102 protein-coding genes, 2 tRNA genes and 1 pseudogene (2 of these 105 running past the window's edge) are annotated in these 112,698 nt (G+C 67.6%); 54 read left to right on the forward strand and 51 right to left on the reverse strand.

Features of this window, described 5'->3' with window-relative positions:
* Together ACZ42P_RS11440 and ACZ42P_RS11445 are read left to right on the forward strand one after the other, a co-directional pair.
* On the forward strand, window positions 1-1,217 hold the 3' portion of the coding sequence (locus ACZ42P_RS11440; RefSeq protein WP_464897667.1) for an ATP-binding protein. It extends 106 nt beyond the left edge of the window; 1,217 of the gene's 1,323 nt are visible here — the last part of the coding sequence; its start codon lies off the left edge, out of view; the stop codon is at window positions 1,215-1,217.
* On the forward strand, window positions 1,210-1,749 hold the full coding sequence (locus tag ACZ42P_RS11445) for a response regulator transcription factor (protein WP_464897668.1): 540 nt from the start codon (window positions 1,210-1,212) through the stop codon (window positions 1,747-1,749). Before ACZ42P_RS11440 ends, ACZ42P_RS11445 begins: the two co-directional genes overlap by 8 nt.
* A gap of 19 nt (window positions 1,750-1,768) precedes the next feature.
* On the opposite strand, the gene ACZ42P_RS11450 is transcribed toward ACZ42P_RS11445, so the two are convergent.
* From ACZ42P_RS11450 to ACZ42P_RS11500, 11 genes are all read right to left on the reverse strand, one after another.
* Window positions 1,769-2,515, reverse strand: a complete 747-nt coding sequence (locus ACZ42P_RS11450; RefSeq protein ID WP_464897669.1) for a ferredoxin--NADP reductase — start codon at window positions 2,513-2,515, stop codon at window positions 1,769-1,771.
* Between the two features lie 103 nt (window positions 2,516-2,618).
* Window positions 2,619-3,383, reverse strand: coding sequence for a DUF2189 domain-containing protein (locus ACZ42P_RS11455; RefSeq protein ID WP_464897670.1), 765 nt, complete (start codon window positions 3,381-3,383; stop codon window positions 2,619-2,621).
* A 79-nt stretch (window positions 3,384-3,462) separates the two neighbouring features.
* Window positions 3,463-3,558, reverse strand: a tRNA-Sec gene (locus ACZ42P_RS11460).
* A gap of 11 nt (window positions 3,559-3,569) precedes the next feature.
* Window positions 3,570-5,465, reverse strand: coding sequence for a selenocysteine-specific translation elongation factor (gene selB, locus ACZ42P_RS11465; protein WP_464897671.1), 1,896 nt, complete (start codon window positions 5,463-5,465; stop codon window positions 3,570-3,572).
* Window positions 5,462-6,877, reverse strand: a complete 1,416-nt coding sequence (gene selA, locus ACZ42P_RS11470; protein WP_464897672.1) for an L-seryl-tRNA(Sec) selenium transferase — start codon at window positions 6,875-6,877, stop codon at window positions 5,462-5,464. Before selA ends, selB begins: the two co-directional genes overlap by 4 nt.
* Window positions 6,878-6,919: 42 nt before the next feature.
* Window positions 6,920-7,825, reverse strand: coding sequence for a formate dehydrogenase accessory protein FdhE (fdhE, locus tag ACZ42P_RS11475; protein ID WP_464897673.1), 906 nt, complete (start codon window positions 7,823-7,825; stop codon window positions 6,920-6,922).
* Window positions 7,822-8,445 carry a formate dehydrogenase subunit gamma gene (locus ACZ42P_RS11480; RefSeq protein ID WP_464897674.1) on the reverse strand — a complete coding sequence of 208 codons (624 nt, stop codon included), beginning with the start codon at window positions 8,443-8,445 and terminating at the stop codon, window positions 7,822-7,824. Before ACZ42P_RS11480 ends, fdhE begins: the two co-directional genes overlap by 4 nt.
* On the reverse strand, window positions 8,442-9,317 hold the full coding sequence (gene fdxH / locus ACZ42P_RS11485; RefSeq protein WP_464897675.1) for a formate dehydrogenase subunit beta: 876 nt from the start codon (window positions 9,315-9,317) through the stop codon (window positions 8,442-8,444). Before fdxH ends, ACZ42P_RS11480 begins: the two co-directional genes overlap by 4 nt.
* Window positions 9,318-9,327: 10 nt before the next feature.
* A complete protein-coding gene (fdnG, locus tag ACZ42P_RS11490) occupies window positions 9,328-12,393 on the reverse strand; it encodes a formate dehydrogenase-N subunit alpha (protein ID WP_464897676.1) in 3,066 nt (1,021 codons plus the stop codon).
* A gap of 90 nt (window positions 12,394-12,483) precedes the next feature.
* The gene (gene ampD / locus ACZ42P_RS11495; RefSeq protein ID WP_464897677.1) at window positions 12,484-13,041 is read right to left on the reverse strand and encodes a 1,6-anhydro-N-acetylmuramyl-L-alanine amidase AmpD; all 558 of its coding nucleotides are present in this window, start codon (window positions 13,039-13,041) and stop codon (window positions 12,484-12,486) included.
* Complete coding sequence (locus tag ACZ42P_RS11500; RefSeq protein WP_464897678.1) at window positions 13,038-13,370, reverse strand: thioredoxin family protein; 333 nt, start codon at window positions 13,368-13,370, stop codon at window positions 13,038-13,040. The genes ampD and ACZ42P_RS11500 overlap by 4 nt, the downstream gene beginning before the upstream one ends.
* Before the next feature lie 48 nt (window positions 13,371-13,418).
* Between ACZ42P_RS11500 and ACZ42P_RS11505 the strand changes: the two genes are divergently transcribed.
* Window positions 13,419-14,420 (forward strand): sodium:calcium antiporter, encoded by a 1,002-nt coding sequence (locus tag ACZ42P_RS11505; RefSeq protein ID WP_464897679.1) that lies wholly within the window; start codon window positions 13,419-13,421, stop codon window positions 14,418-14,420.
* Between the two features lie 55 nt (window positions 14,421-14,475).
* Window positions 14,476-16,968: a glycogen/starch/alpha-glucan phosphorylase gene (locus tag ACZ42P_RS11510; protein WP_464897680.1), complete on the forward strand. Its 2,493-nt coding sequence runs from the start codon at window positions 14,476-14,478 to the stop codon at window positions 16,966-16,968.
* 1 nt (window position 16,969) lies between these two features.
* Here the strand turns inward: ACZ42P_RS11510 and ACZ42P_RS11515 are convergent, their stop codons facing one another.
* From ACZ42P_RS11515 to ispB, 5 genes are all read right to left on the reverse strand, one after another.
* On the reverse strand, window positions 16,970-18,331 hold the full coding sequence (locus ACZ42P_RS11515; protein WP_464897681.1) for a sigma-54-dependent transcriptional regulator: 1,362 nt from the start codon (window positions 18,329-18,331) through the stop codon (window positions 16,970-16,972).
* Complete coding sequence (locus ACZ42P_RS11520; protein ID WP_464897682.1) at window positions 18,328-19,920, reverse strand: sensor histidine kinase; 1,593 nt, start codon at window positions 19,918-19,920, stop codon at window positions 18,328-18,330. The genes ACZ42P_RS11515 and ACZ42P_RS11520 overlap by 4 nt, the downstream gene beginning before the upstream one ends.
* 10 nt (window positions 19,921-19,930) lie before the next feature.
* Window positions 19,931-20,152 carry a PP0621 family protein gene (locus ACZ42P_RS11525; RefSeq protein ID WP_464897683.1) on the reverse strand — a complete coding sequence of 74 codons (222 nt, stop codon included), beginning with the start codon at window positions 20,150-20,152 and terminating at the stop codon, window positions 19,931-19,933.
* 132 nt (window positions 20,153-20,284) lie between these two features.
* A tRNA-Pro gene (locus ACZ42P_RS11530) sits at window positions 20,285-20,361 on the reverse strand.
* A gap of 53 nt (window positions 20,362-20,414) precedes the next feature.
* Complete coding sequence (gene ispB / locus ACZ42P_RS11535) at window positions 20,415-21,383, reverse strand: octaprenyl diphosphate synthase (RefSeq protein ID WP_464897684.1); 969 nt, start codon at window positions 21,381-21,383, stop codon at window positions 20,415-20,417.
* Window positions 21,384-21,541: 158 nt separating this feature from the next.
* Here ispB and rplU point away from each other — a divergent pair, with 158 nt between their 5' ends.
* From rplU to ACZ42P_RS11560, 5 genes are all read left to right on the forward strand, one after another.
* The gene (gene rplU, locus ACZ42P_RS11540; protein WP_464897685.1) at window positions 21,542-21,853 is read left to right on the forward strand and encodes a 50S ribosomal protein L21; all 312 of its coding nucleotides are present in this window, start codon (window positions 21,542-21,544) and stop codon (window positions 21,851-21,853) included.
* Between the two features lie 11 nt (window positions 21,854-21,864).
* Entirely contained in the window at window positions 21,865-22,125 is a 261-nt protein-coding gene (rpmA, locus tag ACZ42P_RS11545) for a 50S ribosomal protein L27 (protein WP_464897686.1), read from the forward strand.
* A 97-nt stretch (window positions 22,126-22,222) separates the two neighbouring features.
* On the forward strand, window positions 22,223-23,281 hold the full coding sequence (cgtA, locus tag ACZ42P_RS11550; protein WP_464897687.1) for an Obg family GTPase CgtA: 1,059 nt from the start codon (window positions 22,223-22,225) through the stop codon (window positions 23,279-23,281).
* 124 nt (window positions 23,282-23,405) lie between these two features.
* On the forward strand, window positions 23,406-24,527 hold the full coding sequence (proB, locus tag ACZ42P_RS11555) for a glutamate 5-kinase (RefSeq protein WP_464897688.1): 1,122 nt from the start codon (window positions 23,406-23,408) through the stop codon (window positions 24,525-24,527).
* Window positions 24,527-25,039 carry an O-acetyl-ADP-ribose deacetylase gene (locus tag ACZ42P_RS11560; RefSeq protein ID WP_464897689.1) on the forward strand — a complete coding sequence of 171 codons (513 nt, stop codon included), beginning with the start codon at window positions 24,527-24,529 and terminating at the stop codon, window positions 25,037-25,039. The genes proB and ACZ42P_RS11560 overlap by 1 nt, the downstream gene beginning before the upstream one ends.
* Here the strand turns inward: ACZ42P_RS11560 and ACZ42P_RS11565 are convergent.
* The 13 genes from ACZ42P_RS11565 to ACZ42P_RS11625 form a co-directional block, all read right to left on the reverse strand.
* On the reverse strand, window positions 25,012-25,941 hold the full coding sequence (locus ACZ42P_RS11565; RefSeq protein WP_464897690.1) for a histone deacetylase family protein: 930 nt from the start codon (window positions 25,939-25,941) through the stop codon (window positions 25,012-25,014). The genes ACZ42P_RS11560 and ACZ42P_RS11565 overlap by 28 nt on opposite strands.
* Window positions 25,942-25,945: 4 nt before the next feature.
* A complete protein-coding gene (ybgF, locus tag ACZ42P_RS11570; RefSeq protein ID WP_464897691.1) occupies window positions 25,946-26,749 on the reverse strand; it encodes a tol-pal system protein YbgF in 804 nt (267 codons plus the stop codon).
* A gap of 2 nt (window positions 26,750-26,751) precedes the next feature.
* Window positions 26,752-27,285 (reverse strand): peptidoglycan-associated lipoprotein Pal, encoded by a 534-nt coding sequence (gene pal / locus ACZ42P_RS11575; RefSeq protein WP_464897692.1) that lies wholly within the window; start codon window positions 27,283-27,285, stop codon window positions 26,752-26,754.
* A gap of 31 nt (window positions 27,286-27,316) precedes the next feature.
* Window positions 27,317-28,651: a Tol-Pal system beta propeller repeat protein TolB gene (gene tolB, locus ACZ42P_RS11580; RefSeq protein WP_464897693.1), complete on the reverse strand. Its 1,335-nt coding sequence runs from the start codon at window positions 28,649-28,651 to the stop codon at window positions 27,317-27,319.
* A complete protein-coding gene (locus ACZ42P_RS11585; RefSeq protein WP_464897694.1) occupies window positions 28,635-29,393 on the reverse strand; it encodes a cell envelope integrity TolA family protein in 759 nt (252 codons plus the stop codon). The genes tolB and ACZ42P_RS11585 overlap by 17 nt, the downstream gene beginning before the upstream one ends.
* Before the next feature lie 22 nt (window positions 29,394-29,415).
* Window positions 29,416-29,808 carry an ExbD/TolR family protein gene (locus tag ACZ42P_RS11590; RefSeq protein WP_464897695.1) on the reverse strand — a complete coding sequence of 131 codons (393 nt, stop codon included), beginning with the start codon at window positions 29,806-29,808 and terminating at the stop codon, window positions 29,416-29,418.
* A gap of 70 nt (window positions 29,809-29,878) precedes the next feature.
* Window positions 29,879-30,556 (reverse strand): protein TolQ, encoded by a 678-nt coding sequence (tolQ, locus tag ACZ42P_RS11595; RefSeq protein WP_464899401.1) that lies wholly within the window; start codon window positions 30,554-30,556, stop codon window positions 29,879-29,881.
* Window positions 30,557-30,558: 2 nt separating this feature from the next.
* Window positions 30,559-30,981 (reverse strand): tol-pal system-associated acyl-CoA thioesterase, encoded by a 423-nt coding sequence (gene ybgC / locus ACZ42P_RS11600; RefSeq protein ID WP_464897696.1) that lies wholly within the window; start codon window positions 30,979-30,981, stop codon window positions 30,559-30,561.
* On the reverse strand, window positions 30,978-32,012 hold the full coding sequence (gene ruvB, locus ACZ42P_RS11605; RefSeq protein ID WP_464897697.1) for a Holliday junction branch migration DNA helicase RuvB: 1,035 nt from the start codon (window positions 32,010-32,012) through the stop codon (window positions 30,978-30,980). Before ruvB ends, ybgC begins: the two co-directional genes overlap by 4 nt.
* 87 nt (window positions 32,013-32,099) lie before the next feature.
* Window positions 32,100-32,681, reverse strand: coding sequence for a Holliday junction branch migration protein RuvA (gene ruvA / locus ACZ42P_RS11610; protein WP_464897698.1), 582 nt, complete (start codon window positions 32,679-32,681; stop codon window positions 32,100-32,102).
* On the reverse strand, window positions 32,678-33,625 hold the full coding sequence (locus ACZ42P_RS11615) for a UbiA family prenyltransferase (RefSeq protein ID WP_464897699.1): 948 nt from the start codon (window positions 33,623-33,625) through the stop codon (window positions 32,678-32,680). The genes ruvA and ACZ42P_RS11615 overlap by 4 nt, the downstream gene beginning before the upstream one ends.
* Window positions 33,625-34,152 (reverse strand): crossover junction endodeoxyribonuclease RuvC, encoded by a 528-nt coding sequence (gene ruvC, locus ACZ42P_RS11620; RefSeq protein WP_464897700.1) that lies wholly within the window; start codon window positions 34,150-34,152, stop codon window positions 33,625-33,627. The genes ACZ42P_RS11615 and ruvC overlap by 1 nt, the downstream gene beginning before the upstream one ends.
* 10 nt (window positions 34,153-34,162) lie before the next feature.
* Window positions 34,163-34,885: a YebC/PmpR family DNA-binding transcriptional regulator gene (locus ACZ42P_RS11625; RefSeq protein ID WP_464897701.1), complete on the reverse strand. Its 723-nt coding sequence runs from the start codon at window positions 34,883-34,885 to the stop codon at window positions 34,163-34,165.
* A gap of 77 nt (window positions 34,886-34,962) precedes the next feature.
* On the opposite strand from ACZ42P_RS11625, the gene ACZ42P_RS11630 reads away from it, so the two are divergent.
* The 3 genes from ACZ42P_RS11630 to ACZ42P_RS11640 all read left to right on the forward strand — a co-directional run bounded on the left by ACZ42P_RS11630 (window position 34,963) and on the right by ACZ42P_RS11640 (window position 37,889).
* Window positions 34,963-36,438, forward strand: coding sequence for a helicase HerA-like domain-containing protein (locus ACZ42P_RS11630; protein WP_464897702.1), 1,476 nt, complete (start codon window positions 34,963-34,965; stop codon window positions 36,436-36,438).
* Window positions 36,435-37,598, forward strand: a complete 1,164-nt coding sequence (locus ACZ42P_RS11635; RefSeq protein ID WP_464897703.1) for a hypothetical protein — start codon at window positions 36,435-36,437, stop codon at window positions 37,596-37,598. Before ACZ42P_RS11630 ends, ACZ42P_RS11635 begins: the two co-directional genes overlap by 4 nt.
* 96 nt (window positions 37,599-37,694) lie before the next feature.
* Window positions 37,695-37,889, forward strand: a complete 195-nt coding sequence (locus ACZ42P_RS11640; RefSeq protein ID WP_464897704.1) for a hypothetical protein — start codon at window positions 37,695-37,697, stop codon at window positions 37,887-37,889.
* Here ACZ42P_RS11640 and clsB read toward each other — a convergent pair.
* The 11 genes from clsB to ACZ42P_RS11695 all read right to left on the reverse strand — a co-directional run bounded on the left by clsB (window position 37,852) and on the right by ACZ42P_RS11695 (window position 50,592).
* Window positions 37,852-39,051, reverse strand: coding sequence for a cardiolipin synthase ClsB (clsB, locus tag ACZ42P_RS11645; protein WP_464897705.1), 1,200 nt, complete (start codon window positions 39,049-39,051; stop codon window positions 37,852-37,854). The two genes, ACZ42P_RS11640 and clsB, sit on opposite strands and share 38 nt — an antisense overlap.
* A 22-nt stretch (window positions 39,052-39,073) precedes the next feature.
* Window positions 39,074-39,823 carry an endonuclease/exonuclease/phosphatase family protein gene (locus ACZ42P_RS11650; protein ID WP_464897706.1) on the reverse strand — a complete coding sequence of 250 codons (750 nt, stop codon included), beginning with the start codon at window positions 39,821-39,823 and terminating at the stop codon, window positions 39,074-39,076.
* A 4-nt stretch (window positions 39,824-39,827) separates the two neighbouring features.
* Window positions 39,828-40,268, reverse strand: a complete 441-nt coding sequence (gene nudB / locus ACZ42P_RS11655; protein ID WP_464897707.1) for a dihydroneopterin triphosphate diphosphatase — start codon at window positions 40,266-40,268, stop codon at window positions 39,828-39,830.
* Between the two features lie 6 nt (window positions 40,269-40,274).
* Window positions 40,275-40,589 carry a DMT family transporter gene (locus ACZ42P_RS11660; RefSeq protein ID WP_464897708.1) on the reverse strand — a complete coding sequence of 105 codons (315 nt, stop codon included), beginning with the start codon at window positions 40,587-40,589 and terminating at the stop codon, window positions 40,275-40,277.
* Between the two features lie 104 nt (window positions 40,590-40,693).
* Window positions 40,694-42,487: an aspartate--tRNA ligase gene (aspS, locus tag ACZ42P_RS11665; protein ID WP_464897709.1), complete on the reverse strand. Its 1,794-nt coding sequence runs from the start codon at window positions 42,485-42,487 to the stop codon at window positions 40,694-40,696.
* A 75-nt stretch (window positions 42,488-42,562) separates the two neighbouring features.
* Window positions 42,563-43,912, reverse strand: a complete 1,350-nt coding sequence (locus tag ACZ42P_RS11670) for an OmpP1/FadL family transporter (RefSeq protein WP_464897710.1) — start codon at window positions 43,910-43,912, stop codon at window positions 42,563-42,565.
* An 87-nt stretch (window positions 43,913-43,999) separates the two neighbouring features.
* Window positions 44,000-44,632, reverse strand: coding sequence for a DUF502 domain-containing protein (locus tag ACZ42P_RS11675; RefSeq protein ID WP_464897711.1), 633 nt, complete (start codon window positions 44,630-44,632; stop codon window positions 44,000-44,002).
* Window positions 44,633-44,683: 51 nt separating this feature from the next.
* The gene (locus ACZ42P_RS11680; RefSeq protein WP_464897712.1) at window positions 44,684-44,941 is read right to left on the reverse strand and encodes an FmdB family zinc ribbon protein; all 258 of its coding nucleotides are present in this window, start codon (window positions 44,939-44,941) and stop codon (window positions 44,684-44,686) included.
* A gap of 106 nt (window positions 44,942-45,047) precedes the next feature.
* Entirely contained in the window at window positions 45,048-46,739 is a 1,692-nt protein-coding gene (locus ACZ42P_RS11685) for an EAL domain-containing protein (protein WP_464897713.1), read from the reverse strand.
* Window positions 46,739-47,191: a response regulator gene (locus ACZ42P_RS11690; RefSeq protein WP_464897714.1), complete on the reverse strand. Its 453-nt coding sequence runs from the start codon at window positions 47,189-47,191 to the stop codon at window positions 46,739-46,741. The genes ACZ42P_RS11685 and ACZ42P_RS11690 overlap by 1 nt, the downstream gene beginning before the upstream one ends.
* Window positions 47,188-50,592, reverse strand: coding sequence for a GAF domain-containing sensor histidine kinase (locus ACZ42P_RS11695; RefSeq protein WP_464897715.1), 3,405 nt, complete (start codon window positions 50,590-50,592; stop codon window positions 47,188-47,190). Before ACZ42P_RS11695 ends, ACZ42P_RS11690 begins: the two co-directional genes overlap by 4 nt.
* Before the next feature lie 194 nt (window positions 50,593-50,786).
* Here ACZ42P_RS11695 and ACZ42P_RS11700 point away from each other — a divergent pair, with 194 nt between their 5' ends.
* The 12 genes from ACZ42P_RS11700 (at window position 50,787) to ACZ42P_RS11755 (ending at window position 66,699) form a co-directional block, all read left to right on the forward strand.
* Complete coding sequence (locus tag ACZ42P_RS11700) at window positions 50,787-51,365, forward strand: ankyrin repeat domain-containing protein (protein WP_464897716.1); 579 nt, start codon at window positions 50,787-50,789, stop codon at window positions 51,363-51,365.
* A 52-nt stretch (window positions 51,366-51,417) separates the two neighbouring features.
* On the forward strand, window positions 51,418-51,732 hold the full coding sequence (locus tag ACZ42P_RS11705; protein WP_464897717.1) for a hypothetical protein: 315 nt from the start codon (window positions 51,418-51,420) through the stop codon (window positions 51,730-51,732).
* Entirely contained in the window at window positions 51,650-52,123 is a 474-nt protein-coding gene (sfsA, locus tag ACZ42P_RS11710) for a DNA/RNA nuclease SfsA (protein ID WP_464897718.1), read from the forward strand. Before ACZ42P_RS11705 ends, sfsA begins: the two co-directional genes overlap by 83 nt.
* A gap of 232 nt (window positions 52,124-52,355) precedes the next feature.
* Window positions 52,356-54,011: a ShlB/FhaC/HecB family hemolysin secretion/activation protein gene (locus ACZ42P_RS11715; RefSeq protein WP_464897719.1), complete on the forward strand. Its 1,656-nt coding sequence runs from the start codon at window positions 52,356-52,358 to the stop codon at window positions 54,009-54,011.
* A 19-nt stretch (window positions 54,012-54,030) separates the two neighbouring features.
* Window positions 54,031-54,876 (forward strand): peptidylprolyl isomerase, encoded by an 846-nt coding sequence (locus ACZ42P_RS11720; RefSeq protein WP_464897720.1) that lies wholly within the window; start codon window positions 54,031-54,033, stop codon window positions 54,874-54,876.
* A 49-nt stretch (window positions 54,877-54,925) separates the two neighbouring features.
* The gene (locus ACZ42P_RS11725) at window positions 54,926-60,139 is read left to right on the forward strand and encodes a two-partner secretion domain-containing protein (RefSeq protein ID WP_464897721.1); all 5,214 of its coding nucleotides are present in this window, start codon (window positions 54,926-54,928) and stop codon (window positions 60,137-60,139) included.
* Between the two features lies 1 nt (window position 60,140).
* The gene (locus tag ACZ42P_RS11730) at window positions 60,141-60,440 is read left to right on the forward strand and encodes a hypothetical protein (protein ID WP_464897722.1); all 300 of its coding nucleotides are present in this window, start codon (window positions 60,141-60,143) and stop codon (window positions 60,438-60,440) included.
* A gap of 179 nt (window positions 60,441-60,619) precedes the next feature.
* A complete protein-coding gene (locus ACZ42P_RS11735) occupies window positions 60,620-63,187 on the forward strand; it encodes a DUF637 domain-containing protein (RefSeq protein WP_464897723.1) in 2,568 nt (855 codons plus the stop codon).
* Window positions 63,184-63,429 carry a hypothetical protein gene (locus tag ACZ42P_RS11740; RefSeq protein ID WP_464897724.1) on the forward strand — a complete coding sequence of 82 codons (246 nt, stop codon included), beginning with the start codon at window positions 63,184-63,186 and terminating at the stop codon, window positions 63,427-63,429. Before ACZ42P_RS11735 ends, ACZ42P_RS11740 begins: the two co-directional genes overlap by 4 nt.
* A 193-nt stretch (window positions 63,430-63,622) precedes the next feature.
* Entirely contained in the window at window positions 63,623-63,856 is a 234-nt protein-coding gene (locus ACZ42P_RS11745; protein ID WP_464897725.1) for a hypothetical protein, read from the forward strand.
* Window positions 63,857-64,262: 406 nt separating this feature from the next.
* Window positions 64,263-65,171, forward strand: a complete 909-nt coding sequence (locus ACZ42P_RS11750; RefSeq protein ID WP_464899402.1) for a PoNe immunity protein domain-containing protein — start codon at window positions 64,263-64,265, stop codon at window positions 65,169-65,171.
* A gap of 289 nt (window positions 65,172-65,460) precedes the next feature.
* Complete coding sequence (locus ACZ42P_RS11755) at window positions 65,461-66,699, forward strand: hypothetical protein (RefSeq protein ID WP_464897726.1); 1,239 nt, start codon at window positions 65,461-65,463, stop codon at window positions 66,697-66,699.
* Between the two features lie 16 nt (window positions 66,700-66,715).
* Here the strand turns inward: ACZ42P_RS11755 and hrpA are convergent, their stop codons facing one another.
* The gene (gene hrpA, locus ACZ42P_RS11760; protein ID WP_464897727.1) at window positions 66,716-70,600 is read right to left on the reverse strand and encodes an ATP-dependent RNA helicase HrpA; all 3,885 of its coding nucleotides are present in this window, start codon (window positions 70,598-70,600) and stop codon (window positions 66,716-66,718) included.
* Window positions 70,560-71,381: pseudogene (locus tag ACZ42P_RS11765) on the reverse strand (hydrogen peroxide-inducible genes activator); the annotation flags it as partial. The pseudogene ACZ42P_RS11765 and the gene hrpA, both read right to left, overlap by 41 nt.
* Window positions 71,382-71,675: 294 nt before the next feature.
* Between ACZ42P_RS11765 and ACZ42P_RS11770 the strand changes: the two are divergent.
* From ACZ42P_RS11770 to ACZ42P_RS11785, 4 genes are all read left to right on the forward strand, one after another.
* Entirely contained in the window at window positions 71,676-72,170 is a 495-nt protein-coding gene (locus tag ACZ42P_RS11770; protein WP_464897728.1) for a GNAT family N-acetyltransferase, read from the forward strand.
* A 123-nt stretch (window positions 72,171-72,293) separates the two neighbouring features.
* Window positions 72,294-73,223 (forward strand): ZIP family metal transporter, encoded by a 930-nt coding sequence (locus ACZ42P_RS11775; RefSeq protein ID WP_464897729.1) that lies wholly within the window; start codon window positions 72,294-72,296, stop codon window positions 73,221-73,223.
* A gap of 30 nt (window positions 73,224-73,253) precedes the next feature.
* A complete protein-coding gene (locus ACZ42P_RS11780) occupies window positions 73,254-73,820 on the forward strand; it encodes a ferritin-like domain-containing protein (protein WP_464897730.1) in 567 nt (188 codons plus the stop codon).
* An 83-nt stretch (window positions 73,821-73,903) separates the two neighbouring features.
* The gene (locus ACZ42P_RS11785; protein ID WP_464897731.1) at window positions 73,904-76,486 is read left to right on the forward strand and encodes a hypothetical protein; all 2,583 of its coding nucleotides are present in this window, start codon (window positions 73,904-73,906) and stop codon (window positions 76,484-76,486) included.
* Window positions 76,487-76,551: 65 nt separating this feature from the next.
* Here ACZ42P_RS11785 and ACZ42P_RS11790 read toward each other — a convergent pair whose 3' ends face one another.
* The gene (locus ACZ42P_RS11790) at window positions 76,552-76,881 is read right to left on the reverse strand and encodes a TusE/DsrC/DsvC family sulfur relay protein (RefSeq protein ID WP_464897732.1); all 330 of its coding nucleotides are present in this window, start codon (window positions 76,879-76,881) and stop codon (window positions 76,552-76,554) included.
* A 98-nt stretch (window positions 76,882-76,979) separates the two neighbouring features.
* Between ACZ42P_RS11790 and ACZ42P_RS11795 the strand changes: the two genes are divergently transcribed.
* A complete protein-coding gene (locus ACZ42P_RS11795; RefSeq protein ID WP_464897733.1) occupies window positions 76,980-77,861 on the forward strand; it encodes a LysR family transcriptional regulator in 882 nt (293 codons plus the stop codon).
* A 17-nt stretch (window positions 77,862-77,878) separates the two neighbouring features.
* Here the strand turns inward: ACZ42P_RS11795 and ACZ42P_RS11800 are convergent, their stop codons facing one another.
* Window positions 77,879-79,036: a class I SAM-dependent methyltransferase gene (locus ACZ42P_RS11800; protein WP_464897734.1), complete on the reverse strand. Its 1,158-nt coding sequence runs from the start codon at window positions 79,034-79,036 to the stop codon at window positions 77,879-77,881.
* Window positions 79,037-79,110: 74 nt separating this feature from the next.
* On the opposite strand from ACZ42P_RS11800, the gene ACZ42P_RS11805 reads away from it, so the two are divergent.
* Genes ACZ42P_RS11805 through ACZ42P_RS11815 form a run of 3 tightly spaced genes read left to right on the forward strand, consistent with a single transcriptional unit; the run spans window position 79,111 to window position 81,845 of the window.
* Window positions 79,111-79,863, forward strand: coding sequence for a pteridine reductase (locus ACZ42P_RS11805; RefSeq protein WP_464897735.1), 753 nt, complete (start codon window positions 79,111-79,113; stop codon window positions 79,861-79,863).
* Entirely contained in the window at window positions 79,860-80,669 is an 810-nt protein-coding gene (locus tag ACZ42P_RS11810; RefSeq protein WP_464897736.1) for a PP-loop family protein, read from the forward strand. Before ACZ42P_RS11805 ends, ACZ42P_RS11810 begins: the two co-directional genes overlap by 4 nt.
* A 45-nt stretch (window positions 80,670-80,714) precedes the next feature.
* Complete coding sequence (locus tag ACZ42P_RS11815) at window positions 80,715-81,845, forward strand: pyridoxal-phosphate-dependent aminotransferase family protein (protein WP_464897737.1); 1,131 nt, start codon at window positions 80,715-80,717, stop codon at window positions 81,843-81,845.
* A 7-nt stretch (window positions 81,846-81,852) separates the two neighbouring features.
* On the opposite strand, the gene metE is transcribed toward ACZ42P_RS11815, so the two are convergent.
* Window positions 81,853-84,132, reverse strand: coding sequence for a 5-methyltetrahydropteroyltriglutamate--homocysteine S-methyltransferase (gene metE / locus ACZ42P_RS11820; protein WP_464897738.1), 2,280 nt, complete (start codon window positions 84,130-84,132; stop codon window positions 81,853-81,855).
* 90 nt (window positions 84,133-84,222) lie between these two features.
* Here metE and ACZ42P_RS11825 point away from each other — a divergent pair, with 90 nt between their 5' ends.
* Window positions 84,223-85,128: a LysR family transcriptional regulator gene (locus ACZ42P_RS11825; protein WP_464897739.1), complete on the forward strand. Its 906-nt coding sequence runs from the start codon at window positions 84,223-84,225 to the stop codon at window positions 85,126-85,128.
* A gap of 6 nt (window positions 85,129-85,134) precedes the next feature.
* On the opposite strand, the gene ACZ42P_RS11830 is transcribed toward ACZ42P_RS11825, so the two are convergent.
* Entirely contained in the window at window positions 85,135-85,536 is a 402-nt protein-coding gene (locus ACZ42P_RS11830; RefSeq protein WP_464897740.1) for a hypothetical protein, read from the reverse strand.
* Window positions 85,537-85,544: 8 nt separating this feature from the next.
* Window positions 85,545-86,072, reverse strand: a complete 528-nt coding sequence (locus ACZ42P_RS11835) for a GlcG/HbpS family heme-binding protein (RefSeq protein ID WP_464897741.1) — start codon at window positions 86,070-86,072, stop codon at window positions 85,545-85,547.
* Between the two features lie 99 nt (window positions 86,073-86,171).
* On the opposite strand from ACZ42P_RS11835, the gene ACZ42P_RS11840 reads away from it, so the two are divergent.
* Window positions 86,172-86,588, forward strand: a complete 417-nt coding sequence (locus ACZ42P_RS11840) for an Hsp20/alpha crystallin family protein (RefSeq protein WP_464897742.1) — start codon at window positions 86,172-86,174, stop codon at window positions 86,586-86,588.
* Window positions 86,589-86,596: 8 nt separating this feature from the next.
* Here the strand turns inward: ACZ42P_RS11840 and ACZ42P_RS11845 are convergent, their stop codons facing one another.
* The gene (locus tag ACZ42P_RS11845) at window positions 86,597-87,379 is read right to left on the reverse strand and encodes an IclR family transcriptional regulator (protein ID WP_464897743.1); all 783 of its coding nucleotides are present in this window, start codon (window positions 87,377-87,379) and stop codon (window positions 86,597-86,599) included.
* 94 nt (window positions 87,380-87,473) lie between these two features.
* Between ACZ42P_RS11845 and ACZ42P_RS11850 the strand changes: the two genes are divergently transcribed.
* The 16 genes from ACZ42P_RS11850 (at window position 87,474) to rssA (ending at window position 104,703) form a co-directional block, all read left to right on the forward strand.
* Complete coding sequence (locus ACZ42P_RS11850; RefSeq protein WP_464897744.1) at window positions 87,474-88,217, forward strand: (Fe-S)-binding protein; 744 nt, start codon at window positions 87,474-87,476, stop codon at window positions 88,215-88,217.
* Window positions 88,208-89,614: a LutB/LldF family L-lactate oxidation iron-sulfur protein gene (locus ACZ42P_RS11855; RefSeq protein WP_464897745.1), complete on the forward strand. Its 1,407-nt coding sequence runs from the start codon at window positions 88,208-88,210 to the stop codon at window positions 89,612-89,614. The genes ACZ42P_RS11850 and ACZ42P_RS11855 overlap by 10 nt, the downstream gene beginning before the upstream one ends.
* Window positions 89,611-90,237 carry a LutC/YkgG family protein gene (locus ACZ42P_RS11860; protein ID WP_464897746.1) on the forward strand — a complete coding sequence of 209 codons (627 nt, stop codon included), beginning with the start codon at window positions 89,611-89,613 and terminating at the stop codon, window positions 90,235-90,237. The genes ACZ42P_RS11855 and ACZ42P_RS11860 overlap by 4 nt, the downstream gene beginning before the upstream one ends.
* 226 nt (window positions 90,238-90,463) lie before the next feature.
* Complete coding sequence (locus ACZ42P_RS11865) at window positions 90,464-91,954, forward strand: CoA-acylating methylmalonate-semialdehyde dehydrogenase (protein ID WP_464897747.1); 1,491 nt, start codon at window positions 90,464-90,466, stop codon at window positions 91,952-91,954.
* 199 nt (window positions 91,955-92,153) lie between these two features.
* Window positions 92,154-93,260, forward strand: coding sequence for a TRAP transporter substrate-binding protein (locus ACZ42P_RS11870; protein WP_464899403.1), 1,107 nt, complete (start codon window positions 92,154-92,156; stop codon window positions 93,258-93,260).
* 55 nt (window positions 93,261-93,315) lie between these two features.
* On the forward strand, window positions 93,316-93,897 hold the full coding sequence (locus ACZ42P_RS11875) for a TRAP transporter small permease subunit (protein WP_464897748.1): 582 nt from the start codon (window positions 93,316-93,318) through the stop codon (window positions 93,895-93,897).
* 5 nt (window positions 93,898-93,902) lie between these two features.
* A complete protein-coding gene (locus ACZ42P_RS11880) occupies window positions 93,903-96,062 on the forward strand; it encodes a TRAP transporter large permease (RefSeq protein ID WP_464899404.1) in 2,160 nt (719 codons plus the stop codon).
* Window positions 96,063-96,075: 13 nt separating this feature from the next.
* Window positions 96,076-97,455 carry an amidase gene (locus tag ACZ42P_RS11885; protein ID WP_464897749.1) on the forward strand — a complete coding sequence of 460 codons (1,380 nt, stop codon included), beginning with the start codon at window positions 96,076-96,078 and terminating at the stop codon, window positions 97,453-97,455.
* Entirely contained in the window at window positions 97,452-98,330 is an 879-nt protein-coding gene (locus ACZ42P_RS11890; RefSeq protein ID WP_464897750.1) for a 2-hydroxy-3-oxopropionate reductase, read from the forward strand. The genes ACZ42P_RS11885 and ACZ42P_RS11890 overlap by 4 nt, the downstream gene beginning before the upstream one ends.
* A gap of 81 nt (window positions 98,331-98,411) precedes the next feature.
* Window positions 98,412-99,362: a D-2-hydroxyacid dehydrogenase gene (locus ACZ42P_RS11895; protein ID WP_464897751.1), complete on the forward strand. Its 951-nt coding sequence runs from the start codon at window positions 98,412-98,414 to the stop codon at window positions 99,360-99,362.
* 2 nt (window positions 99,363-99,364) lie between these two features.
* Window positions 99,365-100,492, forward strand: a complete 1,128-nt coding sequence (locus tag ACZ42P_RS11900; protein WP_464899405.1) for a glycerate kinase — start codon at window positions 99,365-99,367, stop codon at window positions 100,490-100,492.
* 15 nt (window positions 100,493-100,507) lie between these two features.
* Window positions 100,508-100,741, forward strand: a complete 234-nt coding sequence (locus ACZ42P_RS11905; RefSeq protein WP_464897752.1) for a hypothetical protein — start codon at window positions 100,508-100,510, stop codon at window positions 100,739-100,741.
* 41 nt (window positions 100,742-100,782) lie between these two features.
* Window positions 100,783-101,142: a CidA/LrgA family protein gene (locus tag ACZ42P_RS11910; RefSeq protein ID WP_464897753.1), complete on the forward strand. Its 360-nt coding sequence runs from the start codon at window positions 100,783-100,785 to the stop codon at window positions 101,140-101,142.
* The gene (locus ACZ42P_RS11915) at window positions 101,139-101,861 is read left to right on the forward strand and encodes an LrgB family protein (protein ID WP_464897754.1); all 723 of its coding nucleotides are present in this window, start codon (window positions 101,139-101,141) and stop codon (window positions 101,859-101,861) included. Before ACZ42P_RS11910 ends, ACZ42P_RS11915 begins: the two co-directional genes overlap by 4 nt.
* A gap of 134 nt (window positions 101,862-101,995) precedes the next feature.
* On the forward strand, window positions 101,996-103,801 hold the full coding sequence (locus tag ACZ42P_RS11920) for a 3'-5' exonuclease (RefSeq protein WP_464897755.1): 1,806 nt from the start codon (window positions 101,996-101,998) through the stop codon (window positions 103,799-103,801).
* Window positions 103,802-103,806: 5 nt separating this feature from the next.
* Window positions 103,807-104,703, forward strand: coding sequence for a patatin-like phospholipase RssA (gene rssA, locus ACZ42P_RS11925; RefSeq protein ID WP_464897756.1), 897 nt, complete (start codon window positions 103,807-103,809; stop codon window positions 104,701-104,703).
* Between the two features lie 5 nt (window positions 104,704-104,708).
* On the opposite strand, the gene ACZ42P_RS11930 is transcribed toward rssA, so the two are convergent.
* Entirely contained in the window at window positions 104,709-105,488 is a 780-nt protein-coding gene (locus ACZ42P_RS11930) for a ParA family protein (protein WP_464897757.1), read from the reverse strand.
* Between the two features lie 385 nt (window positions 105,489-105,873).
* Here ACZ42P_RS11930 and ACZ42P_RS11935 point away from each other — a divergent pair, with 385 nt between their 5' ends.
* Complete coding sequence (locus ACZ42P_RS11935) at window positions 105,874-106,350, forward strand: DUF6231 family protein (protein ID WP_464897758.1); 477 nt, start codon at window positions 105,874-105,876, stop codon at window positions 106,348-106,350.
* Window positions 106,351-106,452: 102 nt separating this feature from the next.
* Here ACZ42P_RS11935 and ACZ42P_RS11940 read toward each other — a convergent pair whose 3' ends face one another.
* A complete protein-coding gene (locus ACZ42P_RS11940; protein WP_464897759.1) occupies window positions 106,453-107,421 on the reverse strand; it encodes an FHA domain-containing protein in 969 nt (322 codons plus the stop codon).
* The gene (locus ACZ42P_RS11945; RefSeq protein WP_464897760.1) at window positions 107,409-108,698 is read right to left on the reverse strand and encodes a S1C family serine protease; all 1,290 of its coding nucleotides are present in this window, start codon (window positions 108,696-108,698) and stop codon (window positions 107,409-107,411) included. Before ACZ42P_RS11945 ends, ACZ42P_RS11940 begins: the two co-directional genes overlap by 13 nt.
* 1,114 nt (window positions 108,699-109,812) lie before the next feature.
* Here ACZ42P_RS11945 and ACZ42P_RS11950 point away from each other — a divergent pair.
* The 3 genes in view from ACZ42P_RS11950 to ACZ42P_RS11960 are tightly spaced (at most 19 nt apart) and all read left to right on the forward strand, a layout consistent with a single transcriptional unit that may run on beyond the window.
* Complete coding sequence (locus ACZ42P_RS11950) at window positions 109,813-110,979, forward strand: CmpA/NrtA family ABC transporter substrate-binding protein (RefSeq protein ID WP_464899406.1); 1,167 nt, start codon at window positions 109,813-109,815, stop codon at window positions 110,977-110,979.
* 19 nt (window positions 110,980-110,998) lie between these two features.
* Window positions 110,999-111,922 (forward strand): nitrate ABC transporter permease, encoded by a 924-nt coding sequence (ntrB, locus tag ACZ42P_RS11955; RefSeq protein ID WP_464897761.1) that lies wholly within the window; start codon window positions 110,999-111,001, stop codon window positions 111,920-111,922.
* Window positions 111,923-111,925: 3 nt separating this feature from the next.
* Window positions 111,926-112,698: the 5' portion of an ABC transporter ATP-binding protein gene (locus ACZ42P_RS11960; RefSeq protein WP_464897762.1), read on the forward strand. Its footprint extends 22 nt past the window's final position; only the first 773 of its 795 coding nucleotides appear in the window; its start codon is at window positions 111,926-111,928; the stop codon falls past the right edge of the window.

Below are 112,698 nucleotides of genomic sequence, written 5' to 3' on the forward strand. Positions count from 1 at the left end.
GGCTCGAGCTGCCCCTGACAGCCATGCTCACCGTGGTGGCGGCCCTGGTGGTGCTGACCGTGTTCACCTGGGCACGGTTGCGCTGGGGCGGGCCCGTGGTGGAGCCGGAGCTGTTCGCGCAACTGCTGGTGGACGTGGTGGCCCTGTCGCTGCTCCTCTATTTCACCGGGGGCGCCACCAATCCCTTCGTGTCTCTCTATCTGCTGCCCCTGTCGGTGGCGGCGGCGCTGCTTGCCGCGCCCTATGCCTGGGCCCTGGCGGCGCTCACCCTCGCCTGTTACACGCTGCTTTTGGAGTATTACGTGCCCCTGCCCGGCATGGAGCCCCAGGCACCCCTGACCACCCTCATGGGGGGCGGCGAGCATGCGCTGCCCATGCACGGCGAGCATGGCCAGTTCGGCATGCACGTGCTGGGCATGTGGCTCAATTTCGTGATCAGCGCCGCGCTCATCACGTTCTTCGTGCAGCGCATCGCCGACAGCCTGCGCGCCCGGGAGCGCGAGCTGGCCGCGGCGCGCGAGGAGGCCCTGCGCAACGAGCGCATCGTGGCGCTGGGCACGCTCGCTGCCGGGACGGCCCATGAGCTCGCCACCCCACTCGCCACGGTGGCGGTGGTGGCCGGGGAGCTGCAGGAAGAATTCTCGGAGGATCCTGAGCTTGCGCCCCAGCTCGGTCTGATCCGGGAGCAGGTGGCCCAGTGCAAGGCGGTGCTCCAGCGCCTGGTGGACTCCGTGGGGCAGTTGGAGCGCGGCGTTCGCCGCGAAGTGGCCCTCACCGACTACGTGGAGACCCTCGCGGAACGCTGGCGCCTGCTCTGGCCCCAGACGCCCCTGGTCGTGCGCCAGATGAGCAGTGGAGCGCGGCTGTCCATCGATGACACGCTGGAGCAGGCCCTCCTCAATCTGCTCAACAATGCGGCCAAGGTTTCGCCGGCCGGTGTGGAACTGGAAGTGGACACGGAGGGGGACTGGGCCGTGCTTCGTATCCTCGATCACGGGCCGGGGCTACCCGCCGAGGTTATCGCCGCCGCCGGCAAGCGGTTCCTGCCCCAACACAATCAGGCCGAGCCGGCGCAGCAGGGACTGGGCATTGGCCTGTTCCTGGCCAATGCCACCATCGAGCGGCTGGGCGGGCAGGTGCATCTGCGCAACCGGCCGGAAGGCGGCGGCGTGACCGAGGTGCGCCTGCCCCTGGTGCGGGGAGGGGAAAATGCCTGAGTCCCCACGGGATTTGCTGCTGGTGGACGACGATGCCACCCTGCGCGGGGTGCTGGCCCGGGCGCTTGCCCGGCGCGGCTTTCGCGTGCGCTGCGCGGCCAGCGGCGAGGAAGCCCTGGCGCTGGCCCGCGAGGAGGCCCCGGCGTTTGCCGTGGTGGATCTCAAGATGAGCGGCATGTCCGGCCTGGCGCTGGTGCCGCAATTGCGCGCGCTGCGCGACGACATGCGCATTGTGGTGCTCACCGGCTATGCCAGCATCGCGACCGCGGTGGAAGCCATCAAGCTTGGGGCGACCCATTATCTGGCCAAGCCCGCCGACCCCAACGAAATCGTCGCGGCGCTGGGGCGCGCCAGCGGCGATCCGGCGCTGCCGGTGCAGGCCGAACCCCTGAGCGTGGACCGGCTGGAATGGGAGCACATCCAGAAGGTGCTGGCGGAACACAATGGCAACGTTTCCGCCACGGCGCGCGCCCTGAAGATGCACCGGCGCACGCTCCAGCGCAAACTGGCCAAGAAGCCCGTGCCGCGCTGAGGGGCCCTGCGGGCCGTCCTCAGGATTCCCGCAGCACGAAGGCGAGTTCGGTGGTGAAGTTGCCCACGCCCTTGTGGTTGGTGGGCGTCCAGCCGTGGGCCTTGAGGTAGTCGGTCATTTCCCGGGTCATGGCGGGATTGCCGCAGACCATGACGCGGTCCACCTCGGGGTCGGGTGCGGGCAGATTCAGGTGTCGGGACAGCTCACCGGAGCGGAACAAATCCGCGCCCCGCGCCTGCAGGGGAAAAGTCTCGCGGGTGACCGTGGGCACGTAATGGAAGTGTCCGTCCTCCCGTGCCGTCAGCTCCTCGCGGTAGGCGAGTTCCGCCACACTGCGCACGGAATGCACGAGCACCACCTGTTGGAAGCGGCGGTGGGTTTCGCTGTCGCGCACCAGGCTCATGAAGGGGGCCAGGCCGGTGCCGGTGGCCAGCATGTAGAGCACGCGTCCCGGACGGATGTGGTCCAGGGTGAGGGTGCCCGTGGGCTTGTCGTTCACCCAGACCGTCTCTCCGGGCTTGACCTGCGCCAGGAGGCTGGTGAGCGGACCGTCCGGCACGTGAATGCTCAGGAACTCCAGATGCTGGGCGTCGTTGGTGGAGACGATGGAATACGCCCGCGCCACCAGCTTGCCTTCCCGACGCAATCCCAGGGTCACGAATTCGCCGTTGCGGAAGCGCAGGGGCGCGGGCCGGGTGACGGCGAAGCTGAAGGTGCGTGCCGACCAGGGGCGCACCCATTGCACGGTCTGTTCGCTGTAGGCCATGGTGTCTCCGCAGGGGAACCACCCATGGGACCCGTATTCTCGGCCGCGGTTCCCGCCAAAAAAATGCGCCCCGCAGGGCGCATTTCCTGGTTGGGCAAGAGGCTTATTCGCCCACCAGATCCCGGTAGGCATGCCAGGTGGCGTGGCCCAGCAGCGGGAAGACCACGATCATGGGCACGAGCCACAGGAGGAAGGACAGGGCCGTGAGGGCCACAATGATCGCGCCCCACACCAGCATCGTCAGCGGGTTTTCCCGCACCACCCACAGGCTGGTGACGATGGCGTGGGCCATGTCTGCCTTGCGGTGCAGCATCATGGGCAGGGAGACCACCGACAGGGCAAACACCAGGACCGCCAGCGCGCCGCCCGCCGCGGCGTACACCGCCAGGAACGGCAGATTGCCCCCCGCGAACAGACCCGCCAGGGTGAAGCTTTCTCCCGCGATGTCACCCGGGTGCAGCAGGGCGACCAGGATGGCCGACAGCCGCTCCCAGCTGGACAGGATGAAGGCGAGCCCGGCCGCGAACAGGCCGATGGAGCCCCAGTTGCCGCGCAGGGTGGCGAACCATGGCCCGCCGCCGGCCTCGCGCCGGCGCGACTGTTCGTAGAAGGACAGGGCGAGGAAGGGCGAGATCAGCAGGAAGCCCGACAGCAACGTGAGCACCAGGTGGGGTCGGGGCCAAGCATAGGTAATGAGCCCATAGCCGATGAGGCTGAACAGGGCCCCCACGCCCAGGGATAGGGGCCAGCAGTGGGCCAAATCCGCCGCCCCCCGCCGGAGCCATAGCAGGGGCCGACTGGCCTCAACCCGGTTGATGGTGGGCAGGTCGATGCTGTGGGTATCGGGTTTGATGGAAACGGTGCTCATGACTCCCTCCTTTCACGGGCTGGTATGGCTTGCTTCCACTATCAATTTAGACGACCGGGCGTCGCCCGCGTTCCGTTTTTGGCGGAAGGGAGCGGGAGTCGAACCCACCCGGGCACGTCTGACGTGCCCAACCGGATTTGAAGTCCGGCCGCCCCACCGGGGACGTATCCCTTCCATAAACCCCTTTCATGCGGCCTCCACCCTGAGGGGCGTGCGCAGGCGATGGCGGTCGCCCACCCGCCGCGTGAGGCCGCTGCGGTCGAAGTATTCGAGTATCTGGATGGCGAGCTTGCGTCCGGTGCCGATGCGGTCGCGGAAGGCCGCGGCCGTCACGCCCTCGTCCCGGGCCATTTCCGTCACGATGGCGGCGAGGGTCGTCACCGCTTCCGCCAAGAAGAAGTGATCGTGGGCCACCTGGCACACCTGCCCGGTGCGTGCCACGCGCTTGAAGAGCAGGCGCACCCTGTTTTCGTCGAGGAGCTGGGCGCGGGCGATGTCGCGCACCCGCGGCGGCATGAAGGGCGCTTCGGCGAGCAAAGGACGCAGGCGTTCCCACAGCGCCTCCTCCGCCGGTGCGAGCTGCACGCGGTGTTCCGGCAGGTGCAGGGCGGCGCCCGTGAGCATGACCCGACCGCTTGCCAGCAGATCGTCGAGCACGGCGCGGAACAGCCCGTGGGGCAGGGTGGGCAGGCTCATGCGCCGGAGGCGCTCCCGGTCCGGACCCAGGGCATCCGGCTCCTGGGCGTGATGGGCGGCCAGGCGTGTGAGTATGCGCTCGATCAACGCCTGCCATTGGGTGGGGCCCGCGAGCCAGTCCACGTCCGGCCCCTGCACCCGGCGCAGGCCGGTGGCTGCGACCAGGGCGTCCAATTCCTCCGGCCGCAGGTTGCGGTTGCGGGCGAACCGGGTGAGATCGAGCCCCAAAGGCGAGACGGCCAGCAGGGCGGACAGGGCATCGGGCGAGCCTTCCGCGGCCAGCCAGGCCAGACGCTCGGCCGTGCGGCGGCGCCGCGCGGGCGGGTCGTTGTCGAGGATGAAGCCGCCTGCCAGGGTCGCGCTGGCGGCCGCATCCCGCAGCACGAAGCGGTCGCCATGGACGCCCACCACCGGCTGCTCGGGCACGATCTGCACCAGTCCCTGGGCGCCGGGCTCGAGCGTCTCGCGGTCCAGGGGCAGCACCCGGGCGAGCACGTCCTGACTGCCCAGGTGCAGGTGGGTGAGCGTCCAGGGCGCCAGCGGGCGCGGCGCGCTCGCCAGCACGCGCAGCACGGCGTCGAAGCGGCGCACCGGATGATGGGCGGCCGGGGCCACGACCCAGTCGCCGCGCCGGATCTGGTCCTTGTTCACGCCGGCCAGATTGAGGGCGACCCGCTGGCCGCCCCAGGCCGTCTCGGCAGGCTGGTTCTGGGCATGGAGACTGCGTACCCGCACCGGCAGACCCTGGGGCGAGACCACCAGCCGGTCGCCCACGGCCACCTGTCCGGAGTGGGCGGTGCCCGTGACCACGGTGCCGGTGCCCGCCAGGGTGAACACCCGGTCCACCGCCAGCCGGAACCCGCCCTGGGTGCGCCGGGCCGTCGCGCTGAGGGCGCGTTGCACCAGATGGTCGCGCAGCGCCGGGATGCCTTCCCCGGTGAGACTGGATACCGCGAACAGGGGCGCACCGGCCAGGCGGGAATCCGCGAGCCAGGCGCGGATCTCGCTTCTGGCCTCCTCAAGCCGGGCGGCAGACACGCGGTCCACCTTGGTGAGCACCACGGCGCCCCGGTCAAGGCCCAGCAACTCCAGAATGGCCAGATGCTCCCGACTCTGGGGCATCACGCCGTCGTCGGCCGCCACCACCAGGAGCACGAAGTCGATGCCGGTGGCGCCGGCGAGCATGGTGTGCACCAGGCGTTCGTGGCCCGGTACGTCCACGAAGCCCAGCACCGGTCCTTCCGGCAGGGGCACATAGGCATAGCCCAGATCCAGGGTGATGCCCCGTGCCTTTTCCTCCTTCAGGCGGTCGGTGTCCACGCCGGTGAGGGCGCGCACCAGGGCGGTCTTGCCGTGATCGATGTGACCTGCGGTACCGATGATCATGGCAGGGCGAGCCGGCCAAGCTGATCGACGAAGGCAGGCACGTCTGCCTGCTCCAGGCAGCGCAGATCGAACAGCAGCGCATCGTCGGCGATGCGGCCGATCACCGGCGTCGGCAGGCGGCGGAAGGCCGCTTCCAGGGCTGCCAGCCGGCGTCCGCGCCCGCGCGCGCCGCCCAGGGGCTCGATGCGCAGACCACGGCTTTGCAGCCGTTCCACGGGCAGGGAGCCACTGCCGATCTGACTGGCGAGGTGCGTGGGGGCGACGCTGGCGTGGCCCGCCAGCACGCTGGACAGGCGGGGGGCGACGGCTTGGACGGTGTGTTCGATGTCACCGGGCGTGCGCGTGAGCAGACGCAGGGTGGGCAGACGGGCCGGCAGCCGGTCCGGATCGCGATAGAGGCGCAGCACCGCCTCCAGCGCCGCATAGGTGAGTTTGTCCACACGCAGGGCACGCTTGAGGGGGTTTTTCCGGATGCGGGCAATGACCTCCCGGCGTCCCACCAGGATGCCCGCCTGGGGGCCCCCCAGCAGCTTGTCCCCGCTGAAACTCACCAGGTCGGCACCGGCGGCGAGCGCCTGCTGGGGCGTGGGCTCCCGGGGCAACCCGTAGCGGGTGAGGTCCACCAGGGTGCCGCTGCCCAGGTCCACCATGAAGGGCAGGCCCCGCTCGTGGGCGAGGGTGGCCAGGGTGGCCTCGTCCACGCTGGCGGTGAAACCCTGGATGGCATAGTTGCTGGTGTGCACCTTGAGCAGCAGGGCGGTTTTCGGGCCCAGGGCCTCGGCGTAGTCATGGCGATGGGTGCGGTTGGTGGTGCCCACTTCCACCAGCCTGCAGCCGGCGCGGCGCATGATGTCCGGAATGCGGAAACTGCCGCCGATCTCGATCAGCTCGCCGCGGGAAACGATCACCTCCCGTCCGCGCGCCAGGGTGTTGAGGGCGAGCAGCACCGCCGCCGCATTGTTGTTGACCACCGTGGCGGCTTCCGCCCCGGTGAGTGCCTGCAGCAGCGGCTCCACCAGACCGTCGCGCTCGCCGCGCCGGCCGTCCTCCAGGTCGAATTCCAGATTGCAGGGGCGGGCCATCACCTCGGCTACCTGCGCGATGGCCTCCTGCGGCAGCAGGGCGCGTCCCAGATTGGTGTGCAACACCGTGCCGGTGAGATTGAACACGGGGCGCAGTGCGGGCCGGCCCGCGGCTTCCAGCTCGGCGGCGACCGCGCCCGTGAGGGCCGCTTCCTCCAGCGCGCCGGCCGGCAGGCTGCCGGCCAGGGCGCGGCTGCGCAGGCGGCTGAGCACCGTGCGCACCGCCGCCAGGGTGGGCTGGCGGCCGTGGCTGGCTGCAAGGGCCTGCACGCCGGCGAAGGCGAGCACCCTATCCACGGCGGGCAGGGCGGCGGGCGTGGGGTTCTGCATGGTTCACCAAACGACACGCGTCATGGTGGCGGGGCATCATGTTCAGGTGGCGAGCAGGTACGGGTTGGGGCCGCTGCGGGAGAGGCCCTTTTCGTCCATGAGCAGATCCAGGGCCAGGCTGGCCACGTCGTCGGCCAGGGCATCGGCCTGGGGATCCTTCTCCCGGCGGATCAGTTTGAGGTAGGAGTTGCAGCTTTCGCAGGCTTCGGCCTGGACCCAGGGGATGTGCCCTTCGATGCTGTAGTAGGCGAGCGTTTTGGCATCGCCGCAGTTGCTGCACTGGGCGCGCACGAAATGCCACTCGCTGTTGCAGCGGCTGCAGTGCAGGTAACGCAGGCCCTGCTCGGCACCGCCGATCTGCAGCACCGAGGCCACCGGCGGTGCGCCGCACACGGGGCACAGGGTGGCGGGTTCGGCGCCGGCATCGAGGCGATCGGCGAGGCTCGCCGCCAGATGCACCCAATACACTTCCAGACTGGCTGCGACGAAGGGCGCCCAGGCGGCCGGCAGGTCCTGCAGCCGGTGCGCGAGCAGCGCCTGGGCGGCCTGATCCAGGGCGGCATCCTCCGCTGCGGCCACGGCCCGCGCGGCGCTGCGTCCCGCAGGGGGCAGGTCGTCCGCCGTGGCGTCGGCGAACCGCCGCACCAGGACGCGCCAGTGGGCATCGAGGGTGATGCCGGGAGGCGCCAGGGGGGGCATGCGGTGGGCGCGCACCTGCTCCAGGGTGGCGGCCGGCGGCAGCGGCAGCGCCGGCATGTCTGCGCGGGCCGCGTGTTGCGCGGCAGCCAGGGCGCCCAGGAATTGCAGGAAGGGTTCCAGGCTGTGACCGGCGGCGAGCTGCCGGAAACGTGCTGCACGATCGGCGAACAGGCTGGCGGAAGCGAGCCGCAGGCGCGGCAGGTCGCCCGCCGGCGGCTCGATGTGTCCCGGTTGCAGGATCCCCGTCATCGGCTGCGGCTCACCTCTTCATACCAGGCGGGGTGATGGTGTTTCGCCCAGGCGGCGGTCACCGTGCCCCGGGTCATGGCCCGGATGGAACCCTTGGTCCAGATGGCCGAGTAGATGTGGATGATGATGGCCAGGATGGCCAGGAACGCCGCCGCCGCATGCACAAGCACCGCCAGCCGCAGCAGCCCGACCGAGAAATAGGGTGCGAACCAGGGCTGCCAGATGACGATACCGGTGATGAACAGCACGGGGATCAGCACCACCAGCGACCAGAACAGGTACTTCTGCCCAATGTTGTATTTGCCGATCTTGGGCAGGGTCACCGGCTCGTTGCGCAGGATCTTGGGCAGATGCTTTTTCCATTCCCGGTCGGCGGCGGTGATGCGGTTGTCCGGCGCCAGGCGCAGGGCGAAGGCGGCGAAGGACAGCATCAACACCACCCCGATGAAGGGATGGAGGATGCGGGTCCAGGTACCGCCGCCCAGCAGGTTGCTCAGGAAAAAAAACGCCGGGTGGAACAGTGCCAGCCCGGAGAGCGCCAGCAGGATGAAACTGATGGCGATCACCCAGTGGTTGGCACGGTCACGGGGGCAATAACGGGGAACGAGGGGTGCGCTCATGATGTGTGCTCCTTGTCCTCTTCGACCTCATTGGGACCCGCGGTCACGTAGTGGAAGAAGCCCGCCAGCACGGCCAGCCCGAGCCCTAGGCTGGCCAGGGGCTTGGTGATGCCCTTCCAGAGGGAAACCAGCGGACTGATGCCCGGGTCCTTGGGCAGGCCGTGGTAGAGCTCCGGCTGGTCGGCATGCTGCAGCACGTACATGACGTGGGTGCCGCCCACGCCCGGCGGGTCGTACAGGCCGGCATTCTGGAAACCACGCGACTTGAGGTCGGCGATGCGTTCCTCGGCGTGGTGGATCATGTCCTCCTTGGCGCCGAACACGATGGCACCGGTGGGACAGGTCTTCACGCAGGCGGGCTCCAGGCCCACCGCCACCCGGTCCGAGCACAGGGTGCACTTGTAGGCCTTGCCATCCTTCTTCGACAGGCGCGGGATGTTGAACGGACAGCCCGTGATGCAGTAGCCGCAGCCGATGCAGTTTTCCTCGTGGAAATCCACGATGCCGTTGGCGTACTGCACGATGGCACCGGGCGAGGGGCAGGCCTTGAGGCAGCCCGGGTCGGCACAGTGCATGCAGCCGTCCTTGCGGATCAGCCATTCCAGCCGCCCCGGCGTGACTTCCACCTCGGAGAAGCGCATCACCGTCCAGGACTGGGCGGTGAGATCCACGGGGTTGTCATAGACGCCCACGTTGTGGCCGATCTCGTCGCGCAGATCGTTCCACTCCATGCAGGCCACCTGACAGGCCTTGCAGCCTATGCACTTGGAGATGTCGATGAGCTTGGCCACCTCGGTGGTGGCGCCGCGCACCGAAGGCGACGGCGTGGTGGTGGCGGAACGCGCTTTGATGTCCAGGGATTGCAGTGCCATGGCCGCCTCCTCATGCCTTCTCGATGTTCACCAGGAACGCCTTGAACTCGGGCGTCTGGGCGTTGGCATCACCCACGAAGGGTGTGAGCCGGTTGGCGAGGAAGCCTTTCTGCGCCACGCCCACGAAACCCCAGTGGATGGGCACGCCGATGGTATGCACCTTGCGGCCGTCCACCATGAGCGGCTTCAGGCGTTTGGTCACCACCGCCACTGCGCGCACATAGCCGCGGTTGGAAACCACCTTGACCGTGTCGCCGTGGCGGATGCCCTTCTCCTTGGCCAGCTCCTCGTCCAGCTCCACGAACTGGGACGGCTGCACAATGCTGTTCAGGCGCACGCTCTTGGTCCAGTAGTGCTGGTGCTCCGTGAGGCGGTAAGTGGTGCAGACATAGGGGAACTTGTCCGCCTTGCCCAGCCGCTCCCTGTCGTACTTGAAGATGCGCGCCGCCGGGTTGCTCAGGGCCGCCGGATTGTTGGGATGGAAGGGGTTTGCCGCCAGAGGCGTCTCGAACGGCTCGTAATGTTCGGGGAAAGGCCCTTCCGCCAGGCCCTTGAGGGCGAACAGCCGGCCCACCCCCTCCGGGTTCATGATGAAGGGGCCGACGTTCTCCTCGGGCGCGGCGTCCGGCCGCATGTCCGGCACGTCGAAGCCGCTCCACTTGGTGCCATCCCAGGCGATGGTCTTGCGTTTGGCATCCCAAGGCTTGCCCGTGGGGTCGGCATTGGCGCGGTTGTAAAGCACGCGCCGGTTGGCCGGCCAGGCGAAGCCCCAGTTGAGGTAGAACCCCAGGCCCGAGGGGTCGCTGTTGTCCCGGCGCGCCATGAGGTTGCCCGCCTGGGACCAGGCGCCGCAATAGAGCCAGTTGCCGCAGGCGGTGGAACCGTCGTCGCGCAGCTGGGCAAAGCCGGCGAGCTGCTCCCCGGCCTTGGCCAGGACCTTGGTGGGATCCTTGGGATCCGTCACGTCGGCCAGCGCCCTGCCGGAGAACTCCCGGGCGAGTTCCTCGGGTGCAGGGTCGTCCGGCTTGGCGTAGGCCCAGGTGAGATTGAGCACGGGCTCGGCGAAGGTGCCGCCTTCCTTGCGGTAGAGCTCCCGCAGCTTGGTGAAGATGCCGGCGATGATGGCGGTGTCGCTCTTGGCCTCGCCCGGGGGATCCGCCGCCTTCCAGTGCCACTGCAGCCAGCGCCCGGAGTTGGTGAAGGAACCCGTCTCCTCGGCGAAGCAGGTGGAGGGCAGACGGAACACCTCGGTCTGGATCTTGGCAGGATCGGCCTCGTGATATTCGCCATAGTCCCGCCAGAACTCGGAGGTCTCCGTGGCGAGGGGATCGATCACCACCAGATACTTGAGCTTGGCAAGGCTCTCCTGCACCTTCTGCACGCAGGACACGGCCGCCAGCGGGTTGAAGCCCTGGACGATCATGCCGTTCATCTGCCCGTTGTGCATGCGCTCGAACATGTGCAGCACGTCATAGGGCTTGTCCAGTTTCGGGAACCAGTGGTAGCAGAAGTCGTTGTCCTTGGTCGCCGCATTGCCGTAGAAGGCCTTGGCCAGGGACACCCAGAATTTGGGGAAATTCTGCCAGTAGCTCATCTGGTTCGGCCGCAGGGGCTTCAGTGACCGCGCGCTGAGGAAATCCTGGAAAGCCTGTTCCTTGTCGGCCGGCAGCCGCAGATAGCCCGGCATCACATTGGTGACCAGGTTCATGTCGGTGATGCCCTGCACGTTGGCGTGGCCCCGCAGGGCATTGACACCGCCGCCCACGCGCCCGATGTTGCCCAGCAGGAGCTGGATCATGGCCATCGCGCGGATGGTCTGGGAGCCCGTGGTGTGCTGGGTCCAACCCAGCGCGTAGAGGATGGTCATCACCCGGTCCGGCGTGCTGGTGCTGGCGATCAGCTCGCACACCTTGAGGAAGTCTTCCTTGGGCGTCCCGCACACCCGGCTCACCATCTCCGGCGTGTAGCGCTCATAGTGCTTCTTCATGAGCTGAAACACGCAGCGGGGATGCTGCAGCGTTTCGTCCACCTGCACGTAACCGTCCTTGCCCAGTTCGTAGTCCCAGGTGTCGCGGTTGTAGCTGCGTTTCTCCGGGTCATAACCCGAAAACAGGCCGTCCTTGAAGTCGAAATCCTCGCGCACGAGGTACGGCGCATTGGTGTAATGCCTCACGTACTCGTGGTGGATCTTGTCGTGGCTGAGCAGATAGTTGATCACGCCGCCCAGGAAGGCGATGTCCGAGCCGGGCCGGATGGGGGCGTAGAAATCCGCCACCGCCGCCGAGCGGGTGAAGCGGGGATCCACCACCACCAGCTTGGCGCCGCGCTTGGCCTTGGCTTCCGTCACCCACTTGAAGCCGCAGGGGTGCGCCTCGGCGGCATTGCCACCCATGATCAGGATCAGGTCGGCATTCTTGATGTCGACCCAGTGATTGGTCATCGCACCGCGCCCAAACGTCGGGGCAAGACTTGCCACCGTTGGCGCGTGTCAGATGCGTGCCTGGGTATCGAGGGCGACGATGCCGAGGCTGCGGGCGACTTTCACCGACAGCCAGCCGGTTTCGTTGCTGGCGGCACTGGAGGCCAGGAAACCGGTGGTGAGCCAGCGGTTGACGATCTGCCCGTCGGCGTTCTTCTCGATGAAGTTCTTGTCCCGATCGTCCTTCATCAGGCGGGCGATGCGGGTGAAGGCCTCATCCCAGGAGATGCGCTTCCATTCCCGGCTGCCGGCGGCGCGGTACTCGGGATAGAGCAGGCGCTGTTCGCTGCGCACGAAGTCGAGCAGGCCCGCGCCCTTGGGGCAGAGCGTGCCCCGGTTCACCGGATGATCCGGATCGCCCTCGATGTGGATGATCTTGCCGTGGGCATTCTTGGCCTTGTCGCCCAGGGTATAGATGAGCAGGCCGCAGCTCACGGAGCAGTAGGGGCAGGTGTTGCGGGTTTCGGTTGCGCGCGCGAGCTTGAATTCGCGGACCTCGGCCAGGGCCGCGCCCGGCGTGAAGCCGAGCGCGGCGATGCTGCCGCTGCCCACCCCCGCGGCGCAGATTTTGAAGAACTGGCGCCTGGTGATGTTCATGTTGCCTCCTGTGGTTCAATCCGCCTGGTCTTTCTGTCGGACCAGCTTTTTCAACCAATAGCACGCCCGTTCCCGATTGCAAGTCCTAAATCACGATTTCGCAATGCGAAAAAGGGGTGGCAACCGGCTCCAGTCGAAACAGGGGCCGGGATCGGTCTTGCGACCGGGGGCGATGTCGGCATGGCCGGCAATGTCGGTGACGGGATGGGCGGCGGCCAGGGCCGGCAGCAGCCGGGCGAGGGTGGCGTACTGGGCCTCGGTGAAGGGTTCGAAGTCGGTGCCCTCCAGCTCGATGCCGATGGAGAAGTCGTTGCACCGCTCCCGGCCCCGGAAACAGGACACTCCGGCATGCCAGGCCCGGTCACGGGTGGAGACGAACTGAATGAGTTCCCCGTCCCGGCGGATGAGGAAATGGGCGGATACCCGCAGACCGCGCAGGGTTTCGTAATAGGGATGGGCGTTGGGGTCGAGGCGGTTGGTGAACAGGTCCAGGATGCCGGGGCCGCCATATTCCCCCGGCGGCAGGCTGATGTTGTGGATGACCACCAGACTCACCGCCTCGCCCGCGGGGCGGGCGTCGAAATTGGGCGAGGGCACGCGCCGCACGCCTTCGATCCAGCCCTCGGCGTCAAGGCGCAGGGCGCTCACGGTTCCTCCTGGGGCGGTGCGGCCAGGGCCGCGTCGAGGGCGGCACCCAGGGCGCCCGGCGTGAGTTCGGTGTCCAACACCGCGTGGAAGCGGCCGTCCCGGTACAGGAACAGGGCCGGCAGGTGGAACAGGTCGAAGGCGCGGGCCAGCGCCGTGGCCTGCTGCACGTCCACCTTGTAGCAGGTGACGCGTCCAGCCAGGGCTTCGGCCAGGAGACGCTCCGCCACCCGGCAGGCGCCGCAGTCCGGACTGGCGAACAGCACCAGCGCCGGGCCGGGCGTGGCCGCCAGACGCTGGTGGTAGTCGAATTCGGTGAGGGCAGGCAGCATGGCCCACAGTATAATGCGCCCCTTTCCTTCCCTTCTGCAGGAAAGCCCATGGTCTTCGTGCAATTGCTCATCGCCCTGCTCGTGATCCTGGTGGCGGCCGAAGTGTTCACCAATGCGCTGGAACATCTCGGCGAGCGGCTGCGTATCTCCGAGGGGGTCACGGGGTCGGTCTTCGCCGCCGTGGGCACCGCCCTGCCGGAGACCCTGGTGCCCCTGCTGGCCATCTTCGGCGGCACCGCGGACCAGCGTGTCAACGAGGAAATCGGTGTGGGCGCCATTCTCGGCGCGCCCCTGATGCTCTCCACCCTGTCCCTGTTCCTGATGGGCGCAGCCGTGCTCACGCGGCGCGGGCTAACCGGCCGGCTGACGCCGGAGCGCACCGGGCTTGCCCGCGACCTGGAGTTCTTCCTCATGGCCTTCGGGCTGGCGGCGGTGGCCCTGTTCGTGCCCCATGAGCTGCCCGTGGTGCGCGTGGGGCTGGCGTCGGTGATGGTGATGATTTATTTCGTGTACCTCATGCTCACCTTCCGCGCTTCCGCCAGGCTGGTGGAGGACGGGCATGGCACCGAGGCCCACGAGAAGATGTTTCTGGCCCGGTTCGGATTGCCGGAAAGCTTCCCGGTGATCCTGGTGCAGCTGGCCCTGGGGCTTGGCCTGCTCATCGGCGGCGCCAAGGGCTTCATCCACGGTGTGGAGGAGGTCTCCCGCCTCATGGGCTGGTCGGCCCTGCTCCTTTCCCTGATGATCATCCCCATCGCCACCGAGCTGCCGGAGAAGGTGAACAGCATCCTCTGGATCCGGCGCCACAAGGACACCCTGGCCTTCGGCAACATCACCGGCGCCATGGTGTTCCAGGGCACCCTGCTGCCTGCGATCGGCATCACCCTCACGCCCTGGGCGCCGGAACGGGCAGTGCTGGCCGGCGTGATCATCACCTTCGGCGCCGCCCTCTGGCTGCGCCTCATGCTCGCCCGCGGCCAGCTGCGCCTGTGGCACCTGGGGGTGAACGGCGCGCTCTACGTGACCTACCTGGCCATTGCCCTGGCCTAAAGTACGGGCCGTGCCGGCCGCTACTGCATCCTGTCGCTGACGGCAGGAGGCAGTCATGGCAGGCAATCCGCTGACCGATCTGGAGCTGGACCGCCCGGGGCTCGACGCCGCGGGCTGGCGCCGTTCCCTGTCCAACCATCTCGTCTACAGCATCGGCAAGGATCCGATCACCGCCACCCACCGCGACTGGTTCTACTCGGCCGCGGCGGCGGTGCGCGAGCGCCTCATCGAGCGCTGGATGGAAACCATGCGCAGCTATTACCGCGCCGATACCAAGCGGGTGTATTACCTGTCCATGGAGTTCCTCATGGGCCGCACGCTCATGAACAGCGTGCTCAACATGGGCTGTGAGCCGGCCTTCCGGGCTGCGCTGGAAAGTCTGGGTCTGGATCTCGAAGCCATCCGGGAGGTCGAGCACGATGCCGCCCTGGGCAACGGCGGTCTGGGACGGCTGGCCGCCTGTTTTCTGGATTCCATGGCCACCCTGGGCATTCCGGGCTATGGCTACGGCATCCGCTACGAGTACGGCATGTTCACCCAGAAAATCGAGAACGGCTGTCAGGTGGAGCATCCGGACAACTGGCTGCGCTACGGCAACCCGTGGGAATTCCCCCGTCCGGAAGTCCTCTACCAGGTGAAGTTCCACGGTCGGGTGGTGGAATACGCCGACGGCCAGGGCCGCCTGCGCCATCACTGGGTGGACACCGACGATGTGATGGCCATGGCCTATGACACGCCCATTCCGGGCTATGGCACGGAGACGGTGAACAACATGCGCCTGTGGGCGGCCAAGGCCACGCGGGATTTCGACCTCAGGTATTTCAACGAGGGCAACTACATCAAGGCGGTGGAGGACAAGAACGAATCGGAAAACCTGTCCAAGGTGTTGTATCCGGACGACACCACCGAAATGGGCCGCGAGCTGCGGCTCAAGCAGCAGTATTTCTTCGTCTCCGCCTCGCTGCAGGACATCCTGTTCCGTTATGCCAAGCATCACGAGGGATTCGATGCGCTGCCGGACAAGGTGGCCATCCAGCTCAATGACACCCATCCGGCGATCGCGATTCCCGAACTCATGCGCATCCTGGTGGACGACAAGGGGCTTGCCTGGGATCACGCCTGGGACATCACCCGCCGGGTGTTCGCCTATACCAACCACACCCTGATGCCGGAGGCCCTGGAGACCTGGCCGGTGCCCCTGTTCGAGCGGGTGCTGCCGCGCCATCTGCAGATCATCTACGAGATCAACCACCGCTTCCTCCGGGACGTGGCCCACCGTCATCCCGGCGATCACGAGCTTCTGCGGCGCGTGTCGCTGATCGAGGAGTCGCAGCCGAAGCGGGTGCGCATGGCCCATCTGGCCATCGTGGGTTCCCACAAGGTGAATGGCGTGGCGGCCATCCACACCGAGCTCATGCGCCAGACCATCTTCGCCGACTTTCACCGCCTGTGGCCCGACAAGATCGTCAACATGACCAACGGCATCACGCCGCGCCGCTGGTTGAACCAGGCCAACCCGGAACTCGCGCGCCTGTTGAACGCGCACATCGGCAGCGGCTGGCTGCGCGATCTGGAGCAGCTTCGGCGGCTGGAGCCGCTGGCCGGCGATGCAGCGTTCCGCCAGGCCTTCGGCGCCGTGAAGCAGGCCAACAAGATCCGGCTGGCGCGGCTGATCGCCCAGCGCCTGGGCATCGAGGTGAATCCGGACTCCCTGTTCGACGTGCAGGTCAAGCGCATCCACGAATACAAGCGCCAGCTGCTCAACCTGCTGCACGTGATCACCTTGTACAACCGCATCCGCGCCCACCCGGAGGGCGACTTTCTTCCCCGCACGGTGATCTTCGGTGGCAAGGCTGCGCCGGGCTACCGCATGGCCAAGCAGATCATCCGCCTCATCAACGACGTGGCGGACGTGGTCAACCACGATCCGCTGGTGGCGGGGCGGCTCAAGGTGGTGTTCATTCCCAACTACGACGTGTCCACTGCCCAGGACATCATTCCCGCCGCGGATCTGTCGGAGCAGATCTCCACTGCGGGTACCGAGGCCTCCGGCACCGGCAACATGAAGCTCGCCCTCAACGGCGCGCTCACCATCGGCACCCTGGACGGCGCCAACATCGAGATCCGCGACGAGGTGGGGGCGGAGAACGTCTTCATCTTCGGGCTCACCACGGAAGGTGTGGCGGCCCTGCGTGCCGCGGGTCACGATCCCTGGCGCCACTACCGGGAAAATCCGGAGCTCGCCCAGGTGCTGGACATGATTCGCGATGGCTTCTTCTCGCCGGAGGAGCCCACGCGCCACCGGTGCATCTTCGATGCCCTCACCGCGGGCGGCGATCCTTTCCTGCTTTTGGCCGACTATGCCGACTACGTGGCCTGTCAGCAGGAGGTGGAGCGGGTGTACCGCGACCGGGAGGAATGGCTGCGCCGGGCCGTGCTGAACGTGGCGCGCATGGGGCGCTTCTCCGCGGACCGCACCGTCCGCGAGTATGCCGAGGTGATCTGGAACGTGAAGCCGGTGCGTGCGCGCCGCCGGGTGCGGCGCTGAGTCAGTCGATGCCCAGGCGCTCCAGCCGGTAGCGCAGGGCGCGGAAGGTGATGCCCAGCAGTTTCGCTGCGGCAGTCTTGTTGTAGCGGGTCTTCTCCAGCGCTTCCAGGATGGCTTCCTTCTCCACCCGGTCGAGATATTCCTGCAACGGCCACTTGGCGCCGGGCTCCCGTGCCGTGTCGTCCAGTGCGGCTTCCGGCACCGAGAGGTAGAGATCCTCGCGCCCGATGGTGCTGCTGTTGCACAGGGCGAGCGCCCGTTCCAGGATGTTCTCCAGCTCGCGCACGTTGCCCGGGAAGCTGTAGTCCTGCAGCGCCGCCACCGCCTCGGGCGACAGACGGGGGACGGGCACACCGCTTTGCGCGGCCAGCCGCGCCAGGATGGCCTCGGCCATGGCCGGGATGTCCTCACGCATTTCCCTGAGCGCCGGCATCCTCAGTTCGATGACGTTGAGCCGGTAGTAGAGGTCCTGGCGGAACCGGCCACTTTCCACCAGCTGCGCCAGGTTCTGGTGGGTGGCGCTGATGATGCGCACGTCCACCGGCTCCTCCTGGGTGGCCCCCACCTTGCGCACGCGTTTTTCCTGGATGGCGCGCAGGAGCTTCACCTGCATGGGAAGGGGCAGGTCTGCCACCTCGTCCAGGAACAGGGTGCCGCCGTCGGCGGCCTGGAAGAAACCCTCGCGATCGGCTTCCGCGCCGGTGAAGGCCCCCTTGCGGTAGCCGAAGAATTCACTCTCCATGAGATTTTCCGGGATCGCCCCGCAGTTCACCGCGACGAAGGGCTTGTCGCGCCGGTTGCTGCGCTCATGGATGAGACGGGCGGCGAGTTCCTTGCCGCTGCCGGATTCGCCGGTGATGTGCACCGGCGCCTGGCTGCGGGCAAGCTTGTCCACCATCGCCCGCACCTGCTGGATGGCCGGCGAACTGCCCAACAGGGTGCGCGGTGTCGCCGTTTCCGGGGATTTCTCCGGTACCTTGAGCGCCGACTTGATCAGGGCGCGCAGCTGCTCCAGGGAAACCGGCTTGGAAATGTAGTCGAAGGCACCGGCCTTGAGCGCCGCAACGGCGTTCTCCGCACTGCCGAAGGCGGTGATCACCGCCACCGGCAACTGGGGGTGGTGCTGGCCGATGTACTGCACCAGTTCCAGGCCGGTGCCGTCCGGCAGGCGCATGTCGGTGAGGCACAGGTCGAACCACTGCTCCTCGAGCAGTTTCCGCGCCTCCGCCACGCTCATGGCCCGCTGGGGTTCCAGACCCATGCGCAGCAGGGTCAGTTCCAGCAGCTCGAGCAGGTCGGCCTCGTCGTCCACGATCAGGACGCGGGGGCTGGTGGTCTCGCTGGGGCGCTGGGCACGTTTCACCGGGGTTCTTCCTTACCGCAGATGCGGAACTGGCCACCCGGGGCCAGCTCGATGTAATCCAAGCTGGCCTGGTTGGCTTCGGCGAGCTGGCGCGCGATGTACAGGCCCAGGCCGGTGCCGGTGCTCTCCGTGGTGAAGAAGGGCTCGAACAGATGGGCCTGGTCTTCCGGGGCCACGCCCGGCCCGTCGTCTATGACATCCAATTGTACAACACCGGGTTGCAGGCCCCGGCTGCCCACCACGCGGATGCTGCCCGGGCGCTTCGAGCCATGGCGCCAGGCATTGCGGCACAGGTTCCACAGGATCTGGTGCAGGTGATAGCGGTCGAACATCAGGCGCAGGTCCGGGTCGCATTCCACCGACAGGGTTTCCCGGGGAATCTTCTCCACCTGGGCGAATTCGTCGGCAAAGTTGGCCAGATACGGGGCGAGCGCAATGGGCTCGGGATTGCCCCGGTCCTTGCGGTTCAGCTGCAGGATGTCCTGCACCATGCGATCCAGACGGAAGGTATTGTCCCGGATGATCTCCAGCAGCCTGCGCTCGGTAGGATCGCGCCCGCTGTCTTCCTGCAGCAGCTGGGTGGCATGGCCGATGGCGGACAGGGGATTGCGGATCTCGTGGGCGATGTTGGCGGTGAGCCGGCCCAGCGCCGCCAGCTTGAGCTGCTGCGCCTGGGCCTGGGCGCGGCTCATGTCCTCCAGGAAGATCACCGCCCCCAGCCGCTTGTCCCCCTGCACCGGCACGAAGCGCACGCGGAAGGTGCGTGCTTCCGCGGCGCGCAGGGGCAAAAGGTCGATGTCGCTGCTTTCGCGCCAGGTGCCGAAATGGCGCGCCACCTCCGGGGCGTAGCGCGCCAGGGTCACCGTCCCCCGTGGACCGGGCAGCGGGCCCAGGATACGCTCCGCCTGGGGGTTGACCTGCCGCACGTGACCAGCGCCGTCCACCACGATCACGCCATCCTGCATGTCCTGGATCACCAGCTGGTTCACCAGATCGAGGTTGGCCAGATCCAGGCCGCGCTGGCGGGCGAGCTCTTCCGTGAGATACAGCCGCCGGCCCAAATAGTGGGCCAGGCCGGCCACCGCGAAAAAGCTCACGGACAAAAGCGCCGTCTGGAAATATTCCGCGCTGCCGTCGCTCCTCAAGGCCCAGAGGGTCTGCTCCGCGAGCACGGCCAGGGTGGCCACCGCGGCATGGAACATGGCCAACCGCCCCTGGGCCACCAGGCTGGAAGCGGCCAGCGTGATGAGCAGCAACAGCCCCAGACCGCTGGCCATGCCGCCGCTGGCGAACATGAGCACCGCGATCAGCAGCACGTCCGCCAGCACCTGCACCGACAGCTGCAGCTCGAACCGCGGCCAGCGGTTGTGCGTGGTCACCATGAGCACGCCGCCGAACAGGATATAGAGGAGGCTGGCCACCACGAACAGGGTGGGGTGGTAGCGTCCGATCAGGATCTGCTCGCCCAGCAGCAGATGGGCGAGCAGGATCACGCCGGCGACGATCAGCCGGTACAGGTTGAAGTAGTGCAGGGACTGCCAGTAGGTTTCGCTGACGCGCGGTGGTCGGGCGGAAGCGTCGGGCCACATGGGCGCGCAATTATTGGCGGCGGGCCTTCCGGTGCTCTTCGCAGCAGAAGAATTCGCCGCCGCTCATGATGGCTTCGCTGCGGGGCGTGTTCACGCCGCAGATCACGCAGCGCACCATGTCCTCGGGCGGGGCCGGCGGCCGGGCCTGGGGCGGCGCCTGCAGGCTGCGGTAGTAGTTCTTGATGACGAGGTAAAGAAGAAAGAGGCCGACCAGGAGAATGAGCAGGCGCATGAAACCGATCCGGTGACCGCCCGGGGGCGGAACAAACCGGAGCATCATAGCATCTTTGCCGGACTGCCGGCGGAGGGGAGGAAAGCCCCGGGGCGGGGCTTTGCCACACTTGCCGTCACGACGGCAGGGAATTGGTCGGGGTGAGAGGATTCGAACCTCCGACTCCTGCGTCCCGAACGCAGTACTCTACCAGGCTGAGCTACACCCCGTTCTTTTGACGACACTGGCCTGGGCGGCGTGCCGATGGCGTCTCCGCGCTTCCCTAGTGATTCCGGGAAACCGCGAAAGCTGCCAATTCTAGCAGGGTCTGCTTGTAATTTGAATCGGGCAGGTGGGCGATGGCGGCACAGGCGGTGTCGGCCTCGCGCCGGGCGGCCGCCGCGGCGTACTCCAGGGCGCCGGTTTCGCGGATGGCGGCGGAGACTGCCGGGAAGTCTTCCAGCCCGCCCTGCTCGATGGCGCGGCGCACCAGGGCGGCCTGGTCGGCCGTACCCCGGCGCATGACATAGATCAGGGGCAGGGTGGGCTTGCCCTCGGCCAGGTCGTCGCCCAGGTTCTTGCCGATCTGGTCCTGCTGCCCCGAGTAGTCCAGCACGTCATCGATGAGCTGGAAGGCCGTGCCCAGATGCATGCCGTAGGTGGCCATGGCCTCCTCGTCGGCGCCGTTCGCCCCAGCCAGCACCGCTCCCAGGCGGCAGGCCGCCTCGAACAGCTTGGCGGTCTTGTAGCGGATCACCTGCAGGTAGCGTTCCTCGTCGATGTCCGGGTCGTGGCAGTTCATGAGCTGCAGCACCTCGCCCTCGGCGATGACGTTGGTGGCGTCCGACAGGATTTCCATGACCCGGTGGCTGCCCACGCCCACCATCATCTGGAAGGCGCGGGAATAGAGAAAATCGCCCACCAGCACGCTGGCGGCGTTGCCGAACAGGGCATTGGCGGTCTGCCGACCGCGGCGCAGGCTGGATTCGTCCACCACGTCGTCGTGCAGCAGGGTGGCGGTGTGGATGAATTCCACCACTGCCGCAAGGTCATAATGCTTGTCACCCTGGTAGCCGAAGGCGCCCGCGGAGAGCAGCACCAGGGCCGGGCGCAGGCGCTTGCCGCCGCTGGCAATGATGTATTCCGAGACCTGCCGGATCAGCACCACATCGGAATGCAGGCGGCGGCGGATCACCGCATCCACGCGCTGCATGTCCGCTTCGATGAAGCGGCGGATTTGCTCGAGTTGCACGAAACGGGCCGAAAGAGGGGAAACGCGTATGGTAGGAAGGCGCACCGGGGCGGTCAAGGCGCGTTCGGCCCCGTTGCCCCGGTGGGGCGGGCCTTTGACCCGGCAGGGTTTTTTCGGTAGAATGCGCGGTTTTCCGAAATGGACTGACGGAGATTCCCATGTATGCGGTCGTAAAAACCGGAGGCAAGCAGTACCGCGTCGCCCCCGGCGAGAAACTCAAAGTAGAACAGATACCGGCAGACATTGGCAGCGAAGTGGTTCTGGATCAGGTGCTCATGCTCGCCGACGGCGACAAGGTGACCGTGGGCAACCCCCTCGTTCCCGGTGCCAGCGTGCGCGCCACGGTGCTGGCCCATGGCCGGCATCCCAAGGTGAAGATCTTCAAGCTGCGCCGGCGCAAGCACTACCAGAAGCACCAGGGACATCGTCAGAACTACACCGAGCTTAAGATCGAGAGCATCGCGAGCTAACGAGGCAAACCATGGCACACAAGAAAGCAGGCGGCAGCTCCCGTAACGGCCGCGATTCCGAATCGAAACGCCTGGGCGTGAAACGCTACGGCGGCCAGCTGGTCAACGCGGGCGAAATCATCGTGCGCCAGCGGGGGACCCGCTTCCATCCGGGCGAGAACGTGGGCATGGGCAAGGACCACACCCTGTTCGCCAAGGTGGCGGGCAAGGTCCATTTCGCGACCAAGGGCGCCCTGAAACGCCACGTGGTGAGCATCGAGCCCCTGGCCTGAGCGTCAGCCGAGGCTTGTATCCGATGGAAGAGGCCCTATCCTGCGATAGGGCCTCTTGCTTTTTGTCCGGCCTCCCTTTTTCTTCGCGCGCCATACCATGAAATTCATCGACGAAGCCATCATCCGCGTCCAGGCGGGCAAGGGCGGTGACGGCTGCGCCTCGTTCCGGCGCGAGAAATTCATTCCCAAGGGCGGGCCCGACGGCGGCGACGGCGGGCGGGGCGGCAGCGTCTATGCCGTGGCCGACCGCAACATCAACACCCTCATCGACTACCGCTACCAGCGCCTGCACAAGGCCCAGAACGGCGAGCCGGGCCGCGGCTCCGACCAGTACGGCGCGTCCGGTGCCGACATCGTGCTGCGCGTGCCGGTGGGCACGGTGATCACCGACCTCGATACCGGGGAACTGGTAGCCGACCTCACCGAGGACGGCCAGCGCGCTTTGCTGGCCAGGGGGGGACGTGGGGGCCTGGGTAACCTGCACTTCAAGTCCAGCACCAACCGCGCGCCGCGCCAGTTCACCCGGGGCGAACCCGGGCAGGAGCGGCAGCTCAAGCTGGAACTCAAGGTGCTGGCGGATGTGGGCCTCCTGGGCTTGCCCAACGCGGGCAAGTCCACCTTCATCCGGGCCGTCTCGGCGGCGCGTCCCAAGGTGGCGGACTATCCCTTCACGACCCTGCATCCCAACCTGGGGGTGGTGCGGGTGGACATGGAACGCAGCTTCGTCATCGCCGACATCCCGGGTCTCATCGAAGGCGCGGCGGAAGGGCACGGGCTGGGTCATCAGTTCCTGCGTCATCTGCAGCGCACCCGCCTGCTGCTGCACATCGTCGATCTCGCGCGCTTCGATCCCGGCGCCGATCCCGTGCACGATGCGCGCGCCATCGTCGAGGAGCTGCGCAAATACGATGCGGCGCTCTACGAAAAACCGCGCTGGCTGGTGCTCAACAAGATCGACCTGATCCCGGAAGGGGAGCGGCAGGCACGCATCGATGCCTTCCTTAAGGCCTTCGGCTGGGAGGGGCCGTGGTTCGCCGTGTCCGCCATGAGCGGCGAAGGTTGTGCCCGGGTCATCCACGCCGTGGCCGATTATCTGGAGCGCGAACGCAAAGCGGAACAGGCGCGGCAGGCCGCCGGCACGCCGGAGGGGGCGTAAACACGCCGCCGGCGCGCCCCGGCCCGGACCAGCCGGTTTTCGCAGGCGCGGCGCTCCCCGACATGCGCCGGTCGTGCGGCTTGGCGACGAGCGGCCCGCCCGGGTTTCTAGGATAATAAGCGCCATGCAATCCATCCTCGCCAAATCCCGCTGCCTGGTGGTGAAAGTCGGCAGCAGCCTGGTCACCAACGAAGGGCAGGGGCTCGACACCCAGGCCATCGCCCACTGGGCGGACCAGATCGCGCGGCTCAAGGAAATGGGCAAGCAGGTGCTGCTGGTGTCCAGCGGCGCGATCGCCGAAGGCATGCAACGGCTGGGCTGGAAGAAACGGCCCCATGCGCTGCATGAGCTGCAGGCGGCGGCGGCCGTGGGGCAGATGGGGCTGGTGCAGGTCTATGAAACCTGCTTCCGCAAGCATGGCCTGCACACCGCGCAGGTGCTGCTCACCCACGAGGATCTCGCAGACCGCACCCGCTATCTCAACGCCCGCTCCACCCTGCGCACCCTGCTGGCGCTCAACGTCATTCCCGTCATCAACGAGAACGACACGGTGGTCACCGAGGAAATCAAGTTCGGCGACAACGACACCCTGGGCGCCCTGGTCACCAATCTGGTGGAGGCCGATGCCCTGGTCATCATGACCGACCAGAAAGGCCTGTATTCGGCCGATCCGCGCAAGGACCCCCATGCGCGCCTGATCCAGGAGGCGCGCGCCGGCGACCCGGAGCTGGAAAAGATGGCGGGCGGTGCCGGCAGCGCCATCGGCCGCGGCGGCATGCTCACCAAGGTGCTCGCGGCGAAGCGGGCGGCGCGCAGCGGCGCGCACACGGTGATCGCCTGGGGCCGGGAACCGGATGTGCTGGTGCGCCTGGCCCGGGGCGAGCTGATCGGCACCCAGCTGCTGGCCGACGAGGGCAACAAGGTGGCGGCCCGCAAGAAGTGGCTGGCAGACCATCTCCAGGTGCGCGGGCGTCTGGTGCTGGATGCGGGGGCGGTGCGCGCCCTGGTGGAAGAGGGCAAGAGCCTGCTGCCCATCGGCGTGGTGGAAGCCCACGGCGAGTTCGGACGCGGCGAGGTGGTGGCGTGCGTGGACGGCGAGGGGCGCGAGATCGCGCGCGGGCTGGTCAACTACGACGCCAGCGAGACGCGCCGCATCCTGCGGCAGCCTTCCAGCCGCATCGAGGCCATCCTGGGCTACGTGGACGAGCCCGAGCTCATCCACCGGGACAACCTGGTGCTGCTCTGATGACGCAGCGCATCGAAATCGTCGAGGGCGACATCACCCGGCTGGCGGTGGACGCCATCGTCAACGCCGCCAACGAGAGCCTGCTGGGGGGTGGCGGTGTGGACGGTGCCATTCACCGGGCCGCCGGCCCCGAGCTGCTGGAAGCCTGCCGAAAGCTCAACGGCTGCCCCACCGGCGAGGCGCGCATCACACCCGGCTTCCGCCTGCCCGCCCGCTTCGTCATCCATACCGTGGGACCGGTCTGGCACGGGGGCGACCGAAACGAGGATGCACTGTTGGCGAGTTGTTACTGGGAGAGCCTGCGGCTTGCCCATGAGCACGGCTGCAGGACCATCGCCTTTCCTGCCATCTCCACCGGCGCCTACGGTTTTCCCCTGAAGCGTGCCACTGCCATTGCCGTGCGCGAGGTGCGTGCGGCGCTCAAACGCTATCCCGACATCGACACGGTGTATTTCGTCTGCTTCAGCGAGCGGGCACGCCGGGCCTACGAGACGGCGCTGGCCAGTTCCTGAACGTGGGCCACGGCGCTTTTGCCCAGCGCCGCGAGATCATAGCCTCCCTCCAGCGTGGACACCACGCGGCCGCCGCAGCAGGTTTGGGCGATGGTCAAGACCTCGCGCGTGAGCCAGGCGAAATCCTCTTCCGTGAGCAGAAGCATCGCCAAAGGATCATCGCGGTGGGCGTCGAAGCCCGCCGAAATCAGGATCAGCTGGGGCGAAAAGCGGGCCAGTGCGGGCAGCCCCACTTTTTCCCAGGCCTGACGGAAGCCCCGTCCGTCGGTGCCGGCAGGCAGGGGCATGGGCACGATGTGCGCGTTGCCGGAATCCGCCCCGCTGAAGGGGTAGAAAGGATGCTGGAAGCTGGAGGCGAAAAGCACGCGCGGCTCGTCGTGGAAGATGTCTTCGGTGCCGTTGCCGTGGTGCACGTCGAAGTCCACGATGGCCACCCGCTCGAGGCCATGGACCGCGAGCGCATGGGCGGCGGCCACGGCCACGTTGTTGAACAGGCAAAACCCCATGGCCCGGTCCCGGCAGGCGTGATGTCCCGGCGGGCGCACGGCGCAGAAGGCGTTGGCGAACTCACCCGCCAGGACGCCGTCCACCGCGGCGACCACCGCTCCCGCGGCATGGCGCGCCGCGCTGAGGGAATGGGGATTCATGGCGGTGTCCGGGTCGAGGGCCACGAGACCCGCGGCCGGCGCCATCGCCGCGATGGCCGCGAGGTATGCGCCATCGTGGACGCGCCCGAGCTGCCCGTCGTCGGCGGCTGGGGCTTCCCGGGGCAGCAGCCGGTGGGCGAGCCCCGTGGCGGCGAAAGCGTCCGCGATGGCGATGAGGCGCGCCGGCCGTTCCGGGTGGCCCGGCCCCATCTCGTGGCGCAGGCACGCCGGATGGGTGAACCAGGCCGTGGCCATGGGTCTATCTCAGATTGGCCAGCCGCTTGCGCGCGATGTCCGCGGCGGGACTGGTGGGGTAGCGTGCCACCAGATCCTCCAGGGTCCTGCGTGCCGCAGCGCGGTCGCCCAGCTCGGTCTGGGCGCTGGCCATGTTGAGCAGGGCATCCGGCACCTTCGCGCTTTGCGGATAGAGGCTCAGGAGCTTCTGCTGGGCGGCGATGGCCGCCTTGTAGTCGCGCAGGGCGGAAAAGGAATTGCCGATCCAGTACTGGGCGTTGGCCGCCAGGGGACTGGCGGGATAGGTCTTGAGGAAGTTCTCGAAGGCGGCGATGGCGCCCTGATAGTTGCCGATCTTGAACAGGTTGAAGGCGGCCTCGTAGGCCCGGCTCTCCGACCCCGTGTCGGCGGCGGCAGGGGCCGCGGCACCCGATGCCGTGCCGGACGCGGCAGGCGGCGCGGCGGCGGGCCCGGCGGTCTCCAGCTTGCGCAGCCGGTCGTCCAGATCCACGTAGAGATCACGCTGGCGTTTCTCCACCGTCTCCACGGCATGGGTGTTGACCTCAAGCTGGCCGCGCAACCTGGCCAGCTCCGCCTTGAGGCCCTCCATCTGCTGCACGAGGTCGATCAGTCCCTGGGCGCGCAGCTGGGCATCCAGCCGACCCACGCGTTCCTCCAGGGCCTTGAGATCCTCCCGCAGCTTCTGGTTTTCCTGGGCCAGGGTCTGGATACGCGCGCGGGCCTCGTCGTCCGAGAACAGGCCCGCCGCGGCGGGCAGGCTGGCGATGAGCAGCAGCCCCAGCAGCAGGTTGCGCGCCCGGCGTGCCATGTTCACTCGCCCTGATAGACGATGTCCACGCGGCGGTTCTGGGACCAGCAGGACTCGTCATGACAGGTGGCGCGTGGTTTCTCCTCGCCAAAGCTCACGGACTCCATCTGGCTTTCCGGCACGCCCAGCACGCTCATCATCTTGCGCACGGCATCGGCCCGGCGCTGACCCAGGGCCAGGTTGTACTCGCGGCTGCCCCGCTCATCGGCATTGCCCTGGAGGAAGACCTTGGCGGACTTGTGCTCCACCAGATAGCGGGCATGGGCCTCGATGATCGACCTGTATTCGGGCTTGATGGCATCGCTGTCGTAATCGAAATAGATGCTGCGCTTGGACAGGATGTTATTGGGATCGGTGAGGGGGTTCACCGCGGTGCTGGGCGGTGTGAGGGGCCGCGCGGCACCTTCGCCGGCACCGGCGGCCGGGGCGGCCGTGCGGTCTTCCACCGCCGCGCGCGGCTGTTCCTTCGCGGATTCCGTACTGGCGCAGCCGGCCAGCAGCCCGGCGAGAAGCAGACTGAGCGTGAATCGTTTCATGATGTTCTCCTTTTGCATGAGTGGGTGAAGATCAGGGTTGGGTCTTGAGTCGCGGCCCCCACGCCGGCTCGCGCACGTCGCCCGCTTCGGTGGTGAGCTTCTGTTTCACCCGCCCGTCGCTGGAGACGGCGGCCAGGCTGCCCCGGCCGCCCTGGGCCGTGGCATAGAGGATCAGCTTGCCATTGGGCGCGAAGCTGGGCGATTCGTCCATGCCGCCGTCCGTGAGCACCTGCACCTGACCGGAGGCGATATCCTGCACCGCCACCCGGAAGCGTCCCCCCTCGCGCTGGATGAAGACGAAGCTCTTGCCGTCGGGGCTGTAACGCGGGCTCACATTGTAGCTGCCCTGGAAGGTGAGGCGCACCGGTTCACCGCCGTAGGCGGGCATGCGGTAGATCTGGGGGCTGCCGCCGCGGTCGGAAGTGAACAGGATATAGCGCCCGTCCGGCGACCAGCTGGGTTCGGTGTCGATGGCGCTGCTGTTGCTGAGGCGTTTGAGGCCGCTGCCGTCGGCGTTAATGGCATAGATCTGGGAAGTGCCGTCCTTGGTGAGCACGATGGCGAGCTGCCGGCCATCCGGCGACCAGGCGGGGGCGCTGTTGCTGCCCTTGAAATTGGCCAGCACGAAACGCCGCGCGGTGGCCAGTTCCTGCACGTAGATCACCGGCTTCCTGCTTTCGAAGGCCACGTAGGCGAGCCGCGTGCCATCCGGCGACCAGGCCGGGGACATGATGGGCTCACGCGAGCTGAACACGGTCTGGGCGTTGGCGCCGTCGGAATCCGCCACCTGCAGTTCGTGCAGACTGCCCCGTTTGGTGATGTAGGCGATGCGGGTGGCGAACACGCCCGGATCACCCGTTAGTTTCTCGTAGATGATGTCGGCGATCTGGTGGGCGGTCAGGCGCAGTTGGGCAGGGCTTGTGGGCAGGCTGTAGCCGGCGAGCTGCTGCACGCCGCCCGGCGACTGGGGATCTTCCCTGACCGTGTCCAGCAGCCGGAACTGCACCTCCAGCCGGCCATTGGGCTGGCTCACCACGCTGCCGATCACCAGGGCCGCGGCGCCGCGTGCCTTCCAGTCGGCGAGCCTCACCTCCGAGGGCCGTTGCGGCAGGGGCGTTACACCGGCGGTGCTCACGATCTTGAACTGGCCGCTGCGGGTGAGATCGGCGGCGATGATGCCGGAGAGGCGGTCGCGCCAGGCGTCTTCGCCCGAAAAGGGTGCGATGGCCACGGGAATCTGCAGCGCGGCGCCGCCGGTGATCTCGATGGTGAGGGCGGCCTGGGCGGGCGCCAGCCAGCAGGCGAACCCCAGCCAGATGACGGTGCGCAGGAGCGACGACAGGCGGATGTCAGTCATTGGGATCATTGGGACGGATGATCAGATGCAGGTTGCGGAAAGCCTGAAAAATTTCGGGCTGCGGCGGCACCGGCAGCGGGTCGGCCTGCAGGATGGCGTATTCCACCGCCCGGTCACAGGCCGGCAGGCCGCTGCCGCGGGTAAGCACCGGCTGGCTGCGCAGCTGCCCGGTGGGCAGCAGGGCGATGTCGAATTCCAGTTGCACGTTGGCTTCCCCGCAGGGCTGCCGGTTGAGGTAGCTGCGGATCTTGCGCTTGATGCGGCCCTTGTAGTCGCCGATCACGGACTCGCTGGCAGACGTGGCGCGGGCGGCCTCCATCATGGCCTGCTGGCGCTGGATCAGCTCCAGCTGCCGCTGCAGGGGATCGGCTTCGCTCACCGTGGGCTGGGGCGTGGGCCGGGGCGCGGGCTTGGGCTCGGCGACGGGTCTGGGCGCCGGTTCCACTTTCGCGGGCTCGGGTTTTTTCGGCTCGGGCCGGGCCCTGAGGGCGATGTCCGGCTTCGGCGTCTCCGCCTTCGGCTCCACTTTCGGCTCCGGCCTGGGCGCCGGCCGGGTTTCCCGGACCGGCGCGGGAGCCGGCGCCGGCGCGGCGCGCGGCGTGGCCGGCAGCGCCGACCACAGATCGGCGATCACCGGCTCCGGCTCCTCTTGGTTCCAGCGCACCCCGAGGGCGAGCAGGCCGAGGAACACGAGATGCACCAGCAGGGCGAGCAGGCCGGCGCGCAGGGTGTCGGCGGATGGGGCAGACAAACGCATCTCCACGCTCACAGCCTCAACTGCCCGCGGGCTTTGCCAGCAGCCCGACCTTGCGTACCTGGTTCTGCTGCAGGAGATCCATCACTTCCAGCACCTTTTCGTAGCGCACGCTCCGGTCTGCGGCGATCACCACCGCCTGGTCCGGATTCGCGGCCTGCCTGGCCCGGATCGCCTGCACCAGATCCGGGCGGCTCACGGCCACCTCTGCGCCCGCTTTCGAGCGGTCGCGCAGCCTGAGGCTATTGTCGGCGCGGATGATGACTTCCAGTGGGGCCACCGGGGCCTTCAGTTGCTGGCCCACCCGGGGCAGCTCGATCTGCCCGGGGTTGATGAGGGGCGCGGCCACCATGAACACGATGAGCAGCACCAGCATGACGTCGATGAAGGGCACGACGTTGATCTGGTTCATCTGACGGCGTGGGCGGCGGTTCATCGTGGCGTCAGTGGGGTGCGTCACAGGGGAGCATCACCGGGGGGCGTCACCGGGCCTGGCGCTGGAGGATGTTGGACAGCTCCTCCATGAAGCTTTCGTAGCGGGTGGCCAGGCGGTCGATGTCGTGGGTGTAGCGGTTGTAGGCAATCACCGCGGGAATGGCGGCGAACAGACCCATGGCCGTGGCGATCAGCGCTTCGGCGATGCCCGGGGCCACGTGGGCCAGGGTCGCCTGCCCCACGTTGGCCAGCCCCCGGAAGGAATTCATGATGCCCCACACGGTGCCGAACAGCCCTACGTAGGGACTCACCGACCCCACGGTGGCGAGGAAGGACAGCTTGCGTTCCAGCTGATCCAGTTCCCGCTGATAGGCGGCGCGCATGGCGCGGCGCGTGCCGTCCATCACCGCACTGATGTCCATGCCGCCCTGGCGCTTGAGTTTGCTGAACTCGCGAAACCCCGCCTCGAAGATCTTGGCCATGCCACGCGGGACGATGGGCCCCGAGGTGAGGGACTGGAACAGGGCGTTGAGATCCACGCCGCTCCAAAATTCCCGCTCGAACCCGTCCGCCTGGCGGGCGGCTTCCCGGAGGGCAAACAGCTTCTGGAAGATGAACAGCCAGGAGAGGAAGGAGGCGGCCAGAAGCAGCAGCATCACCAGCTGCACCACCAGGCTTGCGTTCGCCACCAGGGCGAGGAAGGACAGGTCTGTAGAGGCTTGCACGTTCACGAAAGGCTTTCCAGTCGGTTGCGCAGCACGGCGGGAATGGCGGTGGGCCGGAAGGTGCTCGCCTGCACGCAGGCGATTTTGACGCGCGCCGTGACCAGGGGCGCGTCACGCTCGATGGTCTGGGCGAGTTCCAGCATGCTGCGGCGCAGGTGGATGAGGCTGACGGTCACCGTGAGCAGATCGTTGAAGCGGGCGGGGCGCAGGTATTCTATCGTCAGGGCGCGCACCACGAAGATGACATCGAAGTCACGCAAAAGTTGCGGCTGCTCGAAACCCGCGGCGCGCAGCCATTCTGTGCGCGCCCGCTCCAGAAACTTGAGGTGGTTGGCGTAATAGACGACACCGCCGGCGTCCGTGTCTTCGTAATAGACCCGCAAGGGCCAGGTGAAGGCGGCAGCCGGCGCGACCACCCCGCTCACTGCTCGTTCCACAGGTCGAGCGTGCCGCCCGGTGCCGCGAGTCCGAAATGCTGGTAGGACAGGCGGGTCGCCACCCGCCCGCGTGGCGTGCGCATGAGATAGCCCTGCTGGATCAGGAAGGGCTCCAGCACGTCTTCGATGGTGTCGGGCGCCTCGCCGATGGCGGCGGCCAGATTATCCAGACCCACCGGCCCGCCGCCGAATTTTTCCAGCACGGCGGACAAAAGCTTGCGGTCCATGGTGTCCAGTCCCACCTTGTCCACGTCCAGCATGGACAGGGCCGCGTCCGCCACCTCCGGCGTGACGCGGCCCCCGGCGCGCACCTCGGCATAATCGCGCACCCGGCGCAGCAGGCGGTTGGCGATGCGGGGCGTGCCCCGGGAGCGGCGCGCGATTTCCAGTGCCCCTTCGGGCGAGAGTTCGACGTTGAGCAGGCGTCCGGAACGCATCACGATCTGCTGCAGTTCCTCCGGCGTGTAGAACTCCAGCCGCGCGACGATGCCGAACCGGTCACGCAGGGGGTTGGTGAGCATGCCGGCGCGGGTGGTGGCACCCACCAGCGTGAATGGGGGCAGGTCCAGCTTCACCGAGCGGGCCGCCGGCCCCTCGCCGATCATGATGTCGATCTGGAAGTCTTCCAGGGCGGGGTAGAGGATCTCCTCCACCACCGGGGACAGACGATGGATCTCGTCGATGAACAGGACGTCGTTGGGCTCGAGGTTGGTGAGCAGCGCCGCGAGATCCCCCGCCCGTTCCAGTACCGGGCCCGAGGTCTGGCGCAGGTTGACGCCCATTTCCCGCGCGATGATGTGGGCCAGCGTGGTCTTGCCCAACCCCGGCGGCCCGAACAGCAGCACGTGATCCAGGGCCTCACCGCGTTTGCGTGCCGCCTCGATGAAGATCTCCAGCTGCTCCCGCGCCTTCTTCTGGCCCACGTATTCCTGCAGCGCGCGGGGGCGCAGGGCGCGCTCCAGCGCCTCTTCCTGGGGAGAGAGGGGCGCGGGGGAGATGAGGCGGTCGGTTTCAATCATGGCCTGGCATTGGGCGGGCGCACAGGCGTCGCCCGCTTTTTCTGCGGGATTGCCGTGCCCTGTGCGCGGCGGGCCTCATCGGTGGGCTCATGCCTTGGACAGCAGTTTGAGAGCCTGCCGGATGCCGTCGGACACGGACACATCCTTGGGCAACTGTTTCACGGCCCAGCTCGCTTCCTTGGGATTATACCCAAGGGCCAGCAGCGCATTGACCACGTCGCTCTCGCTGCCGGCACCGGCTTGAGTCTCTGCGGGGGCAACCGCCACGGGGGCGAGCTTGTCCTTGAGTTCCAGCAGCAGCCGCTCCGCAGTCTTCTTGCCGATGCCCGGCACCCGGACGAGGCGTGCGCTTTCCTGACAGGCCACGGCCTGGGCCAGCTCCGCCACGCTCAGGCCGGAAAGCACGGCCAGCGCAGTCTTGGCGCCGATGCCGCTCACCCGGATGAGCTGACGAAAGGTCTGGCGTTCCTCCTCGCTGCCGAAACCGTAGAGCAGATGGGCGTCCTCGCGCACCACCAGATGGGTGTGCAGGCTCACCCGCTCACCGGTGGCGGGCAGGTTGTAGAAGGTGCTCATGGGCACGTCCAGCTCGTAACCCACGCCATTGACGTCCACCACGATCTGGGGCGGCCGTTTCTCCAGCAGGATGCCCGTGATGCGGCCGATCATAAGGGGCCTGCCGTGGAAAACAGCGCGGCCGCCAGCAGAAGCCCCGCGAGATGGGCGGCGGCCAGGGTGTCGCGGATGGCCGGGGCGAGGGCTGCCGGCGTGTCGGCATGACGCTTCAGGACGGCAAAGGCGCGCAGGCTCAGGGGCGCGGCGGCCAGGGCCGCGGCCGTGGCTGCCGGCAGGGCACGCAGGGCGATGGCGAGCACCAGGCCACCGTACGCCAACAGCAGGATCAGGCCGTAGCCCCGTGCCGCCAGCCGGGGCGGCAGACGCACCACCCAGTGGCGCTTGCCGGCGGCGGCGTCAGCTGCGCGGTCCGGAAACTGGTTCACGTAGAGGATGGCCGTCACCAGCAGGGCATAGGGCCAGCCCGCCGCCCAGGGCAGGGGGGCAAAGCCGGCGCGCTGCACGAAGTCGCTGCCCACCACGACCAGCAGGAAACCCAGGGCGACGCAGATCTCGCCCAGGCCACGCCCGTTCAGGCGCAAAGGCTCGGCCGAGTAGGCCCAGCCGAGGAACAGGCCCACGGCACCGATGGCGATCAGGGCCGGCCCGGCATGCAGGGTCAGCCACAGGCCGGCGGGAATCACAGCCGCCAGCAGGGCGAAGCCGAAGGTGGCGGTGGCGCGCGGCGTGAGCACTCCGTTCTGGATGAAGCGGCTGCCACCGGTGTAGGGATAGATGCGATCCACGTTGCGGGCATCGCTGCCGTTCAGGGCATCGTAATAGTCGTTGAGCACGTTCACGCCGGCGTGGGTGAGCAGGGCCGCGAGCAGCGTGACGGCGGCGCGGGCCGGTTCCAGGGCGATGCCGTCGTGGGCGGCCCCCGCCAGACCCAGCACGACACCCACCAGGGTGATGGTGAGGAAGGCCGGGCGCGTGGCCAGGAAATAGCGCAGCAGCGGGTTGGGCAGGGCCGCCAGCGTGGGTTCGCGTGCCGTCATCAGAGCCGTCCCACCAGGCGTCCGTTGCGCATGCGCCAGCCGCTCGGGGCGAAGCGCCCCAGCCCCTGGCTGCCGTGGGCATGGCAGATGGCGCAGGCCAGCGCGTCCGCGGCATCCGGTGCGGGCGTGCCCGGCAGCGCCAGCAGGCGTCGCACCATTTCCTGGACCTGTTCCTTTTCCGCGTGGCCGTTGCCCACCACCGCCTGCTTCACCTGCAGCGCGGTGTATTCCGTCACCGGCAGGCCCTGGGCCACCGCGGCACAGATGGCCGCCCCGCGGGCCTGCCCCAGGAGGAGGGTGGACTTGGGATTGACGTTGACGAACACCTGTTCCACCGTCACGGCCTGGGGCCGGTGCTCCAGGATGATCTCCGTGAGGTGGTCGAAAATGGCCTTCAGCCGCTGGGGCAGTGTTGCCTCGGGCGTGCGGATGCAGCCGCTGGTGACATAGGCCAGGCGTCCGCCTGCCTGCTCGATGACGCCGAAACCGGTGATGCGCAGTCCGGGGTCGATGCCTAGGATGCGCATGCTGCGGCGCTCACTCCATCACCGCGGAGGTATAGACTTCCTGCACGTCGTCCAGGCTCTCCAGCGCATCCAGCAGCTTTTGCATCTTCACCGCATCCTCGCCCTTGAGCTCGGTCTCCGTGGTGGGCTTGAAGGTGATCTCGGCGAACGCCGGCTTGAGTCCGGCCTTTTCCAGGGCGGCCTTGACCGCGGCGAAATCGTTGGGAGCGGTGATGACCTCGATGCTGCCGTCATCGTTGGTGATCACGTCCTCGGCACCGGCTTCGATGGCCGCCTCCATCACCTTGTCTTCCGAAGTGCCGGGGGCGAACACGATCTGCCCGCAGTGCTTGAACAGGAAGGCCACCGAGCCGTCGGTGCCCAGGTTGCCGCCATGCTTGCTGAAGGCATGGCGCACGTCCGCGACGGTGCGGGTGCGGTTGTCGGTCATGCAGTCCACGATCACCGCCGCGCCGCCGGGACCGTAGCCCTCGTAGCGCACCTCCTCGTAGTTCACACCCTCCAGCTCGCCGGTGCCGCGCTTGATGGCGCGCTCGATGTTCTCGGCGGGCATGTTCTCGGCCTTGGCCTTCTCGATGGCCAGGCGCAGGCGGGGGTTGAAATTGGGGTCGCCGCCGCCCAGGCGCGCCGCCACGGTGATTTCCTTGATGAGTTTGGTGAAGATCTTGCCCCGCCGGGCGTCCTGGCGCCCCTTGCGGTGCTGGATGTTCGCCCATTTGGAATGACCTGCCATGGTGCACGTATTCCCCGTTTGCGACAGACGCCATGTTACCATCGGGGCCTGTTTTTATCGAGATTCCAGGGGGTTCCATGAGCGAGCCGATGCTCATCGCGAAGGGGGAACGGGAGGTTTTCCTGCTGCCCGGCATGGCCAACCGGCACGGTCTCATCACGGGCGCCACCGGCACCGGCAAGACCGTGACCCTGCAGGTGCTGGCCGAGAATTTCAGCCGCATCGGCGTGCCGGTGTTCCTGTCGGACATCAAGGGCGACCTGTCGGGCATCAGCCAGCCGGGGCAGCCCACGCCCAGGATCCGGGAACGCATTGAAAAACTGGGTCTGGGGGAGTGGACCTTCGAGGCCTCGCCCGTCACCTTCTGGGACGTGTTCGGGGAGCTGGGGCACCCGGTGCGGGCCACCGTGTCCGAGATGGGGCCGCTGCTCTTGGCGCGCATGCTCAATCTGAACGAGACCCAGGCGGGCGTGTTGGCCCTGGTGTTCAGGATCGCCGACGACCAGGGCCTGTTGCTGCTGGATCTCAAGGACCTGCGCGCCATGGTCCAGTACGTGGGGGAACACGCGCGGGAATTCACCACGCAGTACGGCAATGTTTCCGCCGCCTCCATCGGCGCCATCCAGCGCGCGCTGCTGGCCCTGGAATCCCAGGGCGGCGAGCAGTTCTTCGGCGAGCCGGCGCTGGATTTGGCCGATCTCATGCAGACCGACGGCCGGGGCCGGGGCATCGTCAACATCCTGGCGGCGGAACGCCTGATGCAGGCGCCCAAGGTCTATGCCGCCTTCCTGCTGTGGCTTCTGGCGGAACTGTTCGAGCAGTTGCCGGAAGTGGGCGACCCGGACAAGCCGCGCCTGGTGTTTTTCTTCGACGAGGCGCACCTCCTGTTCGAGGACGCGCCGCAGGCGCTGCTGGACAAGATCGAGCAGGTGGTGCGCCTGATCCGCTCCAAGGGGGTGGGCGTATTCTTCGTCACCCAGAATCCCCTGGACATCCCGGAGCGCGTGCTGGGCCAGCTGGGCAACCGCATCCAGCATGCGCTGCGCGCCTACACCCCACGCGACCAGAAGGCGGTCAAAGCGGCCGCCACCACCATGCGCCCCAATCCCCGCTTCGATGCGGAACAGGTCATCACCGAGCTGGGGGTGGGCGAAGCCCTCATTTCCACGCTGGACGAGAAGGGGCGCCCCCAGGTCACGGAACGGGCCTTCGTGCTGCCGCCGCGGGGACAGATCGGCCCCATCGACCCGGCCACCCGCCGCCAGTTGATGGAACGCTCCGTCGTCGCCGGCGTGTATGAAAAGACCGTGGACCGCGAGTCGGCCTACGAGGTGCTCAGGGCCCGCGCTGCGCAGGCGCAGCCTGCGGAGGCGTCGGGGCAGGCAGCCGGCCTGGGCGGCGTGCTTGGGGATGTGCTCGCGGGCGATGGCCGCCGCCAGGGGGTGGTGGAAGCCCTGGTGAAAAGCGCCGCGCGCGCCATCGGCAGCCAGCTGGGGCGGCAGATCGTGCGCGGCGTGCTGGGGTCGCTGCTGGGCGGGCGCCGCTCACGATGAGGCGCGACGACGATCTGCTCCTCAAGCTGCTCGCCCAGCCCACGGCGCCCTTTCGCGAGGGCCGGGTGCGTGCCTGCGCGCAGCAGGTTCTGGCGGACGCGGGGGTGCCCCATTTTCTGGATCCCGTGGGCAATCTGGTGGTGGGCGTGGCCTCGCGCGACGATTACCGGCGCCTGCTCGCCACCCGCAGCCGGGAACCGGTGCGGCTGTTCATCGCCCACATGGATCACCCGGGCTTCCACGGTGTGCGCTGGCTCGGCCGCGGCGTCCTGCGCGTGCGCTGGCATGGCGGCTCGCCCACCCGCCATCTCCTGGGTGCGCCGGTGTGGCTTGCGGATGAGACGGACTTCGAGGCAACCGGCGTGCTGCGGCAGGTGAAGCTGCGCAAAGACGGCTTCGCCATCTCGACCGCCGAGGTGCATCTCGATACGCCTGAATGGCGCCCGCGGGCGGCCCAAGTGTATGGTGGCCTGCGTTTCCGCCGGCCGGTGTGGGGCAGCGGCGCCCGCCTCCATGCGCGTGCCGCGGACGATCTGGTGGGCGTCTATTGTGTATTGGCCACGGCCCTGGACGCCTTCCGCACGCGGCGCCGTCCGCCCTTCCTGGGCCTGCTCACGCGCGCCGAGGAGGTGGGACTGGTGGGAACCGTGGCCCACCTCCAGCTGGGCTGGCTCAAAGCCGCGGCACGGCCGCTGGTGGCGGTGAGCCTGGAAGCCTCGCGCACCCTCCCCGGCGCCGAGGTGGGCAAGGGGCCCATCGTGCGCCTGGGCGACCGGCGCACCCCCTTCTCCGCAGGCCCCACCCAGGTGCTGAGCGAGCTTGCCGCCGAGCTTTTGCCCGGCCGGCACCAGCGTCGCCTGATGGATGGCGGCAGCTGCGAAGGTTCCGCCGCCGTGGCCTGGGGGCTGCCCACCCTGGCCCTGGCGGTGCCACTGGGCAACTACCACAACCAGGGCCTACAGGGCGGGCCCGACTGCCGGGGCGCCCTGGGCCCCGCGCCGGAGTTCGTGCATCGGGGCGACGTGGCGGGCATGCGCCTGCTGTGCACCGCCCTGCTGCGGCCCGGGCTGAACTGGAGCGATCCCTGGCGCGGCGTGCGCAAGCGCCTGGCGGCGATCCGGGCGGACCATGATGCCCTGCTGGGGGAGCCGGCTGCCTAGGGATACACACCCCACTGCGGCACCTCCCTGTTGAAAACGCTGCCGGCTGCCGGGACAATGGTGTGCGCCAACCACAACAAAAAGGGCGGACAACCCATGTCATCCACCAATCTCAGGGCGGCCATCGCCTTTTTCGCCTGGGTCCTGCTCGCGCTGGTGGCGGGCTTTCTCGGCCGCGGGGCCATCACCCGCGTGCTCGGGCCCGACATCTGGCTGTGGGCTGCGCTGTGGGCGGGCTCCATCCTCGGACTGATCAACGTCCTCGTGGTCCGGATCCTGGCCCGGCGCTGACGGGCGGCGGGTCGTCGTGGGGGTAATGGACGACGCCCATGAGCAGCCGCACCAGGCCGTAGGCTGCCCACATCACCAGCCGCCGCCAGAGGGGCACGGCGGCCCAGTCTTCCATGGTCACGCGCACCGCACCGCTGGCGATTTCCGCCAGCATGTCCCTTCGCAGCCGGCCTGCGAATTCGTGGTCGTAGACCACCACGTTGGCTTCCCGTGACAGCAGCAGGCTGAAGGGATCGATGTTGGAGGAGCCGACGGTGGCCCAGACGCCATCGATCACCGCCGTCTTCGCGTGCAGCATGCTTTTCGTGTAGGCATGGATTTCCACCCCCGCTTCCAAGAGCCTGCCGTGCAGGGCCTGGGCGGCGAAGTTGACGAAGGGGTGATCGGTCTGACCCTGCACCAGCAGCACCACGCGCACCCCGCGGCTGGCTGCCCGCAGCAGAGCATGCCGGAAACGGGTGCCGGGCAGGAAATAGGCGTTGGCGAGCACGATTTCCCGGCGGGCCTTGCCGATGGCGCGCAGATAGGCCCGCTCGATGTCGCGCCGGTGGCGCAGGTTGTCCCGGACCAGGAAGCGGGCGCGCACCGTGCCCGCGGGGGGCGGCGGGGTCACCGGGGCGCGGTCGCGGCGGGGCGTATGGCGCAGCTGGGTGAAGGCCACCAGGTGCCACAGCCGGCGCATGACCGTGAGGATCTCCGCCACCAGCGGTCCCTCCACCGCCACCGCGTAATCGTACTGGGGCGCACCGTCGGCCGGATCGGCGTCGTCGAGGATGTTGATGCCACCCACGAAACCCACGGTGGTGTCCACCACTGCCAGCTTGCGGTGCAGGCGCCGCAGGCGGTGGCGGCGCAGCCGCCAGGGGCTGGTTTCGGGACGATAGACCAGCACCTGTACGCCGGCGGCGCGCATCTCCGCGAGCAGGCCGAGGGGAAGCGGTTTCGAACCGAAACCATCCAGCAGGAGGTGGGTGGCCACCCCCCGGCGTGCGGCACGCATGAGGGCTTCGGCGATGCGTCGCCCCGCGGCGTCGTCACGGTAGATGTAGGTCTCCAGGTAGACGTGGGTGCGCGCTGCATCCAGCGCGGCTTCCAGGGCGGGGAAGTATTCGGTGCCGTTTTTGAGCAGCGTGAGGCGGTTGCCGGCGACGAAGCGTTTCATCGGTGGCGCCGGGACGCGGCCGTCACGCCCGGCTCATGGTGGCGGTGAGGACGGCGTGGTCCGAGATGCGTGACCAGGGACGGCCGTGATAGACCTGCGCGCCTTTTACCTTCAGGCCGCGGAAGTAGATGCGGTCCAGACGCAGCAAGGGCAGGGAGGCAGGGTAGCTGCGCGCCGGCGCACCGTGCAGGTGCTCGAACACCTCCTGCACGTGCAGGGTGCGTGCCAGGAACTCCCCGGCGGTGCGCCGCCAGTCATTGAAATCGCCGGCGATGATGAGGGGCGCGTGGGGCGGCACCACTGCCTGGATACGGTCGCGGATCGCTGCGACCTGCTTGTTGCGTCCGCGCTGGCCCAACCCCAGGTGCACGTTGATGCAGTGCAGCGGCTCGGTCCAGCCGGGCACCGCGATCTCGCAGTGGAGCAGGCCGCGGCTTTCCAGGGGATGGGCCGAGATGTCGATGTTCTCCCACCTGAGGATGGGAAAGCGCGACAGGATGGCGTTGCCATGGTGTCCTTCCGGATACACCGCGTTCTTGCCATAGGCGTATTCGGGCCAGATGGAATCGGCCAGGTACTCGTACTGGGAAGGCGTGGGCCAGTTGTGACGCTCGGCATAGGTGCGGTGCTCGCCCAGCACCTCCTGCAGGAAGGCGATGTCGGTGTGCACGCGGCGCAGCTCTTCCTTGAGTTCGTGCAGCACCATGCGCGCATTGAACTGGGAAAAGCCCTTGTGGATGTTGTAGGTGGTGATGTGGATGAGGTCCGACATGATGCTAGCGTTGCAGCAGCCGGCGGATGGCCTCGGCATTGCTCGGGGAGAAGCACTTCTCCGCGGCTTCCTGCCACGGCAGCCACTGGTAGCCCAGGTGTTCCCGCGCCGAAATACGCACCGGCAGGGGGCCGGGCACCTCCAGGCCGAACACGTGTTCGGTGTTGTGGGTGACACCGGGGGCGTAACGGTGGCGCCACTCGGGATAGATCTCGTACACGTTTTCCAGGTTCCAGTCGGTGAGCCGGTAGCGGCGCGCGTCGAGCCCGGTTTCCTCGGCCACCTCACGCACGGCCGTCTCGCGCAGCGTCTCCCCCGGGTGGCGACTGCCGGTGACGGACTGCCAGTAGCCCGGATGGTCGGCACGCTCCAGGAGCAGCACCTGACCGTCGGGCGTGTGGATGATCACCAGCACGGACTCCGGGATCTTGTAGGTCTGGTTCACAACGGGTCAGTAGGTGAGTTTGAGGCCGATGATACCAACGAGGATGAGCCCGATGAACAACAGGCGCAGGGCGGTCACCGGCTCGCCGAACAGGAGCATGCCCAGAAGGGCGGTGCCCACGATGCCGATGCCGGTCCAGACGGCGTAGGCCGTGCCCAGGTGGAGGTGCTTCATGGCCAGGCCAAGCAACACGAAACTCGCGGCTGCGGTGACCAGGGTGATGACCGTGGGCAGCAGGCGGGTGAAGCCCTCCGAATATTTCTGGCTGGTGGCCCAGATGATCTCGAAGAGACCGGCGGCCAGGAGGTAGAGCCATTCCATGGAAAGCGTGCCGGGGAAAGCGTGCCGGGGAAAGCGTCCTGGATGAAGCCGTCGGGCGCAGCGGCCTGCCCGGGGGTGGCCTGCGTCCTCCGCGAAGGTGCCGTTCAGCCGTTTCGGGTTTCCACCTGGCGCAGGCGGATGTGCAGCTCGCGCAACTGCTTTTCGTCCACCGTGTTGGGCGCCTGGGTCATGAGATCGTTGCCCTTCTGGGTCTTGGGGAAGGCAATCACGTCGCGGATGGATTCGGCACCGGCCATGAGCGCCACCAGGCGGTCCAGGCCGAAGGCCAGGCCGCCATGGGGCGGGGCGCCGTATTGCAGCGCATCCAGCAGGAAGCCGAACTTGTTGCGCCGCTCCTCGGCGCCGATGCCCAGTGCGGCGAACACCTTTTCCTGCACGTCCTCGCGGTGGATGCGGATGGAACCGCCGCCCACCTCCCAGCCGTTGAGCACCATGTCGTAGGCGCGGGACAGGCAGGACGCGGGGTCGCTGGCGAGTCGTTCCTCATGGCCCGGCTTGGGCGCGGTAAAGGGATGGTGCAGGGCCACCCAGCGTTTCTCTTCCTCGTCGTATTCGAAGGCCGGGAAGTCCACCACCCACAGGGGTTTCCAGCCGTCCGCCGCGTAGCCCTTCTCGTGGCCCAGCTTCACCCGCAGGGCGCCCAGCGCGTCGTTGACGATCTTCGCCTTGTCGGCGCCGAAGAAGATGATGTCGCCGTCCTGGGCGCCCGTGCGTTCCAGGATGGCGGCGAGGGCGGCGTCGTGCAGGTTCTTCACGATGGGCGACTGCAGGCCCTCGCGACCTTTGGCCCGATCATTCACCTTGATCCAGGCCAGCCCCTTGGCGCCGTAGATCTTCACGAATTCCGTGGCGGCGTCGATCTCGCCGCGCGAAAGCCTGTCGGCGCCACCCGACAGGCGCAGCGCCGCCACCCGTCCGCCCGGCATGTTGGCCGGTCCGGCGAACACCTTGAACTCCACGTCCTTCATGGCATCCGTGAGCTCGGTCAGTTCCAGGGCGACGCGCAGATCCGGCTTGTCCGACCCATAGCGGCTCATGGCCTCGTGCCAGGACAGGCGGGGGAACGGGTCCGGCAATTCGACACCCAGCACCGTGCGGAAGGTTTCGCGGATCATGCCTTCCACCAGGTTCATCACGTCGTCTTCGTCGACGAAGGACATTTCCAGGTCCACCTGGGTGAATTCGGGCTGGCGGTCGGCGCGCAGGTCCTCGTCGCGGAAACACTTGGTGATCTGGAAATAGCGCTCGAAGCCCGAGACCATGAGCAGCTGCTTGAACAGCTGGGGCGACTGGGGCAGGGCGTAGAACATGCCCGGATGCAGGCGCGAGGGCACCAGGTAGTCGCGCGCCCCCTCCGGCGTGGAGCGGGTGAGCATGGGCGTTTCGATTTCCACGAAGCCGTGGCGGTCCAGATAGGCGCGCATGGCGCGGGCCACCCGGTAGCGCAAGAGCAGGTTCTTTTGCATGGACTCGCGCCGCAGATCCAGGTAGCGGTAGGTGAGGCGCACGTTCTCCGACGGCTCCTCGTCCAGCTGGAAGGGCAGCGGGGCGGATGGATTGAGGATGACAAGCCGCGTGGCCACCACCTCGATCGCCCCCGTGGGCAGATGGGGATTGACGGTGCCCTCCGGCCGGCGCCGCACGCGGCCGGTGACCTGCAGCACGTATTCGTTGCGCACCTTTTCAGCGGTGGCGAAGGTGTCGGGTGCGGCGTCGCTCTGGGCAGGGTCGCACACCACCTGCACCAGGCCCTCCCGGTCGCGCAGGTCGATGAAGATCACGCCGCCGTGATCGCGCCGGCGGTGGGCCCAGCCGCACAGGGTGACGGTCTGGTCCAGATGGTCGAGATTGACGTGGCCGCAGTAATGAGTACGCATGGGGATGTCCTGAGGCGCCGCCCGACGGGCGGCGAAAAACCCGAAATTATACCGGAAGCCCCCGCCCGCGGCCCGTCAGTAGCGCCGGCCGTACACCAGCTGCCAGTTGGTCTGGCGATGGCTCACCGTCACGCCCGCACCATTGGTGGCCTCCACCCGGAAGCCGTGGGTCAGCCCGAAGTCGAGGCTGCTGGTGCGGTCGAAGGCGTAGCCCACGCCCGCGGTGACGTGATTGCGCACGATGGCGGGGAAGAGGGGGTGCATGAGCGCGTCCGGCACCGGGTTGGCGGCGAGATTGGCGCCCGCGCGCAGGGTCCAGCGCGGACCCGTCTGCCAGGCCACACCCAGCATGAAAACGTTTTGGTTCTTCCAGTTCTGGTTGAGGGTCAGCTCCAGATCACCGCCCGCATCCGCCTCGAAACGCAGGCGGAAATCCTTCATCACGCGCGCCCACTGCAGACGTTTCCAGTCGGCCACCAGCAGCCAGTCGCGGTGCGGCTGCCAGGCCAGCCCCGCGCTCCAGGTTTCCGGCCACTGGAAATCGTGGACGCGGATCCTGCCGGGCAGGGTGGTGGAGCCGCCGGCGGTGATCAGGCGAATCTCCGCCCGATCGGCGGTCATGTCGGACACCGCGGTCCGGCTGTGCCAGCTCGCGCCGAGCCTGAGGGTTGGGGCGAATTCATAGACCACCCCCAGCTTGCCGCCTGCGCCGTAGCCGCGCGCCTGGCCGGTGAATCGGCTGTCGTTGGAGAAGTCGAAGTAGGCCACGTCGGTCGCGCCCAGGCTCGCCAGCCCTGTCGCGAGCGATCCGCCCACACTGCCCTGGCCGAGAGCGCCCATGGCCTGCATCTGGGCACCGTTCATGGCCATCTGCAGGTCCAGGCCCATCCATACGAAGTCGAGGGTGGCGCCCACCGACAGCCCGGGTGAGACGGTGTAGGCCAGGGGAAAGATCACCCGCCCCACCGACAGCTCGCTACGCGTGGTGAGCCCGCTGCCTGCGCTCATGAAGGTGTCCCCGGCATATTCCGTGCCCATGCCTCCCTGACCGTAGATGCCGAAGCCCCAGGCGAGGTCGCCCGTTTTCTTCATCCAGCCGAAAGCGGGCATGGAAAAGGCGTCCGCGCGGGAGCGCGCCGTCATGGCGCCGTAGCGGGCTTCCACCGTGGGCCCGAGGAAGCCGTAGGCAAGATCCGCGCGGCGGCCCGGCTCCATCAGGGCCAGGGTGGCGGGATTGTTCATCATGGCCGCCGTGCCGTTGTCGTAGGCCTGGGACGCGCCTCCCAGGGCAGTGGCCACGGCACCGTAGCCTTCCATGTTCATGCCATTGGTGGCGCAGGCGCAGGCAGCGAAGCCCATGAGGCAGGCGCCCAACAGACTGGGCAGGGCCGGCGTGCGGCCCGTGGACATCGGGAGGGAACGCATGAAAACTCCAGGCACAAAAAGGCCGGGAGTATAGCGTCTTTCCGGAACAGGGGAAGTCGGTAGCGGAGTACTGGCCCGATGGCGGCTTCAGTCGCCGGGGTAGACCGCGGCCCGGTCCCGTGCCGGGGCGGCCACGGCCCCCATGGAGACGATGTATTTCAGCGCGAGGTCCACGCTGATGGGCACCTCGCGGGTTTCTTCCTTCCTCACGTAGAAGTAGAACCCGTTCACCGGGCTGGGGGTGGTGGGAATGAACACCGCCACGTAGTCCTCGCCGAGGAGGGTTCGCACTTCCGCGGGGACGTTGGTCTGGAAGGCGAGGGACCAGGCTTCCGGGTGGGGATAGCGCACCAGCAGCACCTTGCGGAAGGCCTCCCCCTGGCCCGAGAACAGGGTGTCGCTCACCTGCTTGACGCTGCTGTAGATGGATTTCACCACCGGGATGCGCGCCAGCAGACTTTCCCACAGGACGAGCAGCCGGCGGCCGAAATAGTTGGCGGTCACCATCCCCGTGAGCAGGATCACGGTGAGCACGACGATGGCGCCCAGGCCCGGCACGTGGGTGCCGAGCCAGCGGTCCGGGTGGTAGGCTTCGGGCAGCAGGTCCAGCACCCCGTCCAGGGTGCCGATCAGGAAGCCGATCACCCACACCGTGATGACCAGGGGCACCCAGATCAGCAGGCCGGTGACGAAGTAGCGTTTAAGAGGTGGGGTGCGCATGAAAAAAACGGACCGGGGCCCGGCCGGTCCGCTCCATCCCGTGGGGTGCCGTCAGGCCTGGCAGGCCGGGCAGGCGCCGGCGCCGCAGGCGGGTGCGGGCGCTTCCTCCTTCTTGGGCGCGGAGCCGCCCCCCTTGAAGTCGGTGGCGTACCAGCCGCTGCCCTTGAGCTGGAAGCCGGCGGCCGAGAGCATCTTGGAGAAAGTCTCCTTGCCGCACTCGGGGCAGGTGGTGAGCGGGGCGTCGCTCATCTTCTGCAAGTATTCCTTCTGGAAGCCGCATGCGCTGCAGCGGTATTCGTAGATCGGCATGATGCGCTCCTGAAAAAAACAAGTGCTTGAATTATACAGCAAAACAGGTCGCGGGCCGAGCCCGCACGCGCCCAAGATGGGGGCAGGGCCGCGAAACACAAGCCCCTCACGTGGTGCTGCAATCGTCCAGGGGTTCGGGACGGTGCAGCCCGAAGCCCTGCGCATAATCCACGCCGAGGGCGGCGAGCTCTATTCGCACGGCTTCGCTCTCCACGAACTCCGCGATGGTCTTCAGCCCCACCACGTGGCCGATGCGGTTGACCGATTCGACGATGGCCCGGTCCATGGGGTCCACGAGCACGTTGCGCACGAAATGGCCGTCGATCTTGAGGTAATCCACCGGGATGTTCTTGAGATAGGAAAAGGAGCTCAGGCCCGCGCCGAAGTCGTCCAGGGCGAACTGGCAGCCCCGCCGGCGCAGGGCCTCGATGAAGGACACCGCCCGGTCGAGATGGGCCACCGCCGCGGTTTCCGTGATCTCGAAGCAGAGTGACCGGGCCGCCACACCGGCGCGCGCCCGTTCCTCTTCCACGAACTCGAAGAAGTCCGTGTCGTTGAGGGTAGTGCCCGAGATGTTGATGAAGAACTGACCCGGGGTGGGCTGGCCCGCCGTGCGGGCGCGCGCCACTGCCTGCAGCAGGTGGCGTACCACCCAGCGATCGATGGCGGGCGCCAGGTTGTAACGCTCTGCCGCCGGCAGGAAGGCGCCGGGCAGGACCAGACCCCCCTGTTCGTCGCGCAGACGCAGCAGGAGTTCACAGCAGCCCGGCGTGCCGGCTCCCCCCCTGAGCGGAAGGATGCTTTGCCGGTAAAGCACGAAGCGGTTTTCCGCCAATGCAGCGTGGATGCGTGCCACCCACTGCATCTCCCCTTGGCGGCGCAAAAGCTCACGGTCGTCCGGCGCATATACGTGCACGCGGTTGCGGCCCAGGTCCTTGGCCGCATAGCAGGCCACGTCGGCATGGCGCAGCAGTTCCGTGAGGCTGGCTCGGTCGTCGGTGACGGGCACCAGCCCGATGCTGCCACCCAGGCTGAAATGCGTGCCGGCCCAGGTGAAGCGGAAGCCGTTGATCGCGCCGAGCAGCGCCTGCGCGGCGCGTTCCGCGTCCGGCAGGGAACAGTTTTCCAGCAGCAGGCCGAATTCGTCGCCGCCCAGACGTGCCAGGGTGTCGCCCCCCTGCACGCGGTTTCTCAAAAGGCGGGCGAGCTGGCGCAGAAGCTCATCCCCTGCGCCGTGGCCGCAGGTGTCGTTGACCACCTTGAACTGGTCCAGGTCGAGATAGAGCAGGGCATGGGGACCGGGGCGGGCGAGCGTCTCCTGCAGGCGCCGCTCGAAGCCATGGCGGTTCAAAAGCCCGGTCAGGGCGTCGTGGAAGGCCATGTGGGCGATGGTGGCTTCCGCTGCCCGGTGCTCGCGCCGCCGTGCTGCCTCACGCAGCTCGCGTTCGATGGCGGGCACCAGCCGCGCCAGGTTGTCCTTCATCAGGTAATCGGCGGCCCCGGCCTTCATGGCTGCCACGGCCAGGTCCTCGCCGATGGAGCCGGAGACGATGATCACCGGCGCGTCGCAGGCGCTGGCCCGCACCAGTTCCAGGGCAGCGTGGGAGTCGAACCCCGGCAGGTTGTGGTCGGTGATGATGACGTCCCAGGGCTGGTGTGTGAGCGCGGCGCGCAGAGCAGCCGCCGAGTCCACGCGCCGGGTGATGGCGTCGAGCCCGCCGCGCTTGAGCTGGCGTTCCAGGAGGAGCGCATCGTCCTCCGAATCCTCCACCAGTAGCACGCGCAGGGGCCCGGCCATCAGCGCGGCCCCGCGGGGGGAGGGACGTTGAGCACGAGCCAATAAAGGCCCAGCTGGCGCACGGCCTCCATGAACTGATCGAAGTCCACCGGTTTGCAGATGTAGCTGTTGGCCCCCAGCTCATACCCGCGCAGGATGTCCTGCTCCTCGCGGGAGCTGGTCAGGATCACCACCGGCTGCAGCCGGGTGCGCGGGTCGCTGCGCAGGGCACGCAGCACTTCGAGCCCATCGAGCCGGGGCAGCTTGAGGTCGAGCAGTATCAGCTGGGGATTTGCCGGGGGACGCGCGGCATGGGCATTGCGGCAGAGCAGGTAGTCCAGCGCCTCCACGCCGTCATGGGCTACCACGACTTCGTTGAGGATGTGGTTTCGCCGCAGGGCGCGCAGGGTGAGCGCCTCGTCGTCCGGGTTGTCCTCCACGAGGAGGATGGTCTTGCCACTGCCGTCGTTCATGGTGCGGTTCCTTCCCGGTCGAGGCCGGGGCCGAGGGTGAAGCGGAAGATGGCCCCGTGCCCGGGTTCCGCTTGCGCCCAGACGCGCCCGCCGTGGCGGTGGATGATGCGCTGCACGGTGGCAAGGCCGATGCCCGTGCCTTCGAACTGCGAGGCGTGGTGCAGACGCTGGAAGACCCCGAACAGTTTGTCTGCGTATTTCATCTCGAAACCCACGCCGTTGTCACGCACGAAATACACGAGGGCGTCGTTGTCGCGTTCCGTGCCGAACTGGATTTCCGGCGCGGGTGTGTGGCGGGTGTATTTCCAGGCATTGCCCAGCAGGTTGGCCAGGACGATGCGCAGCAGGGTGGGGTCGCCTTCGGCCATGATGCCGGGCTCGATATGCACGGCGATGCCGTCGCGCGGCTCGGCGGCCTGCAGTTCCCCAATCACATCCTGGGTCAGGGCGCTGAGATCCACGGCCCGGCGCGCCAGCGGCGCACGCGCCAGACGGGACAGCGCGAGCAGACCGTCGATCAGGGCCGCCATGCGCTGGGCGGCCGCGCGCACGCGCTGCAGGTAGTCGCGGCCGGTGGCGTCGAGCGCGTCGCCGAAGTCTTCCAGCAAGGCCTGGGAGAAACCGTCGATGGCACGCAGCGGCGCGCGCAGGTCGTGGGACACGGAATAACTGAACGCCTCCAGCTCCCGGTTGATGGCGGCGAGCTCCCGGCTGCGCGCCGCCAGCAGGCGTTCCGCCATGCGGCGGCGGCTGATGTCCAGGGTGTAGCCGATCATGCCCACCGGCCGCCCCTCGGCATCGTGCAGCAGGGACAGGGAAAGATGACCGTCGAACAGGCTGCCGTCCTTGCGCTGCATGGACACTTCCACCTCATGGGCGCCCCGGGCCTTCAGGGGGGCGATGATCTGCTCGCGCAGGAAACCGGGATCCGGATGCAGCCGTGCCACCGGTTGCCCCAGCATTTCCTGGGCGGTGTAGCCAAAGAGCTGCTGCGCGCCCCGGTTCCAGCCGGTGACGATGCCGTCCAGATCGGTTCGCACCACGGCATCGTGGATCTGGTCGAGGATGGCGGCCTGTTCCTCGATCGTGCGGGTGCGCTCGGCGAGCAGGGCTTCCAGTCGGCGCTCGCTGGCGCGCAGGGCGGCATCGGCGGCCTCGCGCGCCAGGGCCTGTCCCAAATCCGCGGCGAGACGCTGCGCAAGGGTGATTTCGTGGATGCCGAAGGCACGGGCTTGGGTGGCATAGATGGCGAGGGCGCCCACCACGTCGCCTTCCACGCGCACCGGCGTGGCCAGCACGGAACGGAAGCCGCGCGCGCGGGCCATTTCGCGCCAGGGCGCGAAGGCGGGATCGGTTTCCGTGTCTTCGGTGATCACGGTGCGGCCCTCCCTGATGGCGGCACCCACCGGGCCGCGGGCGCGGGGCGAGTCGTCGGCGCGCACGTCCGCTGAGGCCAGATAGCCCTGGTCGAAGCCCCGGCAGGCCACGGGAATCACACGCCGGTCGCTGCCCACCATGCCGATCCAGGCCATGCCGAACCCGGCCTGCTCCACCAGCAGGGTGCAGATCGCCTGCATCAGTTCGCTGCCGCCGCGTGGCGTGAACAGGAGATCGGTCGCGGCGAGCAGGGTCTGCAGCATGCGCTGGCGGCGGGCCTCCGCCTCTTCCGCCCGGCGGCGCGCGGTGATGTCCACGAAGGACACCACGGTGCCGATGGCGCGACCATCGCGCTCGATGGGACGGGCCCAGTATTCCACCGGAAAACTCGTGCCATCGCTGCGCCAGAACACCTCCGTGTCGCAGTGGATGGACGTGCCGGCGGCGGTGGCCAGCCCCATGCGGCAGGCCTGTGCCGGGTAGGGACTGCCGTCGGCATGACTGTGGTGGATGAGGGCGTGCATGGGCCGTCCCAGCACCTGGTCCGCGCGGTCGTAACCGAGCAGCCGGAGCGCGGCCCGGTTGATGAACAGACAGCGCCCCTCCAGGTCGCCGCCGTAGATACCCTGCTCGGTGGGGTCCATGATGAGGCGCAGGAGTTCGCCTTCCTCGCGTCGGGCGGCTTCTGCCCGTTGCCGCGCCTCGTGGAGGCGCCGCGCCGCCAGGGCGAGGCCCGCCTCGCGGGCCAGGTTCTCGATCAGCGCGACATCGCGCGCATGCCAGTCCCTGGGCTGGCTGCGGGTGCTGGCGATCAGGACACCCTGGGCATCGTCGCCTTCGCCCGGAATGGGGGTGACCAGCACGGAGCGGGTGCCCAGGGCCAGACGCAAACGCTGGCTGGTGCGCGCGTCGTCGGCGAGATTCGTCAGAGCCAGGGTCTCCCGCTGCTCGAGGCAGGCACGGGCAAGGGAAGGCTCCTGCCCGGAGAGGCGCCAGTATCCGGCGGCTCGGTAAGCCGATCCTGCCTGGGCCACGGCCACCAGATCGCCGCTGTCCGCCTCACGCAGCACCACAAAGGCGGATTCGGTGGTGAGGGCCTGCCGGCACAGATCGGCCACCCGCGCCAGCAGCGCCGTGCTGCCGAGGTCGCTGTCCGCCGCGCGCAGGAGCCGGTTGTTGAGATCGAGCACCGCATTCTGGGTGTGCAGCCGGTCGAGCAATGCCGCCATGTCGCCTGTGAGCACTCCCAGTTCGTCCGTCGACTGCGGCTTGAGAGGGCCTGCCTCCGCTGCCTGTCCCCCCTGTCCCAGCAGCGTCGCCAGGGGGTTGAGCGACTGGCCCAGGCTGCGTGCCACCAGCAGCGCGCCGGTCGCTGCGAGCAGCGCGAGCCCCAGCCACACCCAGAAGGTTTCCAGCGTGAAGAAGCCGGTTCGCGTCCAGTAGTACTGGACGAGCAGGGTGTCCACGAGCAGGGGCGTGAGGATGGCGGTCAGCAGGAACCGGATGCGCAGCCCGATCACGGGCTGGCGCAGCTCAAGCCCGCCGAGGGCGCGGCCGAACAAGTCCAGCATGCGGAAGAAGATGGGCAAGCCGACGATGATGGAGACACTCAGCGCAATCAGGGCGATGCGCAACGCGTCGGCGGTTCGGGGCGCGTAATCGGTGTACAGCGCGGCCGCGGCGATCACCGACACCGGCGCCAGGGCGAGATAGGCGAGAAAGGCGGCCCAGTAAACGACGGGAAAGCGGCGCAGCGCGGCCCGTGCCGCATCTGCCGTGGCGCGGCCGTCGAGCCAGTCGGCCAAAGGTCGCGCCTGTCGCGGCAGGGCCCACAGCGCAAAGGCAAGCCAGGCGATGATGTAGGCCGGCTCCAGGGGAGTGGTGAGGATGTCTGCGAGCTGGCCGGGCGTGAGCACGCCGGTGAGCAGAATGAAGCCGAGGCCGCACACCGGGGGCAGGCCAAAGGCATAGAACACCAGCCGGCGCAGGGCGGCGAGCAGGGCTTTGCCGTCCGGAGGACTCATGGGGACCGTTTCCGGGTTCGGTTGTGCCACCGCCCGCCCCCGCAGGAAAGAGGAATTCCAAGCATAGCCTACGCCAACGGCGTCCTGGGTTTCGAAGCGCGCGCCTCTGATACAATGGAGGAAGCTGTAATTCCCTGAGCCGGCAAAGGTTTTTTCTGCCGGATCCCATGCACCAAGCCGATGAGGATTTCGATATGGCAGACCAGTTATTCCAGGCAATCGAGGCCGGCGATGTGAGCCGGGTGCAGTCCCTGATCGCGGCCGGTGCCGACGTGAACGCAGCGGGCGAAGGCGGACTCACGCCGCTGATGGCAGCGGCGCGTGCCGGTCACCTGCAGATCGTGCGCGACCTGCTCGCGGCCGGTGCGGACGTGAAGGCGGAAGACGAGCGCGGCTACACCGCCCTCATGCACGCCTGCTACAACCCGGAGCTCGACCGCGGCTTCGCGGACGTGGTGCAGGTGCTGCTGGAAGCGGGTTCCGACATCGAGCACAAGATTTTCTACGGCGTGCGTCCCCTCATGCTTGCGGCCGGGGCGGGGGAGGCAGAGGTGGTGGACGTGCTCATCAAGGCCGGAGCGGATGTCAAGGCGCGCAACGAGGGCGGCCGCACCGCGCTCATGATGGTCAAGGACAAGGACTACATCGAGGTGATCAATCTGCTCCACGAGGCGGAATCCCTGCTCGACTGGGAGCAGGGCGGTGCCGAGTGCGGCTCGCGCAACGCGCCGGGCAGCAATGTGATCACCTTCCTCAAGCCCCAGAAGAAATAATTCCGGCTCATTCTTTTGCCGTGGCGGCGCGCGGGTGTCGCCACGGTGTCCCATGCGTTTCGAAACGCCTCTCCTGGCGGGCACGCTGATCCGGCGCTACCAGCGCTTCTTCGCCGACGTCCGGCTGGACGACGGCGGGACGGTCACCGCCCATTGTCCCAACACCGGCTCCATGCTCGGCTGCCAGACACCAGGTGCGCGCGTCTGGTTGTCCCGCGCCGAAAACCCTGCGCGCAAGCTCGCCTACACCTGGGAACTCGTGGAAGCGGCCCCCCGGCGTGCTGGTGGGCATCCACACCGGGCGCAGCAACCGACTGGTGGAGGAAGCCATTCGTGCCGGCCGGCTTGCCCCGCTTGCGGGTTATAGCGGACTGCGGCGCGAGGTGACCTGCGGAGAGTCCCGCATCGATCTGATGCTCGCCGCGCCGGGGCGCCCGGACTGCTACGTGGAAGTGAAGAACGTCACCGCTGCGGTGGCGGGTGGCATCGCCCTGTTCCCGGATGCCGTCAGCCGCCGCGGCGAGAAGCACCTGCGCGACCTGGCCCGGCTGGTAAAGCAGGGTCATCGCGCCGTGATCTTTTTCTGCATCCAGCGGGAGGACGTGCAGGAGCTGCGCCCCGCCGATGCCATCGATCCCGCCTACGGCCGCGCCCTGCGCGAAGTGATAGCCGCCGGCGTGGAAGCCTACGCCTGCCGTGCCCGCGTGGGCACCGACGCCATCGTGCTCACCACGCCCGTGCCGGTGGTGTGTCCGTGAAGGCGGCCGCCCGCCCACGCCTGCCCGTCTGACCTTTTTCTGCTCCAGGCACCGCCCCCCCACAATGACAGCGTGCTGCTCAGCAATATTGCCCGTGACATATGTCGCCGAGTAATATTACGCAATCTTAATATTCCAATGGCCTGGCGGGCCCTTCGGGCCACGACGCCGCCACGCCCCGGGACGGTGCCGCGAGATCGTCCGGGGCGCATAACAACGCAGAGCAGAAACGATGAGTGCACCCCACGCGCAAGCCGTGTCCCGCGCCGCTTTGATGCTGGCCCTGGTGCTGGGCAGCGCAGCCCTCCCGGCGGCCCAGATCGACGAAGCCCAGCGCCTGCTGGACGAACAGCGTGCCCGCAGCCGCGAACAGCAGATGCAGCAACCTCCGCCCAGCATCGGGCGCGAGGCGCCGACGGTGCCGGAATCCGACCTGGGCGCCGACCCCGCCGCCCTCCCGGAAACCGAACCGGCCTTCGCCATCCAGCGCATCGAGCTCAAGGGCGATGCCCTGCTCGACCCTGAGGACGCAGCGCGCCTGGTGGCGCCCTTCACCGGCCTGCGCCTGGGCGAACACCGCATCAACCTGCTGCTGCGGCACCTGACCGCCGCGCTCATCGACAAAGGCTACATCACCAGCCGCGCCTACATCGGTCCGCAGAACCTCGCCTCCGGCGTGCTCCAAGTGACCCTGGTCGCCGGTCGTATCGAGGCGGTGAAACTCGACGGCAGCGAGGCCAGGGGCCGCGCGCTCGCGCCCCTGCCATTCCGTGCGCAGGACGTGTTGCGCCTGGCCGACCTGGAGCAGGGCGTCGATCAGATCAACCGCCTGCGTTCCCGCCGCGCCGAGATGCAGATCCTGCCCGGCCAGTCGCCCGGCGGCAGCGTAGTGGACATCCGCACGCAGGTGCAGGCACCCTGGCGCGTCCACCTCGGCGCGGACAACGCCGGCCAGAAGAGCACCGGCACGATTCGCGGCCGCGTCATGGTCGAGGCCGACAATCCCCTGGGCCTGTTCGACGCCTGGAACCTGACGCACATCCAGAGCAGCGACAGCAAGGCCTCGCTGCTCTCCGTATCCGTGCCCTGGGGCTACAACACCCTGTCCTACACCTACACGGTGTCCGACTACGCGAGCCCCATCCCGGGGCTTTCGGCCGTGATCGCCGGCGATTCCGCCAACCACAGCCTCGCAATCAACCGCGTGATCCAGCGCGATGCGGTCTCCCGGACCGCCCTCGACGCCATGCTCACCCTGCGCCGCGCCCAGCGGGACGTGGCCGGCATTGCGCTCACCCCGCAGGACATGAGCGTGCTGCGGCTCGCCGCCAGCCGGCTGCAGCGCTGGCCAGGAGCGGAGTTGAGCGCCGACCTCGGCTATGTGCGCGGCCTCAGGGCCTTTGGCGCCGAGGCGGACGTGGACGGGCTCAGCGCCCCATCCCCCCACTATCAGTTTGAGAAACTCGATTTCAATCTCGCCGCCACCGTGGGTCTCGGCCCGCACTTCGCCTGGCGCGGCAGCGTGACCGGCCAGCGCGCCCAGCGCGGCCTGCACAGCTCGGAGCAGATCTTCATCGGCGGCGCCGGCACCGTGCGCGGCTTCGAGGAAGGCCAGCTTGCCGGCGACCGCGGCGCCTATACCCGCCACGAGCTGCACTGGACGGACGCCGCGGCGCAGACCCAGGCGATTCCCTATCTGTTCTACGACTACGGGCGCGTGCGCCTGCTGGCCGACCCCGCTTGGAAGCAGCTCGCCGCCCTGGGCGTGGGGGTCCGCGCGGCGTGGCAGGGACTCAGTGCGGAAATCAACTGGGCCCGGCCCGTTTCCGCACCCGAGGCCGTTTCCCGTCGCGCGCGGCTGCACATCACGCTCGATTACCAATTCTGATGCCCCACAAGGTGACACCATGAAACCGTTCATCTCCCCCGCTCTGCTCGTCGGCTGCGCGCTGTGTGCGTTTACCGGCACGGCCGCCGCCGCCCCTGTCAAAGCGCCCGCCGTGGCCGTGGTCAACGGCAAGCCCATCACCCAGGCCCGGTTCGACCGCGCGCTGCGGCAGGCCCAGGCAGCGGGCGCGGCGGACAGCGAGGCCTTGCGCGCGGCGATCAAAAACCAGCTCATCGCACGCGAGTTGTTTCGACAGGAAGCGGAGAAACGCAGGCTGCAGAACGACCCCGAGGTGATCGAGGCGCGCGACAACGCCATGATCGCCCTCTACCTCCGGCGCGAGATCAAGCCCGCGCCGGTGAGCGAGGACCAGGTGCGCGCCCAGTACGACGCCATCGTCGCCACTCTGGGCGAGAAGGAATACAAGCCGCGGGTGATCGAAGTGAGTGATGCCGCGCTCGCTGCCTCGCTCGCCGAGCAGCTCAAGGCCGACGCCGGCAAATTCGCCGAGCTGGCCCGCGCCCACAGCATCGCGCCCTCGGCCCAGCGCGGCGGCGAGCTCGACTGGGTGTCCTTCCCGACGCCCGTTCAGGCAGGCAAGACCCAGAATCTCCCGCTGCCCGTGGCTGAAGCCATCGCCGGGCTTTCCGCCGGCCAGGTCACGGACAAGCCGCTCGCCATCGACGGCCGCTACCTCCTGATCAAGCTCGACGAAGTGCGGCCGACCCAGGTGCCGGACTATGCCAAAGCCAGGGTGCCCCTGCGCGAGATGCTGGAGCGCCGCGCGCTGGAGCAGGCCACGGCCGAGCTGGTCGCGCGCCTGGTGAAGCACGCAAGAATCGAAATCCCGGAAGCCACGAAGTAAGACGCCGCCCCCCCCGAGCGGCGCAAAGCGCAAGAACGAGGAATCGGCCATGAACGCACACCCGAACACCAAGCTCGCTGCCCACCCCATCCGCGCGATGGCAGAGGCACCCCGCATTTCCCCCTCTCCCCTCGTGGGACTGCGGAAGGGTCGCTGCGAAGCCGCGGGGCACCCACCGGCGTACCCCTTGCGGGTGGAGGGCAGGGGAGAGGGGGCGCGGCAGACCGGAGCATGCAGGGCGCAGGTTCGCCGCCTCCTCGCCGGCTTCCTCTCCGCCTGGCTGGCCGTCTCGCCCCTCGTCACCCTGCACGCGGCCTATGGCGGGCCTGTTGCCGACGTGGCCGCGCCTGCGGGCAGCCGGCCGCAGGTGACGGCCACGCAATCCGGAATTCCCCTGGTCAACATCGCCGCGCCCAATGGCGCGGGCATCTCCCACAACCGCTACCAGCGCTTCGACGTCGATCCCGTCGGCCTGATCCTCAACAACAGCACGCGCGCCGCGGGATCGCAGCTGGGCGGCCAGATTGGCGCGAATCCGAATTTCAACGGCCGCTCGGCGAGCCTCATCGTCAACGAAGTGACGAGCGCCCTCCCGAGCCGTCTCAACGGTCCGCTGGCGGTGTTCGGCGACCCGGCCAGACTGATCATTGCCAACCCCAACGGCATCACCTGCAACGGCTGCGGCTTCATCAACACGCCGCAGGTGGCGCTCACCACCGGCCGCGTGCAGTTCCTCACCGCGCCGGGGGGTGTGCCCACCCCGCCCGGGAACGGCGCCGCGGTGGCCTTCGACGTGCGCGGCGGCACGATTCGCATTGAGGGTCAGGGCCTGGCCTCGCCGCTGGCGCGTCTCGACCTGATCGCCCAGACCCTCAACGTCAACGCGCCGATCACCATTTCCGGCGTGCTCAATCTGCTGGCCGGGCGGCAGACGGTCGCCGCCGAGGATCTGTCGGTCGCCGCCAACGGTGTGGCCAACACACGCGCCGCGATCCAGGCCGATGATCCCGCTGCGGGCGGGTTTGCGGTGGATGCCAGCGTGTTCGGCGCCATGACTGCCGGACAGATTCGCATCGTCTCCACCCCGGCCGGCATGGGCGTGCGCGCCGACGGCCGGCTCGCCGCCCAGGCCGGCGATCTTACGATCAGCGCCGATGGCGACGTGCGCCTCAGGCAGGCCACCGCCAGCCGCGACCTGGGCATCGCGGCCACCGGCAGCGCAGCCAACAGCGGGGAGCTTGCCGCCGCGCGCGACCTCAGCCTCACCGCCGCCGTCCTCGACAACCGCAACGCCGCCATCCGCGCCGGGGCCGATGCGCGGCTCACCGTCGCATCCCTGGACAACAGCGGCGGCGCGATCCAGGCTGCCGGCCAGCTCGATCTTGCCCTGCCCGGCGCGAGCCTCGATCTGGCCGCCCCCTCCATGGGCACCATCGCCGGCGGCACGCAGCTTGCCGTGTCCGCGCGCGAAATCGGCAACACCGGCACCTTTGAACATGGCGCAGCACTCAGCCTCACGGCCACCGACCGCATCGGCAACAATGGCAGCCTCATTGTCGGCGGCGACCTCACCGTGGAGGCCCCCGGGATCGCCAACAGCGGCCGGATGGATGTCGCCGGTGCCCTGGCCCTCGCCGGCGCGCTCACCAATCACGGCGTGCTGCTCGCCGGGGACCTCCTGCTGACCTGCCCCACGGCCTGCCACAACGATGGCGGTCTGATTCTTGCCCGGCGTGATGGCGTGGCGGATCTGACCGACTTCACCCAGGCCGGCGGGCTCATCTCTGCGGCGCAGGACCTGCGCCTGCGGCTTGCCGGCGCCAGCGACAACGACGGCGGGCGCATTGAGGCCGGGCGCGACCTCCTGGTCCGGCTCGACCTGGCCCGTGCGCCGGGGGGCGTGCTGGGCGCCGGGCGGGATGGCGCGGTGAGTTTCGATACCCTGGTGTGGGACCGGGGCCGCCTCGAAGTGGGGCGGGACCTGACCCTGGCCGGCGCCGCACTCACCCTGCCCGCGGGGGGTCTCGGCGCGCCCCGGGACTTCAGCGTCACACTCACCGGTGAGCTTGCCAACCAGGGCGAACTCGTGGCCGGGCGCGACCTGCGGGTGCAGGCCGGGCGGGTGGTCAACACCGCCGGCGTGCTGGAAGCCGGCCGCGATCTCGCCATCACGGCGGATGCCCTCCTGAACCAGCGCGGCCCGCTTGCCATCCGCCATACCAACTGGGGTGACTACCAGCCGCCGGGCTCGGTGAACTGCCGCTCCGACCACGGCTACTGCGAAAGCTTCGAGCAGATCGAATCCACCCCGGCGGCCATGCTCTCGGCCGTGCGCGCCTTGAGCCTCCGGGCGCGCACCGTGGACAACGACGCCAGCGTGATCACCGCGGGCGAGGCGGTGGACATTCAGGCCGACGCCTTTACCAACGCCGCCCACACCCTGACCACCACCTGGCATGGCCACTGGCGGGAATGGCGCGGCTGGCTCAGAGGTTACAAAGACCACGACGACTGGGGCCTGACTGTCACCGGCAGCACCCCGGCCATCGTGCAGAGTGCAGGCGGCGTGGCCATTGCCGCTGCCAGCCAGCGCAACACCGGCGTGATCCGGGCCCGGGACGTCTATCTGGGCGGCGCTCTCGTCAACGGGCTCACCGACTACCGCTACCAGACCCCGGCGGCGCTGACCCCGCCGCCGGACCTGGCGCCGCTCCATTTGCCGGCGGGGGCGGTGGCCAGCCCCGTGCCCCAATACCTGTTCGCCAGCGCAAGCCGGCTGGCGCTCTTGGTGCCGGGCCTGGACGCCGGGGTGCCGGCCCTGCTCGACCCCTTCCTGGAAAACCGCTGGCTGGCCCAGATGGCGGCGGACTACGGCTTCGCCCCCCTCGACCGCGAGCGCCTGCTGGCCGCGGCCCGGCGCCTGGCCCAGGCCGAAGGCCTGGCCCCCGGCATCGCCCTGAGCCCGGACCAAATCGCCAAACTGCAAGAGCCCATCCTCTGGTACGTGGAAGAGACCGTCCCCGGCCCCGATGGTACCCCCGTCACCGCCCGTGTGCCCCACCTCTACCTGCCTGAAGTCAGCCGCGCCGGGCTCACCGTCTGGGCGGGGGGAAGCGTTGAGGGGGAGCGCGTCACCCTCGCCGCCGATCACATCCGCAACACCGGCGTGATCGCAGCGCAGGACCTGGACATCGAAGCCGACACCCTGCGCAATGAAAAGCGCTCCGCCTCCATTGGCGAGATCCGCCAGTATGGAGCGGACGGCTACTGGCGGCTCACCGGTGACACTGTGCAGCCGGGCGGCTTCATCCGCGCGGCCCGGCTGCAACTGAACGTGCGGCGCATCGACAGCGTCTCGGGCGAATTCTGGGCCGGGGGACGGGAGATCTCCCCTGAGCTTGGGCAGCGGCTGGGGGAAGCCTACACCTACCGTGCCAACCAGGACCACATCCGGTCCGAGTGGGTGTCCCTCAAGAAGCGCAGTGGGCTCGAACAGGTGGCGGTGATGGCGGTGAGCCTTGCCGTGGCGGTCTACACCGGCGGCGCGGCGGCCGGCGCCCTGGGCTTTACCGAAGGCAGCGCCAGTTACGCCATCGCCTCGGCCTCTCTCGGCAGCATGGCAAGCCAAGCGGTCACCGGCGCGCTCACCGGCCACGCGAGCCTGGGCAACGTGCTCAGAAGCGGCCTCACCTCGGCGGCCACTGCCGGGCTCACCCAATGGGCCGGGCAGGCCCTGAACAATGCCACCCTCACCCAGACCCGGCAGGTGGGTGATGCCCTTAAGGCCGCGCAGACCGCCACGGACCTCAGCGACAAGCTCATCGGCTACACCGTCCGGGCTGGTGTCACCGCCGGCGTGAACCGGATGGTGTACGGCCAGGGCGCGGGCAGCTTCGGCGATGCCTTCGTCAACAGCTTCGTGACCTCGGCCGCCGCGGATGCGGCGAACTGGGTGGGCGGCCACACTGAACTGCAGTCTGCCCGGAACCTCGCCGCTCACGCCCTCATTGGCTGTGCGGCGGCGGCCGCGACAGGCAAGGATTGCGGCGCGGGGGCGGTGGGTGGGGCGACGAGCGCGCTCCTCTCGCCGCTGGTGATCGATGCCATGACTGGCGACGATGTCAGCGCACGCTTCAACGGGCTCACTCCGAGCCAACAAGCCACGGTGGCAGCCTTGTCCACCTTCGCTGGCGGTGTCGCGGCCCAGGCCATGGGGCGTGCTGCCGTCACGGCCGCCCAGGCGGCGCAGAACGAGGCCGTCAACAACGCGCTGCGTCACAGCACCGAAATGGCGAAGCTGCGGCAGCGGTGCGGCGACAGTGTGGAAGGGGGATGCGGGCTCGTCCGCCGGCTGGAGGGTACACAGGCAGTCGTTGACGGCATGCCTGTCAAGGGACCGTGGCAGATCGTGGCGCACGTGGATGCGCAGGGACGGCCTTTGGCCTATTCGGCATACAATACCGATACGCGTCGGACGGATTTCGTCATGGATCCGCGGGACCTGGGTGGGTTCATGACGAGCACTACGCTTCTGATGCGGGCGGCCTCTGGTGCGGGCTATGTGGCGGCCGCCATGCCGGCGTATCAGCAGCGTGCGACGGAGGGAGCATTCCAGACTGCGGCGGGGCTGGTGCGTGGAGACGTCACGCAAATCCGTCAGGGTCTGGGCACGGTTCTGGACAGCATGGGCGAGGCGGTCCAGGATCCGGGGTGGTGGCTGATGGCGGGGACGGCGGTTGTTGGCGGTGGGTTGGCTAGGGTGGGGACAGCTCATGCAGGGGCTGGTGAGATTGTTGCAAACAGCAGCTCGGTCGTTTCAGCGCTCTCACATCCACTTGAAGGATTATCGCCATCGACTGTTGTTCGGTTGGCTGACGAACTGGGATTACAGACGCCGCGCGATTCACTCGTCTTGTGGTCAGGACTCGGTCGGGGACGAGAAGGGATTGTCAGGTCACAGGCCTACGCGGCCGAAAACGGCGGCATGACTCTTGAAATGACGCCCGGCGGTAGATGGCTCGATCAAATGGACCTGTATGGCAAGAGCTCGCCGTTTACGCAAGCCGAAGCAGACCAAATCTGGCGAGATGTTGCCCGTCGAGCCGCGGAACAGGCGAGCGGTCAAGTCCGATCGGTATTGGGCTCCGTAAGACCCAGCAGCGTATATCGCACAGTGGAGGTTCCGACCTTGCTCAACAATCCGAGAGTTCTCGGAATCGACGAGATCTATCTGAAACCTCGGTATACCTTTGGAGGACAGTGAGATGTTTACTTGGATCAACAAGCAAGGTGTGCAGAGTGACCGCGGATTCGTAGTTCAACGTACTGGCCGATTTTCAGTGGAATACCGCGAAGGCGAAAAGGTCGTGACGCTGGATGTGGAAAGCGGTTTGAGCGGTGGGCATCCGTGCATCATTCTCGACCCGAATGCCTTTGCGCGCTGGGACGACGGTACGCCGATTCCACCAGACCAGCAAGCTCGGTTGTTTCAGAACGTAAAGGAGGCAATGGAATTCCAGGGGCTGAAGATGATCGTTGAGAAGGGAGTGTCCGCGGCGGGCTGAAGGTATGGAGCACCGAGGAGAGCGCCGACGCCTTTACCAACGCCGCCCACACCCTGACCACCACCTGGCATGGCCACTGGCGGGAATGGCGCGGCTGGCTCAGAGGTTACAAAGACCACGACGACTGGGGCCTGACTGTCACCGGCAGCACCCCGGCCATCGTGCAGAGTGCAGGCGGCGTGGCCATTGCCGCTGCCAGCCAGCGCAACACCGGCGTGATCCGGGCCCGGGACGTCTATCTGGGCGGCGCTCTCGTCAACGGGCTCACCGACTACCGCTACCAGACCCCGGCGGCGCTGACCCCGCCGCCGGACCTGGCGCCGCTCCATTTGCCGGCGGGGGCGGTGGCCAGCCCCGTGCCCCAATACCTGTTCGCCAGCGCAAGCCGGCTGGCGCTCTTGGTGCCGGGCCTGGACGCCGGGGTGCCGGCCCTGCTCGACCCCTTCCTGGAAAACCGCTGGCTGGCCCAGATGGCGGCGGACTACGGCTTCGCCCCCCTCGACCGCGAGCGCCTGCTGGCCGCGGCCCGGCGCCTGGCCCAGGCCGAAGGCCTGGCCCCCGGCATCGCCCTGAGCCCGGACCAAATCGCCAAACTGCAAGAGCCCATCCTCTGGTACGTGGAAGAGACCGTCCCCGGCCCCGATGGTACCCCCGTCACCGCCCGTGTGCCCCACCTCTACCTGCCTGAAGTCAGCCGCGCCGGGCTCACCGTCTGGGCGGGGGGAAGCGTTGAGGGGGAGCGCGTCACCCTCGCCGCCGATCACATCCGCAACACCGGCGTGATCGCAGCGCAGGACCTGGACATCGAAGCCGACACCCTGCGCAATGAAAAGCGCTCCGCCTCCATTGGCGAGATCCGCCAGTATGGAGCGGACGGCTACTGGCGGCTCACCGGTGACACTGTGCAGCCGGGCGGCTTCATCCGCGCGGCCCGGCTGCAACTGAACGTGCGGCGCATCGACAGCGTCTCGGGCGAATTCTGGGCCGGGGGACGGGAGATCTCCCCTGAGCTTGGGCAGCGGCTGGGGGAAGCCTACACCTACCGTGCCAACCAGGACCACATCCGGTCCGAGTGGGTGTCCCTCAAGAAGCGCAGTGGGCTCGAACAGGTGGCGGTGATGGCGGTGAGCATTGCCGTGGCCTACTACACCGGCGGCGCAGCGGCCGGCGCCCTGGGCTTTACCGAAGGCAGCGCCAGTTACGCCATCGCCTCGGCCTCTCTCGGCAGCATGGCAAGCCAAGCGGTCACCGGCGCGCTCACCGGCCACGCGAGCCTGGACAGCGTGCTCAGAAGCGGCCTCACCTCGGCGGCCACGGCCGGGCTCACCCAATGGGCCGGGCAGGCCCTGAACAATGCCACCCTCACCCAGACCCGGCAGGTGGGTGATGCCCTTAAGGCCGCGCAGACCGCCACGGACCTCAGCGGCAAGCTCATCGGCTACACCGTCCGCGCCGGTGTCACCGCCGGCGTGAACCAAATGGTGTACGGGCAGGATGCGGGCAGCTTCGGCACGGCCTTCGTCAACAGCTTCGTGGTCTCGGCCGCCGCGGATGCGGCCCGGTTCATCGGCGACAACACGGGTGCGGGCCGAGCCCTGGGCGAAATGGGCTCCCCGCAACACGTGCTGGCGCATGCCGCCCTGGGCTGCGCGGCGGCGGCGCTCTCCGGCAAAGACTGCGCCTCGGGCGCCATTGGTGCAGGCGCGAGCGCCTTCGCCGACTCACTGCTGCCCGACCCGGACAGCCCAGCCCAGCGCGCCCTGATGGCAGGCGCGCTCACCTTCATCGGCGGGGCCACCGGGCAGGCGGCGGGCTTGGATGGCGTGACGGCGGCGCAGGCGGCGACGAATGAGGCGGTGAATAATCGGTTGCTGCATCAGAAAGAGATTACTCTGATCAAGTCGCGGGCCAAAGATTTTGCGCGACGGCTCAATGGCGGCAAAGAGCCCACGCCGGAACAAATCGCGCAGGCCGAAACGCGCCTGCTCGATCAAGCCGACCGCAACGTTGATCAACACAGCGACTCCCGGCTGGATGGCGACGCCAATCGCTACCTCACCGATCTCAAGCGCGAACTGGTCAAGGCCGGACAAGACATCCTCCCGGGCGGCGGGCAATATTTCTTCGCGAGCCCGGATCAGTATTTCAACGACCGCATGTATGCGGAGACGCTGAACACCCCGACCGGCCAGCAGGCGTACAGCCAGATTGCGGCAGGGCAGACGGGTCAATATCTGCCGGGGTACTATTACAAGCAGGGCATTGCTGACGCAAACCAGGAAGCAAAACGCCAGGCCGTGGCCGGTGCTGTCACCGCCGGCGCGATTCTCGCGCCCATGGCAGCCGGTGCTTGCCTGACCAACCCGGTGGTTTGCAACCAGATTGGCATCACCACCGCCGAGGTGCTCTCCGAAGGGGGCGTGGTTGCGGGTGGGGTGTTTGCGGCGAAGAGGGTCGGGAGTGTCGTTGCAAAGGCGGCAACTAGCAGCGGTATTAGGGTTACCGAGCATAGTGTTGAGCAAAAAATAAACCGCCAGGTAAGAAGTGCAGATGAGCTTGATGCACTGAAAAATCCGCTGGATGTGAGGCCAGTAAAAATCGATAGTTTGGGGCGGCCAAGTCAGAGATACATTGGCGAAAGGGCCGAAGTCGCAATAAATCCTGAAACTGGGAGAATTGTTTCGGTTAACCCAACTTCATCTAAGAAGGCCGAGAGACTCTTGCGTCAACGGGAGAGAGAGCAATGATTACGCTTTCCCCTCAAGAAATACAATTTATGCTTAGGGTGCTCCCCTTGCCAACGCATATTAAGAGCGAGCTAGAGAGACTTATACATGAGAGTAATAAGTCTATTTCTGATGACATGGCGGATGAATTGCGTGACTTGTGTACAGAACGACTTGATACACACGGTTTTGATGCTAGTTACGCTCCCACGGAAGAAGGGAAAATACTAGAGGCGCTGATTGACAAACTCTTCGTTGGGTAGAGGTTCCAAAGGGAGTAGCCGAACGCGCACTGATGGAAACAACTGGAGGTGGACTTCCCCCGAATTCAGATCATAGGGTCAATTACGAATCCTATGACTATTTGGGTGTGCCGGTGCGCGTCCACCCCAAGATGATTGACGGCCAAATTGTGGACTCCCCACACTTCCCGCCGATTGGCAAGGAGATTGGGCGATGAGGTACACGCGTGAGATGTTTGCTGCGGACTTGGAGCGCCTGTTAAATGAAGGAAGCACCGATTTCAAGCAAATTGCCAAATGGGCCTATGCGACTCGGCTAACGCATCTTGGGGAAATTGACGCAGAGGTCAGTGACTGGCTATTGCGTTTGGGAGCTATGGATATGGGATCGGAGTACGAGTGGAACAAAGAGGAGTTGCGCGATTTGGTGGCGAAAGCACGTGCTTAGGTGACAAGATCGGACCTGCCCCCGAGGTGGGCGAGACGGGCATCGATGATCTGTACAAAGTCAATCGACCGGATGTGGACTACGTCGTGATCGAATACAAATTCGTGGGGGATTATCAGAGGACGGGCAGCGCGTTGCTGGGACGGACTGCGGATGGGCGGCAGGGTTCGGAGAGTTGGATTCTTGGCTCCGGGAGACTAGAGAAATCTGTGAGTCGAGAGCTTGTGCCAGATATTGAGGAGGCCATCCGTAATAGACGTGTTGAAGCCTGGGTGGTTACCACCCGCCCGGATGGGTCAACGGAAATCCAGGTTCTGGATAACGTGGGCAAGCCCAAGCCGGTCGATCTGTCCAAGGTGCTTCCGAGGCAGAACCCAGCGGGGGTTCAGCCATGATCCGGGCGCCGATGGGAGATCAAGCATATTGGGACAAATGGACTGCCTTTGGTGAAACGACCATACGAAGGAAGCTTACTAACTTAAGCGAACCCACGAAAAATCCTGCTTATGAGGCCCAATTCGTCTGGGACCTTTCCCGTGAGTACGGCAGGTTGATCATCACCCGCTACTCCCGCGGCGACTCCATTCGCGAGCTGGGGCAGCATTTCGGGGGATTGCTGGATGCCTGGGAGCTGTCGAACAAGCTGGCCGCGGAATTGAACGCGCAGCTCAAGCCCGGAGAGGGCTGGGACCATCGGCACCTGGCGACCGCGCCGCAGGTGAGCCGGGACCCCCGCGCCCACAACGACCCGCGCGCCTGGGTCTTCGACCTGAAGAACCTCAACCACTACAACTGGTGTTTCTGGCTAGTGGGCTTGGCGCTGGCGCTGGAGATTCCCTCTGAGCAATGGCAGCGGCTGCTTGCGCTGCTCGACGCCGAGGGGCAGGACATCCTGCTCGACCGGATCATCGCCAGCCGCCAGCCGGGCCGCCGCGTCGGCAGCCAGCTCGTGCACCCCAAGCCCTACGCCCGCCTGCTTGCAGCAATCGATGCCCCGAAGGAACAACAGGCCGCGCTGCTCAAGAACTTCGTCGACCACTGGTATGCCGAACTCAGGCGGCCGGCGAAGGATGAGCTGTGGTGGTACATCTACGGCGACCCGGTCAAGCACCCGCTGTCCATGGGCAGCTACTTCGGGCGTTGGTGCATCGAAGCGGTGGCGGCAGTGAAGGCCTTCGGGCTGGATGACTCGCTCTGCCTGGGGCACGAACACTACCCGGGGGACCTGCTGCGTCCCGACGGCCCCAGCACCCACCCGGTGCGGCAGGAAGCCAAAGGGGGGCTGCTCGCGCGGCTGTTTGGCAAGAAGGGGTGATGTGTTTGCCCGTCCCCTGAGCGCCGTCCTGGCGGTGTGGCTCTCTGGGAAGGTGTGTGAAGGTGAAGGTGTGAGGTGAAGGTGTCAGTGTCTGAAGGTGTCAGGCTTTGGTTATTGAGTTATTGATTCGCCCGCCCATACCACCCGCCAGCAACAATAACTGCTCCCCGCCCGTGAAGTTTCCCTTTCCTGCCTGCCTGTGGCGGCAGCGCGCTGCTGCTTTGCTGCTGGCCGCCTGCTCCATCACCTTCGGCAACGCCTCCGCCACCGTGCAGGCCGGCAACAGCGTGTGGTCACGGCCGCCAACCAGACCAACACCGGCCTCATCCAGGCCAACGCCGTGTATCTGGGCGGCAACCTCGTCAACGGCATCACCGACTACTTTGTTGCGACCCCCGCGCCGCGCCTGCCGGACGCGGTGATCAACCTGGGCCAGCAGAACCTGCCCAATGGAGCAGTCTTTACCCCCGGCGGGGCGACGCTGTTTGCCAGCGCCTCCCGCCTGGCGCTCCTGGTGCCGGGCCCGGATCTGCTCAACAGCCTGCTGCCGCCGGAACTGCGCGCCGGCGCCACCCCCTACCTGTTCGACGGCTGGCTGGAACAGCAGGCCCTGAGAGCGGCCGCGCTCAACGAGACCGGCCGCGTACGCTTCCTCGCCGGCCTGGACAGTGAAGAGGGCCAAAGCCCCGAAGCCCGCCAGCGCCAGCTGCTGTATGCCGCCGCCGCCGCCCGCTTCGCCCTGAGCGAAGGCATCAAACTCGGCGTGGCGCTGAGCCCCGAGCAGCAGGCCAGACTGCAAGAGCCCATCCTCTGGTACGTGCAAGAGCAGGTCACCGGCCCCGATGGCGCCCCCGTCACCGCCCGTGTGCCCCACCTCTACCTGCCCGAAGTGAGCCGCGCCGGCCTCACCGTCTGGGCGGGGGGAAGCATTGAGGGGGAGCGCGTCACCCTCGCCGCCGATCACATCCGCAACACCGGCGTGATCGCAGCGCAGGACCTGGGCATCGAAGCGGACACCCTGCGCAATGAAAAGCGCTCCGCCTCCATTGGCGAGATCCGCCAGTATGGAGCGGACGGCTACTGGCGGCTCACCGGCGACACCGTGCAGCCGGGCGGCTTCATCCGCGCGGCCCGGCTGCAACTGAACGTGCGGCGCATCGACAGCGTCTCGGGCGAATTCTGGGCCGGGGGACGGGAGATCTCCCCTGAGCTTGGGCAGCGGCTGGGGGAAGCCTACACCTACCGTGCCAACCAGGACCACATCCGGTCCGAGTGGGTGTCCCTCAAGAAGCGCAGTGGGCTCGAACAGGTGGCGGTGATGGCGGTAGCCATTGGGGTGAGTGTGCTTACCTATGGCGCGGCCTCGGAAGCCCTGTTCTGGAGCATGGCCGAATCCAGCCTGTCGGCCACGGTCAGCATGGCGACCTTGGACACGCCAGCCACTGCCGTGGAAGCCTACGCCTGCCGTGCCCGCGTGGGCACCGACGCCATCGTGCTCACCATGCCCGTGCCGGTGGTGTGTCCGTGAAGGCGGCGCAACGGGCTCAGGTCAACTCCTGCCACGCCTTTTCCAGGCGCTTCCAGGAAACCGGATAGGGGGTCTTCAGGCCCTGGGCCCAGAGGGAGACGCGCATTTCCTCCAGCATCCAGCGGAAGGCCGTGAGCCGGGGGTCGATGCGGCCGGCCTTGCGCTGGGCTTCCAGGCGTTCTTGGTAGCGTTGCCACCAGGTTTTGAGGTCGGCGGCGTGCCGGGCATCCCGGTCCGCGTGACCGGGATATTTGTCGAGGCGCTGACCGATGGCGCGCAGATAGCGCGGGAAGTGGCCGAGCTGCTCCCAAGGTGTCTCGCTGAACATGTTCTTGCGCACGAGCTGCGCAAGCTGGGCGCGGATGTCCTGCACCAGAGGGGCGGGCAGGCGGCCGGCGAGGCGCTGGTTGAGGGTGTGGTATTCCGCGAAGATTTCGCCGGCCAGGCGCGCAAGGCCCTGGGCCACCGCGGGCAGGCGGGTCTTGGCCCGGTCCCGCTGGCGGGCGAATTCCTTTTCCGTGCGCGGCAGCGGATCGTCGCCCAGGAAGGCACGGTCGGCGATGGCGGTGAGCAGGTCGCTCTTCAGCTCCTCCGGCGTCATCACGCTCCGGGCCTGCAGGGCGATCTGGTTGAAGTTGGGCAGGTTCTTCTCCCACTGTCGCATCTGCTCCCGCAGCGCAAGCCACAGCAGGCGGCGCACGCCCCTGCGAGTCTCACGTTCGGCGGCTTCCTGGGTGTCCAGGAGGCGCAGGGCGACCGCACTCCCTTCATCCACCAGCGCCGGATAGCCCACCAGGTTCTGCCCGGCTCGGGTGAACTGGATGCGTTCCGGCAGGTCGCCGAAGTTCCACTCCGTGAGCCCCTCGCGCTCGTGCTCGCTGGCGGCGGACTGGGCGAAGGTGAGCTGCGCCGCCTGGCCCAGCTTGTGTCTGAGTTCGGCGAGGTCGCGCCCGCAGGTCAGTTCCGCGCCCGCTTCGTCGATGACGCGGAAATTCATGCGCAAATGCGCGGGTAGCTCATCCGGATGCCAGTCGTCGGCGGCCACGCCGAGGCCGGTGCGTTTGCGGATGTAGGCGGCGAGGGCGTCGGTGAGGGGCGGCACACTGGCTTCTGCCGGGCCCCGGTCCATCGCAGGCGAGGGCAGGCTGTCGAGAAAGCCGGTGACGAAGTCCGGCACGGGCACGCAGGCGGTGCGCACCCGCTTGGGCAGTCCCTTGATGAGGGCGGTGATCTTCTCGCGGATCATGCCCGGCACCAGCCATTCGCAGCGGGCTTCGTCCACGCGGTTGAGCAGGGGAAGCGGCACGCTCAGGGTGACGCCATCGAGGGGGTGACCCGGCTCGAAACGGTAGGTCAAAGGACAGGGGACACCACCCACCAGGAGACTTTCCGGGAACAGGGTCTCGGTCACGCCCTCGGCGCCGTGGCGCATCAGGTCCCCGCGTGCCATGAACAGCAGCCGGGGATTGTCACGCTCCACCTCGCGCCGCCACTTCTCGAATCCCTGGCCGTTGACGATGTCGGCCGGAATGCGTGCGTCGTAGAAGGCGAACATCCTATCCTCGTCCACCAGAACGTCCTGGCGACGCGACTTGTGTTCCAGTTCCCGGATCTCTTCCAGCAGCTTGCGGTTGTGCAGGAAGAAGGGCGCCCGGCTGTCGTATTCACCGGCCACCAGTGCTGACCGAATGAAGATTTCACGTGCCGCCTTTGGGTCGATGCGGCCGTAGTGCACACGCCGTCGCGGCGTGAGGGTGAGGCCATAGAGGGTGGTGCGCTCGTAGGCCATCACTTCGGCACCGCGCCTGTCCCAGTGGGGGTCGAAATAATGACGCTTCACCAGATGGGCGCCCACCTGCTCCGCCCATTCCGGCTCGATTTTCGCCACCGAACGCGCGTAGAGCCTGCCGGTTTCCGTGAGCTCCGCCGCCATCACCCATTTGGCGCTCTTGCGGTGCAGCACGGAGGCCGGATGGATGTGGAACTTGATGTCGCGCGCCCCCTGGTAGTGGCCTTCCTCCGTTTTCACGCCCACGTTGCCCAGCAGGCCCGCCAGCAGGGCGCGGTGAATCTGTTCGAAGGTGGCGGGCGTGGTGTTGGTGCGCATGCCCATCTCCGCCACCAGCCCGGCGAGCTGACCGTGCAGGTCATGCCATTCGCGCAGCCTGAGGTAGGACAGGAAATGGGCATGACACTCCTCTACCAGCTTGCGGTTGGACTTCTTGTGGGCGCGCGCCTCCTCGAAGAAGGCCCAGATCTTGAGAAAGCCCATGAAGTCCGAGCGTGGATCGGCAAACTGCCGGTGGCGGTCGTCGGCCGCGCCTTCCTGACCCATGGGCCGGATGCGGGGATCCTGCACGGAAAGCGCCGAGGCGATGACGAGCACCTCCCTCAAGCAATGTTCCCGCTGGGCCGCGACCAGCATGCGGCCGATGCGCGGATCCACCGGCAGCCTGGCCAGTTCCGCCCCGATGGGCGTGAGGCGACGCTGCTCGTCAACGGCGCCCAGCTCGGCGAGCAGGTCGTAACCATCGGCGATCATGCGGCCGCTGGGCGGTTCCAGGAAGGGGAAATCCGCCACCGGGCCCAGCCTGAGCGCCTCCATGCGCAGGATGGTGCCCGCCAGGGAGGTGCGCAGGATTTCCGGATCGTTGAAGTGCGGCCGTGCCGCGAAGTCGGCTTCCGAGTACAGCCGCACGCACACGCCCGAGGCCACGCGCCCGCAGCGGCCCGCCCGCTGGTTGGCGGAGGCCTGGGAGATGGGTTCGATCAGGAGCTGGTCCACCTTGTTGCGGTAGGAGTAGCGCTTCACGCGCGCCAGCCCCGGGTCGATCACGTAGCGGATGCCGGGCACGGTGAGGGACGTCTCTGCCACGTTGGTGGCCAGGATGATGCGGCGTGCGCCGTGGGGCGCGAACACCCGGTCCTGCTCCTCGCGCGACTGGCGCGCATAGAGGGGCAGAATCTCCACCCCGGGGGGATGGTGTTTGCGCAGCAATTCCGCGGTATCGCGAATCTCCCGCTCGCCCGGCAGGAAGATGAGGATGTCCCCGTCGCGGGACAGGCGTGCCACCTCGTCCACGGCATCCACGATGGCCTGCTCCAGATCCCGCTCCTGATCGTCCTCGTCTTCGCTGCGCACGGGCCGGTAGCGGATCTCCACCGGGTACAGGCGCCCGGAGACCTCGATCACCGGCGCATTGCCGAAGTGGCGCGCGAACAGCTCGGTATTGATGGTGGCGGAGGTGATCACCAGCTTCAGATCGGGCCGGCGCGGCAACAGCCGCTTCAGGTAGCCCAGCAGGAAATCGATGTTGAGACTGCGTTCGTGGGCTTCGTCGATGATGATCGTGTCGTAGCGCCTCAGCAGGGGATCGGACTGCGTTTCGGCGAGCAGGATGCCGTCCGTCATGACCCGGATCAGGTTGTCCGGACTGCCGGTTTCCTGGAAGCGCACCTTGTAGCCCACCACGTCGCCCAGCGGCGTGCCGAGTTCGCGCGCGATGCGCGCGGCCACCGAGCGGGCGGCGATGCGCCGCGGCTGGGTGCAGCCGATCATGCCCTCCAGACCGCGGCCGAGCTCCAGGCAGATCTTGGGCAGCTGGGTGGTCTTGCCGGAACCGGTCTCGCCCGCGACGATCACCACCTGGTGCGCGGCGACGGCGCGCGCGATCTCGCCCCGCCTGGCAGCAATGGGCAGCTCTTCGGGATAGGCAATGGCGGGCACGCGCGCCTCGGGGGAGAGTGCCATGTCAGCGTTTCCGTTCGCGGCGCGCTGCCGGCTGGACACCGGCTGGCAGGGCGGTGGCGAGATGCTGGGCAAGCCGCGCCAGTGTCTCGACGCGCGGGCTGCGGCGGCGCCAGACCAGACCGATGGTGCGGGTGGGCACCGGCGGGGCAAAGGGGCGCAGGGCGATCAGGCGCTTCTCACCCCGCGGCGCGTTTTCCGCGGCGAGCTGGGGCAGCAGGGTGAGGCCCAGGTCCATGGCCACCATCTGGCGCAGCATTTCCAGGCTGGTCGCCTGCACGTCTTCTGCCGGCCGGTTGGCGCGTCCGCACACTTCCAGCGCCTGCTCGCGCAGGCAGTGGCCTTCTTCCAGGAGCAGCAGCGGCGCGCCCGCCAGCTCACGCGGGCGGATCTGATCGCGGGCGGCGAGGGGGTGCCCCGCGGGCAGGGCCACCAGGAAGGGCTCCCGGTAGAGGGGAAACACCTCCAGACCCTCCTCCTCCACCGGCAGGGCGACCAGTGCCGCATCGAAGCGCCCTTCGCGCAGCTTGTGGAGCAGGCTGTCCGTGAGCTCTTCGCGCAGCACCAGCTTGAGCCGGGGGAAGGCCTTGTGCACCGAGACCAGGGCATGGGGCAGGTAATAGGGTCCCACCGTGGGAATCACGCCCAGGTTGAGGGTCACTGCCATCACGTCCTCGGCCACGGTGCGGGCGAGTTCACGGATGCGCTCGGCCTCGGCGACGATCACACGGGCGCTGTCCAGAATCGCCCGCCCCACCGGGGTGGGGGTGATGCGCTTGAGGCTGCGGTCGAACAGGGTGAGACCGAGATAGTCCTCCAACTTTTTCACCTGGGTGGAGAGCGTGGACTGGGTGACGTGGCACGCCTCCGCGGCCTGACCGAAATGGCCCGTGTCGGCGAGGGCGACGATGTAGCGCAGCTCCTGCAGGGTCATGGGGAGCGTCGATGAAAAATCTGAAGATGATTGATTATACCGTCAAATCGCCTGTTGCCCATTTGTCCGGCAGATGGCGGTGGCGCCGGACGAAAGCGGTCTCCCCCGCCAATCGACATCATCGATCCTGGAGGTGAAAAAAATCGATTTCCAATCGGGCGCCGGGCGGCCGACAATGAGCCGCAGGGCATCCGTGGAAGGAAAACGAAACATGGCCGCGCGACTGAGACTCCTGTGGGACATCTGGGCCCGGCTGGGCGCCGGGCTGGGTGGTTTGCTGGTGGAGGGCACCTGATGCGCCCCGCGGTGTTTGGCGCCCCGCCGATGGTGCTGGCGGCCGTGAGCCGGACCGAACTGACCGCGGTGAACGCGCTCATCCAGCGGGCGGTTGCCGGCTGGCTTCTGCCGGAGCGGGTGCGGCGGCTCATCATGCCCAGCTATTGCTACCACGAGGCCGACCTCACCTGTCTCGACCTGCTCGCGGCCCGGGTCAATGGCGCGATCGTCGGTGTGGCGGCGTGGGAAGACGCACCCGTGCGAGAGCTGCCGGCAGGATCACGGGGGCTGCTGCTGCACGGTCTCTATGTGGATCCGCCCTGGCAGGGACGGGGGGTGGGGCGCACCCTGTTCGAGGCAGCCTGCGAGGCGGCGCGGCGCCGGGGTTTCGACGGGGTGCTGGTCAAGGCCCGGCCCGAGGCCGCGGGCTTCTTTGCCGCCATGGGCGGCCAGGCCCTGCCCGTGGTGGACCCGGCGCGCGACTATCCCCACCGCTTCTGGAAAAGTGTCTGAGCAGGGCGGGCATCATGGTGCTAAGTTTGTACAGTGTGGTCCGGGCCTGGCGGCGCGACCTGGCGGCGGCGAAGCGGGCCGCCGCCTACGGGGACGTGCCCCTGGGCGTGTGCTAGGGAGAACATGAGCGAGCTCATCGACACCCTTCCCAGCTGGCGCAGTGTGTGGCGCGCCCGGGCGCGTGCCCATCCCCATGCGGCGCTGGGTCTCGGCGTGGGCGCCCTGGCGGTGCTGCTCCTGTCGGGGGCGAGCCTGTATCGCGCTGCCACCGGCGAAATGGACGGCGTGCTGCGCCTGGCCCTGCTGGGCGGCCTGGCGGGTTTCCTGGCCACGGGACTGGGGGCGCTGCCGGCGCTGGCCCTCACCCGTCTGTCCACCCGGCTGGAGGACAGCCTGCTGGGACTGGCGGCGGGCATGATGCTGGCGGCGAGCAGCTTCTCCCTCATCCTGCCGGGACTGGCCGCGGGGGAACAGCTCACCGGCCATGCCGCTGCGGGGGCCGCACTGGTGGTGCTGGGGCTTGCGTTGGGGGCGGCGCTGATGCTGGGCCTCGACGATTTCATGCCCCACGAGCATGCCCACCTGGGCGTGCACGGGGCGGGCGGCGAGCGGGTTTCGCGGGTGTGGCTGTTCGTGTTCGCCATCGCTTTGCACAACCTGCCGGAGGGCATGGCCATCGGCGTGGCTTTTTCCCGGGGCGATCTCTCGGTGGGACTGCCGCTCACCGGCGCCATCGCCCTGCAGGACATCCCGGAAGGGCTGGCCGTGGCCATGGCTCTCAAGGCCGTCGGCCTCGGTCCCCTGCGGGCGGTGGGCGTGGCGGTGGCCAGCGGCCTCATGGAACCCCTGGGCGCCCTGGTGGGCGTGGGCCTGACCAGCGGGCTGGCGGCGGCCTATCCCGTCGGCCTGGGGCTGGCCGCGGGTGCGATGATCTTCGTGGTGTCCCACGAGGTGATTCCGGAAACCCACCGCAATGGCCACCAGACGGCGGCCACCCTGGGGCTGATGGCCGGTTTCGCAGTGATGATGGTGCTCGACACCACGTTGGGCTGAACGATGAATTCATCAACCAAGGAGAACGGTATGGCCAAGAGGAAATCTCCCGCGGGCAAAGGCGAGAGCGCCTTTCTCACCGACATCAAGACGCTGCGCGAACGCGCGCGCAAGCACATCGAGGATGGCGCGGTCACCCCCGGCTATCAGGCGGACCGTGCCACCGTGATCAAGCTGCTCAATGAGGCGCTGGCCACGGAACTGGTGTGCATCCTGCGCTACAAGCGGCATTACTTCATGGCCAGCGGCATCAATGCCGACGCCGTGGCGCAGGAATTCCTGCAGCATGCCAACGAGGAGCAGATGCACGCCGACCAGATCGCCGCACGCATCGTGCAGCTCAAGGGCGAGCCCAACTTCAACCCGGACGGCCTGTCTTCGCGCAGCCATGCGGAATACGTGGAAGGCGACAGCCTCATCGACATGATCCGCGAGGACCTGGTCGCCGAGCGCATCGCCATCGACAGCTACGGCGAGATGATCCGTTACATTGGCGACAAGGATCCCACCACGCGCCGCATGCTCGAGGGCATTCTGGCCATGGAGGAGGAACACGCCGACGATCTCGCCAGCCTGCTGGCCGACCTGGAAAAGTAGGCTGCGCAAGGGCCCCTTTCCATTGACGCCGGGCCGGGCGACGGGAAAATATCCCTTCGCGCAAGCGAAGAGGAGACGTCGTCGTGAACAAGAACAAAGTCTGCCTTGGCGGGCTGGGGGCGCTGCTCGTGGGGCTCCTGCTTGCCGGGAATGCCCCGGCGCAGGTGGTGCCCCAGGGCGAGGTGTCTCCGCCCCGCCAGGAATCGGGGCCCCGTGGCGGGTTTGGCATCTCCATCGATCTCGGCAGCCTGCTCGGGGCCATCCGCGATGCGGTCAAGCGCCAGGACCCGCAGGATCAGCCGCCGCGCCTGGCCAAGCAGGCCGTGCAGGTGAGTCCCGTGACCGGGGGCGGCTACACCATCGACTGGGTGGTGCAGTATGCCAACACCACCAATGCCACCCAGACCGGTGTCACCATCGTGGACGGACCCATCGCCACCATCCTGCCGGGTTCGCTGCAGCAGCCCGCCGGCTGGGTGGGCACCACCAACGCCAATCCGCCGGTGGACAACTGGGTCAAGTGGACGGGCAATGCGCCGCCGCTGGCCGGTTACATGAGCGCGAGCCTGCCCACAGCCAGCCCTGCCAGCTTCAATCCGGGCGCCGCCTCCGGCGATGGCTTCATGCCCATCCCCTACCGGCGCGCGGGCGTGCTGCGCATCTACTACATCAACCACCACATCGGCGGCGCCCCGCCCCCCAACGACGTGAACACGGCGCTGTCGTTCGGCTGCGTGGACACCACCACCGGCGCGCCCTGTGCCGGCTTTCCCCGCAAACTGCCCAAGGGCGACGGCAGCGGCCAGCCCTCCGCGGTGAGTTTCTACCCCGAGGAATACGACCTGCAGAACGGCCTGCTGTTCTATGCGGTCACCGCCCGGGGTGTCGCCGGCTGGGAGTACGGCCTCGGCTGTTACGATCTCAACAACGACGTGGAATGCGGCTTCTACCGTCTGGGCTCACTCGCGAGCCACACTGGCGAGGCCTACGTGAAAGGCCCGTGGCGCGTGGGCAACCGCCTCTATCTGCTGGCGGCCAACCGCAGGCTCTACTGCCTGGATGCGGGCAACCCTTCCGTGTTTTGTCCGGGACTGGCGAGCTACGACACGGGGTTCACGCTGCCGGCGGGTGTGTTCCCCTATCCGGGGCCGCTCAATTACTGGGGACCGTCCGTGTTCGGCGAGGTCATCGGCAGCCGACTCTACCTCACCACGGATGACACTCCCCAGTCCGGGTGGTCGCCGGTGACCAAGCGCCTGCGCACCTTCTGCTACGACACGGGCAGCAATTCCGCCTGCGCGGGCTTCGCCATCCCGGTGCGCACGGTGAGTGCCGTGCGCACCACGCCCTTCCTCCATTTCGACGCGGCGGGCGTGGCGCGCCATGTGTGCGTCCGCCTCAAGGGCACCAGCCAGAGCTGCGTGGATGCCAGTACGGGCGCGGTTTCGGCACCGGCCACCGTCATGCCGGGCTTCAATTCCAGCGAAGGCTTCGGCTCGGAAGTGGTGGTGGGACGGCGCACCTATTTCCCGGACTACCATTTGGGCGACCAGTCGGTGAAGTGCTGGGACTGGTCCACCCAGGCGGCCTGCGCGCCGGTGGCCTCCTTCCCCGCCTGGACCACCACGCCCAAGAACTACGCCGTGAACGTGGACGACCGGGGCTGCCTGTGGGTGCTGGGGGACAATGCCCACGCCACCTGGAACTTCGATCCCGCCAAGCCCCTGGTCAACGGCAAGGCCCAGCGCTGCGGGGGGACGGAGGGTGTGTTCACCCAGGTGTTTCTGCCCTGGCAGTACTGTTCCGGCCCCAGGCCTTTTGCATGGACGCAGCTGGAAGTGGCCAACGCCACCCTGGCCCAGTTCACCCAGCTGATCCTGCGGGTGAAGGATGGCGCGGGCAATGTCATCTTCACCTTCGATGCCCTGGCCAGCGGCACGCTGCAGACGGCCATCACCGCCATCGATCCCCAGACCAATGGCCAGCCCCTGCGCGTGGAAGTGGACTATGCCCTGGCGCCCGGGGTCAACGCGACGCCGGAGCTGCGTGCCCACTATCGGGCCTCGCCCCTGGAGTTCTGCTTCAGAAGCACCCACACCTGCAACCAGGGGCCCATCACCAACCAGGTGGGCGTGACGGAACCGGCGGCCCTGCAGCTGCCGCCCGTCACCGTGCAGGTGCCTCTGCCCCAGGGCTGCGGGGGCGGCGCGGCCGAAGGGTCCCAAGGCGGCTCCCCGGCCGACGCTGGCGCCGGCTCTCCCGGCTCGCCTGTTTCCGGCCCATCTGGCGGCCCGGGCGCCGGAAGTGGCGCAGCGGGCGCGGTGGCGGCGGGGGGTGTCGCGGCCGCCATCCTCGGCGATCAGGCAGCCGTGCCGGCGGTGGAGTGTCCGCCTGGCATCCCCGACTGCAGGGTGGCGCAGAGCACACCGAATGCGCCGCCCAAACGCTGCTACTGGCGGCCCAAGGTGAAAACCCAGCCTGCCCAGAGCGCGACGGCGAAACCCAAGCCCCGCGCGAAGGCACCGTCCAAGCCCGTTGCCGCCAAACCGGTTGCGACCAAGACCGCCCCGGCCGGCGCCAAACCGGCCACCGGGACCGCTGCCAAGCCCAAGCCCCGGCCCAAACCCAAGCCTGCGCCGGAAATGGAATGGGTGTGCGAGGATTGATGGCCGGCGCGTGACGCCCCGCGCCGGCCCGAACCACGGGAAATTCGGACCGGCGCGGTCGGCGCTCAGCCCGTGCTCCAGGCGCGGGGCTTGATCATGCCCGCCAGCTTGCAGGCCTGCTTCACGTAGCCGTAGGGAAACAGCCGGTAGAGGTGTTCCTTGGCCGCTTTGCGGTCCATGCCGCGGCCGGCCAGATGGTCCTGCACGTGGCGCACGTCCGGCGCCACCTGATGCTCGCTCCAATACTCCCGCATGAAGCGCAGCACATTCCAGTGGTCTTCGGTGAGGGTGATGCCCTCCTCGGCGGCAAGCTGCTGCGCCACCTCCTCGGACCAGTCTTCCGGATTGATCAGATAGCCCTCCCCATCGCGGGCCACGGCCAGTTCGGTCGTCATGGTGTCCTCCAAAAATGCCCAATTCGAAACATAAGGACGCCACTTGATGCAATCAAGCGATATTATTTGGCCGTTGCTATCGAAAAAGGCGATTCAAGATGACCGAACAGCTGCCGCGCCGGCTTGCCCTCGACGTGGAACAGGCGCGCACCTTCCTGGCCATCGTGGGCCGGGGCAGCTTTCTCGAGGCCGCGCGCCAGCTCAACGTGACCCAATCCACGGTGAGCGCGCGTGTGCGCGGGTTGGAGCAGGCGCTGGGGGTGCGGCTGTTCCAGCGCAACCGCGCCGGGGCCAGTCTGACCCTGGCCGGCCGCCGCTTCCTGCCCTATGCCCAGCGGCTGGCGCGCGTGGCGGAACAGGCCTGGCGTGAGGTGGGGCTGCCATCCCGCTACCGCAGCACCCTGCGTGTGGGCGCCCGCATCGCCCTCTGGGAGGGGCTGCTGCCGGCGTGGCTGGCCCGTTTGCGCAAGGCCCATGGGGATGTCGCGGTGGAGGCGGAGATCGGCTTCGAGGCGGACCTCATGGGGCGGCTCACCGAGGGCAGTCTCGACCTCGCGCTGATGTACACCCCCACCCACACGCCGGGTCTGGTGGTGCGTCACCTGTTCGACGAGGAACTGGTACTGGTGTCCGACCGGCCACGGCGTCGCCCCGGCCGGGAATACATTCACGTGCGCTGGGGACCCGGCTTCGACCAGCAGGAAGCCGCGGCCTTCCCCGGTCTGGAGCCGCCGCCGCGGGTGGTGAACGTGGGCTGGCTGGCGGTGCAGCTTTTGCTTGGCGAGGGGGGCAGCTGCTACCTGCCCTGGCGCATGGCCGAGCCCTGGGTGCAGGCCGGCCGGCTGCACGTGCTGCGCAGCGCACCGCGCCTGCCGCTGCCTGCCTACGCGGTGTACCGGGAGGAGGACGCCCAGGGTCTCGTCGGGACGGCCCTGGCGCTGCTGGCGGCCATGGTGGCGGCACCCTCGCCCGGCCCATGAGCTGCGCCGGCCCGCTGCTACAGCCGGTGGCGCGCGTCGCGCAGCGTAAAGCCGGGCACCGGGCGCTCCAGTGCGCGGCCCAGGGCGATGACCTTGAACAGCTCACCCATTTCCGCCGGTGACAGCAGCCTGCCCACCGCCTGGGCCTCGGGGGCATAGCGCACGGTGTCGGCCACCGGCAGCTGCGCCAACAGTTCGGTGATGCCGCATTCGAGGAGGAAGGCCGCCTGGGTGGTATAGCCCACGAGCTCGAGTCCGGCCGCTGCCCCGGCCTCGGCGATGGCCGTGAAGTCCACATGGGCGGTGAGGTCCGACAGTCCCGGCCAGAGGAAGGGATCGGCATGGGCGTGATGGCGGTAATGGCCCATGAGGGTGCCGGCGGCTCGCTGGGGGTGATAGTACTCGGCGCGCCCGAAGCCGTAGTCGATGAACAGGAGCAGGCCCCGTCGCAGGCGTTGCGCGAGGGTCTGCACGAGGCAGGTGGCGGCGCGGTGGATCTCGATGAGATAGCCTTCCGGCAGGGCCAGCGCCGCGGCCCGGGCGATGAGATCCCCGTCCTGGCAGGGGCGGTCTTCCCAGCCGAAACCGTTTGGCGTGACCACCACGCCCCGCTCCAGAAAGGTCTCGCCGCGCCGCAGGAGCAGGTGGACCGGCAGGGCATCCAGCACCTCGTTGCCCAGGGCGATGCCCGTGAAGGCTTCCGGCAGGTGATCGAGCCAGCTCACCCGCGCGGCCAGCGCCGGCGGCAGCGTGGCGATCAGCCGGCGCTGACGCCCGGCCAGCTCGGCCGAAGGTTCCAGGATCAGATAGCGTGCGGGGGGCACGCCCAGGCGGTCCAGTTCCGTGAGCAGGTCGAGCGCCAGCCGTCCGCTGCCCGCGCCCAGCTCGAGGAGGTCGGCCGGCCCGCGCAGCGCCGCCAGCACCTCCGCGCAACAGCGGGCGAGGCTGCGCCCGAACAGGGAAGTCATTTCCGGCGCGGTGATGAAGTCGCCCTGCGCCCCGAACTTGATGCTGCCCGCGGCGTAATAGCCCAGCCCCGGCGCATGCAGGACCAGCTCCATGTAGCGGGCGAAGGGGATCCAGCCGCCGGCGCGCCGGATCTCTTCGCACACGAAGGCACTCACGCGCGCACTGTGGGCGGCGCCATCGGGGCTGGGAGCGGGCAGGGCGGGCATGTGGTAGATTTCGAACTTTCCGGGAGCCCGGCAGACGGCTCCGGAAGGGGCATTGTAGCGGCCACGGACCAAGCATGAACAACAGTCAGGCGGACAAGGTCGTCCTCATCACCGGCGGTGCCAAGCGCGTGGGCGCGGTGATCTCGCGCATGCTGCACGCGGCCGGCTGCCGGCTCATGATCCATTACCGTTCCTCGCGGAGCGAGGCCGAGGCGCTGGCCCACGAGCTCAATGCCAAACGGCCGGACAGCGTGGGGCTGGTGCAGGCGGATCTGCTGGACATCGCCGGCCTGCCGCGGCTGGTGCACGATACGGTGGCGAAATTCGGCCGCCTGGACGTGCTCATCAACAACGCCTCCAGCTTCTATCCCACCGAGGTGGGTCACATCACCGAGCAGAACTGGCAGGATCTCATCGGCACCAATCTCAAGGCACCGCTGTTCCTCTCCCAGGCGGCGGCGGATGCCCTGCGGCACGCCCATGGCTGCATCGTCAACATCGCCGACATCCATGCCGAACGGCCCATGAAGGCCTATGTGGTGTACAGCATCGCCAAGGCGGGACTGGTGGCCATGACCAAGTCCCTGGCCCACGAATTGGGCCCCAACGTGCGCGTGAATGCCATTGGTCCCGGACCCATCCTGTGGCCGGAGGACGATCCCACCTTCGACGACATGGAACGCCGGCGCATCATCGCCCACACCCTGCTCAAGCGGGAAGGCACGCCGGAAGACATCGCGCGCGCGGTGCGATTTCTCATCTTCGACGCCACCTACACCACCGGCCACATGCTCACCGTGGACGGCGGGCGGAGCGCCAGCCTGTGACGACCTCCCCGACGCCGTCCTTGACGTCGCCCGTCACGCCCTCCAGGCGCCTGGTGTCCGCCGCCGGGCGGGCCATCGGCGACTACGACATGATCCGCGCCGGCGACCGGGTGCTGGTGGCTGTGTCTGGCGGCAAGGACAGTCTGTCCCTGCTGCACGTGCTGCTGCATCTGCAGAAAAAGGCGCCGGTTAGGTTCGAGCTCGCCGCGGCCACCGTCGATCCCCAGTCGCCGGATTTCGATCCCTCTCCCCTCAAAGAGTACGTGCCGCAACTGGGCATTCCCTATTTCTACGAATCCTTCCCCATCGTGGAACAGGCGAAGCAGTCCATGCAGGGCGATTCCTTCTGTGCCTTCTGCTCCCGTCTGCGGCGCGGGCTGCTCTACGGCTGCGCGCGGCGGGAAGGCTACAACGTGCTGGCCCTCGCCCAGCACCTGGACGATCTGGCGGAGACTTTCCTGATGTCGGCCTTCTTCGGCGGCAGGCTGCGCACCATGCAGGCCCATTACGTGATCGACGCCGGCGACCTGCGGGTGATCCGCCCCTTCGTCTATGTGCGCGAGCGGCAGACCGCCGCCTTTGCCAAAACCGCGCGGCTGCCGGTGATTCAGGAAAACTGTCCCGCCTGTTTCGCCATGCCCACCGAGCGCATGCACATGAAGCAACTCCTGGCCGGCCTGGAAAAACAGCACCCGCGCATCTTCCCCAATCTGCTCACCGCCATGCGGCCCCTGATGGGGCCCATGAAGGAAGGGCGGCGCCACATGCCGCCCCATCACCGCAGCGATCCCCTGGTGGTGGACTGAGACTTCCCCCCCCAAAATCATTCCGTTGAACAAGCGTGGAGCACCATGACCAATCCCGTCGCGATTCATTCCTTTGAGCCACCGCGGCGCACCCTGATGGGGCCCGGGCCTTCCGACGTCCATCCGCGCGTGCTCGCCGCATTGGCGCGGCCCACCATCGGCCATCTCGACCCGGTCTTCGTGGAGATGATGGAGGAGCTCAAGACGCTCCTGCGTGCCGCCTTCCTCACCGAAAACGAACTCACTTTCCCCGTGTCCGGCCCCGGCTCGGTGGGCATGGAAACCTGCTTCGTCAATCTGGTGGAGCCCGGTGACCGGGTGATCGTGTGCGTCAACGGCCTGTTCGGCACCCGCATGGTGGACAACGTGCGCCGCTGCCGGGGCGAGCCCATCGTCATCGAGGATGCCTGGGGCGAACCGGTGGACCCGAACAAGCTGGAAGATGCCCTGAAACGCCATCCCGGGGTCAAGGTGGTGGCCTTCGTCCACGCCGAAACCTCCACGGGTGTGGCCTCGGATGCCAAAACCCTGGCGGAAATCGCCCACCGGCATGGCGCGCTCACCCTGGTGGATGCCGTGACCTCCCTGGGCGGCTCGGAACTGCGCGTGGATGAATGGGGGCTGGATGCGGTCTATTCCGGTAGCCAGAAATGCCTGTCCTGCGTGCCCGGCCTGTCTCCCGTCACCTTCAGCCCCCGTGCCGTGGAGACGGTGAAGAACCGCAAGCAGCTGGGGCAGAGCTGGTTCATGGATCTCACCCTGGTGCTGGGCTACTGGAGCGCGGCCAGGCGCACCTATCACCACACGGCGCCCATCAACGCCCTCTACGCCCTGCACGAGGCGCTGGTGGTGCTGGCGGAGGAGGGCATCGAGAAGGCCTGGCAACGCCACCGCGCCATGCACGAGCAGCTCAAGGCCGGGCTTTTGCGCCTGGGGTTGGAATTCCTGCCTGCCGAGCCCCACCGCCTGCCCCAGCTCAATGCCGTCAAGGTGCCACCGGGCGTGGACGAAGCGGAGGTGCGCCGGCGCCTGCTCACGGAATACGACCTGGAAATCGGCGCCGGCATGGGCCAGCTCGCCGGCCGGATCTGGCGCATCGGTCTCATGGGCTACGGCGCCCGCCAGGAAAACGTGGACCGTTGCCTGTCGGCCCTTTCCCGTGTGCTGGCGCGCTGAAGACGCCTCAGCCCAGCCGCTGCCGGAGCGTGTGCGCGGCGGCCACCATGTGGGCAAGCGCCGGCTCCACTTCTTCCCAGGTGCGCGTCTTGAGCCCGCAGTCCGGATTCACCCAGAGGCGTTCCGGCGGAAACAGGGCTGCCGCGTATTCCAGCAGCGCCACCATGTCCGCCGTCGCCGGGACCCGGGGTGAATGCACGTCGAACACGCCGGGCCCCAGCTCGTTGGGATAGTCCGCGCAGGCGAAGGCCCGGACGGATTCCATGCCGGACCGGCTCGCCTCGATGGTGAGCACGTCGGCATCCAGCGCAATGATCGCGGGCAGGATGTCGGCGAACTCGGCATAACACATGTGGGTGTGGATCTGGGTGGCGTCCCTCACGCCCGCCGCGCACAGGCGGAAGGCGCGGGTGGCGGCGGCGAGGTACTCCGCCCGTGCGGCGGCACGCAGGGGCAGCCCCTCGCGCAGCGCCGGCTCATCGATCTGGATGATGCCGATGCCGGCCCGTTCCAGATCCTCCACTTCGTCGCGCACCGCGGCGGCGAGCTGCAGCAGGACCGTGGCCTGGGGCAGATCGTCGCGCACGAAGGACCACTGGAACAGGGTTGCCGGCCCGGTGAGCATGCCCTTCACCGGTTTGGCGGTGAGGCTCTGGGCGTAGCGTGTCCACTCGAGCGTGATGGGTGCGGGGCGCGCCACGTCGCCGTAGAGCAGGGGCGGCTTCACGCAGCGCGAGCCATAGGACTGCACCCAGCCATTGCGGGTCACCGCGAAGCCCGCCAGATGCTCGGCGAAGTATTCCACCATGTCGTTGCGTTCGGGCTCGCCGTGCACCAGCACGTCCAGCCCGAGCGCTTCCTGCAGCCGGATGGCGTGGGCGATTTCGCCTTCCATCAGGGTGCGGTAGTCCGCAGGCATCAGCTCGCCGCGGCGCCAGGCGGCACGCGCCTGGCGTACCGCCGGCGTCTGGGGAAAAGAGCCGATGGTGGTGGTGGGCAGCAGCGGCAGTCCGAGGCGGGCGCGCTGGGCGGCACGCCGCACGGCATGGGGTGAGGGGCGCCGGCCGGGCTCATCGCCCAGCGCGGCGAGGCGTGCCGCCACCGCCGGCCGGTGTACCTGGGCGCTGGTGCGCCGGGCCTCGACCTGGGCGCGCGCCGCCGACCAGTCCACCGCCTCGCCCTGCAGGGCGTGTTTCAGGGTGATGAGCTCGTTTAGCTTCTCCCGGGCGAAGGCGAGCCAGCCCCGCAGTTCGGTATCGAGGGCCGCTTCGCCATCCAGACTCATCGGCACGTGCAGCAGGGAACACGAGGGTGCCAGCCACAGCTCGCGCCGGCGCTCGGCCGCGGGCCGCAGACGGGCAAAGGCCGCATCCAGATCGGTGCGCCAGACGTTGCGGCCATTGACGATGCCCACCGAGAGCACCTTGTGCGCCGGCAGCCAGTCCAGCACCGCCGGCAGGTCGGCCGCCCCGCGCACAGCGTCCACGTGCAGGCCGTGCACCGGCAACTGGCAGGCCAGGCGGGTGTTCTCCGCCAGGGGAGCGAAATAGCTGGCGAGCAGGAGGCGCGGGCCGGCGCCCGTCAGGGCGGCGTAGGCGGGTTCGAAGGCCGCCTGCCAGGCGGGTGCCAGTTCGGTGGCGAGGATCGGCTCGTCCAGTTGGACCCATGCCACGCCCTGTTGCGCCAGCCGCCCCAGGATCTGGCCATAGACCGGCAGCAGCCAGGGCAGAAGATCCAGGCGGGAAAAACCCTCGGTCTTCTCCTTGCCCAGCCAGAGGAAGGTGAGGGGACCGAGCAGCACCACCTTGACCGGATGGCTGAGCCGACGTGCCTCCTCCACCTGTGCGAACAGGCGTTGCGATCCCAGGCGGAAGCGGGTGTCCGGCGTGAACTCCGGCACCAGGTAGTGATAGTTGGTGTCGAACCACTTGGTCATCTCGAGGGCCTGACCCCGGCCGCCGCAGCAGTGGCCGGCGCCGCGGGCCATGGCGAAATAGCGGGCCAGCTCCGGCTCGTCCCCGCGGAAGGGAAAGCGGGCGGGCTCGCAGCCCAGAAGCTGCACGTGGTCGAGCACGTGGTCATAGAGGGAAAAGTCTCCCACCGTGACGAAGTCCAGCCCCGCCCGCGCCTGCTCCGCCCAGTGGACGGCCCGCAGGTTCCGGGCGGTGTCTTCCAGTTGCGCGGCGGACCATTCGCCCCGCCAGTGGGCTTCCAGGGCGAACTTCAGTTCCCGCTGCGCGCCGATGCGCGGATAACCCAGAATGTGTGTCCGAACCAGGGGTGTCATCTTGTGCTCCTCGATCAGGGGCGCCCATAATCGGGCTTTTGCGCATCATGAGGCAAGCGCATTGTTTTCAAATCATCATGAGGAAAATTCATGATCGAGCTGCGTCACCTGCGTGCTGTGGCTGCGCTGGCGGAAACCGGCAGCGTGAGCAGGGCGGCCGCCCGTCTCAATCTCACCCAGTCCGCCCTGTCCCACCAGATCGCTGCGCTCGAGGCTTATCTCGATCTCGCGCTGCTGGAGCGGGGGCGTCGCCCCCTGCGCTTGACGGCCGCCGGCGAACAGCTGCTGGCGCTCGCCCGGCGGGTGCTGCCGGAGGTGGATGCGGTGCGTCAGGAACTCGCCCGCCTGAAGGCCGGTGGGGCGACGCGGGAGCTGCGCATCGCCGTGGAATGCCATACCTGTTACGACTGGCTGATGCCTGCCATGGACGCCTACCGCGAGCGTCATCCCGAGGTGGAGCAGGATCTGGTGCCGGGCTTTCACGCCGACCCGCTGGCGCTGCTCGGGACCCATGAGGCGGATCTGGTGATCGTGTCCGAGGCGCGGGCGCGGCGCGGGATCGCCTATTTCCCCCTGTTCCGCTACGAGATGGTGGCGCTCCTGGCGCGCGGCCATGGGCTGCTGGCGCGGCAATATCTGACCGCGCGTGACTTCGCGGGGGAGACCCTGATCACCTATCCCGTGCCGGACCGCATGCTGGACGTGGTGCGGCGCGTGCTGAAGCCCGCGCGGGTGAACCCGCCCCGGCGCACGGCCGAACTCACCGTGGCCATCCTGCAGCTGGTGGCCTCGCGGCGCGGCATCGCCGTACTGCCCCGCTGGGCGGTGGCCGGCTATCTGGAGCGGGGCTATGTCGTGGCGCGGCCGGTGGGGGCGCGGGGGCTGTGGGGACGGCTGTATGCGGCGGTGCGGGCGCGGGAGCGGGCTCTGCACGCGGACTTCGCCCGGCTGCTGGTGGAGACCGCGCGCAGCGGCCTCCAGGGGCTGGCCGACTGAGGCCCGTCAGGAACGGTGGAGCTTGAGGACCTTGGCAGGTCCCTCGTGGCGGTTCCTGCGCGCGAGCTGCTCCAGGGCGAGGTGGAATTCCCGCGGCAGGCGTTTCATGGTTTCCCGTCCCTTTTCCTGGTAGAAGACGCGGTCGTAGGGCACGGGATCCGTAAGCGACTGGCGCACGTGGGGATCGAAGCGCTGCCAGGCCAGCTCGATCTGGCGGGCGCCTTCGCGGTCCACGAAGATGATTTCCTCGTGGTCGATCACCGCCAGATACTGCATGCTGCGGATGGGCACGAACACGCAACCCTGGGGGCTGCGGGCGAGGAGCAGGCGGGTGAGGTTGTAGGTGGCCGCGGGCAGGCGGGAAGGCTCCCGGTCAAGTTCGTCGCCCCGCCAGAAGGATTCCTCCATGGCCCCTCCTATTCCGCGAACTCCAGCCGGTCCTGCACAGCGGCGACGGCTTCCGCCGCGCAGATTTCGTCCTTGTCGCCGCCGGGGGCGCCGGATACGCCCACGGCGCCCAGCAGGGCACCCGCGGCACGAATGGGGACGGCCCCCTCCAGCATGAGCAGCTCGCTCACACTGTTGATCTCGGGGCGAATGTCCTGGCGCGCCCGGCGGAATTCGGAGCCGCTGGCGCCCGACAGGGTGACGGCGTTGGCCTTGCGCCGGGCGAGCTCCATGGTGAACCGGCTGGCCCGGCTGTCGCGCAGCACGACCTGGACATTGCCGTCCCGGTCCACCACCACCGCGCTCACGTTGTAGCCGCGGCTGCGGCAGGCGTTGACCGCCTGCTGGGCGATGTCGCGCGCGAGTTCCAGGGACATGCGCGGGACTTTGTCCAGATCACCGGCCATGGCGGGCAGGGTGGCGGACAGGGCAAACCCGGCCAAGACCTGCCGGAGCAGGGGCCGCCGCAGAAGGGGTGGCAGGATGCTGAAAGACATGAATCGGCCTCCAGGCTGTGCAGCTTGTGGGGAAACGGGGTCTCGCCTATTGTGGGTAAAGCCCTGGCGTTTTTCCAGTCAACCCGTGAAGGAGGTCCCATGGCCCGCATTCGTCTTGCCACACCTTTCGACCTGCCCACCTTCAGCGACCTGCTGCAGGCCTTCCAGCCCACCGTGGCGGTGGGGGAACAGGCCCTCGGCCACATCGACATGGACGTGCTGGAGACCCCCGAGGCCTTCGTGATCGATGCGGAGCTGCCCGGCGTCGCCAAGGAGGCGATCCATGTCAAGCTGGAGGGCAACCGGGTGGAGATCAGTGGTGAGGCCCGTCCCCGCGCCATCCGTGAGGGCGAGCGCATGCTCTGCCGGGAGCGGCATGAGGGACTATTCCACCGCAGCTTCGCCCTGCCCCACGACATCGACGTGGAGCGGGCCAGCGCCCGCTTTGCCGACGGCGTGCTGGAACTCACCCTGCCCAAGAAACAGGGCGGGCGGCGCGAACTGACGATCGCCTGAGGGGGCGTTCAGCGCGACGGGGGTCGCCAGCCCAGGGCGGCGGAAATGGCGTCCGCCGTTTCCTTCACCCGCTGCGCCCAGTTGCGGTCGAAGCGTTCCGCCGGCGCGGAAATGGACAGGCCCGCCACCAGCCGGCCGTCCGCATCCCGGATGCCCGCGCCGATGCAGCACACCCCCTTCTCTGCTTCCTCGTTGTCGAAGGCGATGCGCTTCTTGCGCACCCTGGCGAGTTCCTCCAGCAGGGCCTCCTCGCTGGTCAGGGTGTGGGGCGTGTAGGCGGGCAGGCCCGTGCGGCGGGCGTAGGCCCGGGCCTCCTCATCGCCCGCCTCGGCCAGAAAAATCTTGCCCACCGCGGTGATGTGCAGGGGCGCGCGGGCGCCCACCACCTGCACCACCCGCATCATGGCGCGGCCGCTGGCCGTGCGCTCCACGTAAACCATCTCGTCCCCCTGGCGCAGGCTGAGATTCACCGTCTCTCCCAGTTCCTGGTGCAGCTGCTGCATGTAGGGCAGCGCCTCGCGCCGGATGTCCAGGCGCGCCTTCACCAGATTGCCCAGCTCCAGCAGCTTGAGCCCGAGGCGGTAGGTGCCGGGCTCCTGCTTGGCGACCAGACCCTTTTCCACCATGACGTTGAGGATGCGGTGGGCGCTGGAGGGATGCAGTCCGGTGAGCGTGGCCAGCTGCTTGAGACTGACGGGCTGGGTGTGGGCGGCCAGCACCTCGAGCAGGTTCATCATGCGGTCGATCACCTGGATGGAGGACTTGCCTTCGCGCTCACTCATGGCTGCCATGGGGAATTTCGGATTGCGAAATCTTATTGCAAAATTTTTCCCCGGCCAAGGGCGTTTTCATTACACTGGCTGTCACCGTGCTCCAGGTGTCGCCGTGCGTGTCGGTCTGTTCGTTACCTGTCTCGTGGATCTGATGCGGCCGTCCGTGGGCTTTGCCGCCCTGCGTCTGCTGGAAGCGGCCGGCTGCCAGGTGGTGGTGCCCCCCGGGCAGACCTGCTGCGGCCAGCCGGGCTACAACAGCGGCGACTACGAGGCTGCGCGCCGCCTGGCGCTGCGCTGGGCGGAAGACTTCGCGGGCTGTGACTACGTGGTGGCCCCCTCCGGCTCCTGTGCCGCCATGATGCGCCTCCATTATCCCCGTCTTCTCCCGCCCGGCAGCGCGGAAGGGGCCCAGGTGGCCGAGCTGGCCGCCCGTACCTGGGAGCTCACCGCCTTTCTGGTCGAGGTGCTGCACGTCGAGCAGCCGCCCGGCCGCTGGCGCGGCGCCATCACCTACCACGATTCCTGTTCCGGTCTGCGCGAGCTGGGCGTAAAGACCCAGCCGCGCAGCCTGCTTGCGCGGCTGCCCGGCCTGGTGCTCACCGAGATGGAACAGTGCGAGACCTGCTGTGGTTTTGGCGGGACTTTCTCGGTGAAGTTCGGCGAGATTTCCACGCGCATGGCCGACCGCAAGTGCGCGGCGATCCAGGCCAGTGGCGCGGACGCCGTGGTGGGGGGTGATCTCGGCTGTCTGCTCAACATCGAAGGCCGGCTGCGGCGCCGGGGCGACACCCGGACGCGGGTGCTGCACGTGGCGGAAGTGTTGGCCGGCGAGCAGGGAGTGGTGCCATGCAGGTGAAGGCCCTCCGGTTCGTGCGCAACGCCCACGAGGCGCTCGCCAACGAGCGGCTGCAGCAGGCGCTGCGCCGCACCGAGTCCCGCTTCGTCCAGGGGCGGGCCCAGGCCCTGCGCGAGCTCGACGACCCGGAGGCGGTGCGCGCCCACGCCGCGGCCATCCGCGACCGGGTGCTGTCCCAGCTCGACCTCTGGCTGGAGCGCTTCGAGCAGGAGGCCACCGCCCGCGGCGCCGTGGTGCACTGGGCGGAGGACGCAGCCGAGGCGCAGCGCATCGTGTGCGACATCGCCGCAAGCCATGGCGTGAAGAAGGCGGTGAAGTCCAAGTCCATGGTGAGCGAGGAAGTGGCCCTCAACGAGGCGCTGCAAGCAGCGGGGGTGCAGGTGGTGGAGACCGACCTCGGCGAATACATCCTGCAGCTTGCGAACGAACCGCCGTCCCACATCGTGGCACCGGTGCTGCACAAGACGCGGGACGAGATCGCCGACCTGTTCGTCCAACATCATCGGCGCCCCCGCAAGACGGACATTGCCGAGCTCACCCGTGAAGCCCGCGAGTTTTTGCGCCCGCATTTTCTTTCCGCCGACATGGGGATTTCCGGCGCCAACTTCCTGATCGCCGAAACGGGCTCGGTGATGATCGTCACCAACGAGGGCAACGGCCGGCTGGCCACCACCCTGCCGCGCGTGCACGTGGCCATCACCGGCATCGAGAAGGTGGTGCCCACCCTGGAGGACGCGGCCACGCTGCTGCGCCTTTTGCCACGCTCCGCCACCGGCCAGGCCATCACGAACTACGTATCCCTGCTCACCGGGACGCGCAACGCCCACGATCACGACGGGCCCGAGCATTTCCACATCGTCCTGCTCGACAATGGCCGCAGCCGGCTCGTGGGGGGTGAGCTGGAACCCATCCTGCGCTGCATCCGCTGCGGCGCCTGCATGAATCATTGTCCCGTCTACCAGAACGTGGGTGGCCACGCCTATGGCTGGGTCTATCCGGGACCGATGGGGTCCGTGCTCACGCCCGCCTACCTGGGCCTCGAGCAGACTCTGCCGCTGCCCAACGCCTCCACCCTGTGCGGGCGCTGCGCCGAGGTGTGTCCGGTGAACATTCCCCTGCCGGACCTGCTGCGGGATCTGCGCCGCGCCCAGGTGCAGCGTGGCCTGCGTCCCCTGCGCGAACGGCTCGCACTCCTTTTGTGGCGCGGGCTCGCGCTGCGACCGCGGCTGTACCGGCGCCTCACCGCCTGGGCGGTGCGGGTGCTGCATGCCCTGGCCGGCAAACGGGGACGGCTCACCGTCCTGCCCTTTGCGCGCGGCTGGACCGATGGGCGCGACCTGCCGGCACCCGCCGGGCGCACTTTCCACGAACTCTATCGGCAAAGGTCCGCGTCATGAATGCGCGTTCCGCCATCCTCGCCAGGCTTGCCCGTGCGCGGCGCGACGACACGCCGGTGACCGCCCGCCTGGCGGCGCCGGTGCGCGGTCCGGGGCCGGCGCCCTATCCGGACCGGGTGGCCCGCTTCGAAGCGCGCGCCCAGGCCCTTGCCAGCAGCGTGGTGCGCCTCCCGGCACTCAAGGCGGTGCCCGCCGAGGTGGCCCGCTATCTGGCCAGCCTCGATCTGCCGCCGCGCCTCGTCTGCTGGCCCGAGTGGCAGGGGCTGGACTGGGCGGGGGCGGGGGTGCAGGCCCTGTGCCGCCCTGCGGTGGGAAGCGATCTCATCGGGCTCACCGGCGCCTTTGCCGGCATCGCCGAGACCGGCACGCTCATGCTGATCTCCGGCGAGACCACACCCGCCACCGTGAGCCTCCTGCCGGAGACCCACATCGCGGTGCTGCCCATGTCGCGTCTGGTGGACACGCTGGAAGATGCCTTCGCCTTGCTGCGTCGGGAGGCGGTACGCTGGCCCCGCGCGGTAAACCTGATTTCCGGCCCCTCGCGCACGGCCGACATCGAGCAGACCGTCACACTGGGCGCGCACGGGCCCTACCGCGTGCACGTGATCCTGATCGAGGCTTGACTATAAAGTAAAGGCCTGACCCCAATGGCGGCTGAAGCCGCTCCCACCCCCGCCCCCTCGATGGGGGAGGGCAGGGGTGGGGGTGAAGGCGAGCCATCCGGTCCCGGGCGCAGCGCAGTGGGAGGCTCTTCAGCGGCGACACTGGCTTGACTATAAAGTAAAGGCCTGACCCCTATGGAACGTGATCGTGATCGAGGCTTGACTATAAAGTAAAGGCCTGACCCCTATGGAAGAAGTTCTGCTTTGGATAGACGGGCGGCCGCAGGCGGCGGACAGCGGCCGCATGGGTGAGGTGTACGACCCGGCGCAGGGTGCGGTGGTGCGCCGGGTGCATCTGGCGGGTGCCACGGACGTGGCGCGTGCGGTGGCGGCGGCCAGGGCGGCGCTGCCCGCCTGGCGCGCCACCACGCCGCTGCGGCGCGCGCGCATTCTCACGCGCTTCCGCGAGCTGATGGAGCGCCATCGGGACGAGCTGGTGCGTCTGGCGAGCCAGGAACACGGCAAGACGCTGGCCGACGCAGCAGGTTCGGTGCAGCGGGGCATCGAGGTGATCGAGTTTGCCAGCGGCGCGCCGCACCTGCTCAAGGGGGAGCATGCGGAGGACGTGGGGCGTGGTGTGGACTGTCATTCCCTGCTGCAGCCGGTGGGGGTATGCGCCGGCATCACGCCGTTCAACTTTCCGGTGATGGTGCCCCTTTGGATGTTCCCGGTGGCCATTGCCTGCGGCAATACCTTCGTGCTCAAGCCCTCGGAAAAGGTGCCTTCCTGCAGCATCCGCATGGCCCAACTGTTCCAGGAGGCCGGACTGCCGGACGGCGTGTTCAACGTGGTGCCGGGGGAGCGGGAGGCGGTGGATTCCCTGCTCGCCCATCCGGACGTGGCGGCGGTGTCCTTCGTGGGTTCCACGCCCGTGGCGCGGCACGTTTACGAGACGGCGGCGCGCCATGGCAAGCGGGTGCAGGCCCTGGGTGGCGCCAAGAACCATGCCGTGGTGCTGCCCGACGCGGATCTGGATTTCACCGCCGATGCCCTGGTGGGATCGGCCTACGGGTCGGCCGGGGAGCGCTGTATGGCGATCTCCGTGGTGGTGGCGGTGGGCAGCGTCGCCGATCCCCTGGTGGAGCGGTTGCGTGCCCGCGCCGCCGCCCTGCGGGTGGGGCCGGGCCAGGCGCCCGGCGTGGACATGGGGCCGGTCATTTCCGCGGCCCATCGCGACCGCATCGTCGGCCTGATCGACAGCGGCGTGGCCCAGGGTGCGCGGCTGCTGCTCGATGGCCGGGGCATTCGTGTCCCGGGCCATGACGCGGGTTTCTTCGTGGGGCCCACCCTGTTCGACCAGGTCACGCCGGAGATGGACATCTACCGGGAGGAAATCTTTGGCCCCGTGCTGGGGGTGGTGCGGGTGCAAAGCCTCGATGAAGCCATCGCCCTCATCAACCGCAACCCTTACGGCAACGGCACCGCCATCTTCACCCGCTCGGGTGCGGCGGCGCGCCGTTTCGAGAACGAGATCGAGGTGGGCATGGTGGGCATCAACGTCCCCATCCCGGTGCCCATGGCCTTCTTCTCTTTTGGCGGCTGGAAGCAGTCCCTGTTCGGCGATCTGCACATGCATGGCATGGAAGGCGTCTGGTTCTATACTCGGACCAAGACCGTGACCAGCCGCTGGCTGCCCGCTGCAGGGGAGGGCGGCGGGCTCACCATGCCCACCCTGTGATGCGCCTGCAAAAAGCGATGCCGGAGGGTTGAAAATCTCCCCTGTGCGGACTACGCTTTACCACAGATCAAGAAAACGTTTCATAATGCGAAAGCGCGGGTTGCCAGAAACGACTAGCGTTGTTCCTCGTCCCATCAACAACCGTCAGGAGGCAGACATGACCAAGAAAGAAACCCCATCCCCCGCCGGTGCCCGCAGAATGAGCCGGCGCAAGTTTCTGGGTGCCGCAGCGGCCACCGCCACCGGTGCCACGGCCCTTTCCTTCCCCATGATCGCCAAGGCGGCCGGGCCCATCACCCTGCGTTTCCAAAGCACTTGGCCGTCCAAGGACATCTTCCATGAATACGCGCTCGACTTCGCCGCCAAGGTCAATGCCATGTCGGGCAACGAGCTCAAGATCGAGGTGCTGCCGGCGGGCGCGGTGGTGAAGGCCTTCGACCTGCTCGATGCGGTGAGCAAGGGTACCCTCGACGGCGGCCATGGCGTGGTGGCCTACTGGTACGGCAAGAACAACGCCGTAGCGCTCTGGGGCTCCGGCCCTGCCTTCGGCATGGACCCGAACATGGTGCTGGCCTGGCATTACTACGGGGGCGGCAAGGAGCTGTTGGACGAGATCTACAAGTCCATGAACATGGACGTGGTGTCCATGCTCTACGGCCCCATGCCGACGCAGCCCCTGGGCTGGTTCAAGAAGCCGGTGACCAAAGTGCAGGATTTCCAGGGCCTCAAGTACCGCACCGTCGGGCTGGCGGTGGAGATCTTCAAGGAGCTGGGCGCAGCGGTGACCCCGCTGCCCGGCGGCGAGATCGTGCCCGCCATGGACCGCGGCCTGCTGGACGCGGCCGAGTTCAACAACGCGTCCTCCGACCGTGTCCTGGGCTTTCCGGACGTTTCCAAGGTGTGCATGCTGCAAAGCTTCCATCAGGCGAGCGAGCAGTTCGAGGTCCTCTTCAACAAGAAGAAATACGATGCCCTCAACGCCGAACACAAGGCCATCATCAAGCACGCCATCGAGGCGGCCTCGGCGGACATGTCGTGGAAGGCCATCGAGCGTTACTCCAAGGATTACATGGAAATGGCCACCAAGCAGGGCGTGAAGTTCTACAAGACGCCGGATGCCATTCTCAAGGCCCAGCTCGCCGCCTGGGACAAGGTGATCGCCGCCAAGAGTGCGGAGAACCCGATGTTCAAGAAGGTGCTTGAGTCCCAGCGTGCCTTCGCGGCCCGCGCCGCGCGCTGGCAGAATGACACCACAGTCGATTACAGGATGGCCTACAACCACTTCTTCGCGGCCAAGAAGTCCTGACTGGGCCGCTGTGCCGCCGGCCTTGCGCCGGCGGCTTTTCGCAGGATTTCCCCCTATGCAGAAATTCCTTCTCGGCGTGGACCGTCTGTCCACCTTCATCGGTCGTTTTTTTGCCTGGTCCATCGTGCTGCTCACTCTGCTGGTGGGCTGGCAGGTGTTTTCCCGTTATTTCCTGCTGAACCCCCATGCCTGGGCGGGCGATGCACAGATCATGCTCTACGGCGTTCTGTTCATGATGGCGGGCGCCTATGCCCTGGCGCACCAGGCCCATGTGCGGGGCGATATCCTCTACGGGTCGTTTTCACCGCGCGCCCAGGCCGCCCTCGATCTCGTGCTGTACATCGTCTTTTACCTGCCCAGCGTGCTGGCGCTCACCTGGGCCGGCTGGAATTTTGCCAACGAGTCCCTCGCCATCCGGGAAAACACCTTCAGCCCGGAACCGCTGCCGCTTTACCCCTTCAAATTCGTGATTCCCACGGCCGGCACCCTGCTCATGCTGCAGGGCCTGGTGGAAATCCTGCGCTGTGTGTTGTGCCTGCGTGACGGAAAGTGGCCGCCGCGCAGCAAGGACGTGGAGGAGATCGACGTGGAAGAACTCAAGGCCATGGTCAAGGATGCGCCGGAGGCCCAGGGATGAAAAAAATGAAACCGGAAGTACTGGTCGGCGCCATTCTGATGGCGCTGATCCTGCTCGGCATCGCCGTCTTTACGCCTTGGGCGACGCTCAACAACGGCCACATCGGCATCATCATGCTGTGCCTGATCGTCGTGGCCATGATGTTGGGCTTCCCCAGTGCCTTCACCCTCACCGGCATGGGCGTGCTGTTCTCCTGGATCGCTTACCGGTCCGTGAATCCGGACATCGCCGTGCGCCAGACCCTGGATCTCGCGGTGCAACGGGCCTATGGCGTGATGACCAGCGACGTGCTGATCGCCGTGCCGCTGTTCCTGTTCATGGGCTACCTGGTGGAGCGGGCCAATCTCATCAAGAAACTGTTCCACGCCATCCACATCGCCACCGCGCGCATTCCCGGTTCGCTGGCGGTGGCCACCCTGGTCACCTGCGCCGTGTTTGCCACGGCCACCGGCATCGTGGGCGCAGTGGTGACGCTCATGGGCCTTCTGGCCATGCCGGCCATGCTGCGTGCAGGATACGACACCAGACTTACCTCGGGTGTGATTGCCGCGGGGGGCACCCTGGGTATCCTCATTCCGCCGTCCATCATGCTCATCGTCTACGGCGCGACCGCGGGCGTGTCCGTGGTGCAGCTCTATGCCGGCGCGTTTTTCCCGGGTTTCCTGCTGGCGCTGCTCTACATTCTTTACGTGATGCTGCTCGCCAAGCTCAAACCCGCCTGGGCGCCGGTGCTGCCCCGCGAGGCGCGGATCGTGCCCCTGCCGCCCCACCTAGAGCACGTCGCGCAGCATTACGGCCGGCTTGCCCTGCCGGCTCTGCTGCGCGCGCTGGTGACGGGCCGCGGCGAGTGGCCACGCCGTGTGCTGGCGAAGGAACTGGTGGTGGCCACTCTGCCCATGCTGGCCTTTGTCATCATCATGGGACTGACTTGGAATGCCCTCACCAAACCCGATGAAACCTTCGACACCAGTGGCCTGGTGGAGATGGGGGTAAATCCGGAGGCCCTCGATACCCGGCCAGGCGAAGGTGCGGCGCCGGGTGTGGCCGAACCGCCGGCGGAGGAGGCTGCACCCGGTGTGGCCGAGCCGCCCCCGGAAGAGGGCGCGCCGGGATTGGCCGAGCCGCCTGGCGCGCAAACCGGCGCCCCCGCTTTGGCCCGCGCGCCAGCGGCGGAATCCGCGCGGCGGGCCGGCGACAAGGCGCAACAACAGGGACGTCTGCCGGCACCCGCCGCGTTCTGGAAAATCCTGTGGGGTGGCGTGGCCGTGCTGGTGGTGGGGTACCTGCTCTTTACCTTCCCGCGGCTGGAAGTATTTCGCATGCTGCTCACCTCGTTCTTCCCCCTGGCGCTGCTCATCCTGGGCGTGCTGGGTTCCATCGTGTTCGGCCTGGCCACGCCCACCGAGGCGGCAGCAGTGGGCGCACTGGGCGGCTTCGTGCTGGCGGCTTTCTACATGGCGCTGGAACGACCCCGTGAGGAGCGGCGGCGCTGGTGGCCGAGCTGGATCGTGCTGTGGGCGGTTTTCCTGGTGTCCGTGGTGTGGTTCATCCTCTACCACGCCCAGATCGTCACCCAACCCCTGAACCACAGGGTGGGGAAGATCTCCATGCTTGCCTTCCTGGCCTGGGCCGTACTGGTCATCTGGCAGCTGAAGCTTCTGCCCATGCTCACCGAATCGGTTTTCCTCACGGCCAAGACCTCCGCCATGGTGTGCTGGCTGTTCGTGGGGGCGAGCATCTACTCGGCGGCGTTTTCCCTGCTGGGCGGTCACCAGGTGGTGGAAAACTGGGTGCTTTCCCTCAACATGACGCCGACCCAGTTCCTGATCCTGACCCAGGTGATCATCTTCCTTCTGGGCTGGCCCCTGGAGTGGACCGAGATCATCGTGATCTTCATGCCCATCTTCGTGCCCCTGCTGTCCCATTACCACATCGATCCATTGTTCTTCGGGCTGCTGGTGGCGCTCAACCTGCAGACGGCCTTCCTGTCGCCGCCCATGGCGCCCTCCGCCTTCTATCTCAAGGGGGTGGCTCCGCCCAACGTGACGCTCACCCAGATCTTCCTGGGCTCCATGCCCTTCATGGGGCTCGTGATCGTCGCCATGGTGATGCTCTACGTCTGGCCGGAGATCGGCCTGTGGCTGCCCGCGCAGCTGTACAAGTGAGGATCCTCCCATCATGGGGGCGGTGCCGGCCGTTGCCGATCCTGGCTACCTCGCCCTGAGCGAGGTGGTGACGGCGCAGCGTGAGGGACTTGTCAGCGCCAAAGCCTACGCCGAGGCCCTGCTGGCGCGGGTGGTGGCGCAGGAACCCCTGCTGCACACCTTCGCCTGGTTCGACCCGGACCATTGGCGTGCCCAGGCCCGTGCCCGCGATGCACAGCCCGGCGGCGGCGTCCTGCAGGGCATCCCCGTGGGGGTGAAGGACATCATCGACACCGCGGGAATCCCCACCCAATGGGGCACACCGGCCTGTCGCGGGCGTGTGCCCAGCCGTTCGGCCACGGTGGTGCGGCGCCTGGAAGCGGCAGGGGGTTATGTCGCAGGCAAGACGGTGACCGCGGAGCTCGCCTTCTATGCCCCCGGCCCCACGCGCAATCCCTGGAATGCGGAGCACACGCCCGGCGGCTCGTCGAGTGGTTCCGCGGCGGCGGTGGCGGCGGGCTTCGTGCCCGTGGCGCTCGGCACCCAGACCAACGGCTCCGTGATCCGCCCGGCGGCCTACTGCGGCGTGGTGGGATTCAAGCCGTCCAGCGGCCTCATTCCGCGTTCCGGCATGCTGTCCTTCTCGCGCACCCTGGACACCGTGGGTGTGTTCGCGCGGCGGGTGGCGGATGCCGCGTGCCTGGCACGGGTGCTCGCCGGCCGGGACGAGGAAGATCCCAGCGGCGTGGAGGCGCCCCAGGCGCTGGCGCCGGTGGCAGCCGCAACGACACCGCCGCGCCTGGCTTTCGTGCGGACGTCGGCCTGGTACCAGGCGGAAGGCTACCAGCGGGAGCATCTGCTGGATCTGGCCAGCCGCTTCGCGGCGGCGGACGCCGTGGTGGAGGAAGTGGCCCTGCCGCCGGTGTTCGAGGAAGGCTGGGCACTGCACCGCACCATCATGTATGGCGAAGGGGCGCGGGCGCTCAAGCCTCTTTACGACCGGCATCGCGCCCAGCTGTCCGAACGTGTGCAGGCGCTCATCGAGGAAGGGCTGGCGATTCCCGATGCCGCCATCGAACAGGCCTGTGCCCGACGGCTGCTGCTCCACCGGGAGCTGCGTGCCCTGTTCGAGCGTTTCGATGCGTTGCTCACGCCGGCCGCCACCGGCGAGGCACCGGCGACACTGGAGCACACCGGAGATCCCGTATTCTGCACCCTGTGGACGCTCACGGGACTGCCCGCGATCAGCCTGCCCAGCGGCTTTGGCCCGAGCGGTCTGCCTCTGGGCGCGCAGCTGGTGGGCCCCTATCTCCGGGACGGCCGTCTGCTGGCGGTGGCGCAATGGTGCGAGGCGGTGATCGCTCTGGCACCGCTGCTCGCCGACACAACCCGTTACACAAGGAGGACTGTATGAACATTGCCTTCATCGGCATGGGCATCATGGGCAAGCCCATGGCCATCAATCTCAAAAAAGCCGGGCATACCGTGTATGTGCACGGGCGCCGGCCGGAATCCATGGAGGAACCGGCGCGCGCCGGCTGTGTGCCCTGTCCGTCGTCTGCGGATGCGGCCTCGCGTGCCGAGATCATCATCATCATGGTGTCGGACACGCCGGACGTGGAACAGGTGATCTTTGGTGACACCGGTGTGATCCATGGTGCCAGGCCCGGCTCCGTGGTGGTGGACATGAGCACCATTTCGCCCACCGCCACCCGCCGCTTCGCCGCCGAACTCGCCCAGCAGCAGATCGACATGCTGGATGCGCCCGTGTCGGGTGGGGAGATCGGCGCCATCCAGGGCACGCTGTCCATCATGGTGGGCGGCAAGCCCGAGGTGTTCCAACGGGTGAAGCCCGTGTTCGAGGCCATGGGCAAGAACATCGTGCACGTGGGCGACCATGGCGCCGGCCAGGTGGCCAAGGCCTGCAACCAGATCGTGGTGGCGGTGACCATCGAGGCAGTGGCCGAGGCCCTGCTGTTTGCGCGCAAGAACGGGGTGGATCCGGCCAAGGTGCGCGAGGCCCTCATGGGCGGCTTTGCCGGCAGCCGCATCCTGGAGGTGCACGGCAAGCGCATGCTGGACAATGACTACAAGCCGGGCTTCAAGACCCGTCTGCACCAGAAGGACATGAACATCGTCATGCAGACGGCCCGGGAACTGGGCCTGGCGCTGCCGGGTGCGGCACTGGTGATGCAGCACCTCAATGCCCTGATGGGCACCGGCGGCGCGGAGCTCGATTCGGCGGCCGTGATGAAGATCGTCGAGCGTGCCTCCGGCATGGAACGCTGAGGCAGGGTTCAGAAGTCGTGCGGGCGGGCCTGCCCTGTCCGCGCGGCCCACGCTCTGCTTGAGCACACATGGAAGTCCAGCATGACAGAGAAAATCGTTTTCCTCGACCGCAACAGCATCATCGCCGACATCCGGCGTCCGGCCTTTCCCCATGAGTGGGTGGACTACGCCAAGACGCGTCCGGAGGAGGTGGTGGCCCGTATCCGGGACGCCAGCATCGTCATCACCAACAAGGTGAAGCTGCCGGGCGAAGTGCTCGCCCAGGCACCGGCGGTGAAGCTGATCGCAGTGGCGGCCACCGGCACCGACAATGTGGATCTCGCCTATTGCCGCGCCCATGGCATCGTCGTTTCCAATATCCGCGGCTATGCGGTGCACACCGTCCCGGAGCATGCCTTCATGATGATGCTGGCGCTGCGGCGCAGCCTGCTGGGGTGGCGCCAGGATCTCCGCGCGGGACTGTGGGAGACGGCCGACCAGTTCTGCCTGTTCACGCGTCCCATCCACGACCTGCATGGCAGCACCCTCGGGCTGATCGGCTACGGCTCCCTGGGGCAGGGCATGCACCGGCTCGCCGAGGCCTTCGGCATGCGGGTGCTGATCGCCGAGCACAAGGGCGCCGCGCAGGTGCGCGCAGGCTACACGCCGTTCGAGACGGTGCTGCGGGAGGCGGACGTGGTCTCCTTGCACACGCCCCTCACGCCCGAGACACGCCATCTGATCGGGGCGCGTGAGTTCCTGATGATGAAACCCGGCGCCATTCTCATCAATACTGCGCGCGGCGGGCTGGTGGACGAGGCAGCCCTGGTGGATGCCTTGAAGAGCGGCGCCATCGCCGGCGCAGGGTTCGACGTGCTGTCGGTGGAACCGCCCCATGCGGGCAATCCCCTGCTCGAACTGGATCTGCCCAATTTCATCCTCACGCCCCACGTGGCCTGGTCCAGCCGCGAGGCGATGCAGACCCTGGCCGACCAGCTGGTGGACAACATCGAGGCCTTCGTGGCGGGCGAGCCGCGCAACGTGGTGACGTGAAGATCGTCATCGCCCCGGATTCCTTCAAGGGTTCGCTCACCGCCCTGGAGGCGGCGCAAGCCATGGCGGCGGGCGTGGGGCATGTCTGCCCGGACGCGGCGGTGCGCCTGTTCCCCCTCGCCGACGGCGGCGAGGGCACCCTGGATGCTCTGCTCCATGCCGGCGGCGGCGAACGTCGCCACACGCGGGTCACAGGCGCCGACGGCCAGCCGGTGCAGGCCGCATGGGGCGTGCTGAAGGATCAGGATGCGCCCGTCGCCGTCATCGAATCGGCACAGATCGTGGGTCTCACACTGGCCGGAGCAAGCGACGTCACCCGGCGCTCCAGCCGCGGCATCGGCGAGCTGATCCGCCACGCGCTGGATGCGGGACTGAAGCGTTTTCTCATCGGTCTCGGCGGTACCAGCACCAACGATGGCGGTGCCGGGCTGCTCGTCGCCCTGGGCGTGCGTCTGCTGGATGCCGCCGGGATGGCGCTGGAGCCGACACCGGCGGGGCTTGCGCGGCTCGCCCGCGTGGACTTCACCGGTCTCGATGCCCGGCTGGCGGGCTGCGAGCTGACGGCCCTGACGGATGTGGACAACCCCCTGACCGGGCCGGAGGGGGCCACGGCGACCTTCGGTCCGCAAAAGGGCGTGCCCCCCGACGCGATTCCCGTCATCGATGAGCGGCTCGCCCGTTTCGCCGCCCTGTGCGATGCCTGGGCGGGGCGGTCCGTGTCGAAGGAGTCCGGTGCGGGCGCCGCCGGCGGCCTGGGTTATGCGCTGCTTCTCATCGGCGCGCGCCGCGAGCCCGGTGCGCGACTGGTCTGCGAGCGGGTGGGTTTGCCCGAGGCCATTGCCGGCGCCGACTGGGTCCTGACCGGAGAAGGCCGCTCGGATCACCAGACCCTGCACGGCAAGCTGCCCATGGAAGTGGCCCGGCTGGCCCACGCCAGCGGGGTGCCGGTGACGCTGATCTCGGGCCGCATCGATCCCGCGGCGCGCCCGCTTCTGCTTGCCCACTTCGACGGCTGTTTCCAGGCCGCGCCCGACGATCTGCCCCTTGCGACCGCCATGGCCCGGGCGGCACAATTCCTGGAAGGGGCGGCGCAACGGGCCGCGCGGGCGCATTGCGCCGGGGATTGCTGATTCGGGAGAACAGGCTTGTCCGAAGACGAGATCCGCTACGGCCGCTGCTACAGCAACGGCATTTACGGAGCCAAGTGGGCCGTGTACCAGATCATCCGGGAAAACGAGGATGGCACGGTGACCTTCAAGGTGGTCGCCGGGGCCAACCGCCGCCGTACCGCCACGCTGCCGCGCGGCGAATTCGCACGCTGGGCCCAGTACGAGGTGGCGCTCAAGGAAAACGAATGGGTGCGGCTGGACCAGCTGTGAACTCGCCCCGGCGCGGCGGCTGAGACGTTCCCGCGACGTCCATGCTCGGCGGCCTGACCCTTCTTCTCCTGTTCCAACTGGCCGGGGAGGTGCTGGTGCAGGTGCTTGCGCTGCCGGTGCCGGGGCCGGTGCTGGGCATGGCCCTGCTCCTCCTCGCCCTGGTGATGCGGGGCGGGGCGCCGCAGGCACTGTCCGATACGGCCAATGGCCTGCTTGCCCATCTCTCCATCCTGTTCGTCCCGGGCGGGGTGGGCGTCATGCTCTATTTGCCGCGCCTGCGCGAAGAGTGGCTGCCCATCACGGCGAGCCTGGTGCTGGGGACCCTGATCACCCTCGCCGGCAGCGCCCTGTTGCTGCGCAGCCTGCACCGTCGTCGGGAAGACAGGGGGCAGCGCCCGTGACCGGCAGGCTGGGCCACATCTGGGTGTATCTCGCGGCGAGTCCGCTGCTCTGGCTTGCGCTCACCCTCATCGCCTACCAGGGGGCGACCTGGGTCTCGCGCCGCCTGAACCAGCATCCCCTGGCCAACCCGGTGCTGCTTTCGGTGGCAACGCTGGTAGGGGTGCTGCACCTCACCGGGACGCCCTATCAAACCTATTTCGACGGCGCCCAGTTCGTGCACTTCCTGCTGGGCCCGGCGACGGTGGCGCTGGCCGTTCCCCTCTACCAACATCTCGACCGCCTGCGGCGCATGTGGGCACCCCTGCTGGTCACGCTCGTGGCCGGCTCGGCGGTGGCGGCAGCGTCGGCCTACGGCATCGCGCGAATCCTGGGCGGCAGCCGGGAAGTGGCCCTGTCCCTGGCGCCCAAGTCCGCCACCATGCCCATCGCCATGGGCATCTCGGAAAAGATCGGCGGCATTCCCAGCCTCACCGCCGTGTTCGTGGTGCTCACCGGCATCCTGGGTGCGGTGCTGGGCAAGTGGCTGCTCGACCGTCTCGGCTGCCGGGACGATGCCATCAAGGGCTTTGCCATCGGACTCACGTCCCATGGCATCGGCACTGCCCGTGCTTTCCAGATCTCGGCGCTGGCCGGGGCCTTTTCCGGTCTGGCCATGGGCCTCAACGGCCTCATGACCGCGGTGCTGGTGCCATTGCTCGCCCACTGGCTGATTGGCTGAGAACAGCACCGGCAAAAGGTGCCGGACGGTCAGGACGCATGGCAAGGGAAGTGGGCCTCGTCACGGCGCACCAGGTGTGGGCAATGACAGGAGGCGCGCTAAAGGTTTGCAGTCAGCCGCCGAAGACACGAGGCATGGCTACTCTCATCCCGACGCTCGGTAGTGCGCGTTTCGATAGCCGGGGCGAGCTCAGGTTTGCCGAACGGCTGCGCGACTTTCTGGAGGAAAACGCCCTGGTCTGGCACAACCTGCCGGTGGGGCCGTGGGGCCAGCGTCCGGATTTTGTCGTCCTGCATCCGGCGCGTGGCCTGGTCGTGCTGGAAGTCAAGGACTGGCGTCTCGACAATCTCATCGAGGCCGACCGCTTCGAGGTGACCCTGCTCACGAACACGGCCCCGGTGAGGCACGTCAATCCCATCGAACAGGTGCGCCAGTACATGTACCGGGTGGTGGATGCGCTCAAGCAGGATGCTTCCCTGCTCATTCCGGATGGCCCACAAAAGGGACAGCTCTGTGTGCCGTCTGGCTTTGGCGTGGTGCTCACCAACATCACGCGCCGGCAATTCGAGTCAACGGACCTGGGCCAGATCATCCCACCCGAAAAGGTCGTCTGCAGGGACGAAATGACGGAGACGGTGGAGGCGGATGATTTCCGCGAGCGCATCTGGTCCCTGGTGTCCCGCCGGCCGGGGCGCATGTTGCCCATGCCCCAACTGGATCGGGTGCGTGCCATTCTTTTTCCGGAAATCCGCATCCGCCAGATTGCACTCCCCTTGGGGGAGCAGGACGCCCCGGGGCGGGACGACCACCTCCTCATGGTGATGGATCTGCAGCAGGAACAGCTGGCCCGCAGCCTGGGTGAAGGGCATCGCATCATACGGGGTGTGGCCGGTTCCGGCAAAACACTCGTCCTCGTTTTTCGCGCCGAGCATCTGGCACGTATTGCGACGCGTCCAGTGCTCGTGCTGTGTTACGGCAACGGCATTGCCGGACGTATCGAAAACGCCATGCAGGACCGGGGTGTGGAGGACAAGGTCCATGTCTTCACTTTCCATTCGTGGTGTTATCGCATGCTGCGCACCTATGATCTGCCGGTGCCGACCGAGCGGGAATATCCGGAGTATGAGGCTCGTCTGCAGGCTGGCGTGACGGGTGTCATGGAAGCCGTGGACAGGGGGCTGATCCCGCCAGGCCAGTATGACGCGGTCCTCATCGATGAAGCGCATGATTTCGAACCGGAATGGCTTGCGCTCGCGGCGCGCATGGTGCACCCGGACACGCGTTCGCTGCTCGTGGTCTATGATGATGCCCAAGCCATTTACAAGGGCAGGAAGCGGCCGGTGTGGAAGCAGTTGGGGATTGATGCATCCGGGCGCACCACGGTGCTCAAGGTCAACCATCGCAACACTGCGCAGATTTTGCGCCTGGCCTGCCGTTTCGCGGCCGATGCCCTGCAGACCCCGGGTTTCGGGGAGGGGGCTGAGACCATCGTCCTGCCTGAGACGGCCGGCCGCGAGGGGCCCGAACCCGTGGTGCGGGCCTGTGTCGATTTTGACGGTGAGGCCCACGCCGTCGCAGAGTGGCTGCAGGCCCGGCAGCGGGGTGGCTATCGCTGGGGCGAGATGGCCGTCGTATTTCCGGAACATGCCATTGGTGAACGGATCGCCCGCATATGCGAACAGCGCGACATTCCCGTCGACCGCGTCAAGAAAAACCGTAACCGTATCGATGTTCGCCGCGAAGCGGTGCGCTTTTTGAGCATGCACAACTGCAAAGGCTTGGAGTTCCCCTGCGTGGCCGTGGCAGGGCTGGGCGCCCTCAACGGTGAGGAGCTGGGCGATGATGTGCGGCTTGCCTACGTGGCCCTGACACGGGCCACCCACGAGCTGTTCGTGAGCTACTCGCGCTCCACACCCCTGGTGGCGCGTCTGGTCGGTTAGGCGGGATGGCACAGCCCCATAACCCCCGCATCGGCCTGGCCCTGGGCAGCGGCAGCGCCCGTGGCTGGGCGCACGTGGGTGTGCTCCGCGCACTGGAGGAGGCGGGCATTCGGCCGGACGTGGTATGCGGCACGTCCATCGGGGCACTGGTGGGGGCGGCCTATGCCGCGGGGGAGATCGAGCGCTTCGGCCAGTGGGTGGAGAGCCTGCGCCTCGCGGACGTGATCGCCTTCCTCGACGTGAAGTTCGCCGGGGGCTTGATCCAGGGCGAACGGCTGATGGAGTTTTTCCGCCGCAATTTCGTGGACCGGCCGGTGGAGGCGCTGGCGATTCCCTTCGGTGCGGTGGCCACGGAGCTCGCAAGCGGCAACGAGATCTGGCTGCGCGAGGGTTCCACCATGGATGCGGTGCGCGCTTCCATCGCCCTGCCCGGGCTGTTCACGCCGGTGGCACGCGATGGGCACCTGCTGGTCGATGGCGGGCTGGTGAATCCGGTGCCGGTGTCCCTGGCGCGCGCCATGGGGGCGGACGTGGTGATCGCGGTGGATCTGTCCTCCGACGTGCTCGGCCGCCATCTGCGGCCCCGGCGCAAGGCGGCGCGTGAAGGGGAAGTCAGTGCCTGGCTGGCGAAGCTGCAGGCCCGTCTGTCCGAATTCATGCCGCGCAATGGGCAGACACTGCCTTCGGTGCTGGACGTGGTGGCTTCCAGCATCAACATCATGCAAGTACGCATCGCCCGCAGCCGCATGGCGGGCGAGCCCCCGGATGCCGTGGTGGCGCCGCGGCTCGCCCACCTGGGGTTGATGGAGTTCCACCGGGGCAGGGAAGCGATCGAGGAGGGCCGGCGCGCAGTGAAGGCGGCCCTGCCGCAGATCCGGGAAGCGCTGGAAACCTGGGGTTGACCGGCTCAGGCCGCCTTCTGACGGGCAAGGCCGGTGTTGAGCAACTCTTCCAGAAAGGCCAGATAGTCACGCGCACCGCGGCAGTTGGGCGCGTGCTCGAACACGCTTTTCATCAGCGCCGGGCTTTCCGCCACGCGCACGTCCTCGCAGATGGTGGTGGCGCAGACGTCCTCGCCGAACTGCCGCCGCGCAGCCTCGAGGATTTCCCGCGCCATGCGCCGGCGCCGGTCGAAACGGGTGAGCAGATAGCGCCGCGGCAGGCGCTTCTTCAGGACATGCTCCAGGGCCTTGAGGGTCTTTTCCACCTGGGCGGCTCCATTGAGCGCAAGGAAATCGGTGGAGATCGGCACCAGCACCAGATCGCAGGCAAACAGCGCATTGAGGGAGAGCACACCGAGCATCGGGCTGCAGTCGATTACCACCGGCTCCTCCCCGCTGCCGAGGGTTTCGGCGCGCAGGGCGCCGGCCAGCCGCGTGACGATGTTGTAGCTCTTGCCGAACACCGCATCGGCCTTGGCCAGGTCCAGGTGGGCGGGAATCATCCGGATGCCGCTGGGAGTCGTGCGCACCAGATCGGTGAGGCTCCGGGTGCGCAGGAAGAAGGCATAGATGCTTTCCTCGCTCCGGTCTATGCTCACACCCAGGGTGCGGGTGAGGTGGGACTGGGGATCGAGGTCGATGAGCAGGGGGCGCTGCCCGCGCGCGGCCATGGCCGCAGCGAGGTTGAGGCTGGTGGTGGTTTTGCCCACCCCGCCTTTCTGATTGAAGATACTGATGACCGTCATGGCGCCCCCCTTGGCCGACCAGCCCAGCATAGCGCCGTGGCCAAAAATACGCAATAAATCCGATTATTGCGCGGAGAACATAAAGTGGCGGTGGAAGAATGTTTGCTAACTGTGGACTGATTTTCCCCGGTCGCGCAGCCGCCCTCGACGGCGCCACCCTGTCAGTGCCGCCCGGCAGGTGGGTGGACGCTCACCCCCACCCGAATGTGGTCCCGGCGCCCGCGCAGCGCTGCCTTTCAGGCATGGCCCGGTGCCGCCTGGGCAATGACACATGCGCCTTCGTTCCCGGCGCCGGCCGCCGTCGCCCCGGGCAGGCTGCCCGGGGCTGTTTAGCCTTTTGCCGATCCCCTGCCGGCGCAACCCGTCCGTGAACCGGGATAAGAGAATGTCCCACGTCCCTGTCCAAGCCCCCTCTGAACTGGCGGCACTCACGGCCGCCTGCGGTGCCCGCCGCCTGCTCGTGCTGGGCTGCCCACCGGGCGATCTGCCTGCCGGCTGCGTGGTGACCCATCACGGGGCTCCGCCCTGGCTGCCCCAAGGGACCGAGGCGACGCGTTTCGATCTGGCCTACGTGAAAGACGTCCTGGAAGGAATGCCCAAAGGGGAGGGCGTGAGGCTGCTGTGCCGTTTGCGCGACCTGTACACGCCGCGCCTCTATGTTCGCTGCGTGCTGGGCGCCTGGGGGGAGAACGATTTCTTCGCCCTGGGGATGGAACGGCTCGCGCTGGACGCGGCGGCCGGGCAGACGAGCGGGCTGTTCCGGTTCGATCTCTTCACCTACAAGCCCGCCCCCGAGTGGTTCAACGCCAAGTACTGGGCCCATCCGGAACTGTGGGACAAATATCCCTGGCTGCCTTCCTGAAAAGCCCTGGGCCGGACTCGACCCCCCGCGCCGTTTCCCTGTCACGGCAGGCGAAGACGCCCGCCGTGCCCCTGCCGGTGCTTCGGGCGCGGCGGGATCAAGTCAGTCCAGCTGGCCCGCGTCCAGGGCCGGGAGAAGGGCCTTCGCGTCCTCGGCGAAGCGGGCAGGCGTTTTGGGCTGGCCGAAGGCAAAGGCCGGCGGTTTGAGTTCTCCCGGGTAGGGCAGGTCGTCGCTGAATTCCAGGCTGCCCACGTAATCGCTGAAACCCGTCATGCCCACCAGCACCACGGCCGTCAGGAGCGCCGTGGTGCCTATGACCCGCGGCGTGAGCAGGGTGGCGAAACGCAGGTGGCCATACAGGGCGGCCGCCGAGACCAGCACGGTTACCAGTTGGAAGATCACGTCCGCCGAGAGTCCCGCCGAAAACGCAAAGGCGTAGTACTGACCGAGGGTGTCCAGCGCGAAGAAGGTGACGACTGCCGCGCTGGCGATGGCCAGGTGCGGCACGAAGGAGGCATGGTGGGCGAAGCTGCGACTGGCCAGGGCCCACAGCCCCGCCCACACGGGAATCGCCACGGCGATGGACAGGGCCGCGAGGAGCAGCTGCTCCGGGCTCATCACTTGGGCACTGCTCTGATAGTGATCGAGGATGATCAGGGCGAGCGCCATGCCATAGGCCAGCGCCGCCCCTGCCCCCTGGGTGAGCCAGCGTGTGGCGCGCGTCAGGCCCAGGCTGTCGCGGCGCGCGGGCGGCACCCGGTAGTCGGCGCTGCGCAGGCGGATCAGGGTGTGACCCAGGCGCAGCAGGGTCTCGCTGCCCAGGGGCTGGCGCGTGATGCGGGTGAGCTGGGGCAGGACATAGGTGCCGTTGTCGCTGTTCAGGTCCACCACCACCGGCCGGCCTGCCTCGTCGAGCTCGATGCGGGCGTGGTCCGGTGACACGAATTCGTCGTCCAGGATGATGTCGTTGTGGTAGCCGCGCCCGATGGACACGGGAAAGCGCTCAAGGCGCAGGCGGCTGTGCACCCGCCCGGACCTGTCCAGCACCTCCGCCACCATCACCGTTTCCACGGCTTTCTCTCCTGGGCAAAACTTTCCAGGTAATGGCGAGCGAAGCGGCGCGCATTGTCAGCGCTGACCCCCGCCAGCACCAAGGTGGTGACCAGGCCCCGCGTGTTGTGGTCGAGGGTGGCGGCTCGCAGCACGGCATCGTAGAGGCCCGGCAGCTTCTTGTAGCGGCGCAGGCACAGGGCCGCCTTGAAATCCAGGCTGCCGTGGCGCACGAAGTCGGTGTGGCAGGCGAAGCGCGAGACGTCCTCCCGCTCCGCCGGAATCTTCTCGTAGGGCTGGTTGAACTGGGCCTGGTACAGGGCATAGAAGCGGAAGCGATTGATGTTGCGCCCCGCGACGAACACATGCTGGAAATGCACCATCCCTGTCTGCTGGGTGCGCGACAGGTAGATGTCGTCCTCGGACGAGCACTGTTGTGTGACCTGTTCATAGACATTGGCAGGGTCGCGTTCGGCATCGCCCCAGCAGCGCAGAAAAGGCGCCACGCGGCCCGGCACGCGGTAATCCCCGAGAGGGCTGGTGGCCAGCGGCTGCGCCAGCAGGCGCTCCATGTAGCGGGCCTGATTGGACAGCAGGTCACGCTGCAGCAGGGCCCGTGCGGCGTCCGGCTCCAGTGGTGCGACACGCGGCGTGCGCGCCAGCAGCTCGGCCACGTAGCGTGCCGGCACCAGAAAGCTCACCTGGTTGCCCGCGGTGGCCACGTTCACGCCCACCACCCGGCCATCGGCCAGCAGCGCGGGGCCGCCGCTCATGCCCGGATTGATGGAGCCGGTGAAATGGATCTTCTCGTAAAGGGAATGTTCCAGCAGGCCGTTGTAGGTGCCTTCCACGATGGTGAAACCGAGATCCAGGGGCGTGCCGATGGAATAGAGGCGCTCGCCGATGGCCACCGGCCCGGTGGCGAGTGTCAGGTGGCGCGGGAAGGCGATGTCCGTGGCCACCAGGGCCAGATCGTGCACCACGTCGAAATTGACCAGGCGCAGGGGCGCGAGCAGGCCGGTGGCAGTGAGCACCTCGCCGCGATAGAGCTCGGGCTTGTGGACGAGATCGGCGATGACGTGATAGTTGGTGACGATGAGACCGGTGGGTGTGACCACGAAGCCGGAACCCACGCCGGCCTTGGCCCCGGAGGAGGCTTCCAGGATGCGCACCTGCACCACGCGGTCCTGGTAGCGGCTGAAGATCTGCTGGCTTTGGGCCAGGGCCGAGTGGGCCCCAAACAGCCACCCGAGACAAAACAGGATGGCATGGATCGCGGCGTTGTTCAGGCAGGGCATGGGGCGATTCTACCCGGGCGTTCGACGCCGCGTCCAACCGGGGCACCGGCCGTGGGCATGACACGAAAACATCCCATCGGATCGGCCCTTCGCCTGCTGCCTGAATGGCGCGACGGGTCCGGCACGGCGCCGCAGGGGCTTGTGCCTACGCCCGCCCTGCGGGGATGCATCCACTGCCCGGCGCACGTTGAAGCCGTCTGCCGGCTCTCGCCCGAGCGCGCGCCACTTGGCCTGCGCATTGCCATGCCCGAGCATGGGCAGGCCGCGTCGCCGCCGCGCTTCCATCTCTGGCAAATCCCGTTTGTGTCGCTTGGTGATCATGGCCCCTCCCCGAATCATGCCTGATTCGACTAACGTGCGACCTCCTCAAAGCATGGTCATCCATTGGGGTGGTTATCAATAGGCCGGAAATCATCCTGCTCCAGACCGCTTCACCCACGTGCAATACGCTCGAACACATCGGCACACTGAATCAGTCGATGCCGTGCCCAGCAGCGATGTTCTCACTATCGGGCGACAAGGCCACCGTCCGATCAGCGGTCAAGGCGGGCGTTTCGGTTTATGTCGTCAATGGCTGCGACATCGCGCGTTTCGGGGAATACCAAGCAGTGAGGCATGGGCGCCACGGCCCAGCGCCAATTGTCGGAACGCAAGCTGAGCGAAAAGACCAAAGGCATCCTGATGAACATGCGCGTCATGGCCGAAGAGGCGGCGTAGGCCGCCCTGAGGAAACGGATACTGGAGAAATCGCTGCCACTGGTGCAAGTCGCCACCGACGTGGTCGAAATGGCCAAGCTCTTGCTCTGAAGCGGTGCAGCGGCAGCCCAATTTGCTCCGATACGGTGCATGCCTCCCCCCCCAAATAAATATATCCGGCCGATTTCAAAACGTTTCCCACCCTGGCACACCGCTTGCTTGGCCCGGCTTGACCGGAGAACCAACGGAGGTTCTTCCGCAGGACAACAGCGTCCGATCCACAGCCCTAAGGGCCGGCCAGAGGAGGTTTTGTTGCAAGATGAGAAATGAAGCCCACCGTCATACTTTCGTTTCAACCCATACTGCCGTGGACGTGACGCGTCGCGATTTCCTGCGTCTCGCCACGGGAGCCGCGCTCATGACCGCGTTACCACACGTCTGGGCCGCTGGCTCGGACAAGCCCGAGAAAGAAGAAGTGAAGATCGGCTTCATCCCGCTGACAGACTGCGCCTCCGTCGTCATCGCCTCGGTGATGGGCTTCGACAAGAAGTATGGCATCAAGATCGTGCCAACCAAGGAAGCGAGCTGGGCCGGCGTGCGTGACAAGCTGATCAATGGCGAGATCGACGCTGCGCATGTGCTCTATGGCCTGATCTACGGCGTCCAGCTTGGCATTGGCGGGCCCAAGAAGGACATGAACATCCTCATGACCATCAACAACAACGGTCAGGGCATCACCCTGTCGAGCCAGATGAAGGACAAAGGTGTCACCAATGGCGAATCGCTCGCCAGGCTGGTGGCGAAAAAGGAGAAGGTGTACGCCTTCGCCCAGACCTTCCCAACCGGCACCCACGCGATGTGGCTCTACTACTGGCTGGCTGCCTACGGCATCGATCCGCTCAAGGACGTCAAGACCATCGTCGTGCCGCCGCCGCAGATGGTGGCCAACATGCGCGTCGGCAACATGGACGGCTTCTGCGTCGGCGAGCCCTGGAACCAGCGCGCGATCATCGACAAGATCGGCTTCACTGTCGCCACCTCGCAGGACGTCTGGGTCGATCATCCGGAAAAGGTCGTCGGCACCACGGCGGAATGGGTCGCAAAGTATCCGAACACCGCGCGCGCCGTCATCATGGCCGTGCTCGAAGCCTCGATGTGGATCGACGCCTCCGCCGCCAACCGCAGCAAGACCGCCGAGATCATCGCCGCCAAGGCCTATGTCAACACCGACGTCGGGGTGATCCGCGGCCGCATGAGCGGCCAGTACGAAAACGGCTTGGGCAAGAGTTGGTTCGACAAGAACCACATGAAGTTCTACAACGACGGCGCGGTCAACTTCCCTTACCTCTCCGACGGCATGTGGTTCATGACCCAGCACAAGCGTTGGGGACTATTGAAAGAGCACCCGGACTATCTCGCCGTAGCGAAGAAGGTCAATCGCATCGACCTCTACAAGGAAGCGGCCAGCCAGCTCAAGGTGCCACTGCCCAGGAGCGAGGTGCGCGAATCGAAGCTGATCGACGGCGTGGTCTGGAACGGAAAGGATCCCAAGAAGTACGCCGACGGCTTCAAGGTCAAGGCATAACACGCACAAGGAGTATGTCATGACAGCAATTACCATCAATGCGATGAAAGTCGGCGACAGCCCGACGGCACAGCCGGCCAGCTGCCCATCTGGGGCCGCGGAACTGACCGCGCCACCGCCTCCGCCTCCTTCGCAATCCGGCCGGCCGAGCACCACGGAGCAGAACTCGGCGGCGTTGCGTGCCTTCTTCGCCGCCATCCTGCCGCCGCTCGTGGGTCTGCTGCTGCTCCTTGGCATCTGGCAACTGGCCACCATGAACGGTGGCAGCATCCCGACCCCCGGCAAAACCTGGGAGGCAGCGACAAAGCTCTTCGCCGACCCGTTCTACCGCAACGGCCCGAACGACCAGGGCATCGGCTGGAACATCCTTTCCTCGCTGCAGCGCGTCGCCGTCGGGTTCGGCTTCGCGGCACTGGTGGGCATCCCGGTTGGCTTCCTGCTCGGGCGTTTCGCCATGCTCTCGAGCATGGCAAACCCGATCATCAGCCTGCTGCGTCCCGTCTCGCCGCTCGCGTGGCTGCCGATCGGCCTGCTGGTCTTCAAGAAGGCCGACCCGGCCGCGACCTGGACGATTTTCATCTGCTCCATCTGGCCGATGATCATGAACACCGCCCAGGGCGTGGCGCGCGTGCCGCAGGACTACCTCAACGTCGCGCGCGTGCTCAACCTGTCCGAGTGGAAGATCGTCACCAAGATCCTCTTCCCCAGCGTGCTGCCCTACATGCTCACCGGCATCCGGCTGTCGATCGGCACGGCCTGGCTGGTGATCGTCGCGGCTGAGATGCTCACCGGAGGCGTCGGCATCGGCTTCTGGGTGTGGGACGAGTGGAACAACCTCAAAGTCGAGCACATCATCATTGCCATCTTCATCATTGGCATCGTCGGCCTGATCCTCGAACAAAGCCTGCTGCTGCTTGCCAAGCGGCTGCGTATGGAGGCCTGAATCATGGAAAAGTTCGTCCAGATCGAAAAAGTCGGCATGAGCTTCGATACCAGGAAGGGGAAGTTCATCGCCCTGCGCGACATCGACCTCAACATCCGGCAGGGCGAGTTCGTCTCCCTGATCGGCCACTCGGGCTGCGGCAAATCCACGCTGCTCAACCTGATCGCCGGCCTGACCACGCCGACCCACGGGGTGATACTCTGCGCCAACCGCGAGGTGGCCGGCCCCGGCCCCGAGCGCGCGGTGGTATTCCAAAACCATAGCCTGCTGCCTTGGCTCACCTGCTTCGAGAACGTCTATCTCGCCGTGGAGCGTGTTTTCGCCGCCAACGAGCCGAAGGCACGCCTCAGGGAGCGTACGACGAAAATGCTCGAAATGGTCGGCCTCGCCCACGCCCTGCACAAGTATCCGGGCGAGATTTCCGGCGGCATGAAGCAGCGCGTGGGGATCGCAAGAGCCCTGGCGATGGAGCCGAAGGTGCTCTTGATGGACGAACCCTTCGGCGCGCTCGATGCCCTCACCCGCGCCCGCCTCCAAGACGAGCTGATGAAGATCTGTGGCGCGACGCGGGCCACGGTGGTGATGGTCACCCACGACGTCGATGAGGCGGTTCTGCTCTCAGACCGCATCGTGATGATGACCAATGGTCCGGCCGCGACCATCGGCGAGATCCTGACGGTCGACCTGCCGCGCCCGCGCGAGCGCCTGAGCGTCGCCCATGACCAGAAATACATGGCATACCGCTCGGCGGTGATCGAGTTTCTCTACGCCAAGCA

Source organism: Thiobacter subterraneus, from assembly GCF_055379455.1.

What these genes read in the sequence shown, in the direction of transcription:
- ACZ42P_RS11445 (WP_464897668.1), top strand. Translation starts at nt 1,210, where the DNA reads ATGCCTGAGTCCCCACGGGATTTGCTGCTGGTGGACGACGATGCCACC.
- ACZ42P_RS11450 (WP_464897669.1), bottom strand. Translation starts at nt 2,515, where the DNA reads ATGGCCTACAGCGAACAGACCGTGCAATGGGTGCGCCCCTGGTCGGCA.
- ACZ42P_RS11455 (WP_464897670.1), bottom strand. Translation starts at nt 3,383, where the DNA reads ATGAGCACCGTTTCCATCAAACCCGATACCCACAGCATCGACCTGCCC.
- selB (WP_464897671.1), bottom strand. Translation starts at nt 5,465, where the DNA reads ATGATCATCGGTACCGCAGGTCACATCGATCACGGCAAGACCGCCCTG.
- selA (WP_464897672.1), bottom strand. Translation starts at nt 6,877, where the DNA reads ATGCAGAACCCCACGCCCGCCGCCCTGCCCGCCGTGGATAGGGTGCTC.
- fdhE (WP_464897673.1), bottom strand. Translation starts at nt 7,825, where the DNA reads ATGACGGGGATCCTGCAACCGGGACACATCGAGCCGCCGGCGGGCGAC.
- ACZ42P_RS11480 (WP_464897674.1), bottom strand. Translation starts at nt 8,445, where the DNA reads ATGAGCGCACCCCTCGTTCCCCGTTATTGCCCCCGTGACCGTGCCAAC.
- fdxH (WP_464897675.1), bottom strand. Translation starts at nt 9,317, where the DNA reads ATGGCACTGCAATCCCTGGACATCAAAGCGCGTTCCGCCACCACCACG.
- ACZ42P_RS11500 (WP_464897678.1), bottom strand. Translation starts at nt 13,370, where the DNA reads ATGCTGCCTGCCCTCACCGAATTCGACTACCACCAGCGTCTGGCGGCC.
- ACZ42P_RS11505 (WP_464897679.1), top strand. Translation starts at nt 13,419, where the DNA reads ATGGTCTTCGTGCAATTGCTCATCGCCCTGCTCGTGATCCTGGTGGCG.
- ACZ42P_RS11510 (WP_464897680.1), top strand. Translation starts at nt 14,476, where the DNA reads ATGGCAGGCAATCCGCTGACCGATCTGGAGCTGGACCGCCCGGGGCTC.
- ACZ42P_RS11520 (WP_464897682.1), bottom strand. Translation starts at nt 19,920, where the DNA reads ATGTGGCCCGACGCTTCCGCCCGACCACCGCGCGTCAGCGAAACCTAC.
- ACZ42P_RS11525 (WP_464897683.1), bottom strand. Translation starts at nt 20,152, where the DNA reads ATGCGCCTGCTCATTCTCCTGGTCGGCCTCTTTCTTCTTTACCTCGTC.
- rplU (WP_464897685.1), top strand. Translation starts at nt 21,542, where the DNA reads ATGTATGCGGTCGTAAAAACCGGAGGCAAGCAGTACCGCGTCGCCCCC.
- rpmA (WP_464897686.1), top strand. Translation starts at nt 21,865, where the DNA reads ATGGCACACAAGAAAGCAGGCGGCAGCTCCCGTAACGGCCGCGATTCC.
- cgtA (WP_464897687.1), top strand. Translation starts at nt 22,223, where the DNA reads ATGAAATTCATCGACGAAGCCATCATCCGCGTCCAGGCGGGCAAGGGC.
- proB (WP_464897688.1), top strand. Translation starts at nt 23,406, where the DNA reads ATGCAATCCATCCTCGCCAAATCCCGCTGCCTGGTGGTGAAAGTCGGC.
- ACZ42P_RS11560 (WP_464897689.1), top strand. Translation starts at nt 24,527, where the DNA reads ATGACGCAGCGCATCGAAATCGTCGAGGGCGACATCACCCGGCTGGCG.
- ACZ42P_RS11565 (WP_464897690.1), bottom strand. Translation starts at nt 25,941, where the DNA reads ATGGCCACGGCCTGGTTCACCCATCCGGCGTGCCTGCGCCACGAGATG.
- ybgF (WP_464897691.1), bottom strand. Translation starts at nt 26,749, where the DNA reads ATGGCACGCCGGGCGCGCAACCTGCTGCTGGGGCTGCTGCTCATCGCC.
- pal (WP_464897692.1), bottom strand. Translation starts at nt 27,285, where the DNA reads ATGAAACGATTCACGCTCAGTCTGCTTCTCGCCGGGCTGCTGGCCGGC.
- tolB (WP_464897693.1), bottom strand. Translation starts at nt 28,651, where the DNA reads ATGATCCCAATGACTGACATCCGCCTGTCGTCGCTCCTGCGCACCGTC.
- ACZ42P_RS11590 (WP_464897695.1), bottom strand. Translation starts at nt 29,808, where the DNA reads ATGAACCAGATCAACGTCGTGCCCTTCATCGACGTCATGCTGGTGCTG.
- ruvB (WP_464897697.1), bottom strand. Translation starts at nt 32,012, where the DNA reads ATGATTGAAACCGACCGCCTCATCTCCCCCGCGCCCCTCTCTCCCCAG.
- ruvA (WP_464897698.1), bottom strand. Translation starts at nt 32,681, where the DNA reads ATGATCGGCCGCATCACGGGCATCCTGCTGGAGAAACGGCCGCCCCAG.
- ACZ42P_RS11615 (WP_464897699.1), bottom strand. Translation starts at nt 33,625, where the DNA reads ATGACGGCACGCGAACCCACGCTGGCGGCCCTGCCCAACCCGCTGCTG.
- ruvC (WP_464897700.1), bottom strand. Translation starts at nt 34,152, where the DNA reads ATGCGCATCCTAGGCATCGACCCCGGACTGCGCATCACCGGTTTCGGC.
- ACZ42P_RS11625 (WP_464897701.1), bottom strand. Translation starts at nt 34,885, where the DNA reads ATGGCAGGTCATTCCAAATGGGCGAACATCCAGCACCGCAAGGGGCGC.
- ACZ42P_RS11630 (WP_464897702.1), top strand. Translation starts at nt 34,963, where the DNA reads ATGAGCGAGCCGATGCTCATCGCGAAGGGGGAACGGGAGGTTTTCCTG.
- ACZ42P_RS11635 (WP_464897703.1), top strand. Translation starts at nt 36,435, where the DNA reads ATGAGGCGCGACGACGATCTGCTCCTCAAGCTGCTCGCCCAGCCCACG.
- ACZ42P_RS11640 (WP_464897704.1), top strand. Translation starts at nt 37,695, where the DNA reads ATGTCATCCACCAATCTCAGGGCGGCCATCGCCTTTTTCGCCTGGGTC.
- clsB (WP_464897705.1), bottom strand. Translation starts at nt 39,051, where the DNA reads ATGAAACGCTTCGTCGCCGGCAACCGCCTCACGCTGCTCAAAAACGGC.
- ACZ42P_RS11650 (WP_464897706.1), bottom strand. Translation starts at nt 39,823, where the DNA reads ATGTCGGACCTCATCCACATCACCACCTACAACATCCACAAGGGCTTT.
- ACZ42P_RS11660 (WP_464897708.1), bottom strand. Translation starts at nt 40,589, where the DNA reads ATGGAATGGCTCTACCTCCTGGCCGCCGGTCTCTTCGAGATCATCTGG.
- aspS (WP_464897709.1), bottom strand. Translation starts at nt 42,487, where the DNA reads ATGCGTACTCATTACTGCGGCCACGTCAATCTCGACCATCTGGACCAG.
- ACZ42P_RS11670 (WP_464897710.1), bottom strand. Translation starts at nt 43,912, where the DNA reads ATGCGTTCCCTCCCGATGTCCACGGGCCGCACGCCGGCCCTGCCCAGT.
- ACZ42P_RS11675 (WP_464897711.1), bottom strand. Translation starts at nt 44,632, where the DNA reads ATGCGCACCCCACCTCTTAAACGCTACTTCGTCACCGGCCTGCTGATC.
- ACZ42P_RS11680 (WP_464897712.1), bottom strand. Translation starts at nt 44,941, where the DNA reads ATGCCGATCTACGAATACCGCTGCAGCGCATGCGGCTTCCAGAAGGAA.
- ACZ42P_RS11685 (WP_464897713.1), bottom strand. Translation starts at nt 46,739, where the DNA reads ATGGCCGGGCCCCTGCGCGTGCTACTGGTGGAGGATTCGGAGGACGAT.
- ACZ42P_RS11690 (WP_464897714.1), bottom strand. Translation starts at nt 47,191, where the DNA reads ATGAACGACGGCAGTGGCAAGACCATCCTCCTCGTGGAGGACAACCCG.
- ACZ42P_RS11695 (WP_464897715.1), bottom strand. Translation starts at nt 50,592, where the DNA reads ATGAGTCCTCCGGACGGCAAAGCCCTGCTCGCCGCCCTGCGCCGGCTG.
- ACZ42P_RS11700 (WP_464897716.1), top strand. Translation starts at nt 50,787, where the DNA reads ATGGCAGACCAGTTATTCCAGGCAATCGAGGCCGGCGATGTGAGCCGG.
- ACZ42P_RS11705 (WP_464897717.1), top strand. Translation starts at nt 51,418, where the DNA reads ATGCGTTTCGAAACGCCTCTCCTGGCGGGCACGCTGATCCGGCGCTAC.
- ACZ42P_RS11715 (WP_464897719.1), top strand. Translation starts at nt 52,356, where the DNA reads ATGAGTGCACCCCACGCGCAAGCCGTGTCCCGCGCCGCTTTGATGCTG.
- ACZ42P_RS11720 (WP_464897720.1), top strand. Translation starts at nt 54,031, where the DNA reads ATGAAACCGTTCATCTCCCCCGCTCTGCTCGTCGGCTGCGCGCTGTGT.
- ACZ42P_RS11725 (WP_464897721.1), top strand. Translation starts at nt 54,926, where the DNA reads ATGAACGCACACCCGAACACCAAGCTCGCTGCCCACCCCATCCGCGCG.
- ACZ42P_RS11730 (WP_464897722.1), top strand. Translation starts at nt 60,141, where the DNA reads ATGTTTACTTGGATCAACAAGCAAGGTGTGCAGAGTGACCGCGGATTC.
- ACZ42P_RS11740 (WP_464897724.1), top strand. Translation starts at nt 63,184, where the DNA reads ATGATTACGCTTTCCCCTCAAGAAATACAATTTATGCTTAGGGTGCTC.
- ACZ42P_RS11745 (WP_464897725.1), top strand. Translation starts at nt 63,623, where the DNA reads ATGAGGTACACGCGTGAGATGTTTGCTGCGGACTTGGAGCGCCTGTTA.
- ACZ42P_RS11750 (WP_464899402.1), top strand. Translation starts at nt 64,263, where the DNA reads ATGGGAGATCAAGCATATTGGGACAAATGGACTGCCTTTGGTGAAACG.
- ACZ42P_RS11770 (WP_464897728.1), top strand. Translation starts at nt 71,676, where the DNA reads ATGCGCCCCGCGGTGTTTGGCGCCCCGCCGATGGTGCTGGCGGCCGTG.
- ACZ42P_RS11775 (WP_464897729.1), top strand. Translation starts at nt 72,294, where the DNA reads ATGAGCGAGCTCATCGACACCCTTCCCAGCTGGCGCAGTGTGTGGCGC.
- ACZ42P_RS11780 (WP_464897730.1), top strand. Translation starts at nt 73,254, where the DNA reads ATGGCCAAGAGGAAATCTCCCGCGGGCAAAGGCGAGAGCGCCTTTCTC.
- ACZ42P_RS11790 (WP_464897732.1), bottom strand. Translation starts at nt 76,881, where the DNA reads ATGACGACCGAACTGGCCGTGGCCCGCGATGGGGAGGGCTATCTGATC.
- ACZ42P_RS11795 (WP_464897733.1), top strand. Translation starts at nt 76,980, where the DNA reads ATGACCGAACAGCTGCCGCGCCGGCTTGCCCTCGACGTGGAACAGGCG.
- ACZ42P_RS11800 (WP_464897734.1), bottom strand. Translation starts at nt 79,036, where the DNA reads ATGCCCGCCCTGCCCGCTCCCAGCCCCGATGGCGCCGCCCACAGTGCG.
- ACZ42P_RS11805 (WP_464897735.1), top strand. Translation starts at nt 79,111, where the DNA reads ATGAACAACAGTCAGGCGGACAAGGTCGTCCTCATCACCGGCGGTGCC.
- ACZ42P_RS11815 (WP_464897737.1), top strand. Translation starts at nt 80,715, where the DNA reads ATGACCAATCCCGTCGCGATTCATTCCTTTGAGCCACCGCGGCGCACC.
- metE (WP_464897738.1), bottom strand. Translation starts at nt 84,132, where the DNA reads ATGACACCCCTGGTTCGGACACACATTCTGGGTTATCCGCGCATCGGC.
- ACZ42P_RS11825 (WP_464897739.1), top strand. Translation starts at nt 84,223, where the DNA reads ATGATCGAGCTGCGTCACCTGCGTGCTGTGGCTGCGCTGGCGGAAACC.
- ACZ42P_RS11830 (WP_464897740.1), bottom strand. Translation starts at nt 85,536, where the DNA reads ATGGAGGAATCCTTCTGGCGGGGCGACGAACTTGACCGGGAGCCTTCC.
- ACZ42P_RS11835 (WP_464897741.1), bottom strand. Translation starts at nt 86,072, where the DNA reads ATGTCTTTCAGCATCCTGCCACCCCTTCTGCGGCGGCCCCTGCTCCGG.
- ACZ42P_RS11840 (WP_464897742.1), top strand. Translation starts at nt 86,172, where the DNA reads ATGGCCCGCATTCGTCTTGCCACACCTTTCGACCTGCCCACCTTCAGC.
- ACZ42P_RS11845 (WP_464897743.1), bottom strand. Translation starts at nt 87,379, where the DNA reads ATGGCAGCCATGAGTGAGCGCGAAGGCAAGTCCTCCATCCAGGTGATC.
- ACZ42P_RS11855 (WP_464897745.1), top strand. Translation starts at nt 88,208, where the DNA reads ATGCAGGTGAAGGCCCTCCGGTTCGTGCGCAACGCCCACGAGGCGCTC.
- ACZ42P_RS11860 (WP_464897746.1), top strand. Translation starts at nt 89,611, where the DNA reads ATGAATGCGCGTTCCGCCATCCTCGCCAGGCTTGCCCGTGCGCGGCGC.
- ACZ42P_RS11865 (WP_464897747.1), top strand. Translation starts at nt 90,464, where the DNA reads ATGGAAGAAGTTCTGCTTTGGATAGACGGGCGGCCGCAGGCGGCGGAC.
- ACZ42P_RS11870 (WP_464899403.1), top strand. Translation starts at nt 92,154, where the DNA reads ATGAGCCGGCGCAAGTTTCTGGGTGCCGCAGCGGCCACCGCCACCGGT.
- ACZ42P_RS11875 (WP_464897748.1), top strand. Translation starts at nt 93,316, where the DNA reads ATGCAGAAATTCCTTCTCGGCGTGGACCGTCTGTCCACCTTCATCGGT.
- ACZ42P_RS11880 (WP_464899404.1), top strand. Translation starts at nt 93,903, where the DNA reads ATGAAACCGGAAGTACTGGTCGGCGCCATTCTGATGGCGCTGATCCTG.
- ACZ42P_RS11885 (WP_464897749.1), top strand. Translation starts at nt 96,076, where the DNA reads ATGGGGGCGGTGCCGGCCGTTGCCGATCCTGGCTACCTCGCCCTGAGC.
- ACZ42P_RS11890 (WP_464897750.1), top strand. Translation starts at nt 97,452, where the DNA reads ATGAACATTGCCTTCATCGGCATGGGCATCATGGGCAAGCCCATGGCC.
- ACZ42P_RS11895 (WP_464897751.1), top strand. Translation starts at nt 98,412, where the DNA reads ATGACAGAGAAAATCGTTTTCCTCGACCGCAACAGCATCATCGCCGAC.
- ACZ42P_RS11910 (WP_464897753.1), top strand. Translation starts at nt 100,783, where the DNA reads ATGCTCGGCGGCCTGACCCTTCTTCTCCTGTTCCAACTGGCCGGGGAG.
- ACZ42P_RS11920 (WP_464897755.1), top strand. Translation starts at nt 101,996, where the DNA reads ATGGCTACTCTCATCCCGACGCTCGGTAGTGCGCGTTTCGATAGCCGG.
- rssA (WP_464897756.1), top strand. Translation starts at nt 103,807, where the DNA reads ATGGCACAGCCCCATAACCCCCGCATCGGCCTGGCCCTGGGCAGCGGC.
- ACZ42P_RS11930 (WP_464897757.1), bottom strand. Translation starts at nt 105,488, where the DNA reads ATGACGGTCATCAGTATCTTCAATCAGAAAGGCGGGGTGGGCAAAACC.
- ACZ42P_RS11935 (WP_464897758.1), top strand. Translation starts at nt 105,874, where the DNA reads ATGTCCCACGTCCCTGTCCAAGCCCCCTCTGAACTGGCGGCACTCACG.
- ACZ42P_RS11945 (WP_464897760.1), bottom strand. Translation starts at nt 108,698, where the DNA reads ATGCCCTGCCTGAACAACGCCGCGATCCATGCCATCCTGTTTTGTCTC.
- ACZ42P_RS11950 (WP_464899406.1), top strand. Translation starts at nt 109,813, where the DNA reads ATGACCGCGTTACCACACGTCTGGGCCGCTGGCTCGGACAAGCCCGAG.
- ntrB (WP_464897761.1), top strand. Translation starts at nt 110,999, where the DNA reads ATGACAGCAATTACCATCAATGCGATGAAAGTCGGCGACAGCCCGACG.